We start from the raw sequence: 112291 nt of genomic DNA, 5'->3' as shown, positions 1-112291 counted from the left end.
GGCATCGTCGACGGATTTCGGGATGCGGGCGCCGATCGCTTCGAGATATTTCTTGTTGCCGTAAAGAACCACCGACGAGTCGGTCAGGCCGATTGCATAAAGGTCCTTGTCGATCGGGTATGTGCCCTGGGCGATGTTAGACGCCGTCATGTCGTCGAGGAGGTCTTTGTCGATCAGCGGCTTGATCGGCTGAAGATAGCCCGACCAGACGTAATTGGCGAGGAACGGCGCATCGAGTTCCATGACATCGGGTAGTTGCTTGGCCATCACGGCGGCGCTGAACTTCTCGTTATAGGCATCGTGCGGCGCGTAGATGAACTGCACGTCGACATCGGGATTGGCCGCCTCGAACCGTTCGGCGACCTTGCCATAGGCGGCGACAAAGCCGGGATCGCCCTGATGCATGACCTGGATTGTGGTCTTCTCGGCTGCATCAGCCCATGGGGCAGATAGGGCCGAAGACAGGATAAGCGACCAAAGTAAACGATTACCCATTGGAATTCCTCCTCAATTGAATGGGCCTCTCTCAATTTATACGGATGCCCGCTCCACCAGCTGGAACGGTAGTTTCTGCACCCCGACCGGAAGCCGGTCTTCGGCAAGCAGGATTTGCGCGGCCTGACGGCCCATGGCGCGGTGCGGCAACGCCATGGTGGTCAGCGGCGGGTCGAGACGCGAGGCGATCTCGACCTGGTTGTCGAAACTCGCAACAGCGACGTCGTCGGGAATGGTTGCACCAGTCCGGCGCAACGCGGCGTAGACCTCCATCGCCACACGGTCATTGCCGCACAGGATAGCATCGGGGCGCCGGGGGCCATTCATCAGATCATGCACATGCGCATGGACGAGACTAGGGGCGCGATCGCTGTAAATCGCTTTGCTGACCGCGGGCAATACGATGGCCCCTGCCCCGTCGACGCCCGCATGATCAAGTGCCTGCCGAAAGCCCTGTTCGCGCAGTTCGCCGGCGAGCAGTCCCGGCAGATTGATGAAGGCGACATTGCGTCGGCCGGCATCGAGCAGGTAGTTGGTAATCTCGACCCCCGCTCCCGTTTCGTCGGGCACCAGGGAGGTGACGCGATCGCTGGTATCTCGGCAGTTGATCATCACTCCCACCGCCGCGGCAAATTCGGGCGGCAGGTCGACTTTCTTATGATACATGGCCGCGTAAGCAATCGCGCGAGGGCGAAACTGGCGCATCTCGTCGAGGATCGATGCAAGGCTCCGATGGCCCCCTAGCGTCATCGCGAAGACAGCCATGTCGGCAGCGCGCACGGCGCCGTCGAGCCCCCGGATGATCTCCGTTGCGAAAGGCGAGGTGATCAGGTCATCCGCGACCAGACCGACCAGTGGCATCCAGCCCTGCCGCATGCTGCGGGCGGCGAAATTGGTGACGTAGCCAAGCTCCTCGGCGATCTCCTTGATCCGCAGCCGGGTTTCATCCGACATGCGGGCCGAGCCGCCATGCAGCGCACCTGACACCGTCTTGACGGAAACGCCCGCGCGGGCGGCTATGTCGTTGAGTGAAGCAGTCATGGGTTCGCTTGGGTTATCGATTACCCAATCCGATACCAATCGCGTTCCGTCGAGTCAAGCCTGAAATCTGCCGAAGGGACGGATGCGCGTATGCTGTCGCTTGACCGGCCCACAAAAAACCCCGCCGAAGCGGGGTTCTTTGTGCGGAGACGCTATCAATTGTTGTGGGCTGCGCAGGCCTCATCCATTGGCGTGGCGTTGCTCGTGCCGCCCTGCGTCTGGAGCTTCGCGGAGTTGTTGACCGGGTCGGGGCACTTGGTCTTGTCCATCTTCATTGCGCCGCCGGTCGTGGAGCCAGTCGTGGTGCTATCCATCGCCATCGGCTTCTTGGCCTTCGTGTCGGTCGTTGCGCCGCCACCCTGATCGGCCTGGTTCTTGTCGATCGTGGCGCCGGCCGGAGCCGGATTGGACTGGGCGAAAGCCGACGTGGCCATGCCGAGGGCGAAAAGCGAAGCTGCTACGAGTTTCATACGCATCTGGATGTCCTCCTTGGGAACTTTGCGTGCTTGGCCTATCCACAACCTCGCCGGCACAGCATTGTTCCGCGGATGCTTATAAATGCGCACATACAGCGTTGAGCTTATTTTGCGTAAAGCGCGCGCGATCGTTCGAGGTGTTTGAGGAGCGCCATTTCCGAGCCGTCGACGTCATTGGCTTCGGGGCGGTCGACGATTTCGTCGTGTTCGGCGAGCGTGAACTTTTCCTTGCCGGTCCAGATCAGCATCTCGGTATGATATTCCTTCAGCCAAGCCAGCATGGCTTCGCTGACGGCGACGTAAATCGGGTTGCCTGAGATCTGGGCGATGCGGGTGTGGAACTCCATATCGGCATCGATGAACTCTTCGGCCCGACCGAGCGACAAGCGCTGGCGCTCGATGATGTCCCTGAGGTCGCTCGCGGGCCATGCCGCGCTCGAAGAAGATGCGGGCGCTTTTCAGATGCTCGAGTGAATCGGCCGATTGCGACGGCATGATCTTGGCGGTGAGGTCGACCTGGCGGAAGATCGACTTTGCCGTCAGCCTCAGGACCTTCGCCGTTCGCCGTCCGAAATGCTGACGAGACCTTTGTTGGCCAGCGACTGCATGGCCTCGCGGATGGTCGGCCGGCCGACGCCGAAGCGCTCCATCAGCACCCGTTCGGACGGCATTTCATCGCCGGGCTGAAGCTCGCCCGGCGCCGCCTCGGCTGCCATCACCCCGGCGATGGCGAAATTCATTCACCAGCACCATAATGGTTAGCTCAATGATCTACACCGGGTCTGGCTGACAAGGACGGCAATGCTGAGCCCTTCCGCAAAGTTTGGCTACAGGCATCGCTGCGAGCATGGCGACTTGTAATCTCCAAATCTCGCCGATAGGTTGTCGGCCGACGATGAGGTAGCCAAGACATGCACGTTCGAAAAGCCGCACGCTCCGATGCCGAGGAATTGAGTGCTTTGCTGAACGAGATCATCCGAGCCGGCGGAACCACAGCACTGGAGACCCCACTTTCGGCCGCCGAGTTCGCCGACTGGTTTATCGATGGCGAGTTTCCTCTTGTCTGCCATGTTGCAGAGCACAATCAATCGCTGGTCGGCTTTCAATCGCTGAGCGTATACGGCGATCCGCCAAAAGGGGTCGCCGACATCGCCACCTTCGCCCGAGTGAACTCGAAGACCCCAGGCGTCGGCAGCGCGCTTTTTCCCGCGACAAGGGACGCAGCGAAAGAGCTCGGGCTCGAATTCATCAATGCAACCATCCGCGCCGACAATGTCAGCGGACTTGGCTACTACGCGAAGATGGGCTTTGAGACCTATGACAGGCTGGTCCAGGTGCCACTACAGGATGGGACGCCGGTCGACAGGATCAAGAAGCGTTTCCGCGTAGGCGCCGGGGATCACACGGCGCCTCACGCCTGAGGAGCCGATGGCATTACCCGAGGATTTTGATGCGGCAGGGCGCGTGCTGCCTGGTCGCGGTCAGTGATATGCGGTGACGGATTCGAGTCTTCTAGCCCGGCATATTAAGCCTATGACGAAGCAACGTAGTTTTTTGCAAGGGAAGCGAAATCGTATTTAACTTCCGCCACAAGTCCCGACGGTTTGAGAGTCTCGCCACGCCCATTGATCGTGATCGGTCCGATTGGCGGATCCGCAGACCCAAAAGACCCAGGAGGCGGGAGGGATCGAAGCCATAACCGGAGATTAGTCATGCCCGATGCCTTGTTCACCGCCGAGGAACTTGCCTTGATCCGCCGCGCTTACGCCCATCAGGTGGTGGCAACCGCGGCAACGACGAACCCGCGCATCGAGGCTGCCTTTGCCGCTGTCCCTCGTGAAAAATTCCTCGGTCCGCCGCCATGGCAGATCGCCAATCTAGGTGGCGGATATCGCCCGTTGCTTTCCTCGGACGTGGTTCTGGCCTATCAGGATGCGCTGTTCGCCTTGCAGCCCGACAAGGGCGTCAACAATGGCAGTCCGTCGCTGCACGCCCGCCTCCTGGCGGAGCTGGACGTCCAGATCGGCGATCACATCGCTCATATCGGTGCCGGCACCGGTTATTATAGCGCCATTCTCGCGGAGTTGGTGGGCGCCACCGGCCACGTCCATGCCGTCGAGATGGATCCCGATCTGGCCGGCCACGCGCAGGCGGCACTTGCCGATCGGGCCAATGTCAGCGTCATCACCGCCGACGGCAATCAATGGCCGCAGCAGGAGGTGGATGCGATCTACGTGAATTTCGCCGTCGGGCGTCCTGCGGCGCCCTGGATCGAAAGGCTGCGACCTGGAGGGCGCCTGGTGTTGCCACTCGGCGTGCCGCGCCAGGGCCGGCCGGCGAATGGCGGTCGTCATGCGTCCCATGGCGCCGCGCTTCGTATCGATCGCGGCGCGACCGGATATGCGGCGCGTTGGATCGGCAATGCCTATTTCGTCTGCGCCAATGGCGGATTGACGACCGACGAGCAAGAGGTGGAGAAGCTGACGACCGCCTTCAAGCGCGGCGGCATCGAGTTCATCAAAAGCCTGCTCTGGAAGACGGAGCCGCGGATAGGACGCTGCTGGTATATCGGCGACCAATGGGCGCTCTGCTACGACGAGGCCTGAAGCCTTCATTCGGCGAGGGTCGGTCTATCGAAGCTTGACGCAGGCTCACTAATGCCTCCCCCCTGGCGCGACCTGGCGGCGGCATCTGAGGTGTTCTCTCGGAACAGGCGGCCAAACCCGAAGTGAAGATCAGTGACCAGCGACTCGATCGGCTGCATTTCTGGTGCGTCGCTCGCAACCTGCGCATGGGATGACGGCGACAATCGGTTCCTCTGCCGGCGGCAACGCGACGGCCGCGTCGCGATAGACGATGCAGGCACTTTGTTGGGCTGGCTCCGCAGACCTCGGATTTATTCGAGGAGCGGATCGACGGGTATGGAAACGGCAGGGGTCGCCAAATAACGAAAGCCCGGCGCGGGAGTGGAGCGCCGGGCTTCGATAGTGACCGACAGCCTTGGGGGGAGGAATGCTGTCCGTCGGACCGAAGCGGCTCGGAGGGGTTAAGCGCTTCGGTCCGCCATGAGGTAGTGCTGCGATGCGGCGAATTCAAGCTTGGCTGCTGGGCGGCGTGACGGTGACGCCGGAGGAGGATCGAAATAGCCGCTGCTTCTGATGGGCGCTGGCGGATTGTGCGTGGCGTTGTCCGCGGACAACTTCGGCTGCGGCTCTGGAATGGTTGCCTGTTGTCCGCGGACAACTGCTAGCAATTCCGTTCTCTCTGCCTACTCTTTGCACGTCGTCGCTGGCCGTTAGCGCGCGGCATAACCTCTCCTCCGTCATTCCTGTGCTTGTCACAGGAATCCAGCCGGCTTGCGTCTGCAGGCCGAAGGAACTCTTGAGCAACAAGAGTGGGTCTAGTGACGTGGCTACAGCAACGCACCTACTAGTCGGCGAGACGGCTCCAAATCTTCCGCCGCGTGCACACGCGGCTGCTGGATTCCTGTGACGAGCACAGGAATGACGGAGGGTGAGGTTGTGCCTGGTTTCCAATTCAAGGCTTGCCCCACCTATGAGGGCTGAAGCTTAGGCGGCGCGGACAACGATCAGTCATCATCCTGGTGAGGTGCACAGGGCGGAAGCTTGAAGGACACGCCCCAACGCCGCCTGTTGTATTCTTCGTCGTCGGTGCTCCGGCCTCGCACTTCCAGGCGCGCCTGTAGGGCGCCTCACCAACCGTGTTGTTGGGGCTGTTCCATGGCGTTCGTCTTTTGAGAATGGTGTTGATCATGATGATGAATTTTCGCATGGCGGCGACGAGGGCGACCTTGGGCGGATTGCCAGCATCGCGCAGCCGTTTGTGGAAGGCTTTGATGGCCGGGCTGCAGTGGATGGCCGCGAGCGTTGCCGTGTGGAGGGCGCATCGGACGGTGGCGCGGCCGCCAGCGATATGGCGCCGGCCGCGCCAGGTGTCGCTGTCGTGGGCGATAGGGGCGACGCCGACGAGGGCTGCGAGTTTCTTGTCGTCGATGGCGCGAGTTCGGGCAGTTCGGCGATCAGCACGGCGGCGCCGACCTCGCCGATGTCCGGGATCGTCAGCAGAAGGTCGCGGCGTGCGGCCATGTCGGGCTCGGCCTCGCTGGCGAGCGCGATGGCGGCATCGACGCGGGCGATCTGCGCCATGAGGGCGGCGAGCGTCTTGCCGGTCAGCGCTGCCACGGCTTGCGACGCAGCCGCCATGTCGACGAGCTGGCGGCGTCGAGTGAAGAGGGCAGCGAGCGCGATGCGGCCGTCGTCGAAATGGGGGATCTGTGCCGGCCGCATCGCTCTGGCGGAGTGGAGAATGACGCGGGCCTGATCGTTGTCCGCGCCGCCTAAGGTGAAGTTCTGATAGGTGGGTAAGCCTTGAATCGGAACCGAGGCACAGCCTTACTCTCCGTCATTCCTGTGCTCGTCACAGGAATCCAGTGGCCGCGTGTGCACGCGGCGGAGGATTCGCAGCCGCCTTGCCGTCTAGTCGCCGCATTGCTGTAGCCACGTCACTGGATCCGCTCTCTTGTTCCAGAGTCCTTTCGGCTTGCAGACGCAAGCCGGCTGGATTCCTGTGACAAGCAAAGGAATGACGGAGGAGGAGAGGGTGCGCCGCAGCTTGAGCCGTGCTTAAGGCAGGCGGGGACCAGACATACAAGGGGTGGGCCGAGAATCCTGGATTGTCAGTGGTTGTCCGCGGACAACGCCACGCAGAATTCGCCAGCACTCATCATTAGCTGCGGCGATTTCGGCCTCGTCCGGCGCCACCCGTCACGCCAACGGACAGCTTCCAAGAGAACCTAATCCTTGTACGCAGCCCCAGGCCGGTCCTCGAAGGACACGCCGCAACGCTGGCCATTCGTTGGGCGTCGGGGCACTCGCCTGGTTCTTCGAGGTTCCTAGGGGCATGAAGCGCTGGTGGAGCTGGAAGTTATCTTCGATGCGCTGAGGGCGATGTTTGCCGTGGACTGCGCGAGCGCCTCTTGTGGGCTATCTCCCGCGGCGCTATTGATACGGGGGCATCGTTTCGTGCTTGATGGCCAACGTCCGAGCTAGGGCGGTAGACGAAATTCGGGGCAAAATCGCGTTTTGCCCATCGCGCGAAGCCCGAATTTGCCGCTGGGGCCCGACAAAGTCGCCGAGCCGGCGGTCGTGTCCAGATATTCCCTAAGCTGCAGTGATGAAACCAAAGTCCTGTTTTGTTTCCGTATTTGGATAGTTATCAAATAAAATCAAACGATTATGATCTGAGTAATCGGTCCAGGTTTCCGCTCTGCAGCCCTCAATGGCCGCGGCCTCCCCTCCCCTGCGCTTCGAATCTCCGCGACAAAGCAACGGCTTGCATCCTTTTGCGGCACCCGGCGTTATCCACGCAGCAAATCGGAGGATAGGGTAATGGCAGATGCGCTCCCGCTCAAGAGATTGTCCATCGCCGCTGCGATGATGGCAGCGGCGATCGGGGCATTTGTGCTGATGCAGTCAAGGCAGGGCGATGCGCTGGCCCCGCCCGCCGAACCCCGCGCAATTGACGATCATGGTCGCAGCGCCGCCGTGCCCGAGGCTATTCCGCTCAGCGGGCTTCGTGATGTGTTCTGGCGGCTTTACCACGAAGTCCTGAACGACCGGGTGACACTCATTGCCGCGGGTGTGACCTTTTACCTGCTGCTGGCGCTGTTTCCCGCCATGGCCGCTCTGGTCTCTCTCTATGGGCTGATCGCCGATCCGATCACCATATCCGAGCATCTTCGCGAACTGGCCGGTCTATTGCCGCCGGGGGCCTTCGACCTTCTGGCCGATCAGATCAAGGAACTTGTCAGCAAGCGCGACAGTGCGCTCGGCATCACCTTCTTCGTCGGTCTCGGCATTGCGCTATGGAGCACGCATAGCGGCACGCTGGCGATCTTCGATGCAATGAATGTGGCCTATGAGGAGAACGAAAAGCGCGGCCTCATTCGGTTGAACCTCGTCGGCCTCTGCTTCACCTTCAGCGCCATGCTTCTGATGGTGGTCATGGTGGCGCTTGTGGGCGTCATGCCGGTTGTCCTCTCGTATCTCTGGCTCGATCAGTTCAAGGAGCACATGGCCCTTCTTCTGCGGTGGCCGCTGCTTCTGCTGGTCGTCGCGGTGGCGGTGACCTCCGTCTACCGCTTCGGCCCGAGCCGAGAGCCTGCCAAGCTGCGGTGGATGACGTGGGGTGCTGCTCTGACGACGGTCGCCTGGGCGGCGATGTCGCTTGCCTTCTCTTTCTATCTCGATCATTTCGCCAATTATAACGCGACCTACGGCACGCTCGGTGCGCTGATCGGCTTCCTCATCTGGATCTGGCTTTCCGTCGTCATTCTCGTCATCGGCGCAGAACTGAACGCGGAACTGGAACATCAGACCGCCAGGGACACGACGACCGGCACGCCGCTGCCGATGGGTGCGCGCGGCGCCTATGTCGCAGACACTTTGGGCGAGGCCGTCAACTGATCATTGAGGAGCATCATCGATGACTGCTCCTCTGATGCAGTTTTGATGTAGTTTATCCCTTGGGCAATCCCGACAGAGGAGACGATCATGACGGCCCCGCATCCTTCCAAAACGCATATCGGCAATCATGCACTGCATCCCGAAACGCAGATGCTGAATTACGGCTACGATCCCGAACTCTCGGAAGGGGCGGTCAAACCGCCGGTATTCCTCACCTCCACCTTCGTGTTCAATTCGGCCGAGGATGGCCGCGACTTTTTCGACTACGTTTCGGGCCGCCGCGAACCGCCGGCGGGGAAAGGCGCGGGTCTCGTCTATTCACGCTTCAACCACCCCAACAGCGAGATCGTCGAGGACAGGCTGGCCGTCTATGAGCGGACGGAAAGCGGCGTGCTTTTCTCATCCGGCATGGCGGCGATCGCCACCACCCTGCTGGCCTTCGTCAGGCCGGGCGATGCGGTGCTGCATTCGCAGCCACTTTACGGGGGAACGGAAACATTGCTGGCCAAGACCTTCCTGAACCTTGGCGTCGCCGCCATCGGCTTTGGCGACGGCGTCAGCGAAGACTCGGTGCAGAAGGCGGCGGAAGAGGCGATGGCCAAGGGCCGCGTTTCCGTCATCCTGATCGAGACGCCCGCCAATCCGACCAACGGCCTGGTCGATGTTGCGATGATCCGGCGCATAGCCGACGCGATCGGCGCAAAGCAGGGGCATACGCCGATCGTCGTCTGCGACAATACCCTGCTCGGCCCGGTCTTCCAGCGGCCGATCGAACACGGCGCCGATATCTCGCTCTATTCGCTGACGAAATATGTCGGCGGCCATTCCGACCTGATCGCCGGCGCCGTTCTCGGCCGCAAGGCCATCGTCAAGCAGGTCAAGGCGCTGCGCGGGGCGATCGGCACGCAGCTCGATCCGCATTCCTGCTGGATGCTCGGCCGCTCGCTGGAAACGCTGCAGCTGCGCATGGAGCGGGCAAACAGCAATGCGCGGGCCGTCGCCGATTTTCTGCGCGATCATCCGAAGGTCGAGAAGGTTCACTACCTGCCTTATCACGATCCGGACTCGCCGGCCGGCCGGACCTTTGCCGCGCAATGCACCGGCGCCGGCTCCACCTTCTCCTTCGACATCCGCGGCGGCCAGCCGGCCTCGTTCAAATTCCTGAATGCGCTGCAGGTGTTCAAACTGGCGGTCAGCCTGGGAGGTACGGAATCGCTGGCGAGCCACCCGGCCGCCATGACACATTCCGGCGTGCCCGCCGATGTCCGCCAGCGCATCGGCGTGCTGGAATCGACGATCCGTCTGTCGATCGGCATCGAACATCCGGACGATCTGATCGCCGACCTGGAAATGGCGCTGCAGGCGGCCTGACACGGCGGGGAAATCGATGCCCGGCGGCGCCGGGCATCGTGGGTAACGTCACTTGTCGTCGGTCGTCAGTTCCGTCTCGTCGGTATTCAGCACGAAGACCGCAAGCAGGCGAGCCGGCTTTGTCTTGCTGGCATTCTTGCTGACGGCATGATGGTCGCCCGGAAATTCGGGAAAGCTTTCGCCGGCCTTATAGACCTTCTCCGGCCCGTCATTGACCTTGCTGGTGATCGCCCCTTCGAGAACGGTGGCGTAGATGAAAGCCGAGGCCGGGTGCGTATGGCCGGGCGACGAGCCGCCGGGCCCATATTCGACGAGCACCGCCCGCATGCTCTTGCCGGGAACATTGGGAAGCTTCTGGTCGAAAACGACGCGAACCTTGGCGTCGCCGCCTGCAGCCTGAGCCTGAGTGCCGGCGGCAAGGACAATGCCGAGCGCGGCCGCCGAGATCATTTTTCTGAGCATATCTGGTCTCCTGTGTTGATGGGACGTGGTCTCGCCGCTAGCGCGGTTCAGGTTTCACGGAAGCGCAGAACCGCTTTAAGCTTTTGTTTTTACGCAATTCCGGACGGAAAACCGCTTCGCACTTTTCCTGGAATTGCTCTAGGCGCTCTTTTTCTGCGGCGGCTGCCGGCTCAGCCAATCGTCGAAGCGGATCCGGCCGAGCCGCGCCTGCGGCCCCGTTACCAGCGAGTTATCCTCAAGCTCGACGCCGAAATAGCGGGCGTGGGGATCGGCGATCACCTGGCGCGGATCGTTCGTCGCTTTCAGGAGGCGCGTGACGATGTCGGTGAGGCGGATTTTCTCCGGCCCGCCGATCTCGATCGTGCCGTTCACGGGTGCGGCGATCGCCACCTCGGCCATAACGTCGGCGACGTCATCGGAGGCGATTGGCTGCACATAGGCCGGCGAAAGACGCACGGTCTGGCCGACGGTGCCTGACTGCGCGATGCCGGCAATGAATTCGTGAAACTGTGTGGAATGCACGATGGTATAGGGGATGCCAGAAGCCTTGATCAGCTCTTCCTGGGCCATCTTGGCGCGCATATAGCCGCTGCCCTGCAGCCGCTCCATGCCGACGATCGACAGCGCGATGTGATGCTTGACGCCGGCCGCAGTCGCTGCCTTGAGCAGATTGCGGCCCGAGGTCTGGAAGAATTCCAGCACCGCCTTGTCCTCGAAGGAGGGCGAGTTGGCGAGATCGAGCACCACCTCAGCGCCTGTAAGCGCCTCCGTCAGGCCCTTACCGGTGATCGTGTCGACGCCGGAATTCGGCGATGCCGCCAGCACATCGTGTCCCTTGTTGCGCAATCTCTCCACGGTCTTCGAGCCGATCAGGCCGGTGCCGCCGATAATGACGATCTTCATGGGTAGTCTCCTTGTCCTTTACGAGGATTTCCTCTGTTGACCTGAGGTGGCTGCCGAAATCGCTTGCCTCGGCGAGGCAAGCGATTTCATCGGTATGGGGAGGCCCACGCGGGATTTTCCGCGCGGCCTGCCGCAGCCGATGGACAGCAGAATGCGCCGGATCGTGAGCCTGAACCATTCTCCCTCGGTCGCTGTCGTCCTATGCCAAAGCAGTAGGGCGGCTCGCCCTGCGATCGAAGCGTCTTGCGGAATGGAGGGGATTTTGCGTCATCCGGAATCGGCCGAACCGACCCTTACGGCAAGCTGCTGCTTCTTCGCACATGCCGGCCGAGGGGACCGCTGGCCAGCCCCCCAATCAGCCTGCCGGCACTTCTTCCCGTAAAGGGGCCGCTGCGCCGGCTTCCTCCATCTCGACGTTGCGTGTGGCACGTCCGCTCCCCCCGTTTTTACGGGGGTCCGAAGGACGGGTCGAGGCCCGTAGCTCGATCCTGGTCAGGTTAGGGTGAGGGCGGCTTTCGGGTCCGAGCGCAGTGAAAGCGAAGGCGGGCCGTCTTTTCAAGAAAGGTGAACGGCCTCGAACAGCGCCGTCAATCCGATGCCGCCGCCTGTGCCGATCATGGCGAGGCCGGTCGCGGCGGGTGACCAGCTGTCGCCGCGGACCAGTTGACTATATAGCCGGGTAACGAGAATTGCGCCTGATGCCCCGAACGGATGGCCGAGCGCGATGGCGCCGCCCTCGCTGTTGACTGCATCGGCTGAGATATCCAGCTGATCGAGCGAGGCCAGGACCTGGGCGGCGAAAGCCTCGTTGAACTCGATGGCATCGAGGCTGAAAAGCGAGAGCCCGGGTTGACGCTGCATGAGCTTCCTGGTCGAAGCCACCGGGCCGATGCCGAGCAGGTTGGGATCGACACCGGCGGCGGCGCTGTCGATGAAGGCGAGGCCTTTTTCGATGCCGAGGCTTCTGGCCATGCCGCGGCTGATGACGAGCACCAGGCAGGCGCCGTCATTGACAGGACAGGCATTGCCTGCCGTGACCGAACCGTCGGCCAGGAAGACGGGCCGGAGATTTGCCAATGCTTCAATCGATGTCGTAGGGCGCGGGCATTCGTCCCGCTCGACCAGTCCGTGGCCGGTGGCGATTTCGACGATCTCGGGTCGAAACAGGCCCGTCTCGGCGGCCGCGACGGCGAGCCGGTGGCTGCGGAGCGCCAACTCGTCCTGTCTCTGGCGTGTGATGCCGAATTGACGGGCGACGTTTTCGGCGGCAATGCCCATATCGGGATCGCCCACCGTTTCAGGGGAAAACCGGGCGCGGCCATAAAAGCGCGGCAGCGCCCCATTGGCTTTCGGCTGTTCGACGCGCCATGGCGCGGTGCTGACGCTCTCGACGCCGCCGGCAAGGAAACACGCGCCGGCTTTCGCCTGGATCAGGCGGGCAGCCATGATGATCGCTTCCAGGCCGGAACCGCATTGCCGGTCGATGGCGACACCGGGAACCGCCATCGGCAAGCCGGCGGCAAGGGCCGCCAGCCGCCCGATATTGCCGCCGCCGCCGGCGGCATTGCCGACCATGACGTCGTCTATGGCTTCGGGCGCAATGCCCGTTTCGGCGACGATCCGGCGGATGATCGGCGCAAGCAGGTCTTCGGCTGCAACCGTCGAAAGCGATCCGAAGGCCCGGCCGATCGGGGTGCGGTAAGCGGCAACCACGACCGGCTGCCAATCCTCGTCAGGCTGATAGGCGTAGGACAAGACCGTCTCCCGAAATGACCGCCGCTTCCACCTGCCCCCTGGAAATCTTGCCGCTGCTCGTCATCGGCCAGGAGGCGATATGGTAGAATTGCCTGGGGATCTTGAACCTGGCGAGCTGCCGGGCGCAATGGTCGGCCAGCATTTTTGTGTCTGACGCGTCTCCCGAGACGACCGCCACGATCCGCTGGCCATAATACGCATCCGGCAGCCCGAAGACGACGGCGTCCTCGACGCCGGGGCAGGCCTTCAAGGCACTCTCGACTTCGGCGGGATAGACGTTGTTGCCGCCCGATATCATCATACCGCCTGCCCGGCCGATCACCCGCAGCATGCCGTTTTCGTCGAGTTCGCCGAGATCTCCGACTGTCGCACCTGCCTCGCTGACCCGGAACGCCTGGCCGTCGTCGCCCCAGAGATAACCGTCGGCGATCAGATCGCTCCTGACGAAAATGGTGCCAGGCACATCGGTCCCGACGTCGTTTCCGTCAGGATCGCGAATGGAAATCTCGACGCCGGGATAGGCCTGCCCCACCCGATCGATCGGAAAATCGCGCGCGCCGCCGACCAGCGTCGAGACGGTCATGAAGCCGATCTCGGATGCGCCGTAATATTCGCGGATGCGGGCATTCGGAAAAAGGCGGCGCATGGATTCGACGCCGTTCACGTCCAACTTGGCGCCGGCAGTCAGGACGTCGCGCAGGGCAGTCAGCGCCGGTTCGGCGGCTGAGGCCCTTGATATGCCGGCGATGTGCGTCGGCACGGCAACCAGCCGTTCGATCTCTTCGGCGGAGAGAATGCGGGCGACGGCAGCCGGATCCCATTTTCTCACCGAATGGAAGGTGCCGCCCGCATCCAGAGCTTCGACCAGGGCGTAAAGCGCCAGCCCATGCGCCAGGGCGCCCGGGCACATGGTGGACGGGGCGTCTTCGAGTTCGAAAACTGCACGGCCGCGATCGAGGCTCCGGCGCCACTGCTCGCGCGAGCGATAATAGGCTTTCGGCTCGGCGGTGGTGCCTGAGGTAAAGCCGATCAGGAAGATGCCCTCGGCATCATCAGGCAGGTCGCCTTCCGTCTCGGTGAGATCGAAGGGCTCCGCTCCGGCGGTGATGACGGGAACGCCGAGCCTGCGGCCGATCGCGGCGCTTGGGCTCGCATCGTCGTCGACGACAAGCACGTCAGGGGCCAGGCGCTCGATGATGCGCTCGATCCGTTCCGGCGGCATCATCGGGTCGATCACCGCGCAGGCATTCGGCGAGGCGGTGGCGGCGAGAAAATATTCGGCAAAGCCGATATGGTTGCCGAGACTGAGGGCCGCAAGTTTGTCGACGCCGGGCAGATCGAGCCTGCGGCGGTTCGAGCCCGGCAGTTGCCGGAGAAAGCGGTAAAGCGCCTTGGCGCGCCCATTGAGTTCGCCATAGCTCCGGGAACGGCCATCGATCAGCAGGGCCGGCTTATCCGGCCTTTCCGTTGCATGTCGAAGAAGCTGCTTATGGATCGGCATGGAGACCCGCTGGTTTGAAGATCGGCCGTCAGCCTAAAGCGGTCTTTGTGGCGTCGGGAATTGGCGTCGGGCGACTGTCGGCAAGGCCGACGCAGACCCAGACGAACCCTGCCGAGGCGCAATGGGCACCGTCGCGCTGGCGAAACAGTTCGATCGCAAAGGAGAGGCTCGTGCGCCCGATTTTCTCGACGGTCACCTTGGCCTCGACGATATCGTCGACGTCGATGGGGTTGTGAAAAGTGATCTCCGCCTTCTTCACGTGATAGGCAACGCCGGAGGAGGTGTGGCGGAAGTGGCTGAGAATTTGCCGGTGCCGCAGGAACTCGACGACCGCATCCTCGCAATAGTCGAGGTAAACCGAGTTATGGACATGACCATAGATATCGATGTCTCGCATCGAGACCCGGAAGGATGCTAAAGGCCTGTCGTCAACACTCATGCGGTCACCGAAAATTGGTGGGCTGTTCTAACCGCTGTTGTCTGGGGGATGCAATGCAATATCAGGCGGTCGTGAGAAAATTCGGGCCGGCCGAGGAGGTTGTCGAGATCGAGCGGGCCGCGTTGCCGGTGCTGCGCCGCGATCAGGTCCGGGTGCGCCTGCTCGCACGGTCGATCAATCCATCCGACATCATCACCATATCGGGCGCCTATGCCGGCCGCACGACCCTGCCCTTCATCCCCGGCTTCGAAGCTTTTGGCGTGGTCGAGGCGTGCGGAGAAGAGGTTCATGGCCTTTCCCCGGGGACGCGCGTACTGCCGGTGCGCAGCGCCGGCGGATGGCAGGAAGTCAAGGATACCGATCCCAGCTGGTGCCTTCGGGTTCCGGACACACTCTCCGACTTCGAAGCGACGACGAGCTATGTCAACCCGATGACGGCCTGGCTGATGCTGCACAAGAAGATCGGCCTGAAGCCGGGCATGCGCATCGCCATCAATGCCGCTGCCTCGTCGATCGGATCGATATTGATCGGCCTGGCCAATGCCGGCGGCGTTGCGCCGATCGCGATCGTCCGCAGCGAGCAATCCCTTCAGCGCCTGCGCGGCCGGCTCGAAGCCGTCATCGTCGACAAAGCGGACGGTGACCTGGCCGCCGGGCTTGCCGGCCGGCATGGGCTCGACGCGGTGCTCGACTGCGTCGGCGGCGGGCGCGCCTCCATCCTCGCCGATGCGCTCAAACCCGGCGGGCATTTCGTGCATTACGGCCTGCTCTCGGGGCAAAGCATCCCCAATTCCTTCTGGGCCTCCCATCCCGATATTTTCTTTTCCTACTTTCACCTTCGGGAATGGGTTCACTCCGAAGCCGTGGGCGAAGTCCAGCACGCCTATTTTGGAGTGGCCGCGCAGATCGCTTCGAAGGTGATCGCGACCGAGGTGCGGGAGGTCTTTCCCCTGGAAAGGGTCGGTGATGCCCTGCGCTCCGCCCTTCCCTTCCGGGCGGGTGGCAAGGTGCTGCTCGCCTGATCGGGCAAACACTGCGATCAATCGATGCGGGGACGTTCCGATTTCGGCGCCGCCAGCCCGTGTTTGGCAAGCGCCAGCGTCAGGATGCGGGTTTCGAGCAGGTTGAAGATGCGCAGGACGGCCTCGATCGCATCGAAGGGCTTCGTCAGGAAATCTTTGGCGCCGAGCGACAGCGCGCGCCTGCGCGTCGGCAAGGTCGCATCGGCTGTGAGAACCAGGATCGGCAGGTAGCTGTTTTCGGGAATGAGCCGTGCGAAGGTCTCCAGCAAGGCGAAACCGTCGAGATCGGGCATCATCAGGTCGAGGAGAACGAGATCGATCGAATGCTCGCGGAAAAGCCGCAAGGCCTCGCGCGGCTCGGTGGTGCTGATCAGCGCGTTGAAGCCCTCGCGCTTGAGAATGCGCTCCAGCAGCGAAACATTGGCGGGCTCGTCATCGACGATCAGGATTGTCGAGGCTCGCACGGTATCGGTGGAATCTGTCATGGCCAAACTACGTCGAAAACGGTGCTAAGTTCATATCAACCGGTGCGGCCAAATCAAAGACGATGTCTCACGGCGAGCTTTCGACGGCAAGGCCGCGCTCTTCTATCGCCGCAGGCGCGCGCGGCAGATCGACATGGAAGCTAGCCCCACCGTCCGGCCGGTTGCTGAAGCCAAGCGTTCCGCCCAGCTGGTGCCTTGGGCCGGGGCCTGCAGCCACACCCCTTCCCCGCCGCCCAACCAGCTGGTTCGTGTCGTTCCGGAAAAACCCCTGCACCTCGGAAGAATGTACGAGACCGTCACCGTGACGGGCACCCTGCGGCCCGGCCTGGATCAGGCGCAATTCTTCATGATCGACGGCGTTCGCGTCCTTACCTACGGCTACAGCATGAGCCATGCCGAGGTAGCGAAAGCGACGGCGACGGATGATCCCGATCTGCTGACGCTCTCGCCTTTCGGGATTCTGCCTCGTTAGTGGGAGCGCGAAGACGGCTTCTTACGCGCGCCGCCAGTCGCGTATATATAGAAACATATACAGAGGCTGCGGAGGGCTTTCTATGCCGCGATATGCGCGTGTGTTTCAATCCGGCAATTCGCAGGCCGTCCGGCTGCCAAAGGACTTTCGCTTTGACGTGGACCAGGTGGAGGTGACGCGGGAGGGCGATGCCGTCATTCTCAGGCCTCGGACCTATCATGGCAGGCGGTGGGCGTCATTGCGGATCGCTCTCGAACGCGGCCTCAGTGACGATTTCATGGCGCAAGGGCGAGAGCAACCCGGGGATCAGGAGAGGCCCTGAAAGGCGAGGTGGATGCGCTGTTGACCGTCATGCCCCTGCGGTTGCGCACCTTAGGATGGCGACGGATAGGGCGTGCCGTGTGATACCCCTCTGTCCTGCCGGACATCTCCCCCACAGGTGGGGAGATCGGCAAGCGGTTGGATCATCCGTCCCTCTCTGCCGCATCGAAATAAATACGCGGTAGTTGTTTGGGGAAGCCATCGCGCCCGGCCAATCTCCACCCTTGTGGGGGAGATGCCCGGCAGGGCAGAGGGGGGTGCCACAGGCACGCCGGTAATGGTCGCGCCGTAGGATGCCGCCCAAGCTCTGGGCACCCTTCCCATTCGAAGGCACCTAAAAAGAAAAAGCCCGGGCGCAGCTGAAACTGCGCCCGGGCCAAAATTGCTGCCGATCAGACGAGGTCGAAGCGGTCGGCGTTCATGACCTTGTTCCAGGCGGCGACGAAGTCCCTGACGAACTTCTCCTTGGCGTCGGCCTGGCCGTAGACTTCGGCAAAGGCGCGCAGCTGCGAGTGCGAGCCGAAGATCAGGTCGACGCGCGTGCCGGTCCATTTGGCAGCGCCCGTCTTGCGGTCGCGGCCTTCATAGACGCCGTCCTTGCCGGCAGCAGGAACCCACTGGGTAGCCATGTCGAGCAGGTTGACGAAGAAGTCGTTCGTCAGCGTCTCGGGACGCGAGGTGAAGACGCCATGCTCCGGCTGGCCGGCCTTCAGCACGCGCAGGCCGCCGACCAGAACGGTCATTTCGGGACCGGTTAGCGTCAGCAGCTGGGCGCGGTCGACGAGGGCTTCTTCCGGCTTCATGAACTGCAGGCGCTTGCCGTTCACATAGTTGCGGAACCCGTCGATGCGCGGCTCGAGCGCGGCGAAGGAATGCGCGTCGGTCTGGGCTTCGGAAGCATCCGCACGGCCCGGCGTAAACGGCACGCTGACGGACTGGCCGCCGGCCGCTGCCGCCTTCTCGACGCCGGCTGCACCTGCAAGCACGATCAGGTCGGCGAGCGAGATCTTCTTGCCGCCGGTCTGGGCGGCGTTGAAGTCCTTCTGGATGCCTTCGAGAACGCCAAGCACCTTGGCGAGCTGGGCGGGCTGATTGGCGTCCCAATCCTTCTGCGGAGCCAGGCGGATGCGCGCGCCGTTGGCGCCGCCGCGTTTATCGGAGCCGCGGAAGGTCGAGGCCGAGGCCCAGGCGGTCGAAACCAGTTCCTGCACGGTGAGGCCGGTGGCAAGAACCTTTGCCTTGATGTCCGCAATGTCCTTGTCGTCGACGAGGGGATGGTCGACGGCTGGGATCACGTCCTGCCAGATCAGGTCTTCTGCCGGCACTTCCGGGCCGAGGTAGCGCACCTTCGGGCCCATGTCGCGGTGGGTCAGCTTGAACCAGGCGCGAGCGAAGGCGTCGGCGAACTGATCGGGATTTTCGAGGAAGCGGCGCGAGATTTTCTCGTAGACCGGGTCGAAACGCAGGGCCAGGTCGCTGGTCAGCATGGTCGGCAGATGCTTCTTGCCGGCATCATAAGCATCCGGAATGGAGGCTTCGGCGTTCTTGGCTTGCCACTGCTTGGCACCGGCCGGGCTCGTCGTCAGTTCCCATTCGAAAGCGAAAAGGTTTTCGAAGAAGTAGTTGCTCCACTTGGTCGGCGTCTGCGACCAGGTGACTTCGAGGCCGGCGGTGATCGCATCCTTGCCGACGCCGGTGCCGAACGAGCTCTTCCAGCCGAGGCCCTGGTCCTCGATCGCGCCGCCTTCTGGCTCGGCGCCGATCAGGGAGGGGTCGCCGGCGCCGTGCGTCTTGCCGAAGGTGTGGCCGCCGGCGATCAGCGCCACGGTCTCTTCGTCGTTCATCGCCATGCGGGCGAAGGTTTCGCGGATGTCACGGGCGGAGGCGATCGGATCGGCATTGCCGCCCGGACCTTCCGGATTGACGTAGATAAGGCCCATCTGCACGGCGCCGAGCGGTTCTGCCAGCTGGCGTTCGCCGCTATAGCGCTCGTCGCCGAGCCAGGTGCCTTCAGGGCCCCAGTAGAGTTCTTCCGGCTCCCAGACGTCGGCGCGGCCGCCGGCGAAGCCGAAGGTCTTGAAGCCCATGGATTCGAGCGCAACGTTGCCGGTGAGGATCAGGAGGTCGGCCCAGGAGATGCGGTTGCCGTATTTCTGCTTGATCGGCCACAGCAGGCGGCGGGCCTTGTCGAGGTTGGCATTGTCAGGCCAGCTGTTCAGCGGCGCAAAACGCTGCTGGCCCTGACCGGCGCCGCCGCGGCCGTCGGTGATGCGGTATGTGCCGGCGCTATGCCAGGCCATGCGGATGAACAGGCCGCCGTAGTGACCGAAATCGGCCGGCCACCAATCCTGCGAATCCGTCATCAGCGCGTGAAGATCCTGCTTCAGCGCGTCAAGATCGAGCTTCTTGAACTCCTCGGCATAATCGAAGGCCTGGCCGAGCGGATCGGCGCGGCCGGAATTGTGATGAAGAATCTGCAGGTTCAGCTGGTCCGGCCACCAGTCGCGGTTGGCTCGGGCGCGTGGCGTATTGCCATGTGCGACAGGACATTTGCCTGCGCTGTCAGTGGGGTTGTCCATGATCGTCTCCTTCATTGCTTGGTCTTCTGCCTGTCAAAAGATGAGCCGAGCTGGCGCCCCACTCTCTCCCCTGCAGCCTTCATATCGGAAGCATGTAATAATTTTAAGTTGGATTTACTGATCGCTGCGATAAGCTGAGGTTATGAAAAACCTTACCTTGAAACAGCTACGTTATTTTGAAGCCTTGGCAAGGGATGGCCGCTTTCGCCGTGCCGCCGATGCCTGCGCCATCTCCCAGCCGGCGCTCTCCATGCAGATCAAAGAACTCGAGCAGGAATTGGGCAGCGGGCTCTTTGAGCGCAGCGCGCGCGAGGTGAAGCTCACCCCCTTCGGCCAGAGCTTCGCTCTGAGGGTCCGAGACATCCTGCGGGCGGTGGACGAGCTGGGGGAATTTGCCCGTGCCTCCCGCGATTCCTTCCTCACGCGCCTGCGCATCGGCATCATCCCGACGATCGCGCCCTATCTGCTGCCGGCGATTATAAACGATCTCAACAAAAGCTTCGCCGGAATTCAGATCGAGGTGCGCGAGACGCAGACGGCAAAGCTGGTTCAGGAGCTGGCGCAAGGCCAGCTGGATACCGCAATCGTCGCACTGCCCGTATCGGAGCCATCGCTGACCGAGCTCGAACTCTTCAGGGAGGAGTTCGTGCTAGTGCGGCGGCCCGAAGACGAGGGCAAGCCGGTACCCGAGCGCGAGGCGCTGCGCGAAATGCGGTTGCTGCTGCTGGAAGAAGGTCACTGCTTCCGCGATCAGGCGCTGTCGTTCTGCAAGATCGGACCGGCCCGCCCGCGGGAAGTGATGGAAGGCAGCTCGCTCTCCACCTTGGTCCAGATGGTCAGCGCCGGCATCGGCATCACCTTGATTCCGGAGATGGCCGTCCCTCTGGAAACGCGTTCGGCGCATGTTGCGATCTCGCGCTTCCACTCTCCGCAGCCGTCTCGGACAATTGGCATGATCTGGCGCAATTCGACACCCATGGCCAAACAGTTGCTGCAGGTTTCCGAGGCGGTGCGCCGGTCGGCCGATTTCATGCACGAACGACAGCTCGAACGGTAATGGCGCTGATGTCGTCCTGCTTCAGGATCGCCGCTTGAACGTATGCTCCGCTGCTGGAAACTGCCGTGACCGGACTTCGCCGGCGTAGGCGGCGGCCGCCGCCGTGATCCTCTTGCCGAGTTCGTCGTAGCGCTTGACGAAACGCGGGGTGAAATCGTTGAAGAGCCCGAGAATATCATCGGAAACCAGAACCTGACCATCGCAGGCTGAAGAGGCGCCGATCCCGATGGAGGGTATGTGAATGGCTGACGTCACCTCCCGGGCGAGCGGTTCCACCGTGCCCTCGACGACGACGGCAAAGGCACCCGAGCCGCCGATGGCGTGCGCGTCACGCCGGATCTTCGACGTCTCGTGTTCGCTATGCCCAACGGAGCGATAGCCGCCTGCGGTTTGGACCTGCTGCGGCATCAGGCCGATATGCCCCATCACCGGGATTCCCCGCTTCGTCAGGAAGGCGATGGTTTCGGCCATCTCCTCGCCACCTTCCAGCTTGACGGCATCGCAGCCGGTCTCCTGGAGGATGCGCACCGCATTGCGGAAGGCGACCTCTTTCGATTCCTGATAACTGCCAAACGGCATGTCGACGACGACGCAGGCTTTGGCGACGCCGCGCATCACCGCCTTGCCGTGGGCAATCATCATGTCGAGCGTGACGCCAATGGTCGTTTCCATGCCGTAGAGCACCATGCCGAGCGAATCCCCGACCAGCAGAAGGTCGCAATGTTCATCGAGGAGGCGCGCCATCGGCGTCGTATAGGCGGTCAGGCAGACGATCGGTTTGCCGCCTTTCATGGCTGAGATGCGGGTCGGCGTCAGGCGCTTTTGAAATCCGGTGGCGCTCATTTCGTCACTCCCCTTTCCTGCTGGCTCTTTCCCGGCTGGCCCTTCCCACCGATAAGCCCGGCAAGCCGGTTGCTGCGGACGACTCGATTGTCGAGGAGCCGCGTCGTGCCGAACCGAACGAAGAGCGCCACGAGGACAGGCTCTTCGATCGAGCTCACCGGCTCAAGCGTCAAAGCGTCTCTGACGGCGACGACTTCGGGCTCTGCCAGCGGCTCGCGACCGAGAAATCCGGTGAGCTTTGCTTCCAATTCCCTGGGATCCGTCAGGCCATTGGCAATCAGGCGCTCGGCCTCGTCGAGGGTCTGCGGGACGATCACCGCGGCGCGCCGCTCCTCGGGACTGAGATAGACGTTGCGCGACGACAAGGCGAGGCCGTCACCGTCCCTGACCGTCGGCACCGAGATCACCCGCACCGGCACGGCGAGATCTTCCACCATTCGCTTGATGATGACGACCTGCTGATAGTCCTTCTGGCCGAAATAGGCGGTCTGCGGCTGCACGATGTTGAGGAGCTTGCAGACGACGGTGGCGACGCCGGCGAAATGCCCGGGCCTGACTGCGCCTTCGAGCTCGCGGCCGAGATCGGGAACATCGACGACGGTCTGCATCGGGCGCGGATACATGTCTTCGACATCGGGCGCGAAAAGGAAATTGACCCCGGCCTGCTTGAGCATGGCTGAATCACGTTCGAGATCGCGCGGATATTTGCTGAGGTCTTCGCCCGGGCCGAACTGCAGCGGATTGACGAAAATCGAGACGACGACGAGATCGTTCTCGGCCCGGGCGCGCGATACGAGCTGCATATGACCGGGATGGAGATAGCCCATCGTCGGCACCAGGCCGACGGTGCGCCCCTGGCGCTTCAGCGCATCGAGCGTGTGGCGCAGCTCGTCAATGCTCGAGAAAACCCGCATATATCCTCCCCGCGGCCGGTCACTCATCTTGGGCGCGGATAAGAAGTGTAATCGATGCTGGAGGTCAATGCACATTCGGCGCACATTCGGCGATAAAAACGATTAGATGGAATGGCAGGCCGATAAGGCAGCCTATATCTGCGCGGAAATGGCGTCTTGCGGCAGGAGTGGCAATGTGCGAACTGCACGGATATTGGCCCTGTCCGTCAATATACCATCACAGTCGGTCGCTATGGAGGATGCATGGACAAACCCTGGAAGATCAGCCGCGGGCCGATTGCGGCAGCCGACCTCGACGTGGAGAAGGCAAACGCGATCAACATGCTGTTGATCCGGCCGGTCGGCGTGCTGCCCGCCAAGCCGGGAGATCCGATCCTCCCCTTTGCCGTTGGCCTCTTCAACGAGCTGCGCCCGCTCCTGAAGCCCGATTCCGGCGTGACGACACTGAGGCGCGCGACGGCTGCCTATGTCCATTGCCGGCGATATTATTTCGCCAGCGCCCAGTCCGATTCCATGCGTCATGACCTGGACGGCGAACCGGTGGAACCACTGTCCCCAGAAGATCGGCTGGTCGCGCAAAAACGCTTTCTGAGCCTTAAGCGGAATGCGGGCAAGGCCGAGGCGCCGGCTCCCGCTCCCCCTCCCCCGCTGAGCAAGAACGAACAGATTCGCGCAGCCCTTCTCAGCAGGAAGAACTCGTCAGTCCAAGCGGGATAAGTTGGGTTTGCCCATATCCGCCTTCCTAGACGTCGTTTATGCATTCTTCGGCAAGACGGAGAGATTGGTTCGCCATAAATATTTGTGGGTTCGGGCTTGGCTCTTGCATCATCTGCAATGTCGATAGACCTGGTAATCTACAACAAAATCGCGGCGAGGAGAAACGCAGCATGACGAAAACGACCTTGACGATTGCCGACCTGCATGGGCGGGTCGAAGCCATCTTCCGCAAGGCCGGCCTCAATGCCGTGCAGGCCGGGGCGCTTGCCCGCGTGATCGTCGCCGGTGAGCGCGACGCCTGCAAATCGCATGGGATCTACCGCATCGAGGGCGCGCTGCGCACCGTCAAATCAGGCAAGGTGAAGCCGGACGTGGTGCCGGAACTGGACCTCAACGAAGGGTCCGCCATCGTCAAGGTCAATGCCAAGGGGGGCTTTGCCAATGCGGCCTTCGAACTCGGCGTGCCGGCGCTGGCCGAACGCACACGCAGGCTCGGCATTGCCGCCCTCGTCATCAATGATTGCAGCCATTTCTCTGCGCTCTGGCCGGAAGTAGAGGCGGTGACCAGGGAGGGTCTTGCCGGTCTCGTTATGTGCCCCAGTTATGCGACCGTCGCGCCCGCCGGCGGCAACAAACCGCTGCTCGGCACCAACCCTTTCGCCTTCGGCTGGCCGCGCAAGGACATGTCGCCATACGTATTCGATTTTGCGACCTCGGTTGCCGCCCGCGGAGAAATCGAGCTGCACCGCCGCGCCGGCAAGCAGCTTCCCGAGGGCTGGGCGATCGATGCCGACGGCAATCCGACGACCGATCCGGCAGCCGCCCTTGCCGGCGCCATGCTGCCCTTCGGTGGGCACAAGGGATCGGCCATCGGCACGATGATCGAGCTTCTCGCCGGCATCATGATTGGTGATTTCACCAGCCCTGAAGTGCTCGACTATCTCGGCACGACGACACTCGCCCCTTTCCATGGTGAACTCATCATCGCCATGTCGCCGCAAGCTTTCGCCGCCGGCCGGCCTGGGGATCCCTTCGCCCGCGCCGAGCTGCTTTTCGAGGCGATCGTCGGGAGCGGTGCCCGCCTTCCTTCGCAGCGCCGCTTCGCCGCCCGCCAGAAATCCGAGACGGAAGGCGTCCCGCTGACGGCCGCCGAGTTGGAGCTGCTTGACCGGCTTTTCGAAAAAGGTCTCGAAGCGGTCTCCTGAGACCTCTTCTCTTTCACTGGTTTACAAAAGAAAAGGCCCTCCGCGAGGAGGGCCTTCTGTTTGAGGGGATCGCGAATTATCCCTTGTACTTCTGCACGGCGCCCGGCAGCTTGCTCCACTCGGCGTACCAGGTGTCGAACAGCTTCAGCTGAGCTTCGACATAACCGCCCTGGCTTTCGGAGAGCACGTCCGTCTCGTTGAAATGCAGCGTGTATTCCGTGTCGCCCTTCAGCACCATCATATGCTTGAAGTAAAGGACGAGGTCTGGGCCTTCGTCGAAGGAGGAGAGCACGGCAAGCGCCGATTCCAGTTCCAGCGCGCGCTGGCGGGCATCCGGGTCACCGGCGGCCGCAGCCTGGGCGAGGTTGCACATGTGGATGACTTCCTTCGGCAGCACGCAGCCGATGCCGGTGATCGCGCCGACGGCGCCGCAGTTGACGAAGCCGTGGAAGACGCAGGTATCGACGCCGATCATCAGCGAGACGTCATCGTCGCGGCTGGTGATGTTTTCGGCCGCGTAGCGCATGTCGGCCGCACCGCCGAATTCCTTGAAGCCGACGAGGTTCTTGTGGTCCTGGCGCAACGCGAAGAACAGCTCGGCGCGGGTGGCAAAGCCGTAATAGGGGCTGTTGTAGATGACGGCCGGCAGGTTCGGAGCGGCCGAAAGGATCGCCTTGAAGTGGTTCTTCTGGGCGGCGACGACCGTGCCGCGCGACAGGACGCGCGGTATCACCATCAGGCCCTGGGCGCCCACCTTCTGGGCGTGCGCAGCATGCGCAACAGCCGAAGCGGTATTGACGGCGCCCGTGCCGACGATCACCGGAATGCCGGCCTTTACCAGACGCTCAACGCCCTGCATGCGCTGTTCGTCGGTCAGCAGCGGCCAGTCACCCATCGAGCCGCAATAGACGACGGCGGACATGCCCTTTTCGATCAGCTCCTTTCCCTTGCGAACCAGCGCGTCGAAATCAGGCGTGCGGTCGTCCTTGCAGGGCGTCATCAAAGCAGGAATGACGCCGGAAAAAATTGTGGCCTTCATGTCGATCTCCTCCGCGGTTCGGGTGGGACGGTCGACCGACAAAGGCCGCCGATCCGTTCGATGGTCGGGATAGCATCTTGTGTTCTATTTGTCGACAAGAAAAATACAAGGCCCCTTATAGCGCTATGTCGAGCTTGCCGTTGCGACTGAAAAGCTTCTGCACCTGGGCGACAATCTGTTCGGCGTGCACCTTGCCCAGCCGATCGGCCTCCTCGACATCCCGCGCCTCGATCGCGGCAATAATCTCGGCATGTTCATCGACGAACTGCTGGGGAAAATGTTCGTCGTAGGACTGGTAATAAAGGCGGAGGATCCGACGGCCTTCATCGAGCAGCCGGCGAAAAAGCCCGGTGAAATAAGGATTGCGCCCGGCCTCGGCGATGGCGGCGTGGAAGGCGGCGTTGGTCGCAATCATCGCCAGCGTGTCGCGGGCTTCGATTGCCGCCGAATAGTCCTCGTGGAAACGACGGATAGAGGGCAGGTCCTCGAGACGATGGTTCTGTGCCGCCAACCGCGTCGTTACCCGATACATGAGAACGAGTGCGTCGAAGAATGTGCTGAGATTGAGAAAATCGATGTTCGACACCATGGTCGAGCGGTTCGGCAGCGTTTCTATCAGCCCGTCACCAGCCAGGCGGACCAGCGCTTCGCGGATCGGCGTCCGCGACATCTTGAACCGCTCCGCCAATTGCACCTCGTCGATCGGGCTGCCGGGGGCGAGTTTCAGGTCGAGTATCTCATCGCGCAGCAGGTCGTAGACCATTTTCACGCCCGAACCGCGCTTGCGTTCGGGAAAAGAGCCAGGGTCGATGTCAGGCATAAAAACTCCTCTTGTCGACACGACAAATACAATGAGTTTCAAGCCGCATCAAACCTTCAAGTTCGGTTGCGGGAAGATGTCAGGCATCCTCGGTAAGCGCAGCAGTAGGATGCATCGGCTGCGGTGCCGCCGCTGGTAGAGCAATATTGACTGTGGATGGGTCGGTTTGCCGGGCCCATTTCGCTCGCGCCCCTTGGGCGGGTGCTCCATATTCTGATGCCTACGGCTAGGTGACAGCGACTGCGCTGTTATCTGTCCGACGGCCCCGCTCATCATCCTATCGCAACGCGTTCGGCATTCATGGCTTATCGTTTCATCCACACCGCCGATCTCCATCTCGACTCTCCCCTGCGGTCGCTGGCGCTTCGCAACGCCGATCTGGCCGATCTCGTGAGTGATGCCAGCCGGCAGGCGCTGGTGGCGATCGTCGACCTGTGCCTTGAGGAACGGGTCGATGCGCTCGTCATCGCCGGCGATCTCTATGACGGCGAGCAGACGTCGATGAAGACGGCGCGCTTCCTGGCAAGCCAGCTGGAACGGCTGCACCGAGCGGGGATTTACGTCTTCAAGATCCGCGGCAATCACGATGCGATGTCGAAGATCGCCAGGGAACTGGTGATGCCCGATACGGTGAAGATCTTCGGCGGCCATGCCGAGATCGTGGAGGCCACGAAGGGTAGCCTGTCGGTTGCGATCCACGGCATGAGCTTCGCCAAGCCGCACGCGCCGGACCCCCTTCTGCCGAAATTCAAGCCGCCGGTGGCGGGTGCGGTCAACATTGGCATCATGCACACCAGCCTCGCCGGATCGGCGGGCCATGACGTCTATGCGCCCTGCAACGTGCTCGACCTTCACGCCTCGGGGTTCGACTACTGGGCGCTCGGTCATCTCCACCAGCGCAGCCATCATCCCGGCGCGGCGACGATCATCATGCCGGGCATGCCGCAGGGCCGCGACATTAACGAGTCGGGCGTCAAGACCGTATCGCTGGTGACCGTGGCGGACGACCGGACTGTGACGGTCGAGGAGCGGCGCACGAGCGTCGCGCAGTTCGAGCGCGTCGATGTCGACCTCACCGGTGTCGATGATTGGCGTGACGCGGCGATGGCGGTCGAAGTGGCACTGACGGCACAGCGCGACCGCACGGCCTCGCCGCATCTCGTCGCCCGCCTCAAGCTTTCCGGCCGCACGCAGCTTTCCTGGCAGCTTCGCCGCGATGTCGACCTCATGCAGGCGGAGGCCGAGCAGCGCGGCGATCTGATCGGCCGGACCTGGATCGAGAAGCTGGAGCTCGCCTTCGAGGCGCCCCTGACACTTGCAGACGCCTCCGCTGCCGATCCCGTCGTCGGGCTGGCTGCGCTGATGCGGGACGAGGTGATTGGCCGCAGCGGATTTCGCGACGATATCAGAGAGGTGGTTCGAGATCTGCTCGCCGACCTGCCGGCCGAGAGCCGAGCATTCGCCGGGCATGATGAAGCGGGCTTCGAACGCTTCATCGACAACCTCCTCGCCAACGGCGCCGAGGACATCGCCGCCCGGATGAAGGCCGCGGACCGGGTAGAAAGCTGATGCGACTGCGACGCCTCGACCTCACCCGCTACGGTAAGTTCACAGACCACTCGATTGATTTCGGCGCGGCTCGTCAGGGTTCGCCGGACCTACACATCGTCTACGGTCTGAACGAAGCAGGCAAGTCGACCACCTTTGCCGCCTATCTCGATCTCCTCTACGGCATAGGGGAGCGCAGTACCTACAATTTCCTGCATCCCTACAACACGATGAAGGTCGGCGCGCGGCTGGAATTCGATGGCACGGAATACGAGTTGGCGCGGCTCAAGCTCCGGACCAGCAGCCTCGTCGACGATCGGGGGCAGGCTGTGAACGAGGCGCTTGTCGCCGGCGTGCTCGGCGGCATCGGTCGCGAGGCCTATCGCACCATGTTCTCACTCGACGACCAGTCGCTCAAGGAAGGCGGAAACGCCATCATACAAAGCAAGGGCGAGCTCGGCGAGTTGCTGTTCTCGGCAAGCTCGGGCCTTGCCGGCCTCAGCCGTTCGCTGGTGACGGCCGCCGACGAAGCCAATGTGATCTACAAAAAACGGTCGTCGAGCACGAAGCTCGCCGAACTCAAACGCTCGCTCGAAGCGCTGAAGGCCGAGCGCAATGCCATCGACACGCTTGCCTCCACCTACTCGGCCCTGAAATCGACCCACGAGCACGCCGAGGCCGCCTACACCGCGACCACGCGGGAACTGGCCGAGGCCAAGATCCGGCATCAGGAGCTGACGCGCCTTCTCGGTGCCCTGCCCGCGGCGTTGGAGCTCCGGCGGCTGGACGCGGATACAGCCGGTATGGGCGATCTGCCGCGGCCTCCATCCGAATGGTTCGCGCTGCTGCCGCAGCTATCCCGCGATGAGACGCGGCTGCAGGCGCTTCTCGAAACCGCTGACCGCACGCAACGCCAGCTCGCGGACGAGATCGAGGCGATCGCGATCGACGAAAAGGCGCTGACGGTCGCCGCGTATATGGACATGCTGGATCAGGGCCGTGCGCGCCACCTCGCGGCTGAAAGCGACCTGCCGAAGCGCCGACTGGCGCTGGCGGAACAGGAAGCTGTGCTGGTTCGGCTTCTGTCCGATCTCGAACAGCCGGGCCATGCGACGCCCGAGGCGCTGCTGCTGCCCACCTCGCTGATCGGCACTATCCGCGATCTCATCGAACGACGCTCCGGCGTCGAGGCGAAGCTGGCCGCCGCGGGCCGCGAACTGGTGCGGGCACGGGAGAATCTCGAAAGGCTGGTTAGGGAAGAAGGCTCGCATAACGGAGTTGGGGTCCTCGATCCCGCGCGGCTTGCTCGTATCGAGGCGGCGTGGAGCCGGCTGACCGGGTCCGATCTCGCAATACGGCTCACCATGGAAGAGCGGACACTTGTCCAGGCGCAGCGAATACAGGTGAACCAGTTTGCACAGCTTGCACCCTGGACCGGCGACGCCGTGGCCCTGCAACGCACGAGCGCCGCGGAGCCTCGACAGATCGAGACCTGGCGTTGTCAGGCAACTGCTGTCGACAAGCGGATTGGGGATCACGAGGCGCGGCTTCGTGATCTCGGCACTGAACAGGCCCTGACCAACGCCCGGATCGCGGCCTTCATCGCCGGTGGTTCGATAGACGATGCCGAGGCCGTGAGGCTGCGCGATGAACGTGATGTCGCCTGGCAGGTCCATCTCACCAGTCTGAATGCCGCCACCGCCCGGGCGTTCGAGGAGCGGATGCGGCAGGACGACATGGTATCCGCCGGCCGGCTGTCGCGGGCGCAGGAGCTGGCGGAACTGCGCCAGCTCCGCCAGACGGAAGCGGCAACGGCAGCAGCGATCGAACGGCAAAGGGAACTGCTCGCCGAGGCGCGCGCCGAACATGATGCGCTTGCCGAACGCATCCGGAGTCTGCTTCCCGGCACCACCCAATATGACGCCGAAGCATCAGCGCGCCTTGTGGCACTCGAGACCTGGAGCACCAAGCGGGCCGCGGCGCTGGCCGCCTGGGGCGATCTGCAGCGGGCCGAAGAGACGGTGGACGCGCTTCGCGGCGAACTCGACGGGCATGCCGCGACGCTTGCAGCCAGTCTTGCGGATGCCGGTCTTGGTGACGCAGACCATCTGCCGGTCGCCGAGCTGATGCAGACTGCAAATGATATGCTTGCCGCCGGCAAGGCCGAGCGGGCGGCGCGGCAGGCGCATGAGAAAGCCATCGGGGATCTCAACCACGATCTCAGGGAACGGGAGCGCGACCGGCAGGAGGCGGAAACCACTATAGCGGCCTGGGACCGGGAATGGGCGGAGGCGCTGTCGCGAAGCTGGTTTGCCGACAAGGCCGGCTCGATGACGGCCGTCCGCGCCATGCTGAATGCGCTCGGCACGCTGCCCGCCATCCTCAAGGAACGGGATGACCTCGCAAGCCGCGTTGCCGCGATGGAATGCGACCAGGAGCAATTCCGCGACGATATTGCCGGTCTTCTCGCAGACTGCGGCATCAGCGAGTTGGCAGCGGATACTCTCGCCTCCGCCAATGCGCTTGTCGAACGCCACGAGGCAGCGCGGCATGCGGCGCAACTTCGGGGAGACCGCCAGGCGGATCTCGAAAAACACCTGGAGAAACAACGGGCGCTGGAGGAAGAACTGGCCGTTCACAATGCCCGCAGGAACGAATTGACCAGTTATTTCGGCACGGACTCGCTTGCCTCAGTCGACGCATTCCTGAACCAGGCCCGGGATCGGGACCGGCTGGAGGCGCGGGCCGCCACCTTGCGCGGCCAGATCACCGACGCATTGCGCGCGACGAGTTTTTCCGAAGCCGAACGGCGCCTTGCCGATGTCGACGCCGACGCCGTCGAGCGCGATGCAATTGAGCTCGGCGCGCGGGTCGAGGATCTCACCGAGCGGGCGAAGCTCCTTTATTCCGACGTGTCGCTGGCGCGGCAGAAGCTCGAGGGCGTCGGCGGGGACGACGCGGTGGCGCGGATCGAGGCCAAGCGCCGAACCATCTTCCTCGACATCGAGGAGCTGGCCGTGCGGCATCTAACGCTCCGTGCCGGCACCCTTGCGGCGGAGCAGGCGTTGCATATCTATCGCGAAAAACATCGTAGCTCGATGATGAACCGCGCATCGGAAGCCTTCCGCCTGATTACCGGCGGCAATTATTCCGGCCTGACGACCCAATCCGACCGGGACAGGGAAATACTGATCGGAGTATCACGTGATGGCGGCTCGAAACTTGCAGACGCGATGTCGACGGGCACGCAGTTCCAGCTCTATCTCGCGCTTCGGCTAGCAGGCTATGAGGAATTCGCAGCGCTTCGCCGGCCCGTGCCCTTCGTCGCCGACGACATTATGGAGAGCTTCGACAATCCTCGCTCGGAAGAGGTTTTCCGCCTGCTCGGCGACATGGCAAAGGTAGGACAGGTCATCTACCTCACGCATCACTGGCATCTCTGCGAGATCGCACGGGACGTCGTTCCGGACGTGACCATCCACCAACTGCCCTGACTGGCCGCCTAACCCGTTCACCAAAACAAGCAAAACGAGAGCCGTATCTCATGACCACGCACCGCTTCATTCCGACGAGCTTTCACAATGTCATCGGCTCTCTTCCGCCGGCCCTCCGCATTGCCGACGGCGACACCGTGGTCACCGAGACGCTTGATGCCATCGGGTACGACAAGGACGGCGTCAAGCAGACATCCGGGCCCAATCCGATGAACGGGCCAATCTTCGTGGAGGGCGCCGAACCCGGAGATGCCTTGAAGGTCGAGATCATCGGGATGATCCCGACCAGGAACACGGGTTTTACCCGCAGCGTCGTCGCCGCCAACGTAGTCGATCCCGAAACGGTTCGTGACCTGCCGCCGCGCGATATCGCCGTCTGGGTCATCGACCGTGAGAGCTTGACTGCCCGGCTTTCGGAGCCGGTTGCCGGACTTGAAAATCTCGTTCTGCCTCTCTCCCCGATGATCGGCTGTTTCGGCGTGGCGCCCAGCCTCGGCCAGGCGATATCGACCGCGACCAGCGGCGAATATGGCGGCAACATGGATTATCGGCTTTTCGGTCCTGGGACGACGATCCGCTTTCCGGTTGCGGCCCCCGGCGCCTTGTTCTTTCTGGGAGATTGCCATGCCGTGCAGGGGGATGGGGAGATCGTCGGAACCGGCGTCGAGACGACGTTCGAGGTCACGGTGCGGCTGACGGTGGAAAAGAAGGCCGGACTGATCTGGCCGCGCGGGGAAACCGCAGAAGACATCTTTACCATCGGCAACGCCCGGCCCCTTGATCAGGCGCTCCAGCATGCCACCAGCGAAATGTTGACCTGGCTGGCGTCGGATTACGGCCTGGACAGGACGGCGGCCAGCCATCTGCTCGGCCAGGTCGTGCGTTACGACGTCGGAAACGTCTTTGATCCCGCCTATACGATGGCTTGCCGCGTCGCCAAGAAATGGCTGGTTCGTCGATAGTTCTCAATCATGCCGTGAGAGGAAATCGGAAACGGTCGCCAGGCAAAGCTGCTTTTCCTCGACATGCGGCATATGGCTGGAATTTTCGAAGAGCACCCATTCGCAGCCGGGGACACGTTCGAGGTAGGGCCGTACGACCAGCGGTGTCGCCTCGTCGTATTTTCCCGAGATCAGCAGCGTCGGGGCTTCGATCCGGTCGAGCCTGTTCTCGATCGTCCAGTCCTTCATCGTGCCGATGACGTGAAATTCGGTCGGACCGTTCATGTTGCGATAGACGGTGTTGTCCTCGTCCATGATGGCGAAGGTCCGCGCCACTTCGGGCGGCCACGGCACGACGCGGCAGACATGGCGGTCGTAAAAGACGCGCGAGGCGGCGATATAGTCCGGGTCGGTCAGGCTTCCCGCCAGCTCGTGCTTCAGCAGCGTGTCCTGCACCTCTTTCGGCAGCTCCTGCCTGAGCCGGTTCGCCTCCGAAACCCAGGTATGCATGTTGGCCGGCGAGTTGGCGATGACAAGCGCCTTCAGGCCCTGTGGCCGGCGCACCGCATGTTCGGCCCCGAGCATGCCGCCCCAGGATTGGCCGAGGTAGGCATAACGATCCTGGATGCCGAGATGGGCAAGCAACGCGTCCAGCTCCTCGAGAAACAGGCCGACCGTCCAGAAATCCGGGCCTTTTTCCGGAAGCCGGGTGGAATTTCCGTTGCCGAGCTGGTCGTAGTGAATGACGGGGCGGCCGTCGAGGGCGGCGATATCCTTGAAGGAATCGACATAGTCATGGGTGCAGCCGGGCCCGCCATGGGCGACGACGAGCGGCAGTTTGTCACCTTCCAGCGAACCGGTGATGCGATACCAGGTGCGATAGTCGCGAAAGGGCAAATAGGCTTCATTCGTCACGATTTCGGCCACCGGCGTCTCCATCATTTGGCATCTCGAAAACCATAACGCGGCGGCAGCGGTGACGGCAGCTATCACAAGTTATAGGGTGGCCAGTTCTGGGCCGGCCGGTCTTCGAGCAGGCGGTAATGGGTGGCGCGCACCACGGCCTGAGTGCGGTTGCGGGCGCCGAGTTTCTTTGCCGCGGCGTTCAGATGCATGACGACGGTCGGCACCGAACGGCCGATGATGCGGGAAATCTCCTTGGCGGAATAACCTTCCGCCGAATGGCGCAGGCACTCGCGTTCGCGCTCGGTCAGGCGAACCGTGCCGACGCTGCGTGCCCGCGCATCGAAAAGCGAATAGGCGGTCTCGTGGAAGACATGGGCGAGCAGGTTGAAGTCGGCGATATAACGCAACGCATGCCGTTCGAAATCGTCGTTCCGGCCGAAGCGGATGCCGGTGACCGTCGCATAGTCGCCGCGCGGCATATGAACCGGGACGGTGACGCCTGTCGACATGTCGCGTTCGCTCAAATAGCGCGTCACCGGCGCCGTGTCGTCATTCATGAAACGGTTGATCAGCGTGTCGGCGTCGGTGTCATAGTTCCAGAAGAACGGCGCGGAGGTGCGCAGCGCCACCTGCTGGACCGGATCGATGCGGAAATAACCGCGATCGAACCAGTAATCGTGCATGTCGTCGGAAATGTTCCTGAGCTTCAGCAGCGATGGGATCATGATCGCGCCGTCGAGATCGTAGGGCACCGGCGTATAGTCGTAGATCAGCGCCTCGAAGCCGATCTGCTTCATCGCCTCGAAGGCATGGTCGATGCGGCCGTCCAACGTTTCATGCGCTGTAAACTGCCGTCTGATCGTTCCGATATCGTCAAGCATGGGCGGCTCCCGGGTTCGGCACGACGCCCACCCTATCACTTCTTATAGCTGGCACAGAATGCGATTTAAGGTAAAAATTTAGCCATGCCCAAATATTGAGCAAGCGAAATTTTCTGCCGGAGCAATCAATGTGGCGTGAAATACAGCCGGACGCGCGATTCGAGATCGATGTCGATGGCTATCGCGTCGTTGCCTACAGTTTCGGGACCGGCGGCGAGACGGTTTTCTGCCTGAACGGCGGACCAGGCCTGCCCTGCGATTACCTGCGCGAGGCGCATTCCTGCCTCGTCGACAAGGGTTATCGCGTCGTCGCTTTCGACCAGCTCGGTACCGGAGCCTCCGACCGGCCGGACGATCTCTCGCTCTGGACGATCGGCCGTTATGTCGAGGAGACGGAGACGGTGCGCAAGGCGCTGGGGCTCGGCAAGGTCCACATGCTCGGTCACTCGTGGGGCGGATGGCTGGCGATCGAATATGCGCTGACCTATCCTGAGAAGCTGAAGACGCTGATCCTCGAGGATACCGTCGCCGACATGCCGCATCTGATCTCGGAACTGGAGCGGCTGCGCGCCGCGCTCGGTGCCGAAACCGTCTCGATGATGCAGAAGCACGAGGCGCAGGGCACCTACGAACACCCGGAATATCTCGCTGCCGTCACCATCCTCAACTACCGCCATGTCTGCCGCCTGCCGGAATGGCCGGCGCCGGTGCGCCGCTCGCTCGACGATTGGAACATGGCGCCCTATGCGACGATGCAGGGGCCGAACGAGTTTCTCTATATCGGCAATCTCAAGGACTGGAACCGCATCCCCGACCTGCCGCGGCTGACGCTGCCGGTGCTGATCACCACGGGAGAGCATGACGAGCTGACACCGGCCTGCGCGCTCAGGATGAAGCTGGCGCTGCCGAATGCCCAGCTCAAGGTGTTTGCCAATGCCAGCCACATGCCGTTCTATGAGAACCCGCAGGATTATTATCCGGCACTTCTCGATTTTCTCGCCCGGCACGAGGCAGACTGATGCAAGAGCAAGCGGACCGAAGCCGACGAAGACAGAGGGGCGATCGCCGTCATGCATCGCTATAAATTCGTTCTGACGCGACCGCTGCAGTTCCTGCCGGTCATTTTCGGGATCAGCGTCATCACCTTCATTCTGGTCCGGTTGATCCCCGGCGATCCGGCGCGCAACATCCTCGGCACGCGCGCCACGCCGGCAGCGATTGCCAGCATCCGTGCCCAATACGGTCTCGATCAGCCGATGTGGCTGCAATATGTCTATTTCCTCAAGAACCTCGCCAACGGCGAGATGGGCAAGTCGATCCTCTACAAGATCGACGTGCTGAAGCTGATCGTCACCCGCATCGAGCCGACGCTTGCGCTCGTCGTCTCCAGCGTCGTGCTGTCGGTGCTGATCGCGGTGCCGATGTCGGCGATCGCCGCACGCAATGCCGGCCGGGCGCCCGATCATGCGGTGCGCATCGTCTCGACCTTTGGCATCGGTTTCCCGCCTTTCTGGCTGGGGTTGATGTTGATCATTCTCTTCAGCGTCGAACTCGGTGTTCTCCCGGTTTCCGGCTACGGCGCCACGCTCGGCGATAAGTTTTCGCATCTGGTGCTGCCGAGCCTGACGGTGGCGCTGTCGCTCTCGACCGTGCTGACCCGCAGCCTGCGGGCGGCGATGATCGAGCAGCTGAAATCGGATGTCGCGACGGCGGCGCGCGCGCGCGGCATGCCTGAGGGCATCGTTTTCTGGCGGCATGTGTTGCCGAATTCGCTGGTGCCGACGATCAATCTGCTTGCCGTCAATATTGGCTGGCTGATCGGCGGTACGGTGGTGGTCGAGAGCGTCTTTGCGCTGCCCGGCATGGGCCAGCTCCTCGTCAGGGCGATCTTTTCACGCGACTATATGGTGGTCCAGGGCGTCGCCATGGTCTTTGCCTGCGCCACCGTGCTCATCAATTTCATCGCCGACATCGTCACCGTCACCGTCGACCCGAGGGTGACGCTATGAGTATCGAGGCGATTGCTCCTGCATCTCCCGGATGGCGCCGGTTCTTTGACCGGCGGTGGATGCTTGCCGTCGGTGCCGGCCTGCTGCTGTTCTTCGTCCTGCTGGCGATCGCCGCGCCTGTTATCGCGCCCTACGATCCGATCATGCAGGACGCCGAGGTGCGCCTGCAGGCGCCTTCCCTGCTGCATCCGTTCGGCACCGACAATTTCGGCCGCGATATGCTCTCGCGCGTCATCTGGGGCGCGCGCCTCGACCTGCAGATGGCCCTGATCGGCGTCATCTTCCCCTTCCTGATCGGAACGACGGTCGGCACCATTGCCGGTTTCTTCGGCGGTATCGTCGACGCGCTGTTCATGCGCCTCGTCGACATCATTCTCGCCTTCCCCTTCCTCGTGCTAATGCTGTCGATCATCGCAATCCTCGGCCCCGGCCTCGGCAGCTTCTACATCGCCATGGCGCTGGTCGGCTGGGTGTCCTACGCGCGGTTGATCCGGGCGCAGATGCTGGTGCTGAAAAGCAGCGACTACGCCATTGCCGCCGTCAGCCTCGGCTTCAGCCGCTCCCGCATCATGTTCCGCCACCTGCTGCCGAACGCGATCGCCGGTTCGATCGTCTTTTCGATGTCGGATGCGACGCTGGTGCTGCTCAGCGGTGCGGCCGTCAGCTATCTCGGCCTCGGCGTCCAGCCGCCGATCGCCGAATGGGGCGTCATGGTTGCGGAAGGACAGAGCTTCATCACCACTGCCTGGTGGATCACGCTGTTTCCCGGCCTCTCCATCGTCTGCCTCGCTTTCGGCTTCAGCATGCTGGGCGACGCGCTCGGCGAATTACTGGGGGTGCATGAATGAGCGGCTCCGTGCTGTCCGTCCGTGATCTCACAGTCAGCGCCGATACCGGTTCCGGCCGGCGCACGCTGCTCGATGCGGTTTCGCTCGATCTCGGCAAGGGGGAGATCCTCGGTCTCGTCGGCGAGAGCGGCTCGGGCAAGAGCCTGTTCTGCCGCTCCCTGGTGCGGCTGCTGCCCTCTTCGCGATTGACGATCGACCGCGGCTCGGCGCTGCTCGAAGGGCGCGACCTCATGCAGGTCGACGATGGCGAGATGCTGAAGGTGCGTGGTGGCGAGATCGGCATGATCTTCCAGAACCCGACCAGCCATCTCGACCCGGTGATGCGGATCGGCAACCAGATCGCCGAGGGCATCCGCTATCATCAGGGCCTCGGCGCCCGCGAGGCCCGCACCGCCGCGACGGAAATCCTCGCACAGGTCGGTTTTCCCGATCCCGTGCGCCAGTATGACAGCTATCCACACGAATTTTCCGGCGGCATGCGGCAGCGGGCGATGATCGGCGTGGCGCTCTCCTGCAACCCGAAGATCCTGATCGCCGACGAGCCGACAACGGCGCTCGACGTGACCATCCAGGCACAGATTCTTCGGCTGTTGATCGACATTCGCGACCGGCGCGGGCTGTCGATCATTCTGATCACCCATGATCTCGGCATCGTCGCCCAGACCTGCGACCGCATCGCCGTTCTGCGTGGCGGCAAGCTCATCGAAGAGGGGCCGAAGCGGACGATCCTGGCGCGGCCGCAGCATCCCTATACGATCGACCTGATCAACAGCCACCCTTCCCTGCCCGCCGAGACGCCCGCGCTGCTGCTGGACATTGCCGCGGCCAGCCGGCCGGCGAGACCATTGCTCGAAATCGACGATCTCCACGTGCGCTTCAAGGCCGGTGGCAGCCTGTTCAAGGGCGGCGCCACGACGGTCAGCGCCGTTTCCGGCGTCAGCCTCCAGATCATGCCGGGTGAGACGGTCGGCATCGTCGGCGAATCCGGCAGCGGCAAGAGCACGCTTGCCCGCGCCATGCTCGGCCTCACCCGGCTTTCCTCCGGTCACGTCAGCTTCGACGGCGTCGATCTGGCCCAGCAGAAAAGCGCCGGTCTCGCAAAGCTCAGGCGCGAGGCGGCGATGGTGTTCCAGGATCCTTACAACGCGCTCAATCCGCGGCTGACGATCGGGCAGATGCTGGCCGAGGTGCTGAAGGTGCAGGGCAAGGTGGCGAAGGCCGATATCCCGGCGCGGATCGACACGCTGCTTGATCTCGTCGGCCTCGAACGCGAATTCGCCGGCCGCAAACCGCGCAGCATGAGCGGTGGCCAGTGCCAGCGCGCCGGCATCGCCCGGGCTCTCGCCGTCGACCCGAAGTTGATCATCGCCGACGAATGCGTTGCCGCCCTCGACGTCACCATTCAGGCGCAGATCATCGAACTCTTCCGCGACCTCACGGCGAAGATGAACCTGACGCTGATCTTCATCGCCCACGATCTGGCGATCGTCCGCAATCTCTGCGAACGCGTCGTTGTGATGTATCGCGGCGAGATCGTCGAGCAAGGCCGTTCCGAAGAGGTCTTCGCCCGGCCCAAGCACGCCTATACGGCGGCGCTGATCGCCGCCATTCCCGATATCGATCCTGACAAGCCGTTGCTGCAAGGCGCCGGCGGCAGGGATGATCGGCCATCGATACCGATCCAACCCATCAGACGCATGCCATAACAACGAAGGGAACCAATTCATGACAAACAGGTGGAAATCAATCGGGCTCGCAGCCTTCCTCGCCGGCCTGACGCTCAGCGCAAGCTATGCCGAGGCCGCCGGCGTTCTCACCATCGGCCGCCGCGAGGATTCAACGACATTCGATCCGATCAAGACCGCCCAGAATATCGACAACTGGGTGTTTTCAAACGTCTACGACGTGCTGATCCGCGTCGACAAGACAGGTACGAAGCTGGAACCGGGCCTTGCCGAAAGCTGGACCGCCTCGGATGACGGGCTGACCTACACCTTCAAGATCCGCGATGCGAAATTCTCCGACGGTTCGCCGCTGACGGCGGAAGACGCCGCCTACAGCCTGCTGCGCATCCGCGATGATGCTGCCTCGCTCTGGAGCGATTCCTACAAGGTGATCGACACGGCGGTTGCGACCGATGCGCATACGCTGACGATCAAGCTCAAGAATCCGTCGGCGCCGTTCCTGTCGACGCTGGCGCTGCCGAATGCTTCCGTCATCTCCAAGAAGGGCATGGAATCGCTCGGCGCCGACGCCTATGGCGAGAAGCCGATCGCATCGGGCGCCTTCACTGTCGAGGAATGGCGGCGCGGCGACCGGGTCATTCTGAAGAAGAACCCCAATTTCTGGCAGGCTGACCGCGTCAAGCTCGACGGCGTCGAATGGATCTCGGTGCCGGACGACAATACCCGCATGCTGAACGTCCAGGCGGGCGAACTGGATACGGCGATCTTCGTGCCTTTCTCTCGCGTCGGGGAGCTGAAGAAGGACCCGAACCTCAACGTCGATATCGATGCTTCGACTCGCGAGGATCATCTGCTGATCAATCATGCGCATGGGGCGCTCGGCAAGAAGGAAGTCCGCCAGGCGCTGGATCTGGCGATCGACAAGAAGGCGATCGTCGATACTGTCACCTTCGGCCAGGGCACGGTCGCCAATTCATATATCCCGAAGGGCGCGCTCTACTATTACGCCGACAATCTGCAGCGGCCTTACGATCCGGCGAAGGCAAAGGAGCTGCTGGCGGCCGCCGGTGCCTCCGACCTGACGCTGAATTACTTGGTCCGTGCCGGCGACGAAGTCGATGAACAGACGGCCGTGCTGGTTCAGCAGCAGTTGCAGAAGGCCGGCATTACGGCCAATCTGCAGAAGGTCGATCCGAGCCAGGAATGGGACATGACCGTTGCCGGCGATTACGACATCTCGGTCAACTACTGGACCAACGATATTCTCGATCCGGACCAGAAAACCACCTTCGTGCTCGGTCACGATTCCAACAACAACTATTCGACCAACTACAAGAATGAGGCGGTCAAGGAACTGGTCGCCAAAGCGCGCCTCGAGCTCGACCCGAAGAAACGCGAAGAAATGTATGTCGATCTGCAGAAGATGGCCAAGGACGACGTCAACTGGATCGACCTCTATTACAGCCCCTATATCAACGTCTCGCGCAAGAATATCGAGAACTTCTACCAGAACCCGCTCGGCCGGTTCTTCCTGGAAGACACCGTCAAGAACTGAGTTCGGGCAGCTCGTCAGGCTCCGTCGCCGTAAAGGCGGCGGAGCCTCTTCGTTGCTGCAACAAGAAGCTGATGCGGCTTGCTTACTCGGCAGCCGCCAGCTTGTCCTGCGTTCTGGTTTCGAAGTCGCTGGCGTCGTGCCGTTCATGCAACTGGCTCGACGGCTCGCCGGAGAGGCGGTTGACCATTCGGCCGCGCTGCACGGCTGGCCGGCGGTGGATGGTGTCGGCCCAGCGGAGCACGTTCTTATAGTCCTCGACCTGCAGGAATTCGGCCGCGCCGTAGCTCCAGCCCTTCACCAGGCCGCCATACCAGGGCCAGACCGCGATATCGGCGATCGTGTATTGGCTGCCTGCCAGATATTCGCTTTCGGCGAGGCGGCGATCGAGTACGTCGAGCTGACGCTTCACCTCCATGGCGAAGCGGTCGATCGCATATTCGATCTTCGTCGGCGCATAGGCGTAGAAATGGCCGAAGCCGCCGCCGAGATAGGGTGCGCTTCCCATCTGCCAGAACAGCCATGAAAGGCATTCGGCGCGCTCGGCTGCCTCGGTCGGCAGGAAGGCGCCGAACTTTTCGGCGAGATAGGTGAGGATGGCGCCGGACTCAAAGACGCGGATCGGCTTCGGACCGCTGCGGTCCATCAGCGCCGGGATCTTCGAGTTGGGATTAACCTCGACGAAGCCGCTTCCGAATTGGTCGCCATCGCCGATCCTGATCAGCCAGGCGTCGTACTCCGCACCGCTGTGGCCAAGCGCCAGCAATTCCTCGAGCATGATGGTGACCTTCTGGCCGTTCGGTGTGCCGAGCGAATAAAGCTGCAGCGGGTGACGGCCGATCGGAAGTTCCTTGTCATGCGTCGGGCCTGCTATCGGACGGTTGATGCTGGCGAACTCGCCGCCATTTGCCTTGTTCCAGGTCCAAACCTTCGGGGGTACATACTCGGAAGAACCGCTCATCTTTCAAACTCCTGGCATTGGTCGGATAGATCGCGACGCCAGTTTGGCCGCCGCATTTTTCCTGACATAGCAGAGGGGATGCGGTTTGTCAGAGGTGTCGGATCGGCTTCACACAATCGTCAGAGCGCTGGCTTGGTATTAGGTTTTTGCTGTTAAGCTGGGATTTTTGTTATGTACCAAAAATTGGTATACTGGGCTTAAAGGAGATTCAGATGGCTAGAAATACATCCATATCGCTCGGCGACCATTTCACCAGCTTCATAGATACGCAGGTTCAAGCTGGCCGCTATGGTTCAGCCAGCGACGTTGTCCGGGCGGCCCTTCGCTTACTCGAAGAACACGAAGCCAAAGTGAAGGCATTACAGGACGCCTTGATTGAAGGCGAGAAATCCGGCCCTGCCATGCCCTTTGATTTCGATGCGTTCAATGCTCGCAAACGTGCGGCGTTCGAGGCGAAATGATCGGCATCATATTTTCTCCTGCCGCACAAGCCGACATTGACAAGATTTGGGACTACACGGCGTCGAATTGGAGTGTCGATCAGGCAGAGCGTTACATTCAGGACATAAGAGACGCCTGTCACGAACTGGCGGAGGGAAGACGGATGAGCCGCCCCTCAGATATTCGGCAAGGGTACAGAAAAGTCTCCGTTGGCACTCATTTTTTGTATTTCAAAAGCAATGATGCGGGGCAGATCATAATCGTGCGTATCCTTCATCAAAGAATGGACGTAGCCCAACAGCTGTAAGGCTGTTGCGGGGATTGCCTGACTTATTGCCGTCAGCGATCGATGTCGGGACGCGCGAGGATCTCGTCCAACTGCCCGACGAGTGCGCGGCTGCCATCGACGTCGTCGGCCAGCCCGGAGAAGACATCCGCCATGCCGCGGAATATCACCGCCGCCGGATCATCCTCTCCGAGGAAGTCGGCGATCTCCTGCATTTCGGCGACCCAGCGATAGGCTTTCGGATACATGTCGGGAATGGATTTCGACAGCTTGCGGTCGACGTCGGGAAGGCTTTCGGCGAGTTCGGCCTTCAGGCTTTCAGCAGCACCGGAGCGGGATGCCGCGAGCAGCATCGCGGCGCCGAGGCCGGTAAATCCCTTGTTGATGCCGGCATAACACATCTTCAGCGCCGACGCCGCGCCGAGCGGCCCATCGAGCCTGCGGATTTTCAGGCCGTAATTCTCAAGCAGTGCGCTTCGCTCCGCGCTATCGCCGCTGATATAGAGGGTCGGACCTGATTTGCCCGGAACCGGCGGCCCGCCGATGATGGCACCATCCAACACTTCCACAGCACTGCCTTCGAACCGTGCCGCCAATGCCTGCATGGTTTTCGGCGCAATGGCGTTGAGATCGATGAACGGCGGCGGCGCATGCATCCCCGACGATATCTCCGCGACGAGTTCGGCAACCCCGATCGCTTCCGCCGGCGGAACGATCGACAGGATAAGCGCTGCCTTCGCCAGATCCGGGCGGCCGACCGGCACCATGCCGGCTGCCTTAGCCCGCGCGATCGTCTCCTTGCTGCGGCCTTCGAGATAGGTCAGCACCGTGGCGCCATGCACGATCAGCCGTTTGGCGACAGCGCTCCCCATCGCGCCCGCTCCGATGATTGCAATATCCGGCATGTGAACCTCGATAGTTGAAGACATGCCGTTAAAGCTATTGCCGATGGCCATGCCGTCAACTGCGGCGATCCGCCTGGGGTCTCATCCTGGCGCGGGTGGCCGCTGCCCGCATGCGCCGACGTTGCGATGTCGCAGCTTTTCTGCTTGATATCGGTCAAAGCAGGGCCATGCGACGCCGGTATCATCGGTACGACCTTTCGCATTCGGGGATATTGAATTCAATGTATCAGACGATCATCTGCGGCATCGGCATGGGTTCCCGCCAAACGGCAATCCGTCTTCTGCGCCGGGCTGCAGCGCTGGTGAACGACGGCGGAAACATCGTCGTCCTGCACGGCATCGAGAATATCCCGCGCCATCATTTGACGGAGCTCCCCGAGGTGTTCGAAACGACCGCCATCGTTGACGCCGAAAAGAAACTGGCAGCGCTCTGCAAGGAGCTCGGGATTCCCGCGAGGATCGAGGTCCGCATCGGCGTTGCCGCCTCCGTGCTCGTCTCGGTCGCCAGGGAGACCTCGGCCGATCTCATCCTGCTGTCATCGCATGTGAGCGATATCACCGACTACGTCTTCTCCTCGATCGTCGAGAAGGTCGTGCGTCATGCCGGATGCTCTGTACTCATCGACCGGCGACTCGATCACGCCGATAAAGGCGTAGCATTTCCAGCGGAAGATACGACGCTGCTCTAACCTTCCGCCATCGCCCCTCCCCGGCGGCTGCCTGAGAACCTATATCTTTCCCAAGCCAACCGGCAGTACTGACTGCCTTGACCGGAGATTTGCATGAGCCAGGATCCCTATGAGCTTCTGGGCGTGAAGCGGGATGCGTCGCCAAAGGATATTCAAAGCGCCTTCCGTAAACTTGCCAAGAAACTTCACCCCGACCTTAACCCCGGCGACAAGAAAGCCGAGGAACGGTTCAAGGAAATTTCGACCGCCTACGAGATCTTGGGCGATGAGGAAAAGCGCGGCCGCTTCGACCGCGGCGAGATCGACATGACGGGGACCGAGCGGGCGCAGCGCAGCTACTACCGTGACTATGCCTCGGCGAGCGGTGCCGATAGTCCCTATCACAACAGTTCCGGCTTTGCCGATTTCGGCGATGCCGACAATTCCTTTGCCAGTTTCTTTTCGCGCCGCGCCGGCGGCGGCAGGATGCGCAGCCAGGGCCAGGACCGGCGTTTCTCCATGGAGGTCGATTTTCTCGACGCCGTCAACGGCACCAGGACGGAGATCAAGCTGCCGGACGGGCCGCAGCTCGATGTGCAGATCCCGCCCGGAACCCGCGACGGCCAGACCTTGCGGCTGCGCGGCAAGGGGGAACCGGGCATTGGAGGCGGACCGCCGGGCGATGCCTTGATCGAAATCCGAGTGACGCCCCACCGCTTCTTTACCCGTGACGGCGACGACATCCGCCTGGAGCTGCCGATCTCGCTGGGCGAGGCGGTGCTCGGAGGCAAGGTTCGCGTGCCGACACCGTCGGGACCCGTCAACCTGACACTGCCTCCGCACTCCAATACGGGCAAGGTCCTGCGTCTCAAAGGGAAGGGGGTTGTCAAGCGCGGCGGCGGGCACGGCGACATCTATATCTCGCTGAAGATCGTGCTACCCGACAACCCCGACGAACGGCTGACGTCCCTGGTGAAGGAATGGGCGACGGCAAATCCATACGATCCGAGGAAGAACATGGAGACCTGATCATGGATGATCTCGAATTTCGTCTTTACTTGAAAATCGATGTCGTCCAGCTCGATTTCTGGATCGAACAGGGCTGGCTGATCCCGGAGACGTCGGGCGAAAGGCGACAGTTTCGCGACGCCGATGTCGCTCGCGCTCGGCTCATTCTGGATCTGATGGACAACATGGGTGTCAACGACGCTGGCGTCGACATCGTCATGGACCTGGTGGACCAGCTTCACGATCTGCGGGGAACGATGGGCCAGCTGATGGCCGCCATCAGCCGGCAGGAGCGGGATATTCAGCAACGGCTGTTCGAAAGCCTCGAGGACATCGACCGGTTTTAGACGTTCATTTGCCTGCCTTCGGATATTTGCATCAAGTCGTGAACCAGTAGCGGACGATGTGGAAGAACAGCGGCGCTGCGAAGGTGATGGAGTCCAGGCGATCGAGCACGCCGCCATGGCCCTCGATCACATAGCCCCAGTCCTTGGCGTTGAGATCTCGCTTGATCGCCGAGAGCACGAAACCGCCGAAAAAGCCGGCGACGACAATAACAGTGCTGATGGCCGCGGCCTGCAGCGGTGAGAACGGCGTCAGACGATGGAGCAGCGTCCCGACGAGGATGGCTGTGGCGCCGCCGCCGAACAGGCCTTCGAGCGTTTTCGATGGGCTGATGTTCGGCGAGAAACGGTGCTTTCCGAGCAGTTTCCCCCAGACATACTGGAAGACGTCGCTGAGCTGCACGACGATGACCAGATAGACGAGAAGAAGCGCCGACGGCGTACCGGTCTGCAGCATGAGGAGCGCGGGGGCGTGGCTGATCGAATAGACCGTCAGCATCAATCCCCATTGCACCCTGGCGCTGCGCGCCAGGAATTCGTTGACGTCGCCCGTCAAGGTCGCCACCGCAGGCAGGATCAGGAAGGCATAGACCGGGATGAAGATCGCAAAGAGCCCGTACCACTGCGTTCCAAGCAGCACATAATGCACCGGCAGGACCACGAAAAAGGACAGGAACAGCGCCAGGTGATCACCGCGCCGCGATGGCGTTAGCGTCCAGAATTCGCGAAGCGCCATGAAGGACAGGAATGCGAACAGGATGACCACCGCGTTATCGCCGAGCAGGATCGCGCCCCCGAACACCGCGACCATGATCCACCAGGAACGAATGCGGTCGTTGAGGTTGTGGACGGTGGCGACGGAGCCGGGTTCCACCGCACGCCGCTGCAGGATGAAGCCGATTGCCGAGGAGACGGCCAGCAGGCCGAGGATCGCGGCAAGCACGATGGAGAAAAAGCTGTTCATGCGATGCGCTCTCCATTCGCAAGCTCGATGACCGCGGCACGAGCGCGGGCCAGGAATGCTCCCTTGTCTTCGCCCGGTTCGACGCGCAGCGGCTTGCCGAAACGCGCCGTGCAGGTGATCGGTACGATCAGCATGCTGCCCTTCGGCAGGATGCGCTGCAGGTTATCGAGATGGATCGGCACCAGATCGACATCGGGGAAACGGCAGGCAAGGCGATAGATGCCGCTGCGGAACGGGGCGATCTCATCGCTGGCGCTTCTCGTCCCCTCAGGAAAAATCAGGATCGAGCGCCCCTCTTCGAGCAGGCGTTCGAGCGGTTCCAGCGGGTTGCTGTCGGGCAGAGGCTTGCGGTCTATCAGGACGGCGCGCAGGCCTTTCTCCGCGATGAAACGGCGAAAGGCGTTGGTTCCCCAATAGTCGCGCGCCGCAACCGGATGGGTCAGCCGCCGCACCTGATACGGCAGGGCGGCCATGACGGCGACGGTATCGACATGGCTGTTGTGATTGGCGAAATAGATCCGGCGGCGCGTGTCGGGCGTGCAGCCCCGCCACTCGCTTCGGGCGCCGACCATGATGCGGACGAAGAGCACGAGAAGGCGACGGATGATTGCGATCATAGTCTCTCCAGGGAACGGGTAAGCCTTGTCGTCCGCGTGATGCAGGTGACCAGGCTTCCTGCCGCGATGATCGCGCAAGCGCCAAGCAGTGACCAGCGACCGCCGGATATCGGCGTCTCGATGCTCTGGGCAACGAGACCAGCCGTCAGCACCGCCATGCGGCGTTGTTTGGCCATGATGCCGCTGAAATCCTGGGGAAGACCGACCGCTCCGCCGAAGACTCTGATGTAAGCAGTGAGTGCGGCGAGTAGTGCGGACAGCCAGCCGAGTGAGGGAAAGCCGCAGGCATAACCGGCCGCAACAAGCAGCAGGCTGTCGGCGATCCGGTCGGGGAATTCGTTGTAGATCGGGCCGCTCTTGGTTTTCTTGCCGCCTTCGATCGCGACCATCCCGTCAAGCAGATTGCAGACGAGCCGAAACTGCACCGAGATCGCCGCGCAGACCATGGCGATCGGATGGGCCGTGAAGAAGATGAGCGTCGCGCCGATGCCGGCAAACAGGATCGACAGCAGCGAAATGCCGTTCGGCGTGACGCCGTTGCGCGCCAGCCATGCGCTCATGCCGATCGCCCAGGACGACGACCGGCTCGCGATCGGTCGCCGCGAGGCGTCCCCTTCTTCCCCCATTTTTCATTTCCCCAGCCCAACGCTTCCTGCATATCCTGCCAATGTCGTCGCGCCAAGCACCATCGCGCTGTAAATTCGGCCCAAGGTCTCTTCCTGCCGCCGCCAACGGCCCTCACCTGGAACAGCAGTCTTGACCGCTTGAAAAAGCACGGCGGCATCAGCCGCGCAAGCCTTCCATGCCGCGTCATTCCAGCCAAGCCGCGAGCCCGACGACGCTCCGAAAAATCGGCTGAGGACGATAGCGCATTGCCGCCGAACGGCCTGATTTTTAAGCCCGATCGATGCTTGACACATTTTTAGGCGCTACTATGATTTTTGAACCAAATGGTAAAAAAGGGGAACAATCAATGACCAAAGACATCCTGATTTCACGCCGGGCAGTGATCGCGTCGGGCATTGCGCTTGGCGTCAGCGGCTTTGCCCCATTGGTGAGGGCGGCCGCGCCGCTGAAAGTTGCCGGCATTCATGCATCACCGGTCGAAAATGCCTGGAACTCCTGTCTGCACAAGGCCCTGCAGGACGCCGCCAAGGAAGGCGTCATCGAATATGTCTTCTCCGAAGGTGTGTCCGGCACCGATTATCCGCGCGCCATGCGTGAATATGCCGAACAGGGCAACAAGTTGATCATCGGTGAGGCCTATGCGGTGGAGAAAGAGGCCCGACAGGTCGCGGCCGACTATCCCGATACCGCCTTCGTGCTGGGTTCGAGCGGCGAGCAGGCTGGTGACAATTTCGGCGTCTTCGGCACCTGGAACCATGACGGCGCCTATCTTGCCGGCATGCTGGCGGGCAAGATGACCAAGTCGAACATCGTCGGTTCGGTCGGCGCCATCCCAATCCCCGAGGTCAACATGCTGATCAACGCGTTCGCGGCCGGCGTCAAGGCCGTCAATCCGGACGCAAAGCACCTCGTCTCGTTCATCGGTACCTTCTTCGATCCGCCGAAGGCCCGCGAAGCCGGTCTTGCCCAGATCGATGCCGGAGCCGACATTCTGTTCGGCGAGCGCATCGGCACTGCCGATGCTGCCAAGGAACGCGGCATCAAGTCGGTCGGCTCGCTGATCGACTATACACCGCGTTACCCCGATACGGTGTTTGCCAACGCCATGTGGTATTTCCGCCCAATCCTCGACGCTGCCATCGCCGATGTCGCTGCCGGAAAGCCGGTCGGCAGGAACTACACGTCTTACGGCCTGATGAAGGAAGGCGGCAGCGATATCGTCTTCGTCAAGGGCGTGGCGCCCGCCGAGGCCGAGGCTGCGATGGAAGCCAAGCGGGCGGAGATCAAGGCCGGCACCTTCGAAGTTCCGAAGATGATGGACGAACCGAAGTAATTCGGCTCATGCAAGGTGACGCAACGGACCTGGCGGCGGCAATCAGGCATGGCAGCCTGAGCGCTGCGGAGGCAATGCAGGCTTCGCTCGACGCAGCTGCGCGGCAGGAGCCGCTCGGCGCGATCGCTTATCTCGACATCGCCATGGGCCTCGCCTCGGCACACGCCTGCGACCGGGAGCGGCGGAGCGAGCCCGAACGTTTCGCCGCCCGGTCGTTTGGCGGGGTGCCGACTTTGGCGAAGGATCTCGGTGGCCCCTTCGCCGGCCTGCCGGTGACCGCCGGTTCCCGTCTGTTCGAGAGAAAAGGCGGCGCAGCGGACTCCGATCTGGCTGCCCGTTTCCGCGACGCCGGCTTTTGCCTGTTCGGCCTGACGACGAGCCCGGAATTCGGTCTGTCGCTCGCCAGTGAACCGGCGATCGGGCCTCTCTGTCGAAACCCACTCGATCCGGCACGCACTGCGGGCGGCTCCTCCGGCGGGGCGGCGGCAGCGGTCGCCGCCGGGATCGTCGCAATTGCTCATGCCACTGATGCCGGAGGCTCGATCCGTGTGCCTGCCGCCTGTTGCGGCCTTATCGGAATGAAGCCGACGCGGGGCGCCATTCCCGGCGGGCCATCGTTCGGCAACCACCTCGCCGGCATTGCAAGCGAACTCGCAGTCTGCCGCTCGGTGCGGGATGCGGCGCTGATTTTCGAAAGGCTGAGAGGCAGTTCAAGGGGACCCTTTGCGGACCCTTCCCCCGTCGATCTGGGCAACGGCCGTTTTCGGATCGGCCTGCTGACCGAGACAGGGGCCGTCTATCCGACTGAGGATGGCCGGCTCGCAGCCATCGAGGCTGCGGCTCGCACGCTCGAGGGCGACGGACACGATATCGTTCCGCTGAGTTGGGTCGAGTTCGAATCGAGTGTCGCTGCCAGCAGCCGCGCCTTTGCCGATATCGTCAGCGTCAACCTCGCCGCGCTCTTCACGGCGGCGGGTGAGGAAAACAGGGCCGAGCCCCTGACGCGGGCCTTCGCCGCCCGTGGGCGGGCGCTTCCGGCCACATCGCTCTGGCACACGCTGAACGAGGCCGTTATGGTGAGCCATAGGCTCTGGACGTTGTTCGACAGGGTCGATTGCATTCTAATGCCGATGCTTTCGTCCGCGCCTGTTGCGATCGGCTCCTTTCCGTCCGATCATGTCGATACGGATCTGCATCTCGAGCGAATGACGGCATTTGCGCCGCTTGCCTGCCTCGCCAATATTTCGGGTTTTCCTGCTTTGACACTGCCTTTCGGACAGGATGAGCACGCCATGCCGCTGCCGGTGCAGATCATGGCGCCGATGGGTCACGAGCCCGGTCTCCTGTCGATTGCCGCACGCCTGGAGGCCGAAGGGCGGTGGCAGCACCGCTTTCCCGTCGCTGGACTGCCGTCATGACCGGACCGGTGCTGGAGATCCTCAGCGTCAGTAAACGCTTTGGCGCCAATCTCGCCAATGACGATATTTCCATGACCCTCGCCAGAGGTGAGGTCGTGGCGCTGCTCGGTGAGAACGGCGCCGGCAAGACCACGTTGATGAGCATCCTTTTCGGCCATTACATGCCGGATGCCGGCCGAATTCTGATCGAAGGCACCGAGGTGCCGCCTGGCAAGCCGCGTGCGGCGATCCGCGCCGGCGTCGGCATGGTGCATCAGCATTTCTCGCTCGCGCCCAATCTTACCGTTCTCGAAAATGTCATGACCGGCACGGAAAGACTGTGGTCCTGGCGCTCGGGAACGTCAGCGGCGCGGAAGAAGCTCCTGGCAATATCCAGACGCTTCGGCCTCACGGTCGATCCGGATGCCCGCCTTGGCGACCTGTCGGTCGGCGAGCAGCAGCGTGTCGAGATCCTCAAGGCGCTCTATAACGACGCCCGCATCCTGATCCTCGACGAGCCGACCGCAGTGCTGACCAACATCGAGGCCGAACGGCTGTTCACGACGCTGAAGGAAATGGCCCGTCAGGGCCTGTCGTTGATCTTCATTTCGCACAAGCTCGACGAGGTCATGGCGGCGGCCGACCGCATCGTGGTCTTACGCGGTGGCAAGATGGTCGCCGAACGCAAGGCCTCGGAAACCAGCAAGGCGGAACTCGCCGAACTGATGGTCGGGCGCCGCGTAACGCGGCCCGTGCGCGAGCCGTCGACACCCGGGGCCGTCGCCCTTGAAGCGGCCGGTGTAACGGTGCGCACCGGCGGCATCGATCGGCTGAGATCGATCAGCTTCCGGCTGCATCAAGGCGAGATCCTCGGCATCATCGGCGTTTCCGGCAACGGCCAGGCAACATTGTCGCATCTTCTTTCCGGTATGCTGGCCCGGAGCGCCGGCGACCTTCTGCTGTTCGGGCAAGCCGTCGGCAATCTCCGTGTCATTGATGTCGTCGAAGCCGGCATCGGCCGTATTCCCGAGGACCGGAACGAGGAGGGTGTGATCGGCGAAATGGCGGTCTGGGAAAACGCCGTGCTGGAGCGGGTCGCATCACCGGCCTTTTCGCGCCGCGGCCTCGTCAACCGCCATGCCGGCATGGCCTTCGCCAGGGAGATCATCGATGGATTCGATGTCCGCGGCGGCGGACCAGCCATCAGAACCCGGCTGCTCTCCGGCGGCAACATGCAAAAGCTCATTCTCGGCCGCAACCTGCATCGGCGGCCGCGCATCCTGATCGCGGCACAGCCCGCGCGTGGTCTCGACGAAGGGGCCGTGGCCGCCGTCCACGCCCGCCTGCTCGAAGCGCGCCGGCAGGGGACCGCCGTGCTGCTGATCTCGGAAGACCTCGACGAGGTGATTGCGCTTGCCGATCGCATACAGGCAATCGTTGGGGGCCGCCTGTCCCCGCCCGTCGAGGCTGATAGCGCCGATGCCCGCAGGCTGGGACTGATGATGGCCGGCGAATGGCAAGAAAATCGCGAGGCAGGCCATGCGATTTGAGCGCCGTGAGCACCGTCCGCTGTACCTGCTGATCGTCACGCCTGTCGTCGCGGTCCTCGCAGCGCTCGCTCTCTCGGGCATCCTGATATCAATCGCCGGAGCGCCTGTCCTCGATGCCTATTGGCGCATCCTGACCGGTGCCTTCGGCTCGCGGCTGTCGGCGACCGAAACCTTGACGCGGGCAACGCCGCTGATGCTGACGGGGCTTGCTGCCGCCGTCGCCTTCCGGGCGCGGCTCTGGAATATCGGTGCGGAGGGCCAGTTCTATTTCGGCGCGATCGCCGTTGCTGCGGCGAGCTCGAAACTGCTGGGCAATCTTCCCGCCCCCATTCTCATTCCGCTGCTGCTGCTGGTCGGCGCCATTGCCGGCATGGTGCTGATCCTGATCCCGCTCTGGCTAAGGCTGCGTTTCTCGGTCGATGAGGTGGTTACCAGCCTGCTCCTGAACTTCATCGCCGTGCTCTTCGTCTCGATGCTGATCGATGGCGTTCTCAAGGATCCGCTCGCCTTCGGCTGGCCGCAGTCGCAATCGGTCAGCGATCACGCCATGCTGCCGAAGCTGATCGCCCGCTCGCGCTTGCATATCGGCTTGGCGATCGCGATCGCATTGGCTATCGTCGTCCATTTCATCCAGTCCCGCACCGTGTTCGGCATGCAGTCCCGCGCCGCAGGCCTCAATCCCGCCGGTGCGGTCTTCGCAGGCGTTCCGCTCGGCAGCACGCTGGTGAAAGTCGCCTGTCTCTCGGGCGGTCTTGCGGGGCTTGCAGGAGCGATCGAGGTGATGGGCGTCAAGGGTTATGTGACGACCGACCTGTCGCCCGGTTTCGGCTATTCCGGTATCGTCGTCGCCATGCTCGCCAACCTCAATCCGCTCGGCGTCGTCTTCGCCGCCATTTTCACGGCGACCATGTTCGTGGGCGCGGACGGCATGAGCCGGGGCCTCGGCATCCCGACCTATATCGCCGACGTCACGGTGGCGCTGTCGCTGCTGACGATGTTGATCGCGTTGTTCTTCACCCAATACAGGATCCGGCGATGATGCAGCTGTTCGACATCATTGCTTCATCAGGGCTCTGGGCGGCAATCCTGCGGATCGCCACGCCGCTGATTTTCGGCACACTCGGCGCCTTGTTGTGCGAACGGGCCGGCGTGCTCAATCTCGGCATCGAAGGCATCATGACCTTCGGCGCGATGATCGGCTGGCTTTCGGTCTATCATGGCGCCGATCTCTGGACCGGCCTGCTGATTGCGGCGATAGCTGGCGGCGTCTTCGGCCTGCTGCATGCGGGGCTGACGGTGACGCTCGGCCTCTCCCAGCATGTCGCCGGCCTCGGCGTCACGCTGTTTGCCTCGAGCTTCAGTTATTATCTTTTCCGGCTGATCGTGCCGCTTGCCAATACCCCGCCCACCATCGTGCCGTTCCAGCCGATCGCCATCCCCGGTCTCTCGACCCTACCTTTCATCGGGCCGGCCTTTTTCACCCAGACGGCGCCGACCTATCTTGCGATCCTCATCGCCCTGCTGATGGCCTACATCATCTTCCGTACGCCCGTCGGACTTGCCATCCGCATGACCGGCGAAAACCCGCATGCGGCGGAAGCCCAGGGCGTCAATCCGATGAAGGTGCGCTATGGGGCGGTCATCGCAGGCAGCGCGCTGATGGGAATGGGCGGCGCCTTCCTGACATTGTCTGCGTTCAACAGCTTCTTCCCGACCATGGTGCAAGGGCGCGGCTGGATCTGCATCGCGCTCGTCGTGTTCGCCTCCTGGCGTCCGGGCCGCGCGCTTTTCGGCGCCCTTCTCTTCGCCTTCTTCGATGCCTTTCAGCTTCGGCTGCAGACCGCGCTGAGCGGGCTCGTGCCTTACCAGCTCTTTCTGATGACGCCCTATATCCTTTCCATCGCGGCCCTTGCCGTCATGGCCCGCCGGGCCCGCGTTCCGCAGGCGCTGATGCAACCCTATCGCCGCGGCGAGCGCTAAAACAAACCCTGTCCAAGAGGCTCCGATGTTCGATCTGATTGTCAGACATGCAAATCTCGCCGATGGCCGAAACAACATCGATATCGGCATTCAGAGCGGCAAGATCATTGCTCTTGAATGCAATCTCCAGGCGCAGGCGGGGGAAGAAATCGACGCGACGGGCCGGCTGGTCAGCCCGCCTTTCGTCGATCCGCATTTCCACATGGACGCCACACTGTCCCTCGGCCTGCCACGCATGAACGTCTCCGGCACGCTGCTCGAGGGCATAACACTCTGGGGAGAGTTGCGGCCGATCGTAACGAAAGAGGAACTGGTCGATCGCGCCCTTCGCTATTGCGACCTGGCGGTCACGCAAGGCCTGCTTTTCATTCGCAGCCATGTCGATACCAGCGATCCCAGGCTGGTGACGGTCGAGGCGATGATCGAGGTTCGCGAGAAGGTCGCGCCCTATATCGACCTGCAGCTGGTCGCCTTCCCCCAGGACGGTTATTACCGCTCGCCGGGCGCCATCGACGCACTCAACCGCGCCCTCGACATGGGTGTCGATATCGTCGGCGGCATTCCGCATTTTGAACGGACGATGGGCGAGGGTACGGCCTCCGTCGAGGCGCTCTGCCGCATCGCCGCCGATCGCGGCCTGCCGGTCGACATGCATTGCGACGAAACCGACGATCCGCTCTCGCGCCACATCGAGACGTTGGCTGCGGAAACCATCCGCTTCGGCCTTCAGGGACGCGTCGCAGGCTCGCATCTGACCTCGATGCATTCGATGGACAATTATTATGTCTCCAAACTCATCCCGCTGATGGCGGAGGCTAAGATCAACGTCATCCCCAATCCGCTGATCAACATCATGCTGCAGGGCCGGCACGACACCTATCCGAAACGTCGCGGCATGACCCGCGTCAGGGAATTGATGGATGCAGGGCTCAACGTTTCCTTCGGGCACGATTGCGTCATGGACCCGTGGTATTCGATGGGATCGGGCGACATGCTGGAGGTCGGCCACATGGCAATCCATGTCGCCCAAATGGCCGGCATCGACGACAAGAAGAGGATCTTCGACGCGCTGACCGTCAATTCGGCGACGACGATGGGGCTTTCAGGCTACGGCCTGGAAAAGGGATGCAACGCCGACCTCATCATTCTCCAGGCGCGCGACACGCTGGAAGCGCTGCGGCTGAAGCCGAACCGGCTGGCGGTCATCCGCCGCGGCAAGGTCATCGCCCGCTCGGCGCCGCGCATCGGCGAACTTTTCCTGGACGGGCGCCCGGCACGGATCGACGGCGGCCTGGACTACGCACCTCACTATTAAAACAAAAGGGCCGCAAGCCGCGACCCTCTTCAATCCGCTTTGACCTGGAGCCTATTTCTTCGAGGCCTCGTAGAGCGCCTTGGTTTCGGCGTTCATCGGGTAGAGGCCGGGCAGCGGCACGCCGTCCTCGATCCTGGTCATGATCCAGGCTTCCATGCGCTCTTGTTCCGGTGCTTCCGCAAGCACCGCGTCGAGCAGATCGGCTGGGATCAGCACGGCGCCGTCCTGGTCGACGACGATGATGTCGTCGGGAAAGACCGCCACGCCGCCGCAGCCGATCGGCTGCTGCCAGGCGACGAAGGTGAGGCCGGCCACCGAGGGCGGCGCGGAAACCCCGCGGCACCAGACCGGCAGGTTGGTGCCGAGCACGCCGGCAAGGTCGCGCACGACGCCGTCGGTGATGAGGGCGGCGACGCCCCGCTTCTGCATGCGGGCGCAGAGGATGTCGCCGAAGATGCCGGCATCGGTCACGCCCATCGCGTCGACGACGGCGACGCAGCCTTCCGGCATCGCCTCGATCGCGGCGCGCGTCGAGATCGGCGAAGCCCAGGATGCCGGCGTCGCCAGATCTTCGCGCGCCGGCACGAAGCGCAGCGTGAAGGCCGGGCCGACGATGCGCGGCTGGCCGGGCTTTAAGGGAACGGCGCCGCGGATCCAGACATTCCGCAGCCCCTTCTTCAGGAGAACAGTCGTCAGTGTCGCTGTCGAGACGGTCTTGAGGGTTGCTATCGCTTCAGAAGTAAGGGCCATCGGTTCTTGGGTCCAATCCGGTTGTTTTTGTCAGATGCTCTGGATCATGCCGCCATCGACGCGGATCACCGAGCCGGTGAGATAGGAGGCAGCTTCGCTCGCCAGGAAGGTGACGACATTGCCATATTCCTCCGGCCGGCCATAACGGCCGAGCGGGATGCTGCTGGTGCTTTCGGCGACGACGTCATCGATGGAGCGGTTTTCACGCTTGGCCTTCTGTTCGTCGAGGAAGGTGATGCGGCCGGTGGCAATGCGGCCCGGCAGGACGATGTTGACGGTGATCCCGTCGCGCCCGACCTCGCGCGCCAGCGTTTTCGACCAGCCCACAAGCGACAGGCGCAACGCGTTCGAAATGCCGAGATTGGGGATCGGCGCGACCACGCCCGATGACGTCGAGGTGACGATGCGGCCCCATTTGCGCGCCCGCATCTCAGGCAGCACGCGATCGGTGATTGATATGACCGAGAGCACCATGCTCTGGAAATGCTGGCTCCAGACCGCGGGGGCCTGGCCGGAGACGGTGGTCGGCGGCGGGCCGCCTGTATTGTTGACGAGGATGTCGACCGGTCCGAACTGGCGCTCGATCGCAGCGACATGCGTCTCGATCGAGCCGAGGTCGGAAAGATCCCATTGCAGCGCCAGCGCCCTGCCGCCTTCCGATGTGATCGCGGCCACGGTCTTTTCGGCAGCGGAGAGGTCGATATCCGCCGCGGCAATTCTGGCGCCTTCGCGCGCAAGCTCGGCGGCAATTGCGCTGCCCAGTCCGCCGCCGGCGCCGAGCACCAGGGCGGTTTTGTCCTTCAGGCCGAAATCCATTCCGCTCGTCTCCCTCACATGGTCGTGCCATCTTTCGGAGCATCGGACTGTAAATAAAATATCGCTTTTGCTTGGTTCAAGAGATAGAAAAACTATCGATGGACACACGTTTTCTCGAAACCTTCATCGTGGTCGCCGAGCGGCACTCGCTGGCGGAGGCGGCCCAGCGGCTGAACCTCACGCCGGCCGCAGTCGCCCAGCGCATCCGCGCCCTGGAGGCCGAGCTCGGGGTGCGGCTGCTCATGCGCTCCGGCCGCGTCATGCGACCAACGGAGGCGGGTTTTGCCATTCTCGAACGCTGCAGGGATCTGGTGCGCGATACACGCGACCTGAAGGCGATGGCCGGCACCGTGACAATTTCGGGCGAGATGCGGATCGGCGCGATCAACACGGCGCTGACCGGCATCGTTCCCGACATTCTCCACCGCCTCGCCGAGGAGTATCCGCTGATCGAGATCTTCATCAAACCGGGCGCTTCGATGGATCTCTATACCGAGGTTCTGAACGGCATGCTCGATGCAGCCTTCGTCATCGAACCGCGATTTCCAATGCAGAAGACGCTGACCTTCAACACGCTGCGCCGGGAACCTTTGGTGCTGATCGCGCCGCGAGACTGCGAGGGCGCGGATCCGCTCGAGCTCCTAAAGACGATGCCATTCATCCGCTACGACCGCAACCAGTGGGGCGGCCACATCGCCGACGAATATCTGCGCCAGATCGGCATCCGTCCGGTCGAGCGTTATGAGCTCGACGCACTGGAGGCGATCGCGGTGATGGTCAATCGCGGTCTTGGGATCTCGATCGTGCCGGATTGGGCGCCGCCGTGGCCGGCCGGGCTCGATATCGTCAAGCTGCCCCTTCCCCGTGCCTCTGCCGTACGCACGGTCGGCATCGTCGCGGCATGCGCTTCGCCGCGCGCTAACCTTGTCGCCGCACTTCTGGAAACCAGCCGTGCGGCGATGGGAGCCTGATTGCCTGCATCACATGCCGGCTGTGGCGCCGGCACGCGTGGCTTCAGGCGATCTTCTGGCGAACCGGCAGTTTCCAGCCGGGCCGGACGAAGTGGCAGGTATAGCCGTTCGGAATCCGCTCCAGATAGTCCTGGTGCTCGGGCTCGGCCTCCCAGAAATCGCCAACCGGCACGACCTCGGTGACGACTTTGCCGGGCCACAGGCCCGAAGCGTCGACATCGGCGATCGTATCCCTGGCGACGCGTTCCTGCTCGGGGCTGGTATAGAAGATCGCCGAGCGATAGCTCGTGCCGACGTCGTTGCCCTGGCGATTGCGCGTGCTCGGGTCGTGGATCTGGAAGAAGAATTCGAGGATTTCCCGATAGCTGATCCTTGCCGGATCGAAGACGATCTCGATCGCCTCGGCGTGGGTTCCGTGGTTGCGATAGGTAGCATTGGCCACATCGCCGCCGGTATAGCCGACGCGGGTCGAAATCACGCCCTTGTATCTTCGGATGAGGTCCTGCATGCCCCAGAAGCAACCACCGGCGAGCACTGCACGTTCTTCGGTCATTGGATATCTCCTTTTTCCGCAGAGATAGTGTCTCGTGCTGCCGATTTCCATACGGGCGTAAATAAGCACAGCTGTGCAATTTCCCTGCGATACCTCAGATCCTGTCATGTCGATGTTACGCGCCGGCGCTAGCAAGGCCTTGGACAATCCTGCGGAGGCGCGGCCTCGACACCTGATGGAGATGGCTTATGAATAGGCGTGAATTTCTGATCACATCGTCGGCTGCGGGCGGTCTGCTGGCTCTTCCGCGTTTCGCATCGGCGGCAGTCGGCACGATCGACCTCTACAGCGGTTCGGATGCCAATATCGTCGATCTCTGGACCAACATCATCCGCCCCGCCTTCGAAAAGGCGCATCCGGGTGCTACCCTGAAGGTGACCGATGCCGGCGACAATAACGGCCTGCGCGCCATTGCCGATCGTGCGCTCGCTGCACTGAAGACGAAGACCGATCCCCAGGCCGACCTTTTCGAGCAGTTCGATCCGCGCCTGCCCTCCGGCGCCATCGATGCCGGCCTCTGGGTCAAATTCTCCGCCGAAAACATCGAAGGCTACGACCACATCAACCCGCTTGCCCTCGATACCCCCTACTCCCTTCCCTATCGCGGCTCGCAGGTGCTGCTCGCCTACGACACGACCAAGCTCGACCCGAAGGATGCGCCGAAGAGCTGGGATCAACTCACCACCTGGATCAAGGCCAATCCGGGCCAGTTCATCTACAACCGCCCTGACAAGGGCGGCTCGGGCGGCAACTTCGTCCGCCGGGCGATTCACGAGGTCAACGGCCGCGATCCGAAGAAGTTCAAGGTCGACAATTTCACCGCTGACTCCGCCACCGATGCGCTGACGCCGGCCTGGAAGATCCTCAACGACCTCGCCCCCTCGCTCTACGACAAGGGCGCCTATACCGCGGGCAATACCCAGTCGATCCAGCTGCTCGCCCAAGGCGTCGTCACCATGGTGCCGGTCTGGTCGGACCAGGTGCTGCAGGCGATCGCCCAGGGCGTGCTGCCCGAGACGACAGGCCTGGTGCAGCTCGGCGACCTCGCTCTTTGCGGCGGGTTCTCCAGCATTACCGTCTTCTCCAACGGCGCCAACAAGGACGCGGCGCTGAAGCTTGCCGCATTCATGCTGACCAAGGAAATGCAGGAAGCGATCATCACTGAGATCGGCGGCTTCCCTGCGATCTCCTGGGATCACATCTCCGACGACCTCCGCAAGAAATATGCCGACGTCATTCCGTCGACCATCCCGACCTTCCCGAGCGGCGATTGGGAAAAGGCGATCAATGACGGCTGGTACCGCAATGTCGCGCCGAGCATCAGCCGCACCTGATGTCCGCCGATACCGCGCTGGCGGCACCGCGCCGTCACCACTCCATCGACAGGGGGAGCTCGATCGGGCTCCTCCTCGTTGCCCTGCCGGTCTTCCTGCTCGCATGGCTGATCGTCTTTCCGATCTTTTCGGCGGTTGTCGGCACGATCTTCGTTCGCGGACCTGACGGCGCGACGGAATTCTCGCTCGCCTCCTATCGGTTCTTCTTCACCGATGGCTACAGCGTCGACAATCTGTGGCTGACGCTCTGGACCACCGCCGTCTGCGGCATCCTGCTTTTGGCAATCGGCCTTCCGATCGCGCTTTATCTCCGCTTTTCGCAGGGGCGCCTTGCGGCTTACGTGCAGGGCCTCGCCATCTTTCCGATGTTCGTGCCGTCGATCATTCTCGCCTACGCGCTGATCAGGACCATCGGGCCGAACGGCACCGTCGACCTGCTGCTGAACTCCGTCGGTCTGCCGAAGCTGCGCACACCCTATCTGACGCCCTGGGGACCGGTCATCGGCCTCGTCTGGGACAACCTTCCGCTGACGGTGCTGATGCTGACGGCCGGGCTCTCCTCGGTTTCGAACAGCGCCATCGAGGCTGCCCGTGATGTCGGGGCAAGACCGCTTCGGGTCTTCATCTCGATCATCCTGCCGCGCATGGGCAACTCCCTGCTGGTCACCGCTTCCTTCGCCGTGCTCGGCATCTTCTCGGCCTTCACCCTTCCCTATGTGCTCGGCCCGGCGTCGCCCGAGATGATGGGGCCGTTCATGCAGCGCACCTTCGCCGACATGAACGACCCGCTTGATGCCATGACGCAGGCGGTCATCACATTCGGCTTCTGCCTGGTCTTCGGCATCTTTTATATCAGGTCGATCGCCCGCAACCGCGAGGCCCGGCCATGAGTGTCGGCAAATCCGCCATCGCGCTACGCTTCGACTGGACCGGCCTGCTTTTCGCATGCCTGCTGACGCTGTTCATCGCGCTGCCGCTGATCGTCGTCGGCACATGGGCCTTCACCGAGGTCTGGCGTTATCCCTCGGTGATCCCGCAGCAGTTCGGCCTGCGCTTCTGGGGCCAGACGCTGGCGCGCAAGGATGTCTGGGACGCTCTGTTCCTCAGCCTGCGGCTGACGGCGACGGTGACCATTCTGTCCGCCATCATCTGCCTTCCCGCGGCTTACGCCTTTTCGCGCCTGCGCTTTCCCGGCAGGAACATCCTGTTCCTCTCGTTTCTCGCATCGCATGCCTTTCCGAAATTCGGCCTGCTCGTCGCCATTGCCGGCATCTTTCTGCAGCTCGGCCTGATCAGCACCTTCTGGGGCGTCGTGCTGATTCAGCTCGTCGGAACGCTGATGCTGATGATCTGGATCCCGGTCGCGGCCTTCCAGAATGTCGACCGGCGCATGGAAGAGGCGGCGCGTGACGCGGGTGCTGCGCCGCTGCGGGTCTTCTGGTCGATCACCCTGCCGCAGGCCGCGCCGACGATATCGGCAGCGCTGCTCCTGACCTTCGTCGGCACTTTCTACGAAACCGAAGGCGCCTGGCTGATCGGCGCGCCGGAGATCCGCACTATGCCGGTGCTGATGATCAGCTTCATCAACAATCAGATCGTCGTGCAATACGGCGCCGTGCTCTCCGTCATGCTGTGGGTGCCGTCCTTCATCGCGCTGATGTTTGCGCGCCGCGTGGTCGGCACCGGCGCCTTTGCCAGAGGTTTTGGCGCATGACGCGCCGCGCGTCATTTCAGAAAAGGGTTTGAGGATGGCACATCTGGCGATCGAAGGCGTTTCGAAGCTGTTCGGAACCAGCTTTGCCGTTCGTGACTTCTCGCTCGAAGTCGGCGACGGCGAACTCGTCTGCCTGCTCGGCCCGTCCGGCTCCGGGAAGTCGACGCTGTTGCGGATGATCGGCGGTTTCGAGTGCCCGAGCGGCGGGACGATCCGCATCGATGCGAAAGATGTGACGAGCCTGCCGCCCGAGCGTCGCCCGACCGGCATGGTTTTCCAGAGCCACGCGCTCTGGACGCATATGGACGTCTTCAACAATATCGCCTTCGGCCTCAAGCTCCGCCGGCTGCCGAAAGCGGAAATCCGTGAGCGTGTCGAGAGCGCATTGGCGCTGGTCGGCCTTGCCGATTACGGCCGCCGGATGACGACGCAGCTGTCCGGCGGTCAGCAGCAGCGCGTCGCACTCGCCCGCTCGCTGGTGCTCGAGCCGAAGATCCTGCTGCTCGACGAGCCCTTCGCCAGCCTCGACCAGCACTTACGCGAAAGGCTGCGGGAGGAAGTGCGCGATATCCAGCAGCGCCTCGGCATCACCACGCTCTTCGTCACCCACGGCCAGGACGAGGCCCTGGCGCTCGCCGACCGCATCGTCGTCATGCGCGATGGGCGCACCGAACAGATCGCCCCGCCGAGTCTGATCTACCGGCAGCCGCAGACGGCTTTCGTCGCCGGCTTCATCGGTTCGATGAATTTCGTCCAGAGCCACGTCAGGAGCGGCGTCTGCGAACATCCGCTCTTCCCGCTTGCCGTTCCCGTCAAAGATGGGCCGGTGACGCTGGCAACCCGCCCGGAAGCGCTGACGATCCGTCCCTCGGACCGGGCGGATGCGGCGACAGTCCATCGCATCGTCGACTTCGGCACCCACAAGACGGTCGATATCGATCTTGTCGACGGCACCCGCCTGAAGGCGATGGTGGCGCCGGACGACCGGAGCCGGGCCGGGATGAAGGTCGAGCCGAGCTTCGCCGGCTTCTTCGTCTTCCGCGACAATCAACTCGTCCATCAGTCGATGCCGGCAAAAGCCGATGCTGAAAGCGAACCGCTCCTGCGGGTGTAACCGCTTGGAACGCGCCGGCTCACGCCTTGGTCCGGAAACCTTGCTGCAGCCAGGGATGCAGTGCCTTGCTGGCGGCGAGAATATCGCCCTTCCCCTCGACTTCGGCGCCGGAGAAACGGGTAACGATGCCGCCCGCCTCTTCGACCATCAGCGCCGAGGCGCCGAAATCATGGATCGACAGCCCGTCCTCGAAAAATCCGTCCAGCCGGCCGCAGGCGACATAGGCGATCGACAACGCCGCCGAGCCGAGGCGGCGCACGCCCGCCGTATTGGCCATCAGGCGTTTGATGGCATCGAAATAGGTTTCTTCCGCAACCGCCTTGACCTGGCCGGGGATCGGCAGACCGGCGCCGACCAGCACGTTCTCGATGTCGCCGACATCGGCGCAGCGGATGCGTTCGCCGTTGAGATAGGCGCCGCCGCCGAGCTCGGCGCTGAACAACTCGTCCTGCATGGCGTCATAGACGACGCCGGCGACAAGCCTGCCGCCTTCGCCGATCGCGATCGTCATGCCGAAATGCGGGAGGCCCCAGGCATAGTTGGTGGTGCCGTCGATCGGGTCGATGTAGATGATCGGCGTGTCCGGTCCCGCGGTGCGGTTGCCGACGGCTTCCTCGCCCTGGATGGCATAATCCGGGAAGGCCTTGGTCATTTCATCGACGATGATCCGCTCGACGGCGACATCGATCTCGGTCTGATAGTCGCGCGGCGCTTTGGCGAGCATTTCCTGAGACGTTCGCCGGCGCAGCGAGCGGCGGGCGGTTTCGCCCGCCTTCAATACGGTCTCGGCAAGCACGACGAGGCGGGACGACACAGTCGGGGAAAGACGCGCTGATATCGGGGAGGATGCCATGAAGAAAATCCGGATGCTGCAGTGTGGCGGGCGAATCGTGTCGAGCCAATCCCTTGGCAGACGCTGATGATGATTTTGTGAAGCTGCTTCAGCCTCGGCAACAATGATCTGACGATCGACGCCATACAGGCTATTTCAGAATCGCTTCAAGCTCTAAAATGGTCGGAAACGCCTTTGTCGTCCCGTGTCGGGAGACGGTGATGGCGGCGGCGGCCGCGGCGTGTTCGATAGCTGGCCTGTCCAAGCGCTGCCCGCGTAGCGCGCAGGATGCCAGAGCGACGGCCATAAACGTATCGCCTGCACCTGTTGTATCGACCACATGGCAGGCGCGGGCGGGCACTTCAATGCTATCGCGCTGGTTCACAAGCATCGCGCCGTCGCCGCCGAGGGTCAGGACGACCTCGCGCAGGCCCCGGCTCAGGAGATATTCAGCGGCGTCCCTGCCTGTCGTTCCCGTCAGGGTCTGCGCCTCACCTTTGTTGAGAAAGGCAATGTCGATCAGCGCCCAGAGATCGGAGAAATAGGAGCGCACCGGCGAGGGATTGAAGGCAGTGACCATGCCGATCGCTCTTGCATGCTCGAGGATGTCGCGGGTCGTCCGGTCGGACAGATTGCCCTGCAGCATCATGAGATCGCCGGGACCGGCCGTCGACAGAATTCGCCTAACTTGGGACAGGCACAGGCTTTGCGCCGATTCCGTCGTCGTGACGATGGCGTTTTCGCCGCGCGGCAGCCGGAAGATGATCGAGACGTCGCTTGATGCATCTTCTATCTCGATCAGTTCGCTCTGAAGCGGTTCCTCCGCGAGGCAGCGGCGGATCGCATCGGCTCTCACATCCCTGCCGACAGGCGCCACCAGCGTTGTCGGCACGCCGCAACGGGCCATGACGACCGCCTGGTTCGTGCCCTTGCCGCCGAGATCGCTGCCACCGGGATTGCCGAGGATGGAGGCACCGATCACGGGAAGGTCGGAAACAGCGATGGTTTCGTCAATGGCGATGTTGCCGACTATGTAGGCGCGCATGCATCCACTTTCGCAAGGCTGACGCTAAAGGTAAGGCGCATCGTGAAAATCGATCTCAAGGTGCAACGCCTGGCCGAAGATCGCGCTCAATCGCGCCTTTTCATCCTCTTCCAGCATTTCTCCTGCAACGTCGAGTTCATTTTTCAACCATTGCGCCTGGGCGGCGAAGCCCGGCTCGACATGCAGGTCGACCCATTCCTTCAGCAGCGGATCGCTGATCGGGCGGCTGGCTGCTTCTTTCGACCATGTCCAATACATCCACTCGGCTGCAAACATCGCTGCCACAATATCGAGGAAACCGCCCCGCCGGGCGATCTCCAGCATGCCGGCGCGGAATGCCTCGACCCTAGGAATTCCGGTATCGAACGACGAGGGATCGATTCCGCGGCTGGCGAAGGTGCGTTCGAAATAGGCGATCTGTTCGTTTGCAAGTGTGTCGAGAACTGCGATCAGCCAGCGTTTCTGCGCCATCGTCTTGGCGGTCGCCGCCGCATAGGCGAAGATCGAGATGGCGCTGTCGACAAAAGCGCCCTCAAAGACGAGATAACGCTCGAAGGCCGCCTTTGTCAGCCTATCGTTTTGGACGTCCTCGACGAAGCGGTGGCTGAGCATCGCTCCAAGGACGGCGTCGTTTTCGCGTAGGATGCGGGCCGAAAGGCTTTCCGTCGCCATGCTCAGCCCTTCAGACCCGGTTCGGCTGCGGCGCGGAAGGCGCGCACGCGCTCGATATCGACAGGGTTCCACCAGACGCCGCCATGTTTCAGCGAGGACGCGACGATGACGCCATTGGTACGGCTGAGAATATCGACGATATTGTCCTTGTTGACGCCGGAGCCAACGAGCAGCGGCAGATGTGTGGCCGCGCCGATTTCCTCGATCTCCTCCATCGTTGCCGAATTGCCGGTCCGCTGGCCGGTGGCGATGACGCCATCGGCATCGAAGAAGGCGAGATCGCGCGTCAGTTCCTGGATCGAGCGGTCGGCGACGATGGCGTGGCTTCCATGTTTGACGTGGCTGTCGGCGAAGACCTTGATGTGCTCGGCTCTCAGCAACGAGCGGTATCGCATGGCTTCAGCCGCCCTGCCCTCCATGAAGCCTTCGTTGGCGACATAGGCATTGGCCCATTGATTGACGCGGATGAATTTGGCCCCACCTGCCATGGCAATGGCGAAGGCTGGAATCGGCGCATTGGCCAGCACGTTGATGCCGAGCGGAACGCCGGCCACGCGCGCGATCCGGTCGGAGACGACAGACATGAAACCTGTCGTTTCCGGGCCGATATCTTCGGGCTTCGAGAATGGTACGTCGCCGTGGTTTTCGATGATCAGCCCATGCAGGCCGCCTTCCACGCAGGCTTCGGCGTCACGCATGCACGCATCGTAGATCGCATCCATTGCCGCACCCCTGTAACGCGGCGCGCCTGGAAAGGCCGGGCAATGGATCATGCCGATCAGAACCCTGTCCCTGCCGAAAATGTCCCTAATGGCGTTGGACGGCCTGTCCGAAATTTCCTGCATGTCATTCCCTTTCCAATTCCTGCCGCGAGGTAGAATCATGCCTGCTTTTCGGTGAGCCAACCGAGGATGTTTTTCCAGAGCCGGCCGTAGCCTTCCCATTCGCAGAAAGCAGGCGAGAGCCAGTGCGGGCCGATGTCCGATGTCCAGGCCGCCGTGCGGCCGGCACCGTGCCTGCCGACGACCAGCAGCGGATGGCCGCCCTGATCCTCCGGCAAGCGCGCGACAACCTCGACATCCGCGCGGTTTCGTGGCTCGACCTCGTTGACGCCGAGAAGCATCGGCCAGGCACCTTCGAGGTCCTTCATCGTCGGATGCTCCGGCTTCACCACCTCGGCAACAGTTCCCTCGGGAATTTCGATGCGGTCATCATAAGGAAGGCACGTGACGGGCAGCGTGTCTTCGACCGGAGTGCGCCGCCAACGCGCCTTGCCGTCGATGCCCTGGAAGGAGAAATATCCCCCGACCATCAGGAGGCCGCCGCCCTTCTCCACCCACACCTTCAGAAGCTTCAGGCGGTTCGGCACCGTGCGCGAATGCAGCCATACATCCGGCGGCAACAGCAGCGAGTTGGCGCCGATATCGGAGAGAATGATGGCGTCATAGGCGTCGAGCCCCGCCATCTCGAAGGGGAATTTCTCTACTGCCTCATGCGCCGGCATATAGGTGAGCTCGAAGGCGCTGCCAGCGAGCGCCTTGACCAGCGGTTCGGCGCCGAGATGGAAGGTGACGCTGCCGAACTGATCGAAGCCTTTGTAATGCGTGGCGGAGCTGACCCAGCTCTCGCCGACAAGGAGGATTTTTTTTGTCATGGTCTGCGTTTACCTGTGATCGATTGAATGGATGGAGCTAGGCTCCGGCATGAAAGACGCGGCGCGGATTGCTGCGCATCATCTCGTCGAGAGCCGTCCTGTCGAGGCCGTGCCGCTGAAGACGGGGAAGGAAGTGGCGAATGATATAGGCGTAGCCGTTGCCGCCGTAATGCGTCAGCATCATCTTCAAAAAGACGTCGTGCGACAGAAGAATCCGGTCGAGATAGCCGGCCTCGATCAGGCGCACGATCGCGCGCGCGGCCTCCTCGTCGCTCGGGCACTGCACCTGCTGATCGGCATAGAAGAAATCCATGCCAATCATGTCGTATTCGATGAAGGCGCCACGCTCGGCAAGCTCGCTCTGATAGGCAATGTCGTCATGCGACGGATTCATGTGGCAAAGGACGGTGTGGCGGAGATCCGCCCCCTCTTCGGCCACCACGTCGAGCACGCGGTGGCCAAGACGGAACCAGCCCGGCAGATGCACCATCAGGGGAAGCCCGGTCAGCACCTGCGCCCGTGCAGCACCGCGCAGCGACTTCTCCTCCTCGGCGGTGAAATCCGAGGAGACGCCGATCTCGCCGATCAGGCCGATCCTGACGCCGGTACCGTCAACGCCTTCCCTTGCCTCGCGGACGATTTCCCCGGCGATGTCATCGACGCTCATTGCGGCGACGCTTTCCGGATGTGAGGAGCTGAGGTAATAGCCCGCCCCCATCACGATGTTGAGACCGGATGCTTTCGAGATGCGCTGGAGCGCCAGCGGATCGCGGCCGATGCCCTTGCAGGTCGGCTCCACCACCGTGCGGCCGCCCGCCGTGGCGAAATCCTTGAGTTCGCAGATCGCCAGATGTTCGTCGTCGAGCGTGATATTGTGCTTGTTGACGAAGGGATCCTGTCGAAGTTCGCCGAGGATCTCCATGCAGACGAAGCTTTCTGCCAGATATTGCCGCTCCGGCGTCTTCGGCGCATGCCACCAGCAACGGCAGTCATTGAGGATATGCTCGTGCATCAGCGTAACGCCGAGCGCATCCGCCGAAACGGGGCCGGTCACAGTCATCACCCTGCCAGAGCGGACATGCGCCTCGGACAGGCGCTCTGCTGTCGGTTCGCTCATCGGCTCATCCTTTCCTGCTCAGCCCGAAACGGAAATTGGCCGTGAAGATGCGCGTGTTCAGCCAGATGGCGACGAGAATGATGGCGCCGGTGACGATCTGGGTGAAGAAGGGCGATATGTGCATCAGGATCAGGCCATTGCCGATGACGGCGATGGTCAGCGTGCCGAGTACGGTGCCGAGGATAGTGCCTCGCCCGCCCATCAACGATGTTCCGCCGAGCACCACCGCCGCGATCACCTGCAACTCGAAACCAACGGCGGCATTGGACGAGCCGGAGCCGAGTCTGGCGGCGATCAGCAGGCCAGCGACCGCGCAGGCGATGCCGGAGATGATGTAGACCGAGGCGATGATCCATTTGGCCGGCATGCCGACACGCCGCGCCGCTTCCATGTTGGAGCCGACCGCCACGACCTGCCTGCCGTATTTCGTCGCGATGATGACGACATAGCCGAGAACGGCGATGACGAGGGCGATGATCGCCGGGATTGGGAAGCTCAGGATTTCGCCCCGGCCGAGCGCGAAGAAACCGGGCGCATCCTTGATCGGGATGGAATAGCCCTGGGTCAGGTAGAGCGCCAGACCGCGCAGGATCGACAAGCCGGCGAGCGTCACGATGAAGGCCGGAATGCCTTGATAGGCAACGAACCAGCCCTGGACCAGCCCCATGAAGGCGCCGAGCACGATCATGCCGATAACGACGGACGGCCACGGAATCCCCATCGCCATGACGATCGCCGCGACGGCATTGACGAGCGCGACCTGCGAGCCGACCGACAAATCGATGCCGCCGGTGATGATGACGAAGGTCATGGCGATGGCGACGATCAGGATCGGGGCAGCCTGGCGGACAATGTTCAGGATATTGCCGAGCGTGAAGAAGGTCTCGCTGCCGACCGAGAAGAAGATCATGCAGGCCAGGAAGAAGATGGCGATCGACAGGACCTGCGCATGTTCGCCGAGGAAATCGGCGGCGCGAGAGCCGTGGCCGCGTTCCGTGTAAGCCGTCATTGCCTGGCTCCTTCGCCGACGATCAGATGGACCAGATCCTCGAGGTTGGTGCTGCCGATCTGCCGCTCGGCCACTTTCGTGCCCTCGTACATCACCGCAATGCGGTCGCAGACCCTGAATAGGTCCTGAAGCCGGTGAGTAATGAGGATCACTGAAACCCCGTTTGCCTTGACGCGGTTGATCAATGCGAGAACCGCTTCGACCTCGGCTACCGCGAGCGCCGATGTCGGCTCGTCCATGATCAGCACCTTCGGCTTGAAGGAGGCGGCGCGTGCGATCGCGATCGCCTGGCGCTGCCCGCCGGAGAGCTGGGCGACCTTGCCGGTCAGCCTCGGGATGCGTATCTCAAGCGAATCCAGCATCTTGCGGGCTTCGGACAGCATCGTCCTCGTGTCGAGAAACGGCCCGCGGCTGAGCTCGCGGCCGAGGAAGAGATTGCCGACGACATCGATATGGTCGCAGAGGCTGAGATCCTGGAACACCATTTCAATGTTCCTGCCGCGAGCATCCGCAGGGCCGGAGAAACGGACCTCCTCGCCTTCCATGGTGATCGTTCCGCCATCGGGAATGTAGGTTCCCGAGATGATTTTCGTCAGGGTCGATTTTCCGGCGGCGTTGTCGCCGACGAGGCCCAGGCACTCGCCGGGGAAGATGTCTAGATCGACGCCGCGCAGGGCCTGGTGCGACCCGAAGGACTTGCGGATACCGCGCAGCGAGATACGCGGATCGGATCGGGTGCTGCCGGGTGTTCCTGTTCCGGAGGGCGCAACCCCTCCGGAACGGGCGACAGCGATATCATGCTGTCCGTTGCCGATCATTTGAAGACGGCCCGGTACGGCTCGACATTCTCCTTGGTGACGATGGTGATCGGCACCGAGATCGTCTTGGTGACGGCCTCGCCAGCCGAGGCCTTAACGAGCGCGTCGACGGCGGCAGCGCCCATGGCAGCTGGATCCTGCTGGACGACGGCGACGACGAAGCCGGCATCGATGCCGGCAATGGCTTCGGCAGTCAGATCCCAACCGAACACCTTGATCTTGTCCTGCTTGCCCTGGCTCTGGACGGCGGCGATCGCGCCCATCAAGGCCGGTTCGCCGGTGGCGTAGATCGCGGTCAGATCGGGATTGGCGGTTATCAGGTTTTCAGCCGCCGCAAGGGCGTTGTCCTGGATGTTCTGGCCGTCGACGACGCCGGCCGTCTCGATGCCGTCGACGCCCTTGAGCGTCTTCTCGAAGCCGTCCTGGCGGATGTTCTGGATGAAGGAGTTCAGCGCGCCGACGACGCCGAGCTTGGCCTTACCGCCCATGTTCGCCTTGACGTAGTCGAGAAAGTATTTGCCCATGTCGGCGCCGGCCGCGGCATTGTCCACGCCGATCTGCGCCTTCTGCGGGCCTTCCGGCAGGATGGCATCGATGGCGACTACAGGAATACCGGCATCGGCCGCCTGTTTGACCGCCGGCATGATGCCGTTGACGTCGATCGCCACGACGGCCAGGCCGGAGACCTTTTCCTGGACGTAGGTTTCGATGGCGCTGTTCTGCGCGGTCGTTTCGTTGTTGGCATTGAAGATCACCAGCTTGACGCCGGCGGCGTCGGCCGCCTTCTGGGCGCCCTCATTCATCTGGTTGAAGAAAAGCGCCTGCTGGTTGATTTGCACCAGTGCGACGGTCTTCTTTTCCTCCGCCTGAGCGCCGGACAGGCCAATGAAGGTCAATGCCGTGAAGCCGGCGGCTGCGATTATCGTCCGTCTTGTCAAATTCAGTGTCATGTTCTCATCCTCTTTTGGTTTTTTGACGTTGCGGATTGTTATTTCGCAGGCGGCGCAACGGAGTTCCGCACCACGATTTCGACAGGCACCAGTTCCTCAGACGCGGATGGCTTCCACTCGTACCAATTGGTTTCCAGAAGCAGCTCCAGCGACCGCCGCCCGATCTGGCGCACCGGCTGGCGGATGGCCGTTAGCGGCGGCGCAAAAAGATGAAGCGGACCGACATCGTCGAAGCCGATGACCGAGATGTCATCGGGGATCGAGACGCCTTGGCTTCTGAAGACCTCGACCAGCCCGATGGCGATCTCGTCGGAGCTGGCGAAGATCGCGGTCGCTTTTCGATCGCCTGAGAGGTAGTCGAGCGCAGCGGAACGGCCGTATTCGATCGTATATTCGCCGGCATAGCGGTCGGCTCGGGCCCCGCCACCATGCCGTTCCCTGAGCGCCTTCAGCAGGCCATCATAACGCCTGCGAGCGCTGATCATACGCTCGTCGCCGCCGATGAACAGGACATGGCTGTGGCCCTGCGCGGCCAGGTGCTCCCCAGCGAGATAACCACCCTGTTCATTGTCGCAGAACAGCTTCGGCGCCTTCGAATCGGGAATGTCCTCATCGACGATGATGACCTTGCCGGTGCCGTTAATGAGTGCGGCAAGCGCGCCGTCATCAGGATGGTTGGTGACGAAGATCAGGCCGTCGACGTGATTGCGTTCGATCAGCTGCAGATATTCGATCTCGCGTCCCGGCCGGTTGAGGGTGGCATGCAATGAGACGGCGAGCTTCTTTTCATCGGCCGATTGCTCCACGGCGGCGACGAGGGTCGCGAAGAACGGGTTGGCGATATCGGGAACGACGAGGCCGATTGTGTCCGAGCGCCCCCGGCTTAAGCGGCGCGCATGCGGGTTTGGCCGGTAGTTCAGCGTCTTGATCGCATCCTCGATGCGTTTCTTGGTCTGAAAGGGAAGATCAAGGCTGCCGTTGACGAAACGGGAGACGGTGGTAACCGACACACCGGCCGCCGCCGCAACGTCCTTCAAGCTTGGTGTCGTTCCCCTGGCCATCGACTGGACCTATTGTAAAGCGGTTTAGTAAAGCGCTTTACAAGACAATATCGATTGCGGGCGTTTGTCAACAGCGATGAATATACGGGCTATGGTTTTCTTAGCCGATCGAGGCTCGACCGACGGCCCTCAGGCGATCGTTGGCTCGAGCTTGTCACGCAGCCTGCCGCCGATGGTGCTTTTTTGAGATTTGGCTCGAAGGCGTCAACCGGTTCGATTTGTGACAATGCAAGCGGACAGACTGCTTGGGTGCCTTTATATGACGTGGTCCGTCGACGCGTCGAAGAGATGGATCTGGTCCGGATCGACCGAAACTCCGATCATGTCTCCCGCCTTGACCCTGTCGCGGCGGGTCTCGACGATGGTCAGCTCCGGCTGGGTCTCCGCGACAATGAAGGTCGACGAGCCGGTCGATTCGACGAAGGCGATCAGCACGTCGAAACTGCCCTCTCCAGGTGCGACGACGCTGATATGCTCCGGCCGGATGCCGGCAACGAGCTTGCGCCCGGGCTCTAAGGCGCGCGATATTGGAAGCTTCTGCTTCACCGCCCCGAAATCCAGGATCAGGCTCTTGCCGTCTTCCGCGGCGATCGCGGGAATGAAATTCATTGCCGGCGAACCGATGAAACCGGCAACGAACCGGTTGGCTGGCCGGTCGTAGAGTTCGAGCGGCGCGCCCTGTTGTTCGATGATGCCATCGCGCATCACCACCACATGGTCGGCCATGGTCATCGCTTCGACCTGATCATGGGTAACGTAGACGAAGGTGGCGCCCAGCCGGTCGTGCAAGGACCGGATTTCCTTGCGCATCGAGACCCGCAGCGCGGCATCAAGGTTGGAAAGCGGCTCGTCGAACAGGAAGGCCTGGGGGTTGCGGATAATGGCGCGGCCCATGGCGACGCGCTGGCGCTGGCCTCCGGAAAGCTGGCGCGGATAACGGTCGAGCAGCCGGGAAAGACCGGTGATGACAGCGACTTCCTCGGCTTTCTGTTTTGCCTCAGCTTTAGGGACGCCGTGCATTTTTAGCGAATAGGTCAGGTTCTGTTCCACCGTCATATGCGGATAGAGGGCGTAACTTTGAAAAACCATGGCGATATCGCGCGACCGCGGCGGCACGTCGTTCATCACCTTGCCGGCAATCTTCAGCGTGCCGCCGGTAATTTTTTCCAGCCCGGCAAGCGAACGGAGCAACGTGGACTTGCCGCATCCGGACGGACCGACCAGCGCCACGAACGTGCCCTTGGGAATTGAAAGGTTGACGTTCTTAAGCGCGTGAAAGGCGCCGTAGTGCTTCTCGATGCCCAAGAGTTCGATTTGGATGTCCTGGCTCATACCGAAAACCTTGCTGGTCCCCAGCCGGGACCGATGAGATAGCTAAGCGTGAAAGACATGGTCATTTGACTGCTCCGGCGGCGATGCCGCGCGTTAGCGTGCGCTGGAAGATCAAGAAGAAGATCACGGTCGGTATTATACCCAGGAAAGCCGCCGAGGCCTGCAGCACCGGGTCCGACATGTTCTGACCGCGGGTCAGGCCCATGGCGACCGAGACTGTCTGGTTGTTGTTGGACACCAGCATGACGAGCGGGATCAAGAATTCGTTCCAAGTCCAGATGAAAAAGAAGGTTCCCAGGACCATGAGCGTCGGCCTCAGCATCGGGACGACGACGAACCACAGCGTTTTCCAGTGGGTCGAGCCATCCATCTCCGCCGCTTCGAGGATTTCCTTGGGAAAGGTACTCAGCACGGTCGAGAGCAGGTAAGTCCCGAAGGCGCTTTGCAGGACCGCGAAAATGATGATCACGGAAAGCTGCGTATCGTAGAGGCCGCTCGCTTTCGCCATGTAGTAAAGCGGGTAGATGATGGACTCCTGCGGCACCATGATGCCGAGAAGAAAGACCACCAAAATCACGCGTGAACCCGGCACCTTGCCGACCCCGATCGCATAGGCGTTGAACAGGCTTATCAGTACCCCCAACACCGACACACCGAGACTGATCACTAGGCTGTTGAGCAGCTTGCGACTGAAATCAGACACCGTCCAGAATTTCTCGATCGCCGTGAGATCGATCGACCGAGGAATTGAAAGCGGTCCGCCGACTGCGTATTCGGCGCTCGCCTTGACGGCGTTGAGCAGAGCAAGGAAAAACGGAAAGAGCGTCAAGGCGAGGAGTAGAATAAGGATGGCCAGCACCACCCACCGCATCGGATCGCGTCGCGCGCGATCGGCTGCCGCCGTCGCCCTTGTCTTGGTCGTACCATCGCTGAGAACTGAGTAAGCCATGAACTATTCCTTCGCCTCCTGTTGGCTCTGGAAGCGTAGAAAAATCACAGCCAAACCGATCGTCAGAGTTGTTTGCACGACCGCGATGGCTGCAGCATAGCCGACGCGTTGCGTTGTGAAGAAGTGGTAGTAAGTCAGATAGGATGGCACCAGGGTGGAATTGTCGGGGCCGCCCGCGGTGATGACAAAGATTGGCGCAAACACTTTAAGCGCGGCGATCAGCGTGGTCAGCACAACGACGAAAATCTCCGGCGCCAGAAGTGGAATGGTGATCGTCACCAGCCGGCTCCACCAGTTTGCCCCATCGAGCTCGGCAGCCTCGTAGAGAGAAGGGTCGATGCGCGAAAGACCAGCCATGAAAACCACCAGACAATAGCCGACCTGTATCCAGACTATGACGAGCGAGACGGCGGCAAGCGCGTATGTCGCATCGCCGATCCAGTTCTGGGCCAGATTATCAAGGCCGATGGACTTTAGCGTGATGTTGATGACACCGACGGGATTGAGAATCCAACCCCAGAGGACGCCCGCGACCGTTACGGGCAGAATCTGCGGCAAGTAAAAACCGGCCCTGAAGAAGCTCGAGACCCATTCCCCGAACTGGTCCCTGACGTAGTCGAACAGCAGAGCGGCCAGCACCAGGCCGATGCACACCGGTATCACGGTCATCGAGACGATGAACAGCAGCGTGTGATACATCGATCCCCAGAATTGGTCGTCCGTAAGCAGGCGAGAATAGTTCTGCAGACCGACCGGTCGCGGCGTGCCAACGCCTTTCCATGCCGTGAAGCTCAGCCCGAGATTAGCAAGCTGCGGTATGAGCACGATTAGAATGAAGCCGATCGCCCCCGGGATGAGGTAAAGGCTATAGCTTGGTGAACCGTCGCTCCATCGCTGGCTGGATATGGCCATATCATTCTTCCTTCAGCCTCCCATAAGGGGCTGCGCCAGAGGCGCAGCCCAGCATTCAGGGTCGCGCTACTGATTTTCCTGCGCGTCGTCGTAAACCTGCTTGATCTGTTCGACGAATTGTTCGGCAGTCAGACTGCCCTGGAAGAGACCGGTGTCTTTCTGATTGAGCACGTCGTAGTAGCCGGGGACCGGCCAGTCAGGATAGAAGCCGAGGCCGCTTTTGTCAGAGATCTGCTTGAAAACCGCTGCGGCGTTCTTGCCGATGGGGTTGGTGATGGCGGAAAGATCAGCGGCAATCGGCACGCCGCCGGCATTGCCGAGTTCAGCTTGGTACTTCGGCGACAAGGTCAGGCTGATCCACTCTGCGGCGAGATCCGGATTCTTGCTACCCTTGGGAACGACCCAGAGATTGCCAGTCGAGCCGACCGAATATTTCGGCGTCGGAATGACGAACTGGCCCCACTTGAAGTCCTTGATGGTCGACGCGAACGTGCCGAGATTCCACGTGCCAGAGACGTACATCGGCGCCTTGCCGGAGGTAAAGAGCAGAGCCGCGTCCGGGTCCTTCATGCCCGTGGAGTCCTTGTTGATGTAGCCCTTGCCGACCCAGTCGACCAATGTCTGCGCCGCATAGAGATAGGGCGCGCCGTCGAGGGGGGCCTTCAAACCCTGATAATTCTGGACCCAGGCGTCATCGGCCTTGGTATAGGCGAGAGAGGCAAGCAAGTGCTGGCCACTGGTGTCGATGGCGCCGAGCGCGAGAGGCGTGAGACCCTTCTGCTTGAAGGCTTCCATGCCAGCGACCCACTCTTCGAGCGTCGTCGGCGGCTTGAGGCCTGCCTTTTCGAACATGTCAATGTTGTAGAAGCACGAAACATATTCGCCGAAGACTGAGACGCCCCAAACAGGGCCGGAGCCATAGATGCCCTTTTCGTCATAACGGCTTAGGACAAAATCGCCTTCGTTAAGGATCTTGTCCCAGCCTTCCTTCTTCACATAGTCATCCAGATTGGTCAGCAATCCCTGGCTTGCAACCAAGCCGGCGGTCGCATTGCCCTTGTTGTACTCGAGCACGTCGGGGGCCTGATCGGAATTGAGGATCATGCCGCCTGAGGCCTGCAACTGCTGAAAGGTCTTCTGCTCGAAGCTGACGGTGATATCCGGATGTTTCGTCTGGAACTCTTCGAGCGCTTTCTTCCAGACAATGCCCTGAGCCGTGGTCGGCTCCTCGAACCACCAGATCTTGAATGTCTTCTGTTCGGCATGGACGGTCGATGTCATCAGCATCGCCGTGCCGAGCGCTAGCGCCAGTCTTGCAATTCTTTTCATGCTTTCCTCCCAAAAAAGCGGCTGCGCCGCGAAAAGACCAAGTTAGTCAGTCATGGCGCAGTCGGGCCTCCCAGCCCGGCGGCGCCCTACCCTAGGCGGTCGATCAGGGATCAACAACGAAATCTCCGCCCCGGCATTTCTTCAAATAGTTGAGCCCGTGAACCTGACCAGTCATTTCGAGCGCATCGCGATAGACCGGGTCGTGCCAACCTTCGATGTCGATCGAGCCGGACCAGCCGGCGAGGCGCAGTTCGGAAATGATGTCGGTCCAGTTGCTGTCCCCGAAGCCCGGCGTGCGCATGAAGACGAACTTCTCCTTGCCGAAGATGCCGTGTTCCTTAATGACCTCCCAGCGGATGGTCGCGTCCTTGCCGTGAACGTGGAAGAATTTGTGCGCCCATTTGCGGATCTGCGGTAAAGGGTCGATCAGATAAACCATCTGATGGCAGGGTTCCCACTCCAGGCCGATATTCTCGTCAGGCGTCTCGTTGAAGATCAGTTCCCAGGCATCGGGATTGTGGGCGATGTTCCAGTCGCCGCTTGCCCAGTTGCCGTCCATGGCGCAATTCTCGAAGGCGATCTTAATGCCCTTGTCGGCAGCGCGTTTGGCAAGCTCGCTCCAGATTTGCTTGTAGCGCGGCAGGCTGTCGGTCAGCGGCTTGCCTCGGATGCGGCCGGTGAAGCCGGCAACGCAGGTGGCGCCGAAATGATGGGCGTTGTCGATGCAATCCTTCCATCCCTGCAGCGTCTCCAGGTCGATTGCGTTCTCTTCCAGCGGATTGCCGAACATGCCGAGCGTCGAGATGGTGATGTCGCGGTCGCCGATCGCATCGAGGCAGCGCTTGCCGAGTTCGGCAAGGTTCTGGCCCTTGGTCGTCTGCCAGAAGAAGGGTTCGAAGCTTTCGAAGCCCATGCCGGCGATCTCGCCGATGCGGGTTGCTGCATCGCCGTTGTTGCCACTGACCATGGTGCCGATGCGAATGGATTTTGCGGGGTTGCTCACGTCACGTCATCCTATGCTGAAATTTCGATGCGCCGGCCGGTCTTGGCGCTTTCGATCGCGCCGAAGACCATGGCAAGGCTTCTGATATTGTCGGAATTGACCGTTTCCGGCTGTTTGCCGGTGCGGATCGCTTCGATAAAATCGGCAATGACGCTGGCGTGCCCATGGGTCTGCTCGTCATGTTCCGGGCCGGGAACGTCTACGACAGCGGAGCCGCGCAAAAGACCGGGCTCCTCGCCGCCGACGGCCGCCTTGAAATTCTCTTCGCCGTCCCAGGTGAGCATGCCCTTCGAGCCGACAAGCCGCCACTGGCTTTCCCAGCTGGTGCGCTCGCCTTCGGCGCACCAGGAGCCGCGATAGGTAAAGACGACATCGTCGGAAAATTCGAAGATTGCATTGGCCGAGGCCCCGTGCCTGTACCAGGAGCCCTTCGGATTGCGCTCGACGCAATAGACGGCGAGTGGCTTCCGGTCGGCTACGTAGCGGGCCGCATCGAAGGTGTGGATCGCCATGTCGAGAAGCAGAACGTTGTCCATCCCTTCGCGGAAGCCGCCGAAATGCGGCGCCAGGAAAAAGTCGCAATGGATGCCGGTGAGTTCGCCGATCGCGCCGCTGTCGACGAAGCGGCGCAGGCGCCTGACGCCCGAGATGAAGCGTCGGTTCTGGATGACGGCGTGGATGCGGCCGGTCTCGGTGGCAAGATCGATCAGCGCCGCGCCCTCAGCAAGCGAGGCGGCCATCGGCTTTTCGCTGAGCACATGGCAGCCGGCTTTCAGCGCCGTCGAAACGACGTCGTAACGGGCCGCCGGAATGACGATGTCGAAGACCAGATCGGCCCTGGTGGCGGCGATGACCTCGGACAGATCCGAGCCGATGACGGCGCCTTCAAGACCGAACTCGGCGGCGAGCTTTTCCGCCGTCTCCCGGTTCAGGTCGACGAGGCCGACGACGGTGATGGCATCAGCCAGTTGAGGGTTGGAAGCGATGGCTCGCAACCAACCTTTGGACATAGCTCCGCACCCGCACAGAATGGCACTGAATTTCACGATTTCCTCCGGGGAATGGTGTCAACTCTCCTCGTGACACGCACTCCGTAAACGTTTACGAATGTTGGCGGAAACATTTTGCGATGTCAAGAGACGCCAAATGCGAAATTGCTGATGGGAGGGAAAACGCAGCCGATGAAGGGGATTCGCCAGCTTGCCGAACACCTGGATATTTCAATCGGCACGGTCTCCCGGGCGCTAAACGGCAAGCCCGATGTCAACGAGGAAACCCGCCGGCGCGTTCTGGCCGCAGCCGAGGAACTGGGCTACGTCGCCAACCAGTCGGGACGGAGTCTCAGGCAGGGAGAGACGAAAGTCATCGGGCTAATGATCGAATCCAGCACGGAGGCGGTCGAAAATGCCGACAACTTCTTCATCGGCGTCACCAGCGGCTTGCAAAGTGTGTTTGCCCGCCACAAGCTCGATCTGGTCATGCTGCCCTGCCCGAGCGATGAGGATCCGCACGAATATCTGAAACGGATCGTCGCTCGCCGTATCGTCGATGCGATGATCATCTCCAATACGCAGCGTTTAGACCGGCGCATCGATCTTTTGTCGCGGGCAAAAATCCCCTTCATTGCGGTCGGCCGCAGCCTTTCCCCAGGCAATTTCCCCTGGATCGATCTCGATTTCGAAGGTGTCGCCGACCGTGCTGTCGCACGCCTGGTCGCGCGCGGTCACCTTCGGATCGCCATCACCGCGCCGTCGAGCGAGGTCAATCTCGGCTATGTCTTTCTCGAAAGTTATCGCCGCGCGCTCGAGCGGCACGATATCACTTTCGACCCTTCGCTCGTCATTCGTGTCAAGTCGAGCGAACAGGGCGGCTATCAGGCGGCGCATGAATTGCTGCTGCTGGAAGAGCGGCCGACGGCAGTGATCCTGATCTACGAATTGATGGCAATCGGCCTCTACCGCCGGCTGATGGAATCGGGTGTGATACCTGGCCGCGACATCGCGGTGATCGGCTTCCGCGACGCTCCGCGTGCACGATTCCTGCAGCCCTCACTCAGCTGCTTTCGCATGTCGCTCTATGACCTCGGCGCCACTCTCGGCCGGATGCTTCTCGCTAACATGCTGGCCTATCAGGAGTTCTATCCTGATGAGGGCCGCAACATCGTCTGGCCGCTTGAGTTGACGCCGGGTGAAAGCGATGCGTTTCAGGTGTGGGCGTGGTCTGACCAACCGGCTTGCGCCCCGAAAGATGCCGTTGACGAACTTGCGATATCGGCTTCAAGCAAGTCATGACGAAACGAAAGTTGGGTGAAATCTCGACACAAAGGAACATCCGCCGCATGACCCCAGAGAAGTTACCGGTCTCAATATTTTTGCAGCAGAGCCGCCATCCTCAGCCCTCGCGTTCTATTTCGACAAGGGCATCCTGCAATGCGTTGAGCAGCATGTCAGCATTTTCGCGAGAGAAGGGGAGCGGCGGCCGAATTTTGAGAACATTGCCATTCAGTCCTGAGGCACTTATCAACACACGCCGATCACGAAGCTCGCTAACAACTTTCAGCGCGAGGGCGCTATCTGGCTCGCGGCTGTTTTGATTGCGTACAAACTCCAATCCGAGAAACAAACCGCTCCCTCGTACATCTCCAATCGAAGCGAAGGTCTCTTTCAGGCTCTTCATTCCTGCGCGCAGGTAGTCCCCTGTCTTGCGCGCATTTTGCATAAGATTTTCGTTCTCGATAACGTCAAGTACAGCCGAGGCAGCAGCCAAAGAAACGTTGTTGGCCCCAAATGTGTTGAAGTAACGTATACCTCGGCCGAAACTCTCCTGGATGTCCGACTTCATAATGGCCGCTGCGATTGGCATTCCGTTACCCATCGGCTTGCCGGTCACTGCAATGTCCGGGACGACTTCGTGACGCGCAAAACCCCACATGTTTGTGCCTATTCGCCCGAAGCCGGGCTGCACCTCGTCAGCGATATAAAGCACGCCAGCTTTTTTCAGGACATCCACGACGGGTTTGAGGAAACCGGGCGGATCGGCAAAAACGCCATCCGAAGAAAAGATGCTATCGGCGATAAAGGCGGCTGGCGTGATACCCCGGCGGCGCATGTGGCCGATCGCTTTAGTGACGTCGTCTGCCAATGCCGCGCCGACATCGCGATCATTGGCGCGATAAGTGTCGGGCGCCGGCACTGTCAGAACATGCTGACCAAGGGGTACGCTGTCCCCAAGCAACGGCGAGATTTCCGCCGCCGAGGCCGTAACGCCATGATAGGCGTTCTCCGTAATGATGATACCGGTACCACCTGTATAATGGCGGGCCAACCGGAGGGCTAGATCGACCGCCTCGCTTCCAGTGCAGGTGTACATGACACGGTCGAGTTCGGCCGGAAATGTCGCCAAAAGCCTTTCTGAGTAGGAGAGGATTTGCTCGTTCAGATAGCGTGTATGAGTATTGAGTTGCGATGCCTGGTAACTTATTGCCTCCACAACGTGCGGGTGGCAATGACCGACCGACGGCACGTTATTATAGGCGTCGAGATAGGCTTCTCCGTCCGGTCCACATAACCATACGCCCTTGGCCTTGGTGATATGGACTGGATTTTCATAGAAGAGCCGATACGACGATCCGAGTAACATCTGTCGGCGCTCGATCATCTTGCGCTCTCGTTCCGGCAGGCTGCCGAGCCGTGCCGAGTCGAACCCGTTGACCATTGGTGCGCTCGGTTTGTGGGAAACGTTTTTCTTCATGCTTTTGATCACCGATTGGCTTGGCGCAGTCTTTCGATAGCGACGGTTCTTGGAATTGCGTCAAGGCGTGCCAACTGCGCCCAAACGCTCGCAGTTTGCGCAGTCAGGCGCTGAGCGTGCTGGGGGAACAGCCCTGCGCGCCATCTCGGAATACAAAGCCGCATCACCAACCGCATGACCGCTGCCTTGTAGATGAGGAGGATTTCGGCATCGGACAGGGCACATTCGATGCGATATCCCCCGATAAGATCGCACATCGCTCCTATCGGATCAGATTCATCCCCGATCTGATAGGCAGCAGCGACACCCACGTCGAAAAGCGTCGGAGCGTGCACCATGTCGCCAAAATCAATGATGCCGGTGATCGTATCCGGCATTGTCGTATCGACAAGGATGTTTTCCATGTTGAAGTCGTTGTGGATGACTTGGGCATCCAGCGTGTTCATGATAGGCACGATCGCCTCCTCGAACTCGCTGATCGCATTTTCGAGGCGTGTTCGCTGATGGACATCAGAAAATGTCGGCAGAACCTCACGCATCCCTACCGCATGTTTCAAATCCCAGGTGATGCGATGCGATGCGGCCTCATGTGAAAAGCTCTTCAAGGCTTTTTGCAAACGCCCGAGCATTGCCCCAACCCGCCGGCGCTGCAAAGGAGACTGTGGCGCAATCCGTTGAGCAACGCCCGGCGCGAACGTGACCATACGTACGCCGCGTTCGCTGCCGTCGTCCGCCACAAAGCGAAAATCCGCGGCACCGTCACGTGTGTGAATGATACGCTGGGTCGGAATTCCCGGATCCACTTCCTCCACATGTAAGAGCGCTAAGCTGTGCATGGAGGTAACAAGAGGATCCTCTGCAGGATTGAGAATTTTTAAAAGATAGGCCGTGCCATCCTCGAGCATCAGGCGAAAATTACTGTCCTTCTCGCCCCACAGCCATGTTGCGCGACCAGAAAGGCCATAATGGTCGCACGCAATTTGTTGCGCTTTGTCACACGGCACCGGGACAGAAGCAGTTTCCAGTTCGGCGCCGAGCACACCTGTTTTAGGATTTTTTTTTGACGCTGACATTGTACCCTTCCACCTATTTTAGGTACGTCTCTTGATGTTTTCTCCGGGCCCTCTGCGCGCAAAATCGGATTATGTCGCTTCGGTCACTAGCTTTGTATTGAAGTAACTTTCCATCGCCTCGGCCCCGCCCTCCGAGCCGTAACCGGAATCTTTGATGCCGCCGAATGGCAGCTCGGGGAGCGCCAGTCCGTGGTGGTTGATAGAAAGCATGCCGCTTTCGATGTCGCGGGCAAGGTCGGCGCTCGTCTTCGCGGAAGTCGTGTAAGCATAAGCCGCCAGCCCGTATGGCAGGCGGTTGGCTTCGGCAATGGCAGAACCGTAATCCGAAAATGCGCTGACGATCGCCATCGGACCGAAGGGTTCTTCGTTCATCACGCGCGCGTCTTGTGGAACGTCGGTCAGAACCGTTGGCTGGAAGAAGTTGCCGAGATTGCAGATCCGTTTGCCGCCGGTTGCAATCCTCGCGCCGCGCATCACCGCGTCAGCGGTCAGCGCTTCCATCGCTTCGACCCTTCGCGCGTTGGCCAACGGTCCCATTGTCGTGCCGTCGCTCAATCCATCGCCGACATTCACTGCCTCGGCCGCCTTGATGAAGCCGTCGAGGAATTTTTCAAAAACGCGTTCCTGGATGAGGAACCGCGTGGGAGCCACGCAGACTTGCCCGGCATTTCGAAACTTCGCACCAGCCAATAGTCTGACCGCAAGATCGATATCGGCATCATCGAAAACGAGTGCCGGCGCATGGCCGCCGAGTTCCATCGTGACGCGCTTCATGTGGGCGCCAGCGAGCGAAGCCAAATGCTTCCCAACCGGGGTCGATCCCGTAAAGGAGATTTTGCGGATGACGGGATGCGGGATGAGGTGATTTGAAATATCGGCCGGAATTCCGAAAACCAGATTGAGGACGCCCGCTGGCAGCCCGGCGTCGGCGAAGGCGCGAACAAGTTCGGCGCAGCTTGCCGGCGTCTCCTCCGGCCCTTTCAATATCATTGAGCAGCCAGCTGCAAGGGCTGCCGAGACTTTCCGCACCGCCTGATTCAATGGGAAATTCCAGGGACTGAAGGCGGCCGCCGGACCGACAGGCTCCTTGACAACCATTTGTCTGACATTGGTCGCTCTCGGGGGGATGAGGCGGCCGTAGCTACGGCGAGCCTCTTCGGCAAACCAATCGATAATGTCGGCGGCCCCCGCCGTTTCCGCTTTGGACTCTGCCAGCGGCTTGCCCTGCTCCAGCGTCATCATTATCGAGATCGCCGCCGAACGGTCGCGAAGGATCTCGGCAGCTCGGCGCATGAGCTTTGACCGCTCGAAGGCACTTACATGCCGCCACTGTTCAAAGCCGGCAGCCGCCGCCGCAAGCGCTTCGTCGAGATCACTGCTGCTCGCGTTCGAGACGCGGCCGATGACCTCGCCCGAAGCGGGATTGACGATGGTGAGGTGATCGTTCGAGCCGTCCCGCCACAGGCCATTGATGTAAAGTTGGGTATCCGGATATCCCGACATGTCACTCTCCATTGCTGTCAGTAGCCAAGCGCACAACCGTCTTTTCGATGATCGGAAGCTCCCAGCAGCGTGTGGTTTTGATCGTCAATCCAGATCGCCTGGGCACCGCCAATCGCCCAATTCGGAGCGACAACCTTGAAACCGCGCGCTTCGAGATTGCGACCGATGGAGGAGCGAAGGAGTCCTTCTGCCTCGACCGTCGCCGTGCCTGGGAGTGGAAAAAGCCGAGGTAGGTCCATGGCGCTCTGGATATCCAGACCGAAATCGAACAGCTTGGAGAGGAAGTGGGCATGGCCCGTTGCCTGATAGTGCCCGCCCATGACGCCGAACGACAGGACAGCTTTCCCGTGGCGTGTCACCAATCCCGGGATGATCGTGTGCATGGGCCTCTTGCGCGGCCCTATCGCGTTCGGATGGCCCGGTTTCACACTGAAGCTCTGCCCACGGTTGTGGAACAACACGCCTGAGTTTGGCGCCATCAAACCGCTTCCGTAGGAATGGAAGATCGAATTGATGAAGCTCGCAACATTTCGATCCTTGTCGACAACCGAAATATAGACCGTGTCCGCATGCTCGGCACCGTCGAGAGCCGCCGTGGCGTCGGCAACCTCATTCATGTCGATCTTGGCGGCAAGACTATCGGCGAGTTCATCGGACAACAGGAATTCGACCGGAACATCCGATACCGCGGTGTCGGCTATCCACCGATCGCGGGCTGCATAGGCCAGTCGGGTTGCTTCGATTTCGACGTGCAGATTATCGGCGCCGAGCGGATCGCCCTTGCGTTCAAAACGCTCAAGTATCTTCAGGATCATCAGAGCGATGATGCCCTGCCCGTTCGGCGGGCATTCGTGCACCGTCCAGCCTCGATAGATCGCGCTGACCGGCTTCACATATTCGCCGGCGGCAGATGCAAAATCCTCAAGCGTATGGAGCCCGCCAAGCGAATTCAGCCGCGCCACCATGTCTTCCGCCACCGGGCCGCGATAGAAGCCGTCACGCCCCAGGGCTGCTATCGTCTCCAGCGTTTGGGCCAATTCCGACTGTCGTTGAACCGATCCGACAGAGGGGACCTGGTCATCGGCCAGGAAAATGCGGCGCGTCGAAGGATCGCGTAGCAACAATTCGCGTTGATTGGAGATGTCGGCGGCAACTCGCGGCGTGATCCCGTAGCCGTCGCGCGCCAACGCTATTGCGGGGGCGAGAATTTCGGAAAGCGGCATCCTTCCGTGATCGGCGACCAGACGCGCCCATGCATCCACCGCACCGGGAACGGTCACCGCATGCGGCGACGATCGCTCGATCGAGGTGATCCCCTTGTCCTGATACCACTCGAAATGCGCCGCAGCCGGCGTGCGTCCGGAGCCGTTATAGGCAACGATATCATCATTGCCATTGGATGCGAGCAGCGCAAAACAATCACCGCCGATGCCGGTGGATCCGGCCTCGACCACGCATTGCACGGCACAGGCCCCCACCGCAGCGTCGATCGCCTTGCCGCCGGCTTTGAGGATATCGATCGCAGTCAAAGTCGCCACAGGATGCGATGTTGCTGCCATTCCATTGCGGCCGACAGCTATTGATCTTCCCGGCATTTCGAAATTTCGCATGTCGTCGATTCCTTCGCTCAGTAGAGCCCGGTCGCCCTGGCCCATGTGTAAGTGTCATCCAACGCACGGGTGGAGCGGTCGAACAATTCGTTGATCTGTGCTTCGGTAATAATAAGCGGCGGGCAGAGCGAGTAGTTGTCGCCAAGGGCGCGTGTGATGACGCCGTGGACCTGGGCCTGCTTGCCTGCGTGAATGGCAATGCCGTCCGTTGGCTTGAAGGGCTCTTTGGTTTCCTTGTTGCGAACCAGTTCGAGGGTCCCGATGAGGCCGCGGCCGCGGGCGTTCCCAACGAGCGGATGGTCGCCAAGTTCCTTCAAGCGTCGCTGGAATACCGGGGCGACATCCCTGACATGACCGACAATGTCGCGCTCCTCATAGATTTTCAGGGTTTCCAAGGCGACTGCGGTCGCGACCGGATGGCCGCTATAGGTGAAACCATGTCCGAATGTCCCGATTTTCTCGCTCTCGGCAACGACCGCGGAATGGACCTTCTCGTTGATCATCAGCGCGGAAATCGGCTGATAGGCGGCCGAAAGCTGCTTTGCCATGACGATCATATCCGGCTGAAGCCCGAAGCTTTCGGAGCCGAACATGGTGCCGAGCCTGCCGAAGCCGCAGATGACCTCATCGGCGATCAGCAGCACGTCGTACTTTTTGAGGATTGCCTGGATCTTCTCGTAATAGGTCGGCGGCGGGACGATGCAGCCACCTGATGCCATCAATGGCTCGGCGAAGAATGCACCGATGGTTTCAGGCCCCTCGGCGAGGATCATCTGTTCGAGCGAATCGGCACAGCGCGTCGCAAACTCTTCTTCCGTTTCGCCCGGGCGACCGTAGCGATAGAATTCCGGGCAGTCCGTATGCAGCACCCGGTCGATGGGAAGATCGAAATCGCGATGGTTGTTCGGAAGTCCCGTCAGGCTGGCCGAAGCAATCGTCACGCCGTGGTAGGCTCGCATCCGCGAGATGATTTTCTTCTTTTCCGGCTTTCCGATGGCATTGTGATAATACCAGACAAGCTTCATGGCCGTGTCGTTGGCCTCGGAACCCGAATTGGCAAAGAACACTTTCGACATTGGCACCGGTGAAAGCTGGATGAGGCGGTCGGCAAGCTCGACCGCGGTCTCATGCGTCTTGCCGCCGAAGCTGTGATAGAAGGGCAATTCCTTCATCTGGCGGGTTGCCGCATCTACCAGCCTCTGTTCGCTGAAGCCCAGCGAGGCACAAAACAGCCCGCCAAGCCCCTCGATATATTTATTGCCGTCGCTGTCGATGATGTGGATCCCCTCCCCCTTGGCAATCACCAGCGGGCCATCCTTCAAATGCTGCGAAGCGTTGGTGTAGGGATGAAGAATGAAGGCGGCGTCGCGGGATTCGAGGGAGTTGAGAAGGATGGTCACAGTGGTTCTCCAAATGATGGGTGTGTTTCGATGGCGACGCTGGGCCGGTCAGCCGGCGCGACCTCTCGGTGCGCCGGCTTCCAATCGCTGCCGAAATGAGCGCTGCCGCTTGATCAATCAAGCGTCGTCTTCATCCACTTCTGTGCGAGTTTGTTGATCGTGCCGTCCGCTTCGGCAGCTTCGATCGCCGCATCGAACATCGACTTCAGGACGGTATCGTCCTTGCGAAGGCCCGCCGCGATGCCCTGTCCGAAGACCCCGCCTTTGAAGGTCGGTCCGGCGATCTTGTAGTCTTTGAAGTCTTCCTTGCCGAGCGTTGCATTCAGTGACGTCTTCTGGGCAACGACGGCGTCGATACGACCGGCCTGAAGGTCGAGGTCATGTTGTTCGACGGTCTTGTATTCCCTGGGATCGATGACGCCCTTGAAATAGGTATCGAGAAAGGCTGTGTTTGCCGTCGACACCTGAGCGCCCACGGCCTTGCCCTTCAGGGCGTCGCGAAGCGGCTGCAATTCCTGCTCGACTTTCGCCTTGTCGCCGGCGAGGTCGACCGTCGTTCCCGTTCCCGGCAGATCTGCGAGAGGGCCGGTTTTATCGACCATGAAGGCGGCCGCCGTCGACGCATAGGGCTTGCTGAACGAGATGACGGCAAGGCGCTTCTCGGTAACGATCATCGACGCCATGATAGCGTCGAACTTCTTTGCGCTGAGCGATGGAATCAGCCCGTCCCAATCCTGGGCGACGATGGTGCACTTGATCTTCATACGAGCGCAGAGGTCGTTGGCAAGGTCGATCTCGAAGCCTGCGAGCTTGCCGTCGGGGCCGGTGAAATTCCAGGGCTCGTATGCGCCCTCGGTTGCAATGGTGATCTCCGTCGGTTTTGTCTCAGCGACGGCAACGCCAGCCGACAGCACGCCAAGCAAAGCGGACGTCAGCAAAAGTTTTGATAGTTGCATATTGGCATTCCCCTTTTTGTTGCACCCTGCCCTTTTCCCAAGGCAAGGCTGTTGCAGACTCCGCGCGTCCGCGATTTACCAGGACGCGCGAACCTTGATTGCCTCGGCCGCAAGGCAGAGGAGCTCGAATAAGACATGAGCGGCAATTTGCGCCGTGTTCGAGGTAGGGTCGTATTGCGGAGCGATCTCGACGACGTCGCCGCCGACGATGTTCAAACCTGCAAGACCGCGCAGAATTCCAAGCGCCTGGGCGGATGTCAGCCCACCGACCTCCGGCGTTCCGGTGCCGGGCGCAAATGCAGGATCAAGAGAATCGACATCGAAGCTGACGTAGGTCGGGCCTAATCCGGCTATTTCTCTCGCTTTTGCGATCACGCCTTTGATGCCGAGATCGGCGACTTCCTCCGCATGGATGACGGTCATGCCGGATGCATAGGAGAATTCCCAGAGATATTCGGAATTTCCTCGAATTCCGATCTGGATCGTCCGCCTGGGGTCAAGCACACCGTCGAGAACCGCCTGGCGGAACGGCCCGCCATGATGGAATTTGCAGCCCTCAAACGAACCGCCCGTATCGCAATGTGCATCGATGTGGATCATCCCCACCGGCCGATGCCTGCCGACCGCCCTGAGAATGGGAAGGCTGACCGAATGGTCGCCGCCGACCGCCAAGGGCACGACTCCAGCTCCTATCAGGTGGTGGACAAATCGTTCGATATCCTGGTGGGATGCAGTGAGATCAAAACGGCTTTTGAATGGGACATCGCCTACGTCGGCAACGCGCGCAGTTGCAGTCGGGACGGCTCGCAGAACATGATTGTAGGGACCAACCCGATCGACATTGCGCACGGCTCTCGGCCCGAACCGCGCACCCGATCGGTTCGTCACCCCGAGATCCATGGGAATTCCGAAAAGCGCAATGTCCATATCCGTGAAATTGGGTGCAGCATCGGGACGATACGCGGCCTTCAACAATGTCGGAACGCCGCAGTAAGGCGCCTGACGGCTATCGCCGTCACCGAAGACCAGTTCGGCGACTTTTCGAAACTCCGCATCGAACATTTCATCGCCCGACGCATTCGAATAGCGCTTCCGCAATTCGTCCAGACTGAGAATCTCCGACATTCGACCTCCATGTGTTTCGCCCATCAGGCCGCGATCAAAAGCAGGCAAAGAGCTATTGCTTGTTGTCGCCAACATTGTATACATAATCGTATTCTTCTTGATTGGGCAAGAGGAAAAACGTTATGGTGTGGTTCGCCGGAACCCGGTGAACCAGAGACGGAAGGGGAATTGATTGGCACCGACCAAAACGGAACAGCGAGGATCATTGCGCGAGAGCACCTATGCGCAATTGAAGGATCTGATCCTCAGCGGCCAACTTCGTCCTTCGGAGCGCCTTTCTGAAGTTACGCTAGCCAAACGCTTCGGCGTCAGCCGAACGCCGCTGCGTGAGGCGCTGATGAAGCTCGAAGAAGAAGGGCTTGTCGTCGGGCAGCGGAATTTCGGTTACACGGTGACCGATCTCGATGTCACCAAATTCTGCAATCTCCTGGTCGTTCGCGAAGCGCTCGATGTCTGCGCGGCGCAGCTCGCCTGCGAGATGGCGACCGAGGAAGACCTTGATCGGCTTCGCGGCGTCATCGTCCAGATGGTGGAACTCAAGGAGACGACCAACGAAGCGCCGTCGGACGCTGCGCGCAATCTCGATCTCGGACTGCACATCCATCGCGTGATCGTCGAATCGACCCGAAACGAGGCCCTCGTGAGGGCGACGGATCAAATTTACCAGCAGCTTCGCCTGGCGCTTTGGCTCGAAGTGCTTTGGGTTGATCTGGAACACACGGACCTCGACGAGCATCGGGCAATTGCCGACGCCATCTGTGCACGCGACAAGGAGGCGGCCGCGATCGCAGCTCGGGCGCATGTGCAAAGCTCGCTCAAGAACATGTCGAAGCTTCAGCGCATTTGGGCGCACCGGCGCGCTGCCGAGTGAAGCAACCATGATCAGTCATCAAGAGGTCCACGCATGGCATTTATCGGTAGTTACCTGACTCTCATCGGTTTCGGACCGACCGGTTGGGGGTGGCTGCTTCTGACCGCGGCGGCCATGACGATCGGTGTATCCGTCTGCGGCTTTCTGGCGGGAACGGTGATCGGCTCGGTCGTCACCTTCATGCAGTTGTCCCGCCACATGGGCCTACGCTGGCTTGCCGACTGCTACACTACCGTCCTTCGCGGCGTACCCGACCTTCTGGTCATCTATCTTTTCTATTTCGGCGGCAGTGCGTTCCTCGGGACTGTCGGTGGCCTTTTCGGGTATCAGGGTTTTATCGGAATGCCGGCCTTTTTCACCGGTACGCTGGCGCTTGGCGTGGTTTCGGCGGCCTATCAGGCCGAAGTATTTCGCGGAGCCTATAGATCGGTTGCGCGCGGCGAAATCGAAGCTGCCAGCGCCGTCGGTATGCGGCCTTGGCCCAAATTCAGGCGTATCGTCGCCCCGCTCGTCCTTCGCTACGCTATTCCCGGGCTTGGAAACACCTGGCAACTCGTGCTGAAGGAGTCGGCATTGATCTCCGTCACGGGCCTCGTCGAACTGCTGCGCCAGTCGCAGATCGCTGCAGGTTCCACTCGCCGGCCCTTCGAGTTCTACCTGTCAGCGGTCGTTCTCTACCTCGTCGTAACCTGGTTCTCCTCGATTGTGTTCAGACGAATGGAAGCTCGAACGACCCAGGGCGTGAGGAGAGCGCTATGACGGATATCGGCTTCATGTGGGATACGTTTCTCACGCTTCTCACCGGTGTGCCGCTGACCCTCGAGCTTGCGGTCACCTCCATCCTGGCAGGAAGCATGTTGGCGCTTGCGATCTCGCTGCTGGCAGCAACCGGCGGTGCAACGGGACGAGCCGTAACCAGTGCCTACGTCTTCGTCTTCAGAGGGTCGCCTCTGCTCGTCCAGATGTTCCTGATCTATTATGGCCTCGGCCAGTTCCGGCACGGATTGCAGGACCTCGGGCTCTGGTGGTTCTTTCGCGAGCCCTATTGGTGCGCGGTGCTGGCGCTTACACTGAACACGGCCGCCTATTGCAGCGAAATTTTTCGTGGGGGCCTGAGGGCCGTTTCCAGCCAGGAGATCGAGGCGGCACGCGCCTGCGGGATGTCGGGCGTTCTTCTGTTCAGACGGATCATCCTTCCGATCGCCATCAGACATGCGCTGCCGGCCTATGGCAACGAGATCATCCTGATGCTCAAAGCCACGGCGCTGGCGTCCGTCATCACGATCATGGAAGTGACCGGCCTGGCCGGAAAGTTGATCGCCGACAGCTTCCGCGCCTTCGAGATCTTCATCGTCGCGGGGGCGATCTACCTCGCAATCAATTTCATCGTTACGCGCATGCTCTTGCTGGTCGAATTTTGGCTTTCGCCGCACATGCGCATGCGGCTGCAATCTTAGATGGGAGTATGCATGTCTGACAGGGGAACATTTTCGGCTGGCGACAACAAAGACAAAAACGCTGCCGTTTCAGTCAAAGATCTTCGGAAATGCTTTGGCCCGCTGGAAGTCTTGAAAGGCGTTTCGTTCGAAGCGCACGAGGGCGATGTGGTTTCCATTCTCGGTTCGTCCGGATCGGGCAAATCGACGATGCTGAGATGCCTCAATATGCTCGAAGTTCCCGACAGCGGGGAAATCCGTATCGGCGGTGAGGTATATGGTCTGAAACGATCAGGGCACAGAACCGTGCCTGCCGACCGCAGGCAGGTCGATCGGATCCGCGAACACATCGGCATGGTGTTTCAGAGTTTCAATCTTTGGTCCCATATGACGATCCTGGAAAACCTGATCGAAGCACCGGTGCACGTCCAAAAACGTAACCGTGCGGAATGTATTGCGGAGGCCGAAGCCCTGCTTGAACGGGTCGGTATCGCCGACAAGCGAAACTTCTATCCCGTGCACCTGTCCGGAGGGCAGCAGCAGCGCGCCGCAATCGCTCGCGCGCTCGCGCAACGCCCGAAAGTAATGCTGTTCGACGAGCCGACCTCGGCCCTCGATCCCGAACTCGTCGGCGAAGTGCTCAAGGTGATGCGCTCGCTTGCCGAAGAAGGCCGCACAATGCTGATCGTGACCCACGAGATGGCATTTGCGCGCGACGTTTCCAACAAGGTGGTGTTTCTCCACAAGGGTGTTATCGAAGAAACCGGCGCGCCGGCCGAGCTTTTACGCAGCCGAAGTCCGAACGATTTCGGCAGTTTCTCGCACACGAGCGCCACTGAGAGGTCGACAGCGGATACAGATTCGGCGGTCGATAACTAATTTCACCTGAGACAGCGCGACATGCCCTGGAGCCAGGCTGCAAAGATCATTGCCTGGCCCACATGCCGAAGGTCGAAAAGGCTAAACGGCAAGAGCGCCAGGCCGATGCTGGACGCCCGAAGATGCCCGCCAGCAGCAAGCGCTGCCCTAAAGAATGCGCGCTGATCTGCTCGTGCCAAAGCGAATTCTCCTAATCGCGGGCGGTCGGAAGCTGGTAAGCAAACATTTTTTATTTTCTACCAGATCTATAGAATTTGTATCCTTATCGCGGCGCTCGATTTCTTTCACCGATAGGTTCGGCAGAATTGGAGATACCGATGAATACCGTGCTGAGGCAAGCAGATCAGATCCGGCCCGTGGCCGCCCGTATCGGCAGCGACGAAGAAGCGATCGCAATCGCCCGGAGGCTGGCGGCGCAATTTGCCGCGCGCGCCGCCGAGCGCGACGCCGACCGGCTCCTGCCCTTTGCCGAACTCGATCTTCTGGCGCAGTCCGGACTTCTGGCGATCACCGTGCCGGCGCAATATGGCGGGCTCGACGTGTCCAACGCCGTGCTTGCCGAGATCACCGCGATCCTGGCGGAGGCGGACGGTTCGATCGGCCAGATCCCGCAGAACCATTTCTATATTCTCGAGGCGCTCAGAACCGACGGCAACGAGGAGCAGCAGCGCTATTTCTTCGGTCGGGTGCTTGCCGGCGACCGCTTCGGCAACGCGCTTTCCGAGCGCGGTACGAAGACGGTCGGCCATTACAACACGCGCATCACGCGCGACGGCCCGGGTTACCGGATCAACGGCCGCAAATTCTATTCCACAGGCGTGCTCTTCGCCGATTGGATCACCGTCTTTGCGCTCGATGCGGAGGAGCGGCTGACCATGGCCTTCGTGCCGAAGGGCACCGAAGGCGTCGAGATCGTCGACGACTGGGACGGTTTCGGCCAGCGAACCACTGGCAGCGGCACGACGATTCTCGACAATGTCTATGTCACCGCCGATTCCGTGGTCTTCCATCACAAGGGCTTCGAGCGGCCGACGACGATCGGCTCGGTCGGCCAGATCATCCATGCCGGTGTCGATCTCGGCATCGCCAGGGCGGCCTTTGCCGAAACGCTTGAGTTTGTCAGGACGAAATCGCGTCCCTGGATGGATAGCGGCGTCGATCGCGCCTCCGACGATCCGCTGACGATCGCCAAGGTCGGGCAGATTGCCATCCGGCTCGAAGCCGCAACGGCCCTCGTCGAGCGCGCCGGCCACAAGGTGGATGCCGCGCAGGTCGAGACGACGGAGCACAAGGTGGTCGAGGCGACGCTGGCGGTCGCCGCCGCCAAGGTGCTGACAACTGAGGTGGCGCTCGAAGCTTCGAATACGCTCTTCGAGCTCGCCGGAACCTCGTCGGTGCAGATCGGCCACAATCTCGACCGCCACTGGCGCAATGCCCGCACTCATACGCTGCACGACCCGGTGCGCTGGAAATACCACGTCGTCGGCAACTATCATCTGAACGGCGTGACGCCGCCGAAGAACGGCGCGCTCTGAGTTTTCGGCTTATTCCAAAATCCCGCTGCCGGCGCCGGCAGCGGGGTTTGCTTTCGATACGGAAGCGCTCGCCTCAGCTGTAGAGGCTGACCTCCGGTATCCTGCCGTTCAGCACGAATTCACCAACTTCCCTCGCCTTGTAGAACACCGGATCGTGCAGCGTGTGGGTGCGGACATTGCGCCAGAACCGGTCGAAGCGGTATTTGTCCGCCGTCGAGCGCGCGCCCGTCAGTTCAAAGACGCGCGAGGTGATATCGAGTGAAACATGAGTGGCGTGGACCTTGGCGGTATAGGCTTCGGCCGCTGCCTCTCCGCGCTCGCGCGCCGTCACATCTCGGCCTCGGGCGAGGCCCGCCTGCACGGCGGATGCCGCGCTGTCGGCAAGAGCTGCCGAGGCCTTCAGCGCTGCGGTAAATTCGCCGACCCGCTCGAGGATATAGGGGTCGTCGGCGGCCCGCTCGACGCCTGATGTGATCCACGGCCGGGTCGTGGTTCTGACATAGTCGACGGCCGCCCGCAGCGCGCCTTCGGCGGTGCCGAGATAAAAATTGACGAAGACCAGCTGAATGAACGGGGTGTTGAAGGTCGACAGCACCGGCGGCGCGACATCGGGAGCTGCGGGCGCACCAACGAAATCCTCCTCGTAGACGGGGAAGTCGTGGAATTCGACGCTGCCGCTGTCGGACAGGCGCTGCCCGATATTGTCCCAGTCGTCATTGGCGACGTAGCCAGGGCGATTGGTGGGCACGGCGAAGCCGGCGATCTTGTCGTCTAGCGTCGCATTGGCATTGATGTAGTCGGAGACCCGCGCTGCCGTGGAGAAGGACTTGCGGCCGTTCAGCACATAGCCGTTGCCGCGGCGGGTGAGCACCAGCCCAGGATCGCGCGGATTGACGGCTGCGCCCCAATAGAGGCTCTTCTCCACCGTCTCGCTGCCCAGCGGATGGGCGCGGGCGCCGTCGAGTGCCCAGTAGATGTACTGGCTGTTGACATAGTGGTAGCCGAGCAGCTGGCCGATCGAGCTCTCGCCGCGGGCGAGAATGCGCACCAGCCTCAGTCCGTCGACCCAATCGAGGCCGCCGCCGCCGATCTCTGTGGGATGCAGCGCGTTGAGCAACCCGGCATTCTTCAGCTTGACGATCTCGGCAAGTGGTGGGCGGCCGTTACGGTCGAGTTCGGCTGCGCGCTGGGAAAGGTCGGCCGAGATCTCCTCGGCACGGGCAAACAGATCTTCTCGCGTCGGATTGCGGCTCACCGCAAAGACGACATTGGACTGGCTCATGGGCGGAACTCCAATTCTTCAAATAATGATCCGGCGCGAGCTGCACGCTCCCGCCGGATCGAGGTGAAAGGCCTCAAAACAGCTTGTCGGGGATCCAGCCGGCGGTCACCGCATCGCTGGTGCTGAAGGCGGGGACCTTTTCGGCCAGTTCTTCGATTGTCTTGACGCCGGCCGCGCGCAGGCTCTCCTGCGTCAGGAGCGTCGGCTTCACGGTAATCTGATGGGGAACCGTCTGGCCGGCGATTTCGAGGGCGGCAGCGCGGATGGAGACGGCGCCGACGACAGCCGGATTGGTGGCGACGGTCGCGACCCAGGGGCTGCCTTCCTCGGTGATTTCCTGAATGTCGGCTGTCGAAACGTCAGCCGAATAAATCTTGAGCTTTTTGGCGACGCCGAGATCGTTGGCGGCGAGCTTCACGCCGCGGGCGAATTCGTCATAGGGGGCAAAGACCACCGAGATATCGGGATTGGCGGTGAGCGCAGCCTTTGCCTGGTCGGCGGTCGACGTCGCCGTTGTGTCGCTGACATTGCCGAAGCGGGCTTTTTCGGCCACACCTGAATTGTCCGACTTGAACTTCTCCCAGACCTCGTTGCGGCGGTCGAGCGGCGCAAAGCCCGCGACATAGACGTAACCGGCGTTGAAGCTTTTGCCGTTGTCCTTCACCACCTGCTCGAGCGCCAGCGATGCAAGCTCGTGGTCGCTTTGCTCCACCTGCGGGATCTTGGGGTTGTTGAGGTTGACGTCGAAGGCCACGACCTTGATGCCCTTGTCGATCGCCTGTTGCACGACGTCGCCAAGCGATTCCGGTAGTCCGTGGTCGATGACGATGCCGGAGACCCCGAGATTGATCGCCTGCAAGATCTGTTCGCGCTGCTCGGCGGCATCCTGCCGTCCCGGGAAAATGCGCAGGTCGATATCCAGCGCCTTGGCCTGGGCCCCAGCGCCCGCCTGGTAGGCCTGGAAAAAATCACCGGCCGAGATATAGCTGATCAGCGCCACCTTGACACCACCCTTGTCGAAGGGAGCGGGAGCACCGGACAGGCCGCCGGCCTGTGCGCCTTGAATGAAAATGAACGGAATGACGGCGGCAGACAGTGCGAGCCGTGCGAGGGATTTCATCGTCGCGTTCCTTCTAGCAAACGAAAGCGTCGTCTGACAGGTTCGGCAGCCCTCGCGACGCATCGGATCATTTAGATATAATCTCTATGTTTTTAGTAGAGTAAATGATCCGATTTTACCGGCTGCGGGAGATTCTTTGTTTCCCGAGGACAGTTCGCCAGGGAAAGGCGTACCTGGAGTTCGGCCGCCCGGACAGGGCACACTCCCGATACGAAATGCAGTCCCGGACCCTTGTCGATGCCGCTTATTCACATTGAAAATATCACCCGCAGTTTCGGGTCGACGCACGCGCTTGCCGGTGCTGATCTTTCGATCGAGCGCGGTGAGATCGTGGCGCTGATGGGTGCAAACGGCGCGGGCAAATCGACGCTGGTAAAAATCCTTTCCGGCGTGCTTCCGGCCGATGGCGGCACGGTCAGTCTCGGTGGTCGTCCCTTTGCGCCGCGCGGCCCGGCCGAAGCGGCAAAGGCCGGTGTCGTCACCGTGCATCAGTCGACGGATCTGATTGGTGCGGCCGGTTTGACCGTTGCCGACGCCCTGCTTCTCAACCGTTTCGCTGATCGCAGCACTCCCTTTTTCGTCTCGCGCGCGGGCATCCGCCGGGAGGCGCAGTCGATACTCGATGCCGCCGGCTTCATGCTGCCGCTCGACCGCGATTTCGGCGAACTCGCCAGTGCCGACCGGCAGTTGGTGGCGATCGCCCGTGCGCTTGCCAACCGGGCCGATCTCCTCATTCTCGACGAGCCGACAGCGAGCCTTTCCGGAGAGGAAAGCCGCCGGCTTTTCGATATTCTGTTGGGGCTACGCAAGCGGGGCTTGGCAATCCTCTATATCTCGCATCGTACCGCCGATCTCGAAGTGATCGCCGACCGCGCGCTCGTCATGCGCGGCGGCCGCGTCGTTGGCACTTTCTCGCGGCCGATCGATTTTTCGAGTGCCATCGAGGCGATGATCGGCCGCAGGCTGGATGCGGCGCGGCCGGATGCGCGGTCGGCAACCGGCCCGGCGATTTTCGAGATGCGCGACATCAGGCTGCTGCCGACCGGTGATCCTTTCGATCTGTCGCTGCATGAAGGCGAGGTGGTGGCGGTGACCGGCGTGCTCGGCGCCGGCAAAAGCTGGTTGCTCCACGCGATCTTCGGCGTGACGGCATTGAGCCATGGTGCGATGTTCCTCGACGGTCGGCCATACCAGCCGAAAAGCGCGGCCGACGCGATTGCAGCAGGTGTCGCCATGGCAGCAGAGGACCGCCATCGCTCCTCGCTGATGCCGCCGGCATGGCCCGGCCATTCGCTATCGGCGACGATCAGCCTGCCGCATCTTTCCAAATGGTATCCGCGCGGTTTTCTTGTTGGCGGCCGCGAACGACGCGAGGCCGAGCAGGCAATCGCTCGTTTCGGCATCAAGGCCGCAGGCCCGCTCGCCTCGGTCTGGTCGCTCTCCGGCGGCAACCAGCAGAAGGCGGTGATCGCCCGCTGGGAGGCGGAACCGAGCCGGTTATTGCTGCTGGACGAACCCTTCCAGGGCGTCGATGTCGGCGCCCGCCGCGACATTATCGTAGCAATCCGTGCCCGCACCGACCGGGCGACGTTGATTGCGACCTCCGATCCGGAGGAGGCCTACGAGGTGGCAGACCGCATCCTCGTCATCGACCATCACGTTTTGAGACCGGCGGCAGGCGGAATTGCCGCTCCTTTCGCCATCCAGGGAATATCCGCATGACGACGATCGACGACGACACTCTGCCGCAGGCAAGCGCCCGGCCGAAGGCAGCACCGCAAGCCGCTAGCGGCTACCTTGCCGCCCTTGGTGCGTTTCTGCGGGCCGGCGCGGTGTTCATCCTGCTTGCCACTCTCGCGGTCGGCTTCACCATCGCCGAGCCCGCCTTCATCAATATCGCCAATCTGATGAGCATCCTGCAGGCGGTGTCGGTCGTGGCGATTCTCGGCGCCGGCGTCACAGTCACGCTTGCCGTCGGAGGGTTCGACCTGTCGATCGGTGCCGTCGCCGCATCGAGCGTGATGGCTGCCAGTTATGCGATGATCGTCTGGGGGCTCGACGCCTATGCGACGGTGCCGCTGGTGCTCGCCTTCGGCGCGCTGGTCGGTCTCGTCAACGCCTTTCTGATCGTGCGCCTGAAGGTGCCGGATCTGCTGGCGACGCTGGCGATGATGTTTTTGCTTTCCGGCCTGCAACTGATACCCACAGCCGGTCGGTCGATTTCATCAGGCCTCACTCTGCCTGACGGCTCGAAGGCGACCGGCGCCTACGACCCGGCCTTTCTGCTGATCGGCCGTTACAGCATCTTCGGCACCCTGCCGGTTTCCGTGGTGCTGATGGTGACGGTCGCCGTCGTGCTCTTCGTGCTCACCGAACGTACCCGCATCGGCCGGCTGCTGTTTGCGACAGGCGGCAACGAGGTCGCCACCCGGCTCGCCGGAGCTTCGACAGTCAGGCTGAAGACTCTTGCCTATGTCCTGTCGGGCACGCTGGCGTCTATCGGCGGCATCGTCATTGCCGCCCGCGTCGGGCGTGGCGACATTTCCTCTGGCGGCTCGCTGCTGATGGATTCAGTTGCCGCCGCGCTGATCGGCTTTGCCGTCTTCAACCTCAGGCGTCCGAACGTACTCGGCACCATTGCCGGCGCCGTCTTCGTCGGCGTTCTGCTGAACGGCCTCACCATGCTGAACGCCCCTTATTACACCCAGGATTTCGTCAAGGGCGCCGTGCTCGTCGGGGCCTTGGCGCTGACCTATGGCCTCGGCCGCAGCAATCCCTAATCCCAAGGAAGAAAGACATGACCCGCCAAATCAGGCTGAACGCCTTCGACATGAATTGCGTCGGACACCAGTCGCCGGGGCTCTGGCGGCATCCGCGCGACAAGTCCTGGACCTACAAGGACCTCGATTACTGGGTGCATCTGGCAAAGACCCTGGAGCGCGGCAAGTTCGACGGGCTGTTCATCGCCGACGTGCTCGGCGTCTACGATGTGCTGAACGGCAATGTCGATGCGGCCCTTCGCCATTCAGCGCAGGTGCCGGTCAACGATCCGCTGCAGCTCATCCCGACCATGGCATATGCGACCGAGCACCTCGGCTTCGGCCTGACGGCCTCGCTCTCCTTCGAGCATCCCTACACATTTGCCCGCCGGATCTCGACGCTCGACCACCTGACCAAGGGGCGCGTCGGCTGGAATATCGTCACCTCCTATCTCAATAGCGGCGCGCTCAATATCGGCCAGCCCGCGCAGACAAAGCATGACGATCGCTACGACCTCGCCGAGGAATATCTGGAGGTCTGCTACAAGCTCTGGGAGGGAAGCTGGGAGGACGGTGCGGTTGTCCGCGACCGCGAGACCGGCATTTTCACCCACCCTGACAAGGTCCACCCGATCGGCCATTCCGGCAAGCACTTCAACGTGCCCGGCATTCACCTAAGCGAGCCTTCGCCACAGCGTACGCCCGTGCTCTACCAAGCCGGCGCCTCCAGCCGCGGCAAGGATTTCGCCGGCGCCCATGCCGAATGCATCTTCGTGGCGTCGCCGTCGAAACCCGTGTTGAAGCGCTATGTCGCCAATGTCCGCGAGGCGGCCGAACGCGTCGGCCGCAACCCACGCGAAATACTCGCCTTCAATCTGCAGACCGTCGTTCTCGGCGAGACGGATGCCGAGGCGCAGCAGAAATTCAACGAATACCGCAAATACGCCTCCTTCGAAGGTGCGCTGACGCTGATTTCCGGCTGGACCGGCATCGATTTTGGCCAGTTTGAGCCGGACGAGGTGCTGCGCCACCGCCATACCAATGCGGTGCAATCAGCGGTCGAGACCTTCACGACAATCGATCCCACCAAGGAATGGACGGTGCGCGAAATGGCCGACTGGGTCGGGGTCGGCGGCTTCGGCCCCGTTTTCGTCGGCTCGCCGCAGACTGTTGCCGATCTGATGCAGGAATGGGTCGAGGATACCGACGTCGACGGCTTCAACCTCGCTTATGCCGTGACGCCCGAAAGTTTCGAGGATGCCGTCGATCTGTTGGTGCCGGAACTGCAGAAGCGCGGCGTCTACAAAACCGACTATACAAAGGGAACGCTGCGGGAAAAGCTTGGGGGTCACGGACCGCGGCTCGTTGCTCCGCATCCGGGTGCGACCTATCGCGATCTCTTTAAGGAGCCCGCACGTTTCGCGGCCAATGGCTGAGTGAATAATGGCTGGGTGACAAAAAAACATCTCGCCCAGCCCACCATTCGAATTTAGTTTCTATGACATTCGCCGGTTCGTTCTGAATACGGGCGCTTGGCATTTCACCGACCAGGAGGGGTCATGACCGTACCATCTATCTCGCGGCGCACGCTGATGAAGAGCACGGCCCTGCTGCTTGCCTCGACGGCGCTCGCCCGGCAGGTGCTGGCACAGGATGCACCGAAGGGCGGGAGGCTGATCGTCGCGGCAGATTCCGAGCCGAAGAACCTCAATCCTGCCATCGTCGCTTCAAACGGCGTCTTCTTCATCGCCAGCAAGGTGATCGAGCCTCTGGCGGAAGCCTCATTCGAGGGCAAGGACGGGCTTGTGCCGCGTCTCGCCACCTCCTGGGAGGGCTCGGCCGATGGCCTCTCCGTCACCTTCAAGCTGCGCGACGGCGTGACCTGGCACGACGGCAAGCCGTTTACCTCGGTTGATGTCGCTTTTTCCGCGCTCCATATCTGGAAACCGCTACAGAATCTCGGCCGCCTGGTTTTCGCCAATCTCGAAGCCGTTGATACCCCTGACGATTACACCGCCGTCTTCCGCTTCTCCAAGCCGACGCCGTTCCAGCTGATCCGTAATGCGCTGCCGGTCGTGACCAGCGTCGTCGCCAAACACATCTTCGACGGCAGCGATATCGCCACCAATCCGGCCAACAACACGCTCATCGGTACCGGCCCCTTCACCTTCGCCGAATACAAACCCGGCGAATATTACCGGCTGGCGCGCAATGAGACTTACTGGGACAAGGAACAGCCGAAGCTCGATGAGATCGTCTTTCGCGTGCTGCCCGACCGCGCGTCGGCGGGTGCCGCACTCGAAGCCGACGAAATCCAGCTTGCCGCTTTCTCGGCAGTTCCGCTTGCCGATCTCGACCGCATCTCCAAGGTCGATGGCATCAAGGTGATTTCGAAGGGTTACGAGGCCTTGACCTATCAGCTCGTCGTCGAGATCAATCATCGCCGCAAGGAGCTCTCCGACCTCAGGGTCCGGCAGGCGATCGCGCAGGCGATCGACAAGAAATTCGTGGTCAACACGATCTTCCTTGGTTACGCCACCGCCTCGACCGGACCGGTGCCGAAGAATTCGCAGGAGTTCTATACATCCGATGTTGCGGCCTATGACTTTAACCCCGCCGCCGCCAACGATATTCTCGATAAGGCCGGCTACATCAAAGGCCCGGACGGCAACCGCTTCAAGCTGAAGCTTCGCCCCGCGCCCTATTTCAACGAGACCCGCCAGTTCGGCGATTACCTCCGCCAGGCGCTTGCGGTGATCGGCATCGATGCGGAGATCGTCAATGCCGATGCGGCCGCCCACCAGAAGGCTGTTTATACCGACCACGACTTCGACCTTGCCGTCGGTCCGCCGGTATTCCGCGGCGATCCGGCGATCTCCACCACCATTCTCGTTCGATCCGGCACACCGGATGGTGTGCCCTTCTCCAACCAGGGCGGCTACGTCAATCCGGAGCTCGACAAGATCATCCTGCAGGCCTCCGAGACCGTCGACACGACGGCGCGCACCGATCTCTACCGCAAGTTCCAGCAGCTCGTCGTCGCCGATCTGCCGCTGATCAACGTCGCGGAATGGGGCTTCATTACCGTCGCCCGCGATACGGTCCTCAACGTCTCGAACAACCCGCGCTGGGCCGTCTCGAACTGGGGCGATACCGCGCTGCAGTCGTGATAGGATCGGCGGCAATTCTCTTCCAGAGGCCCTGTCCGGCGTGAAACGTGCAATCATCCTCCTGAGGCGTAGGGCGATCAGCAGCATTCCGGTGCTGCTGATTGTGGTGATCTTCACCTTTTTCCTGCTTGAAACCGCCTCCGGCGATGCCGTCGACGCCTATCTCGGCTCGATCGGCGGCGGCGATGCAGCCCTCAGGCAGTCGCTGCGCGAGAGCTACGGTCTCGATCGATCCGTGCTGGCGCGGCTCTGGCTCTATCTTTCCTCGCTGGCGCGGCTCGATCTCGGCTGGTCGGTCGCCTTTGGCCGGCCGGTCGGCGCGCTGATCGCCGAGCGTCTGCCCAATACGCTGCTGTTTATGGGCAGCGCGACGGCACTCTCTTTCGGCCTCGGCTCGGCGCTCGGCATCCTTGCCGGTGCACGGCCAGGCAGCCTGCGGGACCGGCTGCTGTCGATCGGTTCGCTTGTTGTTTACGCCATTCCGAGCTTCTGGCTCGGCCTGGTTCTGAGCATCGCCTTTTCGGTCAAGCTGCGCTGGTTTCCGATCGCCGGCATCGAGACGATCGCGTCGGGCAAGACAGGATTTTTCCGCGTCCTCGACATATCAGATCATCTGGTGCTGCCGGTCGGCGCGCTTGCCCTGATTTATCTCGCTCTGTTCCTACGGGTGATGCGCGCCGGCATGGCCGAGGCCTGGAAACTCGATTTCGTGCTCTTCGCCCGCGCCAAAGGCCTGTCGCGCAGCCGGATTGTGCTGCGCCATGTCGCCCGCAATGCGCTGCTGCCGCTCGTCACCATGCTCGGGCTGCAATCGGCTGCCATGCTCGGCGGCAGCGTGGTGATCGAGAGCGTCTTTGCGATCCCGGGTTTTGGGCGGCTGGCGCAGGAAGCGGTCAACGGCCGCGACGCGCCGCTGCTGATGGGCATTATCCTCACCAGCGCCGTCCTCGTCATTGCGGTCAACTTCCTCGTCGATCTTGTCTATGCCGCGCTCGACCCACGCATCGGCGCTTCGGAGGGCGGCGCATGAGCCGTCTCCGGGGCCTCCTCAGCACGTGGGAAGGCATGATCGGGCTCGCGATCCTTGTCATTCTGCTTTTAGCCGGGCTTTTTGCTCCCATCATTTTGCCGGGCGATCCGCTGCGGATTGCCGGCCGGGCGCTGCTGCCGCCATTCACCGATCCGGCCTTTCCGCTCGGCACGGATCGCTTGGGTCGCGACGTGCTTGCCGGCCTGATTTACGGTGCGCGCACGTCGCTTGCCGTCGGCATCGCGGCGGCCTTTGCGGCGATGATCCTCGGCGTCTGTGTCGGCATGGCGGCCGGTTTTGCCGGTGGGTTAGTCGACGAGGCGTTGATGCGCGTGGTTGACGCCTTCCAGATCGTACCTGGCTTCCTGCTTGCCCTCGCCTTCGTCAGCACCATCGGCGTCTCGACGCCTGTCGTCGTGCTTGCCATCGCGCTCGGCACCTGGGCCGATCCGGCGCGACTGACGCGGGCGCAGGTGCTTGCGATCCGCGAACAGGATTACGTCGCCGCGGCACGGGTGATCGGCATGCATCCCGTGGAGATCGCTTTCCGGGAAATCCTGCCGAATGCGCTGCCGCCGGTGCTGGCGCTTTCGGCCACTATCGTCGCCGGCGCGATCCTCACGGAGGCGGCGCTTTCCTTTCTTGGCCTCGGCAATCCCAACATCGCCACCTGGGGGTCGATGATCGCCGAAGGACGCAGCGTGCTGCGTTCGGCCTCCTATCTCTCCGTCATACCGGGTACAGCGCTCGCCATAACCGTGCTCGGCGTCCATCTCTTCAGCGAAGGTCTCGGCAAGGCGCTTGGTGATAACGGCGTGAGGGCGGCATGAGCGGCATCTTCTGCAGCCTCCGGCAGCTTTCGGTCACCTATGGGCGTGGCAGGGACAATGGGACGGCGCTTGATCGTATCGATCTCGACATTGCCGCCGGCGAAAGGTTGGCGATCATCGGCGAAAGCGGCTCCGGCAAGAGTACGCTCGCCCGGGCGCTCGCCGGCCTGTTGCCTGAGGGAACGAAAGTCGGCGGCGAGATGCTCTGGCCCGCCCTCGGCCATCCGCCCCGGCCGGGCCGCGATTTCGGCTTCGTCTTCCAGGATCCCGGCTCCAGCCTCAATCCCGTCCTGACGATCGGCGAGCAGATTGCTGAGGGCGCCAGGCGCCATCTCGGTCTCAGCTGGAGACAGGCCTATATCAGGGCCGAGGAATTGCTCGAACGCGTGCGGATACCGCAGCCTGACCAGACGATGCGGGCCTTTCCGCACCAACTTTCCGGCGGCCAGCGCCAGCGCGTGGCGATCGCGGCGGCCATTGCCGCAAGGCCTGCGCTGCTGATTGCCGACGAGGCGACCAGCGCCCTCGACGTCGTCGTCCAGGCCGAGATCGTCCGCCTGCTCGATGGGCTGGTGCGCGAGGATGGCATGACGCTGCTCTTCATCACCCACGACATCGCGCTCGCCTCCGGCTTCGTCGACCGCATCGCCGTCTTCCGCGAGGCGAGGCTTGTCGAGGCAGGCCCAGTTCGTTCGGTGCTTTCGGCGCCCCAAAGCGGCTATACTTCAGCTCTCATCGCCAGCCATCGCGACCTTTCGACACCGCCGCTGATCGCAGAGGTGACGTCATGAAGCCTACGCTGCTTTCCATCGAGAACATCTCGAAAGGGTTTACTTCGGCGGGCCGCCGGGTCGCCGCTCTCGACAATGTTTCGCTGACGATCGCAGCCGGGGAAACGCTCGGTCTGGTCGGTGCCTCCGGCAGCGGGAAATCGACCCTGTCACGCATCCTGCTGCGGCTTCTCTCCTGTGATGCCGGCGCAATCCGTTTCGAGGGAGAGGATTGGCTAACGCTGAACGCCGCAGCTCTGCGCCGCAAACGGGCGCGCATGCAAATGGTGTTCCAGGATCCGCTGGCCGCCTTCAACCCGCTGGCGAATGTCGGTTCGGTGCTCGATGATCCGCTGCGCATCCACGGCGTCGTTTCGCAAGACCGGCGCGCCGGCGAGATCGCGATGCTTCTCGAACGTGTCGGCCTGCCTGTCGATTATGCCGGGCGGCCGGTGCGTTCGCTTTCCGGCGGCCAGCGCCAGCGTGTGGCGATTGCCCGGGCGATTGCCACACGGCCGTCGCTGCTGGTTCTCGACGAGGCGGTCTCGGCGCTCGACGTCACCGTGCGCGGCAGGATCCTCGAACTTCTGGTCGACCTGCAGAAGCAACAAGGCATTGCCTGTCTGTTCATTTCCCACGATCTTGCCGTGGTCCGCGCCGTCTCCCACCGTGTCGCCGTCATAGATGGCGGGCGGATTGTCGAGACCGGCCCGGCAGCGTCACTTGTTGCCGCGCCACAATCAGAGGCCGGCCGTGCCCTTGTTGCAGCCGTCCCCCGTCTCGTGACCGATCCGTCCTGAAGGAGGTACCCATGTTCGAACCTGGTTGGAATCCCCTGGTCGGCGTGTCCTCTTATCCCGCGGAGCGCTACGCTGTCCTTGCCGACAGAATCGGCGCCATATTGCACAGTCGCGACGACATATTGCTGGTGCAGGCCGAGGCGGTGGTGGCGCTGGAGGCGGTGGCGGCCAGCCTCGCGCGGCCCGGCCTTTCCGCTCTCAACATCGTCACCAGCCCTTATGGCGGCTGGTTCGGGCGATGGCTGCGGCGGAGTGGTGCTGAGGTCGCGGATGTCGTCGCCGAACCGGGCCTGCCGGTCGAGATCGAGGCCGTCGCCCGGGCGCTCGACGCGGCTCCCGGGGTCGATGTTCTCGCTCTGGTTCACGCGGAATCGGCGAGCGGTATTCTCAACCCCCTGCCCGAGATCCTGGCGCTTGCCCGCGCCCGCGGCATCGTCACGGTCGTCGATGCCGTTGCCTCCGTCGGCGGACATGAGGTCGATGTCGACGAACTCGGCATCGACATCGCGGTGATCGGCCCGCAGAAAGCGCTCGGCGGTCCGGCCGGTGTTTCCGCGCTCTCGGTGAGCGGCCGAGCCTGGGATCTGATCCTGCACGACGGCGCACCGCGCGATTCGATCTTGTCGCTGGCCGATCTGAAGTCATGGGTCGACGGTGGCCGGCGCAGCCTGCCGGGAACGCCGGCACCGCTGGAATTCTTCGCACTGGAAGCCGCACTCGACCGCATCAAGGCCGAAGGCATGGAGAACGTCGTCGCCCGCCATGCGCTGGCGGCATCGGCGACACAAGCGGGGCTAACCGCACTCGGCGCCGCAGCCTGGGTGCCCGCAGCAAAGGCGTCGAACCTGGTGACGGCGGTGCCGGTGCCGGAGGCGTTGACGCCCGATGCGCTGATCGCAGCCGCGGGGCGGCTGGGCGTGGAGTTGACCGAAGGCGTGGGAACCGCGCCGGCCCGCCTCGTGCGGCTGAACCATACCGGCCCTCGCGCCTCATTCCAGACGGTGCTCTCGAATGTCGTGGCCTATGGCGCGGCCCTCAGGCAGGCCGGCCATCCCTGCGATATCGCCGCTGCTGCCGAAGCGATATCGGCGGTCTACAGCCGTTGAAAGCCATATTCGGTCTTGATAATCACGGGCGGCCAAGGCAGGAAAGTGGCATCACGGAGACTTGGTGCATATGACGAGATTGCTGGATGCGCAGGGCCTGGAGATTTCGCATGCGGGACATCGCACCCGTCTGAAATGGCACCGGCTGCGCAAACGGTTTGCCGATCCGCTGTTCTCGGCCGAGGTGATGGCGGAGGGTTTTGCTGCGGGCGCTTCGATGGAACTCGATCTGCGGGTGCGCGCCGATGGCGGTTTCGTGGTGCTGCACGATGACGACCTCGAAGGTGAAACGACCGGGCATGGACCAATCACAGAAAAGAACATCGGCGACCTCCGCGATATCCGGATGAAAGAGGGCGACCGGCCGCTGATCCTCAGTGAGGATCTCGCCGCCATGATGCAATCGACCCATCCGGCCGCATTGCTGCAGTTCGACATGAAGGACGATTATGAGGCGATCGACGTGAGGGGCATCGAGCATCTTGCCGCGCATTTCCATGATATCGCCGCCTCGGTGATCGTCAGCGCCGGCAGTCTCGATCTCATCGTCGCGGTCAAGGAAAAGCTTCCGCATCTCCTGCGCGGCATCGATCCGACCGATAAGCTCTACGATATCAGGCAGGCGGGCAGCTGGAAGGCTGTTGAAATGGAATTGCGCGCCGACCTGCGAGGGCCAACCGAACCGGACACGATCTATCTTCACTGGCAGCTGATCCTTGATGCCGCCAGGGAAGGTCTCGACCTGATCGGGCTCTGCCAGGACGAAGGCAAACGTGTCGATGCCTGGACCTTTACGCTCAAGGATCCAGAGGCCGGTTTCAGCGAAGAGGAATGGCTGAATTTCTCAGCGCTGATGGCGCTGAAGCCTGATCAGATCACCACTGACGAGGCACCGGCAACCGAGCGCGCGTGGCGCCGGCGTATGACGGATTAAGCAGCGGGCGTCAGCCCCTCGATATCGAGGATGAATGCGAATTCGCCCGCGAGCCCCGGCGAATGGGCAATGACGGGCCCACCATCCTTAAGCAGCCTGTCGACATCCGGCATCGCCACCGTAGCGCCGGCCTCTTCGGCGATCAGTGCGCCGGCGAGCATGTCCCAGGCATTGAGATGGCGTTCGTAATAGAGATCGGCAGCACCTTCGGCGACGCGAACGAGGTCGATCGCCGCCGCGCCTGTGCGGCGATAATCCATGCCGCGTTCGTGAAGCCGCTTGGAGAGAGCGAGGTGGTCGTCGAAGCTGGTCTTGCGGGAGTGGCCGAGAATGACAAGCGCATTGGCCGGATCGGCGGTCGCCGCCGCATGCACTGGAATTCCGTCCTTGAAGGCGCCGCCGCCGCGGACGGCGTGAAAGACCTTATCCTCGCTGGCATCGTAGACCACACCGACTTCGACCTTGCCGCCGGCGACGAAGGCGATCGAGACGGCCCAGTGCCGGAAGCCCCTGATATAGTTCGTCGTGCCGTCGATCGGATCGACGACCCAGGTGCCGCCCTCGCCCGATCGCCCGCCACTTTCTTCGCCCATGAACATATCGTCCGGAAAGCGTAAGAGCAGCCCGTCGCGGATCGCCTGTTCGGCCTTCCTGTCGGCGATGGTGACGAAATCCTGCAATCCCTTGTTCTCGACGGCCAGCGTGCCGGGACTGGAGTCGCGCCGAAACCGGGCCGCTTCCCGTCCGGCCTCGAGGGCGACGGCGATTGCGACCTCCGCCCGTGTACGGATGGCGGCGGCATCGAAAGCGGAATTCATCAGGCAGTCCTTCTTCTTATCAGCGTCACCGGCGTGGATTCGACGCGCGCGGTCAGGTCCGGTTCCGCCATCCGGCTCATCAGCAGGTCGACCGTCTGTTCGGCTTGGAGGTCGCAGGGTTGGCGGATGGTCGTGAGGTCGTAGGCGGTCCAGCTCGCCTGCGGGATGTCGTCGTGGCCGATGATGGAGAGCGGCGGCGCATCACCGCGGCTGCGGCCCTGCATGACGCGGTCGACAACACCGCAGGCCATGTAGTCGTTGGCGCAGAACAAGCCGTCGATGCCGGATGCGGCAAGGTCGGCCGCCGCATCATAGCCGCTCCGGTAATCATTGATCCTGACCTGCAGCATCTGCGCCTCGACCTCAAGCTGCTTGCAGCGTGCCAGGAACGCCTCGCTGCGCCGCCGCGCCGTATAGGATATGGCAGGTGCGGCCATCACGGCGAGCTTCCGCGCGCCGCGGTCGATCAGGTGGGCGGCGGCGAGATGGCCGGCCATGCGGTCGTCGGAGATGATGCGGTCGACGAAGGGGATGTCGTCGCCCTTGTTGATCAGCACGATCGGCACGCCTTCGGCCGCACATTGCTCGCAGATCTCGGTCGGCGGCGCGTCCGAGGTGACGATGACGCCTGAAACGGCGTAATGCAGTAGCTGGCCGATGACCGTCGAGGTATCCGCCTCCTGCGACGTCGGCAGCAGGATCGGGCGGAAATTGCGGGCGATCAGCACTCTTGCCAGATTGTCGATCTGCAGCGTCCGGAACGGATTGTCGAGACCGGCGGCAACGACCCCGACCAGATCGGAGCGTTTGTTGGTCAGGCTTCTGGCAAGATAGTTCACCCGGTAGCCGAGTTCCTTGGCAGCCTCAAACACCTTCTCGCGCGTCTTCGGCGAGACGCTGGCATCCGGCGTGAAGGCGCGCGACACGGCAGCGCGTGAGACGCCGGCCACACGCGCCACGTCGAAGGAGGTTGCCTTGCGCGGTCCCTTATCCCTGTCTGCCAACTGCTTTTTCCCTCTCTGTCGAGGACCGCATCAGATCGGGAAGATCCGTGCAGATACCGAGAACCGGAAGTTTCATGATGTCATCGAGAATGCTCCGCCGCTCCTCATGCCAGAGCACGATCTCGCGGTCCGCCTCGAAGGCGCGGTGCATCAGTGTTTCGGTCACCAGATCCTGCGGTCGCTCGCCCGCCCTCTCCCAGCAGAGATGCAATATATCGGCGCCGGCCTCGTCACCCAGCGCATGCGGATCGTGGCCGACCCGGATCAGCACCGAAAGCGGGAAGTCGCAGCCTGCGTCGCGGAGTTCACGCACCTGTGCCGTATCGAAGGAGCCGAAACAGGCGAAACGCTGGTTCATCTCGGCAAGATGGCGCCAGCAGGCCACGCCGGTGCCGGGCGCCTTGAGTTCGACATAGAGACCGGTTCCGGTCGCCCGCCCGAGGGCGGCGACCTCTGAAAAACTCGGCACGTCGACGCCGTCGAGGGCGGCGAGTTCGGCCGCCGTCATCTCCGAAATGCGCCGGTCGATGCCGAAGACCCGCTCGAGATGATCGTCATGCGAGACGACGACGACGCCGTCGCGGGTCAGCTGCGTGTCGAGCTCCCACATCTCGGCGCCAAGTTCGGCAGCGCGGCGGAAGGCGGTGATCGTGTTTTCGCGCTCGTGGCCGCTGGCGCCGCGATGGCCGATGCAGAAGGGCAGCCTGCCCTTAGCCGCGGGCCAGCTGTATCGCGCGAAGAATGCCTGGAAATCGCGGGTCATCAGAGCCTCCTTCCGTTCTCGTCGAAGACGAACACGCCGCGGCTGTCGATTGCCCAGCGGACATCGTCGCCGACATGGATATCGTTGCGCACCGGCTGGATCGAGCGCAGCAGGGGCCCGCCGGCAAGACGTACATCGTAAAGGTTTTCTCGCCCTTGCGTTTCGGCGAAGGTGACCTTGCCGGACACCGGTGTATCGCCCGCAGGGGTAAAATGCTCCGGCCGGACGCCAAGCATCAGCTTCGTGCCCTCGGCGGCGCCAACGGATCCCGGCAACGGCACGCGGATTTCGCTTTCCGGGATCGCGAAGGCGCCCTTGTCGACGATGCCGCGCAGGAAGGTGATCGGCGGGTTGCCGAGGAAGCCGGCGACGAATGCGGTCTTCGGATCATTGTACATTTCCGCCGGCGTGGCGATCTGGACGATCTCGCCTTCCTTCATGATGGCAATGCGGTCGCACATGCTCATCGCCTCCACCTGGTCATGGGTGACGAGGATGGCGGTGATGCCGGTCTCGCGCTGCAGGCGGCGGATTTCCGAGCGCATTTCGAGGCGCAGCTTGGCGTCGAGATTGGCGAGCGGTTCGTCGAGCAGCAGCACGTCGGGCTTGCGGATCAGCGCGCGCGCCAGCGCCACACGCTGTTGCTGACCGCCGGAAAGCTCTGCCGGGCGGCGGCCCATCAGGTTGCCAATATGGACGAGGGCCGCGATCTGGTCGACCTCCTTGCTGATTTCGGCGGCATTCACACCCTTCACCTTCAGTGGGAAGCCGATGTTTTCGGCAACCGTCATGTGCGGGTAGAGCGCATAGGACTGGAAGACGACCCCGACATTGCGGGCCTGGCTCGGCAGATCCGTGACGTCGCGGTCGCCAAAGAGAATGCGCCCGCTGGTCGGCCGATGAATGCCGCAGACCGAAAAAAGCGTGGTCGATTTGCCGCAGCCGGAAGGGCCGAGCAGCGCCAGCATCTCGCCGTCGCCGACTTCGAGCCGCATATTCTCGATGACTTTGGTGGAGCCGAAGCTCTTCGAGAAATTGTCGAGGAGGATGCGCATCAGCCTTTGCTCCCGCCGCCATAGATATTCATGAGATATTTGTTGAAGAGCGCGTAAGCGATCAGCACCGGGATGAGGTAGAAGAGGCCGACTGCCTTGAACATGTTAAAATCGTAATTGTTGTCGTCGGCGAGGAAGGCGGCGAGATAGACCGACAGCACCTGCACCTGATTGCCCGGCGCCAGCACCTGCGGCAGGATGAACTCGCCCCAGCCGGAGAGGAAAGAGAACAGGCCGAGCGCCATGATGCCGGGCTTGACCTGCGGCAGCACCAGGCTGCGCCAGACGCGGAACCGCGAGGCGCCGTCGACGACGCCGGCCATTTCGATTTCCCAGGGCACGGTGTCATAGAAGCCCTTCATCAGCCAGATGCCGAGCGGCAGGTCGATCGCCGCCTTCACCAGGATGACGCCGATCAGCGAATTGTAGAGACCGATCATTTGCAGCACGATGAAGATGGCGATGATCAGCGTCACCGACGGGAAGGCGTGCAGCACCATGACGCCGGCAAGAAAGAAGCCGCGCGCCGGCACGTTCAGCCGCGACAGAACATAACCGGCCATCGACGAGATGATGAGCACAAGGCTGGTGGTGCAGGTCGAAAACAGTAGCGTATTGACCGTAACCTGCCAGATGTTCGCCTTCCCGGCCGTCGTCTCCCACAGGAAACGCCAGTGATTGAGCGTCAAGCCGGAGGGCAGCAAGGCGTCCGGCTGCTTCACCGTCACGGTGTCGAGGAAGAGATAGACATACATCAAGAGCAGCGGCAGGCTGACGATGGTGAGCGCCGTCAGGACAGGCCAGCTGCGGTAATTTGCCGAGGGCTGAGAGCGATCGGCCATGGTCAATCCTCGATCAGGGGCTTGGCGACAAGCGTGCCGTAGTTGAAAACGCGCAGATAAAGCAGCGACAGCACCACGCCGATGACGACGAGTACCAGTGCCATGGCGGCACCCAGCCCATATTCGAGATTGCCGGCATAGTTCCTGAGTGCGGTATGATAGGCCGAGAGCGCCCAGACCTCGGTCGCGTTGCCCGGCCCGCCATTGGTGGCGAGCAGGATTTCATTGAAGGAGGCGAGCAGCGATAGCGTCTGATAGCAGGTGACGAAGAGGATCGGCCAGCGCATCTGCGGCAGGATGATATAGCGGATCTGCTGCCAGCGCGACGCACCGTCGACCTCGCTCGCATAGAACTGGCTTTTCGGAATGGCCTTCATCGCCGAGGAGAAGACCAGCATGCCCATCGAGGCGCCGATGAAACCGTTGATCAACACGACGAAGAACCAGGCATGGTAGGCGGTGTCGAGCAGGTAGTTCTTCGGCGGATAGCCGAACTTGCCCATCAGGACGGAGATGAAGCCGGTATCCCAGGCAAGCCATTTCCACAGCATGACGTAAATGACGACGGGCGTGATGCGCGGCAGGAGCCAGATGCCGCGGAAGATCGAAGCCGGCGTCGGCGGCATGTAATGTGTCCAGATCGCCAGCAGCAGGGCATAACCGACGTTGAAAAGCATCAGCACCAGCGCGACGTAGAGCGCAGTGTTGAAAAGCACGCGCGCCATATCGGGCGAGGTGGCGATGCGCGAGAAATTCTCGGTCGTCCAGGTCCAGCCGGTGTAGGTGGTCTTGGCGACGGTTTCCTTCTGCTCCGGCGTCAGCTTGAACCCCAGACTGTCCAGCGCCGAAAATAGCTGTGGCTTGCTGTCGAAGCGGGTGTTGAGGGCGGAGCGGTTGAACTGTTCGGAGATCTGCTTGACCTCGCGCGTCGAAGGTCGCTCAGTGAGATCCTTGAGCATGCGCTCGAGGTCGCGGCGTGCCGGGAAGACCTCGCCCAGATGTTTGGCGCGCAATTCGGCGGCAATCCCCGGCGCCATCCCGAGGCCCTCGACGGCCGTGAGACCCGCCTCGTCGATCGTGTAGCGCGGTTCGGCCATCTCGGCAGCGAGGTCGGGCATCGCTGATTTCAGCGCGATCAGGGAGTTGGGCGCGATCTGGTAGACGCCGCCTGATATTCCGGTCGCCGTCGTCATATTGGTCATCGAGAAGACCGCCGTCAGAACCACCGGCATCAGGAAGAACAGGACGATCATGACCGCCGCAGGCGCGATCA

At 62.0% G+C, this 112291-nt stretch carries 103 protein-coding genes and 4 pseudogenes (2 of these 107 cut by a window edge); 50 read left to right on the top strand and 57 right to left on the bottom strand.

The genetic code is table 11. The features are described from left to right. From RLEG4DRAFT_RS61240 to RLEG4DRAFT_RS61225, 4 genes and pseudogenes are all read right to left on the bottom strand, one after another. A protein-coding gene (locus RLEG4DRAFT_RS61240; RefSeq protein WP_003576378.1) for an ABC transporter substrate-binding protein crosses the window boundary here: on the bottom strand, window positions 1–495 show its 5' portion. The gene continues 798 nt to the left of window position 1, outside the view; 495 of the gene's 1293 nt are visible here — the first part of the coding sequence; its start codon is at window positions 493–495; its stop codon lies off the left edge, out of view. Window positions 496–531: 36 nt separating this feature from the next. Further along, entirely contained in the window at window positions 532–1536 is a 1005-nt protein-coding gene (locus RLEG4DRAFT_RS61235) for a LacI family DNA-binding transcriptional regulator (RefSeq protein WP_003576380.1), read from the bottom strand. 155 nt (window positions 1537–1691) lie between these two features. Beyond that, window positions 1692–2012, bottom strand: a complete 321-nt coding sequence (locus RLEG4DRAFT_RS61230) for a hypothetical protein (RefSeq protein WP_003576382.1) — start codon at window positions 2010–2012, stop codon at window positions 1692–1694. 104 nt (window positions 2013–2116) lie between these two features. Next, window positions 2117–2752, bottom strand: a pseudogene (locus RLEG4DRAFT_RS61225) (transcriptional regulator NanR). Window positions 2753–2923: 171 nt separating this feature from the next. On the opposite strand from RLEG4DRAFT_RS61225, the gene RLEG4DRAFT_RS61220 reads away from it, so the two are divergent. Together RLEG4DRAFT_RS61220 and RLEG4DRAFT_RS61215 are read left to right on the top strand one after the other, a co-directional pair. Further along, on the top strand, window positions 2924–3433 hold the full coding sequence (locus RLEG4DRAFT_RS61220) for a GNAT family N-acetyltransferase (protein ID WP_003576384.1): 510 nt from the start codon (window positions 2924–2926) through the stop codon (window positions 3431–3433). A gap of 291 nt (window positions 3434–3724) precedes the next feature. Next, entirely contained in the window at window positions 3725–4618 is an 894-nt protein-coding gene (locus RLEG4DRAFT_RS61215; RefSeq protein ID WP_003576386.1) for a protein-L-isoaspartate O-methyltransferase family protein, read from the top strand. A gap of 1106 nt (window positions 4619–5724) precedes the next feature. On the opposite strand, the pseudogene RLEG4DRAFT_RS61210 reads toward RLEG4DRAFT_RS61215, so the two are convergent. Then, a pseudogene (locus tag RLEG4DRAFT_RS61210) lies at window positions 5725–6355 on the bottom strand (transposase); the annotation flags it as partial. A gap of 1065 nt (window positions 6356–7420) precedes the next feature. Between RLEG4DRAFT_RS61210 and RLEG4DRAFT_RS61205 the strand changes: the two are divergent. Together RLEG4DRAFT_RS61205 and RLEG4DRAFT_RS61200 are read left to right on the top strand one after the other, a co-directional pair. Next, on the top strand, window positions 7421–8497 hold the full coding sequence (locus tag RLEG4DRAFT_RS61205; protein WP_003576388.1) for a YihY/virulence factor BrkB family protein: 1077 nt from the start codon (window positions 7421–7423) through the stop codon (window positions 8495–8497). Window positions 8498–8584: 87 nt separating this feature from the next. After that, a complete protein-coding gene (locus tag RLEG4DRAFT_RS61200; RefSeq protein WP_003576390.1) occupies window positions 8585–9868 on the top strand; it encodes a cystathionine gamma-synthase family protein in 1284 nt (427 codons plus the stop codon). Between the two features lie 48 nt (window positions 9869–9916). On the opposite strand, the gene RLEG4DRAFT_RS61195 is transcribed toward RLEG4DRAFT_RS61200, so the two are convergent. The 5 genes from RLEG4DRAFT_RS61195 to RLEG4DRAFT_RS61175 form a co-directional block, all read right to left on the bottom strand. Next, window positions 9917–10330: a cupin domain-containing protein gene (locus RLEG4DRAFT_RS61195; RefSeq protein WP_003576392.1), complete on the bottom strand. Its 414-nt coding sequence runs from the start codon at window positions 10328–10330 to the stop codon at window positions 9917–9919. A gap of 138 nt (window positions 10331–10468) precedes the next feature. After that, window positions 10469–11233, bottom strand: coding sequence for an SDR family oxidoreductase (locus RLEG4DRAFT_RS61190; protein ID WP_003576395.1), 765 nt, complete (start codon window positions 11231–11233; stop codon window positions 10469–10471). A 555-nt stretch (window positions 11234–11788) separates the two neighbouring features. After that, window positions 11789–12988 carry a thiolase family protein gene (locus RLEG4DRAFT_RS61185; protein WP_003576397.1) on the bottom strand — a complete coding sequence of 400 codons (1200 nt, stop codon included), beginning with the start codon at window positions 12986–12988 and terminating at the stop codon, window positions 11789–11791. Continuing rightward, window positions 12966–14489 (bottom strand): class I adenylate-forming enzyme family protein, encoded by a 1524-nt coding sequence (locus RLEG4DRAFT_RS61180; protein WP_003576399.1) that lies wholly within the window; start codon window positions 14487–14489, stop codon window positions 12966–12968. The genes RLEG4DRAFT_RS61185 and RLEG4DRAFT_RS61180 overlap by 23 nt, the downstream gene beginning before the upstream one ends. Before the next feature lie 28 nt (window positions 14490–14517). Continuing rightward, a complete protein-coding gene (locus RLEG4DRAFT_RS61175; RefSeq protein ID WP_003576401.1) occupies window positions 14518–14928 on the bottom strand; it encodes an acyl-CoA thioesterase in 411 nt (136 codons plus the stop codon). A gap of 53 nt (window positions 14929–14981) precedes the next feature. Here RLEG4DRAFT_RS61175 and RLEG4DRAFT_RS61170 point away from each other — a divergent pair, with 53 nt between their 5' ends. Continuing rightward, a complete protein-coding gene (locus RLEG4DRAFT_RS61170; RefSeq protein WP_003576403.1) occupies window positions 14982–15950 on the top strand; it encodes a zinc-dependent alcohol dehydrogenase family protein in 969 nt (322 codons plus the stop codon). Between the two features lie 17 nt (window positions 15951–15967). Here the strand turns inward: RLEG4DRAFT_RS61170 and RLEG4DRAFT_RS61165 are convergent, their stop codons facing one another. Next, on the bottom strand, window positions 15968–16435 hold the full coding sequence (locus tag RLEG4DRAFT_RS61165; protein WP_003576404.1) for a response regulator: 468 nt from the start codon (window positions 16433–16435) through the stop codon (window positions 15968–15970). A gap of 187 nt (window positions 16436–16622) precedes the next feature. On the opposite strand from RLEG4DRAFT_RS61165, the pseudogene RLEG4DRAFT_RS61160 reads away from it, so the two are divergent. Beyond that, window positions 16623–16907 (top strand): annotated as a pseudogene (locus tag RLEG4DRAFT_RS61160) (DUF3299 domain-containing protein); the annotation flags it as partial. Window positions 16908–16989: 82 nt separating this feature from the next. Next, a complete protein-coding gene (locus RLEG4DRAFT_RS61155; protein ID WP_003576406.1) occupies window positions 16990–17229 on the top strand; it encodes an AbrB/MazE/SpoVT family DNA-binding domain-containing protein in 240 nt (79 codons plus the stop codon). A gap of 391 nt (window positions 17230–17620) precedes the next feature. On the opposite strand, the gene katG is transcribed toward RLEG4DRAFT_RS61155, so the two are convergent. Then, a complete protein-coding gene (gene katG, locus RLEG4DRAFT_RS61150; protein WP_003576408.1) occupies window positions 17621–19807 on the bottom strand; it encodes a catalase/peroxidase HPI in 2187 nt (728 codons plus the stop codon). Window positions 19808–19949: 142 nt separating this feature from the next. Between katG and RLEG4DRAFT_RS61145 the strand changes: the two genes are divergently transcribed. Further along, on the top strand, window positions 19950–20864 hold the full coding sequence (locus RLEG4DRAFT_RS61145) for a hydrogen peroxide-inducible genes activator (RefSeq protein WP_003576409.1): 915 nt from the start codon (window positions 19950–19952) through the stop codon (window positions 20862–20864). Window positions 20865–20885: 21 nt separating this feature from the next. On the opposite strand, the gene panB is transcribed toward RLEG4DRAFT_RS61145, so the two are convergent. Both panB and panC read right to left on the bottom strand, forming a co-directional pair. Next, window positions 20886–21707, bottom strand: a complete 822-nt coding sequence (gene panB, locus RLEG4DRAFT_RS61140) for a 3-methyl-2-oxobutanoate hydroxymethyltransferase (protein WP_003576411.1) — start codon at window positions 21705–21707, stop codon at window positions 20886–20888. Then, a complete protein-coding gene (gene panC / locus RLEG4DRAFT_RS61135) occupies window positions 21704–22621 on the bottom strand; it encodes a pantoate--beta-alanine ligase (protein ID WP_003576412.1) in 918 nt (305 codons plus the stop codon). Before panC ends, panB begins: the two co-directional genes overlap by 4 nt. A gap of 243 nt (window positions 22622–22864) precedes the next feature. On the opposite strand from panC, the gene RLEG4DRAFT_RS61130 reads away from it, so the two are divergent. Both RLEG4DRAFT_RS61130 and RLEG4DRAFT_RS61125 read left to right on the top strand, forming a co-directional pair. Continuing rightward, window positions 22865–23338, top strand: a complete 474-nt coding sequence (locus RLEG4DRAFT_RS61130) for a ProQ/FINO family protein (RefSeq protein ID WP_003576413.1) — start codon at window positions 22865–22867, stop codon at window positions 23336–23338. A gap of 170 nt (window positions 23339–23508) precedes the next feature. Further along, complete coding sequence (locus tag RLEG4DRAFT_RS61125) at window positions 23509–24543, top strand: Ldh family oxidoreductase (protein ID WP_003576414.1); 1035 nt, start codon at window positions 23509–23511, stop codon at window positions 24541–24543. Between the two features lie 76 nt (window positions 24544–24619). Here RLEG4DRAFT_RS61125 and RLEG4DRAFT_RS61120 read toward each other — a convergent pair whose 3' ends face one another. Together RLEG4DRAFT_RS61120 and RLEG4DRAFT_RS61115 are read right to left on the bottom strand one after the other, a co-directional pair. Then, complete coding sequence (locus tag RLEG4DRAFT_RS61120) at window positions 24620–25582, bottom strand: dihydrodipicolinate synthase family protein (RefSeq protein ID WP_003576415.1); 963 nt, start codon at window positions 25580–25582, stop codon at window positions 24620–24622. A gap of 115 nt (window positions 25583–25697) precedes the next feature. Next, window positions 25698–26402, bottom strand: coding sequence for a GntR family transcriptional regulator (locus RLEG4DRAFT_RS61115; RefSeq protein ID WP_003576416.1), 705 nt, complete (start codon window positions 26400–26402; stop codon window positions 25698–25700). Window positions 26403–26702: 300 nt separating this feature from the next. Between RLEG4DRAFT_RS61115 and RLEG4DRAFT_RS61110 the strand changes: the two genes are divergently transcribed. From RLEG4DRAFT_RS61110 to RLEG4DRAFT_RS61100, 3 genes are read left to right on the top strand one after another with little or no spacing between them, the layout of a single operon-like run. Then, a complete protein-coding gene (locus tag RLEG4DRAFT_RS61110; RefSeq protein ID WP_003576418.1) occupies window positions 26703–27971 on the top strand; it encodes a metallophosphoesterase family protein in 1269 nt (422 codons plus the stop codon). Further along, window positions 27971–31444: an ATP-binding protein gene (locus tag RLEG4DRAFT_RS61105; RefSeq protein ID WP_003576420.1), complete on the top strand. Its 3474-nt coding sequence runs from the start codon at window positions 27971–27973 to the stop codon at window positions 31442–31444. The genes RLEG4DRAFT_RS61110 and RLEG4DRAFT_RS61105 overlap by 1 nt, the downstream gene beginning before the upstream one ends. A 50-nt stretch (window positions 31445–31494) precedes the next feature. Next, window positions 31495–32406, top strand: coding sequence for an acetamidase/formamidase family protein (locus RLEG4DRAFT_RS61100; protein ID WP_003576421.1), 912 nt, complete (start codon window positions 31495–31497; stop codon window positions 32404–32406). Window positions 32407–32409: 3 nt separating this feature from the next. Here RLEG4DRAFT_RS61100 and RLEG4DRAFT_RS61095 read toward each other — a convergent pair whose 3' ends face one another. Both RLEG4DRAFT_RS61095 and RLEG4DRAFT_RS61090 read right to left on the bottom strand, forming a co-directional pair. Then, window positions 32410–33312, bottom strand: a complete 903-nt coding sequence (locus RLEG4DRAFT_RS61095; RefSeq protein ID WP_037093463.1) for a proline iminopeptidase-family hydrolase — start codon at window positions 33310–33312, stop codon at window positions 32410–32412. Window positions 33313–33374: 62 nt separating this feature from the next. After that, a complete protein-coding gene (locus RLEG4DRAFT_RS61090; protein WP_003576424.1) occupies window positions 33375–34172 on the bottom strand; it encodes a helix-turn-helix transcriptional regulator in 798 nt (265 codons plus the stop codon). A gap of 128 nt (window positions 34173–34300) precedes the next feature. Between RLEG4DRAFT_RS61090 and RLEG4DRAFT_RS61085 the strand changes: the two genes are divergently transcribed. Genes RLEG4DRAFT_RS61085 through RLEG4DRAFT_RS61065 form a run of 5 tightly spaced genes read left to right on the top strand, consistent with a single transcriptional unit; the run spans window position 34301 to window position 40269 of the window. Beyond that, a complete protein-coding gene (locus tag RLEG4DRAFT_RS61085) occupies window positions 34301–35191 on the top strand; it encodes a proline iminopeptidase-family hydrolase (RefSeq protein ID WP_003576425.1) in 891 nt (296 codons plus the stop codon). Window positions 35192–35242: 51 nt separating this feature from the next. Beyond that, window positions 35243–36181 carry an ABC transporter permease gene (locus tag RLEG4DRAFT_RS61080; protein WP_003576427.1) on the top strand — a complete coding sequence of 313 codons (939 nt, stop codon included), beginning with the start codon at window positions 35243–35245 and terminating at the stop codon, window positions 36179–36181. Next, window positions 36178–37029 (top strand): ABC transporter permease, encoded by an 852-nt coding sequence (locus RLEG4DRAFT_RS61075; protein ID WP_003576429.1) that lies wholly within the window; start codon window positions 36178–36180, stop codon window positions 37027–37029. The genes RLEG4DRAFT_RS61080 and RLEG4DRAFT_RS61075 overlap by 4 nt, the downstream gene beginning before the upstream one ends. Then, window positions 37026–38735, top strand: coding sequence for a dipeptide ABC transporter ATP-binding protein (locus RLEG4DRAFT_RS61070; RefSeq protein WP_003576431.1), 1710 nt, complete (start codon window positions 37026–37028; stop codon window positions 38733–38735). The genes RLEG4DRAFT_RS61075 and RLEG4DRAFT_RS61070 overlap by 4 nt, the downstream gene beginning before the upstream one ends. 19 nt (window positions 38736–38754) lie before the next feature. Continuing rightward, window positions 38755–40269 (top strand): ABC transporter substrate-binding protein, encoded by a 1515-nt coding sequence (locus RLEG4DRAFT_RS61065; RefSeq protein ID WP_003576433.1) that lies wholly within the window; start codon window positions 38755–38757, stop codon window positions 40267–40269. An 82-nt stretch (window positions 40270–40351) separates the two neighbouring features. On the opposite strand, the gene yghU is transcribed toward RLEG4DRAFT_RS61065, so the two are convergent. After that, window positions 40352–41227, bottom strand: a complete 876-nt coding sequence (yghU, locus tag RLEG4DRAFT_RS61060) for a glutathione-dependent disulfide-bond oxidoreductase (RefSeq protein WP_003576434.1) — start codon at window positions 41225–41227, stop codon at window positions 40352–40354. A 212-nt stretch (window positions 41228–41439) separates the two neighbouring features. Between yghU and RLEG4DRAFT_RS61055 the strand changes: the two genes are divergently transcribed. Then, a complete protein-coding gene (locus RLEG4DRAFT_RS61055) occupies window positions 41440–41688 on the top strand; it encodes a type II toxin-antitoxin system ParD family antitoxin (RefSeq protein WP_003576436.1) in 249 nt (82 codons plus the stop codon). Then, window positions 41685–41975 carry a type II toxin-antitoxin system RelE/ParE family toxin gene (locus RLEG4DRAFT_RS61050; protein WP_003576437.1) on the top strand — a complete coding sequence of 97 codons (291 nt, stop codon included), beginning with the start codon at window positions 41685–41687 and terminating at the stop codon, window positions 41973–41975. Before RLEG4DRAFT_RS61055 ends, RLEG4DRAFT_RS61050 begins: the two co-directional genes overlap by 4 nt. 32 nt (window positions 41976–42007) lie before the next feature. Here the strand turns inward: RLEG4DRAFT_RS61050 and RLEG4DRAFT_RS61045 are convergent, their stop codons facing one another. Continuing rightward, window positions 42008–42910, bottom strand: a complete 903-nt coding sequence (locus RLEG4DRAFT_RS61045; RefSeq protein WP_037093324.1) for an NAD(P)-dependent oxidoreductase — start codon at window positions 42908–42910, stop codon at window positions 42008–42010. Window positions 42911–43080: 170 nt separating this feature from the next. Between RLEG4DRAFT_RS61045 and RLEG4DRAFT_RS61040 the strand changes: the two genes are divergently transcribed. The 3 genes from RLEG4DRAFT_RS61040 to RLEG4DRAFT_RS61030 all read left to right on the top strand — a co-directional run bounded on the left by RLEG4DRAFT_RS61040 (window position 43081) and on the right by RLEG4DRAFT_RS61030 (window position 44882). Then, complete coding sequence (locus RLEG4DRAFT_RS61040; RefSeq protein ID WP_003576439.1) at window positions 43081–43548, top strand: universal stress protein; 468 nt, start codon at window positions 43081–43083, stop codon at window positions 43546–43548. Between the two features lie 93 nt (window positions 43549–43641). After that, window positions 43642–44556 carry a DnaJ C-terminal domain-containing protein gene (locus tag RLEG4DRAFT_RS61035; RefSeq protein WP_003576440.1) on the top strand — a complete coding sequence of 305 codons (915 nt, stop codon included), beginning with the start codon at window positions 43642–43644 and terminating at the stop codon, window positions 44554–44556. A 2-nt stretch (window positions 44557–44558) separates the two neighbouring features. Continuing rightward, complete coding sequence (locus tag RLEG4DRAFT_RS61030) at window positions 44559–44882, top strand: chaperone modulator CbpM (RefSeq protein WP_003576441.1); 324 nt, start codon at window positions 44559–44561, stop codon at window positions 44880–44882. Window positions 44883–44913: 31 nt separating this feature from the next. On the opposite strand, the gene RLEG4DRAFT_RS61025 is transcribed toward RLEG4DRAFT_RS61030, so the two are convergent. Genes RLEG4DRAFT_RS61025 through RLEG4DRAFT_RS61015 form a run of 3 tightly spaced genes read right to left on the bottom strand, consistent with a single transcriptional unit; the run spans window position 44914 to window position 47086 of the window. Beyond that, window positions 44914–45843, bottom strand: a complete 930-nt coding sequence (locus RLEG4DRAFT_RS61025) for a phosphatidate cytidylyltransferase (protein ID WP_003576442.1) — start codon at window positions 45841–45843, stop codon at window positions 44914–44916. Then, window positions 45840–46460: a lysophospholipid acyltransferase family protein gene (locus RLEG4DRAFT_RS61020; RefSeq protein ID WP_003576443.1), complete on the bottom strand. Its 621-nt coding sequence runs from the start codon at window positions 46458–46460 to the stop codon at window positions 45840–45842. The genes RLEG4DRAFT_RS61025 and RLEG4DRAFT_RS61020 overlap by 4 nt, the downstream gene beginning before the upstream one ends. Then, window positions 46457–47086 (bottom strand): CDP-alcohol phosphatidyltransferase family protein, encoded by a 630-nt coding sequence (locus RLEG4DRAFT_RS61015; RefSeq protein WP_003576444.1) that lies wholly within the window; start codon window positions 47084–47086, stop codon window positions 46457–46459. The genes RLEG4DRAFT_RS61020 and RLEG4DRAFT_RS61015 overlap by 4 nt, the downstream gene beginning before the upstream one ends. 347 nt (window positions 47087–47433) lie before the next feature. On the opposite strand from RLEG4DRAFT_RS61015, the gene RLEG4DRAFT_RS61010 reads away from it, so the two are divergent. From RLEG4DRAFT_RS61010 to RLEG4DRAFT_RS60985, 6 genes are read left to right on the top strand one after another with little or no spacing between them, the layout of a single operon-like run. Continuing rightward, the gene (locus RLEG4DRAFT_RS61010; RefSeq protein ID WP_003576445.1) at window positions 47434–48420 is read left to right on the top strand and encodes a BMP family protein; all 987 of its coding nucleotides are present in this window, start codon (window positions 47434–47436) and stop codon (window positions 48418–48420) included. A gap of 8 nt (window positions 48421–48428) precedes the next feature. Next, window positions 48429–49838 (top strand): amidase, encoded by a 1410-nt coding sequence (locus tag RLEG4DRAFT_RS61005; protein WP_003576446.1) that lies wholly within the window; start codon window positions 48429–48431, stop codon window positions 49836–49838. Next, window positions 49835–51367 carry an ABC transporter ATP-binding protein gene (locus RLEG4DRAFT_RS61000; protein ID WP_003576447.1) on the top strand — a complete coding sequence of 511 codons (1533 nt, stop codon included), beginning with the start codon at window positions 49835–49837 and terminating at the stop codon, window positions 51365–51367. The genes RLEG4DRAFT_RS61005 and RLEG4DRAFT_RS61000 overlap by 4 nt, the downstream gene beginning before the upstream one ends. Further along, window positions 51357–52406, top strand: coding sequence for an ABC transporter permease (locus RLEG4DRAFT_RS60995; RefSeq protein ID WP_003576448.1), 1050 nt, complete (start codon window positions 51357–51359; stop codon window positions 52404–52406). Before RLEG4DRAFT_RS61000 ends, RLEG4DRAFT_RS60995 begins: the two co-directional genes overlap by 11 nt. Further along, window positions 52403–53347: an ABC transporter permease gene (locus tag RLEG4DRAFT_RS60990; protein ID WP_003576449.1), complete on the top strand. Its 945-nt coding sequence runs from the start codon at window positions 52403–52405 to the stop codon at window positions 53345–53347. Before RLEG4DRAFT_RS60995 ends, RLEG4DRAFT_RS60990 begins: the two co-directional genes overlap by 4 nt. Window positions 53348–53372: 25 nt before the next feature. Further along, window positions 53373–54662 carry an amidohydrolase family protein gene (locus RLEG4DRAFT_RS60985; protein WP_003576450.1) on the top strand — a complete coding sequence of 430 codons (1290 nt, stop codon included), beginning with the start codon at window positions 53373–53375 and terminating at the stop codon, window positions 54660–54662. Between the two features lie 51 nt (window positions 54663–54713). Here the strand turns inward: RLEG4DRAFT_RS60985 and RLEG4DRAFT_RS60980 are convergent, their stop codons facing one another. Continuing rightward, window positions 54714–55412: a ribonuclease activity regulator RraA gene (locus RLEG4DRAFT_RS60980; RefSeq protein ID WP_003576451.1), complete on the bottom strand. Its 699-nt coding sequence runs from the start codon at window positions 55410–55412 to the stop codon at window positions 54714–54716. 30 nt (window positions 55413–55442) lie between these two features. Then, window positions 55443–56228 carry an SDR family oxidoreductase gene (locus tag RLEG4DRAFT_RS60975; protein WP_003576454.1) on the bottom strand — a complete coding sequence of 262 codons (786 nt, stop codon included), beginning with the start codon at window positions 56226–56228 and terminating at the stop codon, window positions 55443–55445. Window positions 56229–56326: 98 nt separating this feature from the next. Between RLEG4DRAFT_RS60975 and RLEG4DRAFT_RS60970 the strand changes: the two genes are divergently transcribed. After that, complete coding sequence (locus RLEG4DRAFT_RS60970; protein ID WP_003576456.1) at window positions 56327–57199, top strand: LysR family transcriptional regulator; 873 nt, start codon at window positions 56327–56329, stop codon at window positions 57197–57199. Window positions 57200–57242: 43 nt separating this feature from the next. On the opposite strand, the gene msrA is transcribed toward RLEG4DRAFT_RS60970, so the two are convergent. Beyond that, window positions 57243–57752, bottom strand: a complete 510-nt coding sequence (gene msrA, locus RLEG4DRAFT_RS60965; protein WP_003576459.1) for a peptide-methionine (S)-S-oxide reductase MsrA — start codon at window positions 57750–57752, stop codon at window positions 57243–57245. A gap of 188 nt (window positions 57753–57940) precedes the next feature. Here msrA and RLEG4DRAFT_RS60960 point away from each other — a divergent pair, with 188 nt between their 5' ends. From RLEG4DRAFT_RS60960 to RLEG4DRAFT_RS60945, 4 genes are read left to right on the top strand one after another with little or no spacing between them, the layout of a single operon-like run. Next, entirely contained in the window at window positions 57941–59086 is a 1146-nt protein-coding gene (locus RLEG4DRAFT_RS60960) for an extracellular solute-binding protein (protein ID WP_003576460.1), read from the top strand. Further along, the gene (locus tag RLEG4DRAFT_RS60955; RefSeq protein WP_003576461.1) at window positions 59086–59976 is read left to right on the top strand and encodes an ABC transporter permease; all 891 of its coding nucleotides are present in this window, start codon (window positions 59086–59088) and stop codon (window positions 59974–59976) included. Before RLEG4DRAFT_RS60960 ends, RLEG4DRAFT_RS60955 begins: the two co-directional genes overlap by 1 nt. Beyond that, entirely contained in the window at window positions 59973–60800 is an 828-nt protein-coding gene (locus RLEG4DRAFT_RS60950; protein ID WP_003576463.1) for an ABC transporter permease, read from the top strand. Before RLEG4DRAFT_RS60955 ends, RLEG4DRAFT_RS60950 begins: the two co-directional genes overlap by 4 nt. A gap of 34 nt (window positions 60801–60834) precedes the next feature. Further along, entirely contained in the window at window positions 60835–61914 is a 1080-nt protein-coding gene (locus tag RLEG4DRAFT_RS60945) for an ABC transporter ATP-binding protein (protein WP_003576465.1), read from the top strand. A gap of 19 nt (window positions 61915–61933) precedes the next feature. On the opposite strand, the gene RLEG4DRAFT_RS60940 is transcribed toward RLEG4DRAFT_RS60945, so the two are convergent. The 16 genes from RLEG4DRAFT_RS60940 to RLEG4DRAFT_RS60865 form a co-directional block, all read right to left on the bottom strand. Beyond that, window positions 61934–62767 (bottom strand): inositol monophosphatase family protein, encoded by an 834-nt coding sequence (locus RLEG4DRAFT_RS60940; RefSeq protein WP_003576466.1) that lies wholly within the window; start codon window positions 62765–62767, stop codon window positions 61934–61936. A gap of 130 nt (window positions 62768–62897) precedes the next feature. Then, a complete protein-coding gene (locus RLEG4DRAFT_RS60935) occupies window positions 62898–63791 on the bottom strand; it encodes a ribokinase (protein WP_003576468.1) in 894 nt (297 codons plus the stop codon). 24 nt (window positions 63792–63815) lie between these two features. After that, the gene (locus RLEG4DRAFT_RS60930; protein ID WP_003576471.1) at window positions 63816–64463 is read right to left on the bottom strand and encodes a TenA family protein; all 648 of its coding nucleotides are present in this window, start codon (window positions 64461–64463) and stop codon (window positions 63816–63818) included. Window positions 64464–64465: 2 nt separating this feature from the next. Next, window positions 64466–65308: a BtpA/SgcQ family protein gene (locus RLEG4DRAFT_RS60925; protein WP_003576473.1), complete on the bottom strand. Its 843-nt coding sequence runs from the start codon at window positions 65306–65308 to the stop codon at window positions 64466–64468. 35 nt (window positions 65309–65343) lie between these two features. Further along, a complete protein-coding gene (locus RLEG4DRAFT_RS60920) occupies window positions 65344–66117 on the bottom strand; it encodes a glutamine amidotransferase (protein ID WP_003576475.1) in 774 nt (257 codons plus the stop codon). A gap of 37 nt (window positions 66118–66154) precedes the next feature. Next, window positions 66155–67234, bottom strand: a complete 1080-nt coding sequence (locus RLEG4DRAFT_RS60915) for a phosphotriesterase family protein (protein WP_003576477.1) — start codon at window positions 67232–67234, stop codon at window positions 66155–66157. 4 nt (window positions 67235–67238) lie between these two features. Beyond that, window positions 67239–68243, bottom strand: a complete 1005-nt coding sequence (locus RLEG4DRAFT_RS60910) for an ABC transporter permease (RefSeq protein WP_003576479.1) — start codon at window positions 68241–68243, stop codon at window positions 67239–67241. After that, entirely contained in the window at window positions 68240–69061 is an 822-nt protein-coding gene (locus RLEG4DRAFT_RS60905) for an ATP-binding cassette domain-containing protein (RefSeq protein WP_003576481.1), read from the bottom strand. The genes RLEG4DRAFT_RS60910 and RLEG4DRAFT_RS60905 overlap by 4 nt, the downstream gene beginning before the upstream one ends. Then, window positions 69058–70011, bottom strand: coding sequence for an ABC transporter substrate-binding protein (locus tag RLEG4DRAFT_RS60900; protein WP_003576483.1), 954 nt, complete (start codon window positions 70009–70011; stop codon window positions 69058–69060). The genes RLEG4DRAFT_RS60905 and RLEG4DRAFT_RS60900 overlap by 4 nt, the downstream gene beginning before the upstream one ends. Before the next feature lie 38 nt (window positions 70012–70049). Further along, window positions 70050–71072: a LacI family DNA-binding transcriptional regulator gene (locus tag RLEG4DRAFT_RS60895; protein WP_003576486.1), complete on the bottom strand. Its 1023-nt coding sequence runs from the start codon at window positions 71070–71072 to the stop codon at window positions 70050–70052. A 255-nt stretch (window positions 71073–71327) separates the two neighbouring features. Further along, entirely contained in the window at window positions 71328–72404 is a 1077-nt protein-coding gene (locus RLEG4DRAFT_RS60890) for an ABC transporter ATP-binding protein (RefSeq protein WP_003576487.1), read from the bottom strand. 61 nt (window positions 72405–72465) lie between these two features. Then, window positions 72466–73353, bottom strand: a complete 888-nt coding sequence (locus RLEG4DRAFT_RS60885; RefSeq protein ID WP_003576489.1) for a carbohydrate ABC transporter permease — start codon at window positions 73351–73353, stop codon at window positions 72466–72468. 3 nt (window positions 73354–73356) lie between these two features. Continuing rightward, a complete protein-coding gene (locus RLEG4DRAFT_RS60880) occupies window positions 73357–74265 on the bottom strand; it encodes a carbohydrate ABC transporter permease (protein ID WP_003576492.1) in 909 nt (302 codons plus the stop codon). Between the two features lie 66 nt (window positions 74266–74331). Next, the gene (locus tag RLEG4DRAFT_RS60875; protein WP_003576493.1) at window positions 74332–75594 is read right to left on the bottom strand and encodes an ABC transporter substrate-binding protein; all 1263 of its coding nucleotides are present in this window, start codon (window positions 75592–75594) and stop codon (window positions 74332–74334) included. Window positions 75595–75697: 103 nt separating this feature from the next. Beyond that, entirely contained in the window at window positions 75698–76597 is a 900-nt protein-coding gene (locus RLEG4DRAFT_RS60870; RefSeq protein WP_003576497.1) for a sugar phosphate isomerase/epimerase family protein, read from the bottom strand. A gap of 11 nt (window positions 76598–76608) precedes the next feature. Beyond that, window positions 76609–77643: a Gfo/Idh/MocA family protein gene (locus tag RLEG4DRAFT_RS60865; RefSeq protein WP_003576500.1), complete on the bottom strand. Its 1035-nt coding sequence runs from the start codon at window positions 77641–77643 to the stop codon at window positions 76609–76611. 135 nt (window positions 77644–77778) lie between these two features. Here RLEG4DRAFT_RS60865 and RLEG4DRAFT_RS60860 point away from each other — a divergent pair, with 135 nt between their 5' ends. Then, window positions 77779–78888 (top strand): substrate-binding domain-containing protein, encoded by a 1110-nt coding sequence (locus RLEG4DRAFT_RS60860; protein WP_051040883.1) that lies wholly within the window; start codon window positions 77779–77781, stop codon window positions 78886–78888. Window positions 78889–78988: 100 nt separating this feature from the next. On the opposite strand, the gene RLEG4DRAFT_RS60855 is transcribed toward RLEG4DRAFT_RS60860, so the two are convergent. The 7 genes from RLEG4DRAFT_RS60855 to speB form a co-directional block, all read right to left on the bottom strand. Next, window positions 78989–80311: an aspartate aminotransferase family protein gene (locus RLEG4DRAFT_RS60855; RefSeq protein WP_003576505.1), complete on the bottom strand. Its 1323-nt coding sequence runs from the start codon at window positions 80309–80311 to the stop codon at window positions 78989–78991. 44 nt (window positions 80312–80355) lie between these two features. Beyond that, entirely contained in the window at window positions 80356–81420 is a 1065-nt protein-coding gene (locus RLEG4DRAFT_RS60850; protein ID WP_003576507.1) for a phosphotransferase, read from the bottom strand. A gap of 69 nt (window positions 81421–81489) precedes the next feature. Beyond that, a complete protein-coding gene (locus tag RLEG4DRAFT_RS60845; protein WP_003576508.1) occupies window positions 81490–82923 on the bottom strand; it encodes an NAD-dependent succinate-semialdehyde dehydrogenase in 1434 nt (477 codons plus the stop codon). Between the two features lie 17 nt (window positions 82924–82940). Beyond that, window positions 82941–84533, bottom strand: coding sequence for a gamma-glutamyltransferase (gene ggt, locus RLEG4DRAFT_RS60840; protein WP_003576510.1), 1593 nt, complete (start codon window positions 84531–84533; stop codon window positions 82941–82943). Window positions 84534–84550: 17 nt separating this feature from the next. Next, window positions 84551–85933 (bottom strand): aspartate aminotransferase family protein, encoded by a 1383-nt coding sequence (locus tag RLEG4DRAFT_RS60835; protein WP_003576511.1) that lies wholly within the window; start codon window positions 85931–85933, stop codon window positions 84551–84553. A gap of 113 nt (window positions 85934–86046) precedes the next feature. Next, the gene (locus RLEG4DRAFT_RS60830; protein ID WP_003576513.1) at window positions 86047–86889 is read right to left on the bottom strand and encodes a transporter substrate-binding domain-containing protein; all 843 of its coding nucleotides are present in this window, start codon (window positions 86887–86889) and stop codon (window positions 86047–86049) included. A 75-nt stretch (window positions 86890–86964) separates the two neighbouring features. Next, window positions 86965–88014 carry an agmatinase gene (gene speB, locus RLEG4DRAFT_RS60825; RefSeq protein ID WP_003576515.1) on the bottom strand — a complete coding sequence of 350 codons (1050 nt, stop codon included), beginning with the start codon at window positions 88012–88014 and terminating at the stop codon, window positions 86965–86967. Window positions 88015–88186: 172 nt separating this feature from the next. On the opposite strand from speB, the gene RLEG4DRAFT_RS60820 reads away from it, so the two are divergent. From RLEG4DRAFT_RS60820 to RLEG4DRAFT_RS60800, 5 genes and pseudogenes are all read left to right on the top strand, one after another. After that, on the top strand, window positions 88187–88885 hold the full coding sequence (locus RLEG4DRAFT_RS60820) for a GntR family transcriptional regulator (RefSeq protein ID WP_003576518.1): 699 nt from the start codon (window positions 88187–88189) through the stop codon (window positions 88883–88885). 33 nt (window positions 88886–88918) lie between these two features. Next, window positions 88919–89644, top strand: a complete 726-nt coding sequence (locus RLEG4DRAFT_RS60815; protein WP_003576521.1) for an ABC transporter permease — start codon at window positions 88919–88921, stop codon at window positions 89642–89644. After that, window positions 89641–90342 (top strand): ABC transporter permease, encoded by a 702-nt coding sequence (locus RLEG4DRAFT_RS60810; protein WP_003576523.1) that lies wholly within the window; start codon window positions 89641–89643, stop codon window positions 90340–90342. Before RLEG4DRAFT_RS60815 ends, RLEG4DRAFT_RS60810 begins: the two co-directional genes overlap by 4 nt. Window positions 90343–90354: 12 nt before the next feature. Then, a pseudogene (locus tag RLEG4DRAFT_RS60805) lies at window positions 90355–91160 on the top strand (ABC transporter ATP-binding protein). Window positions 91161–91517: 357 nt separating this feature from the next. Continuing rightward, on the top strand, window positions 91518–92735 hold the full coding sequence (locus RLEG4DRAFT_RS60800; RefSeq protein WP_003576528.1) for an SfnB family sulfur acquisition oxidoreductase: 1218 nt from the start codon (window positions 91518–91520) through the stop codon (window positions 92733–92735). A 73-nt stretch (window positions 92736–92808) separates the two neighbouring features. On the opposite strand, the gene RLEG4DRAFT_RS60795 is transcribed toward RLEG4DRAFT_RS60800, so the two are convergent. Both RLEG4DRAFT_RS60795 and RLEG4DRAFT_RS60790 read right to left on the bottom strand, forming a co-directional pair. Next, a complete protein-coding gene (locus tag RLEG4DRAFT_RS60795) occupies window positions 92809–94017 on the bottom strand; it encodes an acyl-CoA dehydrogenase family protein (protein WP_003576530.1) in 1209 nt (402 codons plus the stop codon). A gap of 73 nt (window positions 94018–94090) precedes the next feature. Beyond that, the gene (locus RLEG4DRAFT_RS60790; RefSeq protein WP_003576532.1) at window positions 94091–95137 is read right to left on the bottom strand and encodes a substrate-binding domain-containing protein; all 1047 of its coding nucleotides are present in this window, start codon (window positions 95135–95137) and stop codon (window positions 94091–94093) included. A gap of 237 nt (window positions 95138–95374) precedes the next feature. On the opposite strand from RLEG4DRAFT_RS60790, the gene RLEG4DRAFT_RS60785 reads away from it, so the two are divergent. The 10 genes from RLEG4DRAFT_RS60785 (at window position 95375) to RLEG4DRAFT_RS60740 (ending at window position 106536) form a co-directional block, all read left to right on the top strand. Beyond that, window positions 95375–96859 (top strand): sugar ABC transporter ATP-binding protein, encoded by a 1485-nt coding sequence (locus RLEG4DRAFT_RS60785; RefSeq protein ID WP_003576533.1) that lies wholly within the window; start codon window positions 95375–95377, stop codon window positions 96857–96859. Further along, a complete protein-coding gene (locus tag RLEG4DRAFT_RS60780; protein WP_003576537.1) occupies window positions 96856–97917 on the top strand; it encodes an ABC transporter permease in 1062 nt (353 codons plus the stop codon). The genes RLEG4DRAFT_RS60785 and RLEG4DRAFT_RS60780 overlap by 4 nt, the downstream gene beginning before the upstream one ends. Before the next feature lie 17 nt (window positions 97918–97934). Then, a complete protein-coding gene (locus RLEG4DRAFT_RS60775) occupies window positions 97935–99332 on the top strand; it encodes an LLM class flavin-dependent oxidoreductase (protein WP_003576539.1) in 1398 nt (465 codons plus the stop codon). Window positions 99333–99455: 123 nt separating this feature from the next. After that, entirely contained in the window at window positions 99456–101066 is a 1611-nt protein-coding gene (locus RLEG4DRAFT_RS60770) for an ABC transporter substrate-binding protein (RefSeq protein ID WP_003576541.1), read from the top strand. 40 nt (window positions 101067–101106) lie between these two features. After that, on the top strand, window positions 101107–102096 hold the full coding sequence (locus RLEG4DRAFT_RS60765) for an ABC transporter permease (protein ID WP_003576542.1): 990 nt from the start codon (window positions 101107–101109) through the stop codon (window positions 102094–102096). Further along, on the top strand, window positions 102093–102926 hold the full coding sequence (locus RLEG4DRAFT_RS60760) for an ABC transporter permease (RefSeq protein ID WP_003576544.1): 834 nt from the start codon (window positions 102093–102095) through the stop codon (window positions 102924–102926). The genes RLEG4DRAFT_RS60765 and RLEG4DRAFT_RS60760 overlap by 4 nt, the downstream gene beginning before the upstream one ends. Continuing rightward, entirely contained in the window at window positions 102923–103717 is a 795-nt protein-coding gene (locus RLEG4DRAFT_RS60755) for an ABC transporter ATP-binding protein (RefSeq protein WP_003576545.1), read from the top strand. The genes RLEG4DRAFT_RS60760 and RLEG4DRAFT_RS60755 overlap by 4 nt, the downstream gene beginning before the upstream one ends. Continuing rightward, entirely contained in the window at window positions 103714–104496 is a 783-nt protein-coding gene (locus RLEG4DRAFT_RS60750) for an ABC transporter ATP-binding protein (protein ID WP_003576548.1), read from the top strand. Before RLEG4DRAFT_RS60755 ends, RLEG4DRAFT_RS60750 begins: the two co-directional genes overlap by 4 nt. Before the next feature lie 11 nt (window positions 104497–104507). After that, on the top strand, window positions 104508–105602 hold the full coding sequence (locus RLEG4DRAFT_RS60745; protein ID WP_003576549.1) for a pyridoxal-phosphate-dependent aminotransferase family protein: 1095 nt from the start codon (window positions 104508–104510) through the stop codon (window positions 105600–105602). A 70-nt stretch (window positions 105603–105672) separates the two neighbouring features. Next, on the top strand, window positions 105673–106536 hold the full coding sequence (locus RLEG4DRAFT_RS60740) for a glycerophosphodiester phosphodiesterase (RefSeq protein WP_003576550.1): 864 nt from the start codon (window positions 105673–105675) through the stop codon (window positions 106534–106536). On the opposite strand, the gene RLEG4DRAFT_RS60735 is transcribed toward RLEG4DRAFT_RS60740, so the two are convergent. The 6 genes in view from RLEG4DRAFT_RS60735 to RLEG4DRAFT_RS60710 are tightly spaced (at most 2 nt apart) and all read right to left on the bottom strand, a layout consistent with a single transcriptional unit that may run on beyond the window. After that, the gene (locus RLEG4DRAFT_RS60735) at window positions 106533–107354 is read right to left on the bottom strand and encodes an inositol monophosphatase family protein (RefSeq protein ID WP_003576553.1); all 822 of its coding nucleotides are present in this window, start codon (window positions 107352–107354) and stop codon (window positions 106533–106535) included. The genes RLEG4DRAFT_RS60740 and RLEG4DRAFT_RS60735 overlap by 4 nt on opposite strands. Then, complete coding sequence (locus tag RLEG4DRAFT_RS60730) at window positions 107354–108358, bottom strand: LacI family DNA-binding transcriptional regulator (protein ID WP_003576556.1); 1005 nt, start codon at window positions 108356–108358, stop codon at window positions 107354–107356. The genes RLEG4DRAFT_RS60735 and RLEG4DRAFT_RS60730 overlap by 1 nt, the downstream gene beginning before the upstream one ends. Continuing rightward, window positions 108342–109121 carry a glycerophosphodiester phosphodiesterase gene (locus tag RLEG4DRAFT_RS60725; RefSeq protein ID WP_003576558.1) on the bottom strand — a complete coding sequence of 260 codons (780 nt, stop codon included), beginning with the start codon at window positions 109119–109121 and terminating at the stop codon, window positions 108342–108344. Before RLEG4DRAFT_RS60725 ends, RLEG4DRAFT_RS60730 begins: the two co-directional genes overlap by 17 nt. Next, a complete protein-coding gene (locus tag RLEG4DRAFT_RS60720) occupies window positions 109121–110176 on the bottom strand; it encodes an ABC transporter ATP-binding protein (RefSeq protein WP_003576560.1) in 1056 nt (351 codons plus the stop codon). Before RLEG4DRAFT_RS60720 ends, RLEG4DRAFT_RS60725 begins: the two co-directional genes overlap by 1 nt. Further along, complete coding sequence (locus RLEG4DRAFT_RS60715; RefSeq protein WP_003576562.1) at window positions 110176–111018, bottom strand: carbohydrate ABC transporter permease; 843 nt, start codon at window positions 111016–111018, stop codon at window positions 110176–110178. Before RLEG4DRAFT_RS60715 ends, RLEG4DRAFT_RS60720 begins: the two co-directional genes overlap by 1 nt. A 2-nt stretch (window positions 111019–111020) precedes the next feature. Further along, on the bottom strand, window positions 111021–112291 hold the 3' portion of the coding sequence (locus RLEG4DRAFT_RS60710) for an ABC transporter permease subunit (RefSeq protein ID WP_003576564.1). The gene runs 31 nt beyond the window's last position; the window shows 1271 of its 1302 coding nt (coding positions 32–1302); its start codon lies beyond the right edge, outside the window; the stop codon is at window positions 111021–111023.

It is taken from the genome of Rhizobium leguminosarum bv. trifolii WSM2297, assembly GCF_000271845.1.
The sequence above is the reverse complement of the archived record's forward strand: the minus strand, read 5'-3'. Positions and strand labels throughout refer to the sequence as shown.

Bases quoted from the DNA above. Each gene is read 5' to 3' on its own strand.
- RLEG4DRAFT_RS61235 (WP_003576380.1), bottom strand. From the start codon at position 1,536: ATGACTGCTTCACTCAACGACATAGCCGCCCGCGCGGGCGTTTCCGTC.
- RLEG4DRAFT_RS61230 (WP_003576382.1), bottom strand. From the start codon at position 2,012: ATGCGTATGAAACTCGTAGCAGCTTCGCTTTTCGCCCTCGGCATGGCC.
- RLEG4DRAFT_RS61220 (WP_003576384.1), top strand. From the start codon at position 2,924: ATGCACGTTCGAAAAGCCGCACGCTCCGATGCCGAGGAATTGAGTGCT.
- RLEG4DRAFT_RS61215 (WP_003576386.1), top strand. From the start codon at position 3,725: ATGCCCGATGCCTTGTTCACCGCCGAGGAACTTGCCTTGATCCGCCGC.
- RLEG4DRAFT_RS61205 (WP_003576388.1), top strand. From the start codon at position 7,421: ATGGCAGATGCGCTCCCGCTCAAGAGATTGTCCATCGCCGCTGCGATG.
- RLEG4DRAFT_RS61200 (WP_003576390.1), top strand. From the start codon at position 8,585: ATGACGGCCCCGCATCCTTCCAAAACGCATATCGGCAATCATGCACTG.
- RLEG4DRAFT_RS61195 (WP_003576392.1), bottom strand. From the start codon at position 10,330: ATGCTCAGAAAAATGATCTCGGCGGCCGCGCTCGGCATTGTCCTTGCC.
- RLEG4DRAFT_RS61190 (WP_003576395.1), bottom strand. From the start codon at position 11,233: ATGAAGATCGTCATTATCGGCGGCACCGGCCTGATCGGCTCGAAGACC.
- RLEG4DRAFT_RS61180 (WP_003576399.1), bottom strand. From the start codon at position 14,489: ATGCCGATCCATAAGCAGCTTCTTCGACATGCAACGGAAAGGCCGGAT.
- RLEG4DRAFT_RS61175 (WP_003576401.1), bottom strand. From the start codon at position 14,928: ATGAGTGTTGACGACAGGCCTTTAGCATCCTTCCGGGTCTCGATGCGA.
- RLEG4DRAFT_RS61170 (WP_003576403.1), top strand. From the start codon at position 14,982: ATGCAATATCAGGCGGTCGTGAGAAAATTCGGGCCGGCCGAGGAGGTT.
- RLEG4DRAFT_RS61165 (WP_003576404.1), bottom strand. From the start codon at position 16,435: ATGACAGATTCCACCGATACCGTGCGAGCCTCGACAATCCTGATCGTC.
- RLEG4DRAFT_RS61155 (WP_003576406.1), top strand. From the start codon at position 16,990: ATGCCGCGATATGCGCGTGTGTTTCAATCCGGCAATTCGCAGGCCGTC.
- katG (WP_003576408.1), bottom strand. From the start codon at position 19,807: ATGGACAACCCCACTGACAGCGCAGGCAAATGTCCTGTCGCACATGGC.
- RLEG4DRAFT_RS61145 (WP_003576409.1), top strand. From the start codon at position 19,950: ATGAAAAACCTTACCTTGAAACAGCTACGTTATTTTGAAGCCTTGGCA.
- panB (WP_003576411.1), bottom strand. From the start codon at position 21,707: ATGAGCGCCACCGGATTTCAAAAGCGCCTGACGCCGACCCGCATCTCA.
- panC (WP_003576412.1), bottom strand. From the start codon at position 22,621: ATGCGGGTTTTCTCGAGCATTGACGAGCTGCGCCACACGCTCGATGCG.
- RLEG4DRAFT_RS61130 (WP_003576413.1), top strand. From the start codon at position 22,865: ATGGACAAACCCTGGAAGATCAGCCGCGGGCCGATTGCGGCAGCCGAC.
- RLEG4DRAFT_RS61125 (WP_003576414.1), top strand. From the start codon at position 23,509: ATGACGAAAACGACCTTGACGATTGCCGACCTGCATGGGCGGGTCGAA.
- RLEG4DRAFT_RS61120 (WP_003576415.1), bottom strand. From the start codon at position 25,582: ATGAAGGCCACAATTTTTTCCGGCGTCATTCCTGCTTTGATGACGCCC.
- RLEG4DRAFT_RS61115 (WP_003576416.1), bottom strand. From the start codon at position 26,402: ATGCCTGACATCGACCCTGGCTCTTTTCCCGAACGCAAGCGCGGTTCG.
- RLEG4DRAFT_RS61110 (WP_003576418.1), top strand. From the start codon at position 26,703: ATGGCTTATCGTTTCATCCACACCGCCGATCTCCATCTCGACTCTCCC.
- RLEG4DRAFT_RS61105 (WP_003576420.1), top strand. From the start codon at position 27,971: ATGCGACTGCGACGCCTCGACCTCACCCGCTACGGTAAGTTCACAGAC.
- RLEG4DRAFT_RS61100 (WP_003576421.1), top strand. From the start codon at position 31,495: ATGACCACGCACCGCTTCATTCCGACGAGCTTTCACAATGTCATCGGC.
- RLEG4DRAFT_RS61090 (WP_003576424.1), bottom strand. From the start codon at position 34,172: ATGCTTGACGATATCGGAACGATCAGACGGCAGTTTACAGCGCATGAA.
- RLEG4DRAFT_RS61085 (WP_003576425.1), top strand. From the start codon at position 34,301: ATGTGGCGTGAAATACAGCCGGACGCGCGATTCGAGATCGATGTCGAT.
- RLEG4DRAFT_RS61080 (WP_003576427.1), top strand. From the start codon at position 35,243: ATGCATCGCTATAAATTCGTTCTGACGCGACCGCTGCAGTTCCTGCCG.
- RLEG4DRAFT_RS61075 (WP_003576429.1), top strand. From the start codon at position 36,178: ATGAGTATCGAGGCGATTGCTCCTGCATCTCCCGGATGGCGCCGGTTC.
- RLEG4DRAFT_RS61070 (WP_003576431.1), top strand. From the start codon at position 37,026: ATGAGCGGCTCCGTGCTGTCCGTCCGTGATCTCACAGTCAGCGCCGAT.
- RLEG4DRAFT_RS61065 (WP_003576433.1), top strand. From the start codon at position 38,755: ATGACAAACAGGTGGAAATCAATCGGGCTCGCAGCCTTCCTCGCCGGC.
- yghU (WP_003576434.1), bottom strand. From the start codon at position 41,227: ATGAGCGGTTCTTCCGAGTATGTACCCCCGAAGGTTTGGACCTGGAAC.
- RLEG4DRAFT_RS61055 (WP_003576436.1), top strand. From the start codon at position 41,440: ATGGCTAGAAATACATCCATATCGCTCGGCGACCATTTCACCAGCTTC.
- RLEG4DRAFT_RS61050 (WP_003576437.1), top strand. From the start codon at position 41,685: ATGATCGGCATCATATTTTCTCCTGCCGCACAAGCCGACATTGACAAG.
- RLEG4DRAFT_RS61045 (WP_037093324.1), bottom strand. From the start codon at position 42,910: ATGGCCATCGGCAATAGCTTTAACGGCATGTCTTCAACTATCGAGGTT.
- RLEG4DRAFT_RS61040 (WP_003576439.1), top strand. From the start codon at position 43,081: ATGTATCAGACGATCATCTGCGGCATCGGCATGGGTTCCCGCCAAACG.
- RLEG4DRAFT_RS61035 (WP_003576440.1), top strand. From the start codon at position 43,642: ATGAGCCAGGATCCCTATGAGCTTCTGGGCGTGAAGCGGGATGCGTCG.
- RLEG4DRAFT_RS61030 (WP_003576441.1), top strand. From the start codon at position 44,559: ATGGATGATCTCGAATTTCGTCTTTACTTGAAAATCGATGTCGTCCAG.
- RLEG4DRAFT_RS61025 (WP_003576442.1), bottom strand. From the start codon at position 45,843: ATGAACAGCTTTTTCTCCATCGTGCTTGCCGCGATCCTCGGCCTGCTG.
- RLEG4DRAFT_RS61020 (WP_003576443.1), bottom strand. From the start codon at position 46,460: ATGATCGCAATCATCCGTCGCCTTCTCGTGCTCTTCGTCCGCATCATG.
- RLEG4DRAFT_RS61015 (WP_003576444.1), bottom strand. From the start codon at position 47,086: ATGGGGGAAGAAGGGGACGCCTCGCGGCGACCGATCGCGAGCCGGTCG.
- RLEG4DRAFT_RS61010 (WP_003576445.1), top strand. From the start codon at position 47,434: ATGACCAAAGACATCCTGATTTCACGCCGGGCAGTGATCGCGTCGGGC.
- RLEG4DRAFT_RS61005 (WP_003576446.1), top strand. From the start codon at position 48,429: ATGCAAGGTGACGCAACGGACCTGGCGGCGGCAATCAGGCATGGCAGC.
- RLEG4DRAFT_RS61000 (WP_003576447.1), top strand. From the start codon at position 49,835: ATGACCGGACCGGTGCTGGAGATCCTCAGCGTCAGTAAACGCTTTGGC.
- RLEG4DRAFT_RS60995 (WP_003576448.1), top strand. From the start codon at position 51,357: ATGCGATTTGAGCGCCGTGAGCACCGTCCGCTGTACCTGCTGATCGTC.
- RLEG4DRAFT_RS60990 (WP_003576449.1), top strand. From the start codon at position 52,403: ATGATGCAGCTGTTCGACATCATTGCTTCATCAGGGCTCTGGGCGGCA.
- RLEG4DRAFT_RS60985 (WP_003576450.1), top strand. From the start codon at position 53,373: ATGTTCGATCTGATTGTCAGACATGCAAATCTCGCCGATGGCCGAAAC.
- RLEG4DRAFT_RS60980 (WP_003576451.1), bottom strand. From the start codon at position 55,412: ATGGCCCTTACTTCTGAAGCGATAGCAACCCTCAAGACCGTCTCGACA.
- RLEG4DRAFT_RS60975 (WP_003576454.1), bottom strand. From the start codon at position 56,228: ATGGATTTCGGCCTGAAGGACAAAACCGCCCTGGTGCTCGGCGCCGGC.
- RLEG4DRAFT_RS60970 (WP_003576456.1), top strand. From the start codon at position 56,327: ATGGACACACGTTTTCTCGAAACCTTCATCGTGGTCGCCGAGCGGCAC.
- msrA (WP_003576459.1), bottom strand. From the start codon at position 57,752: ATGACCGAAGAACGTGCAGTGCTCGCCGGTGGTTGCTTCTGGGGCATG.
- RLEG4DRAFT_RS60960 (WP_003576460.1), top strand. From the start codon at position 57,941: ATGAATAGGCGTGAATTTCTGATCACATCGTCGGCTGCGGGCGGTCTG.
- RLEG4DRAFT_RS60955 (WP_003576461.1), top strand. From the start codon at position 59,086: ATGTCCGCCGATACCGCGCTGGCGGCACCGCGCCGTCACCACTCCATC.
- RLEG4DRAFT_RS60950 (WP_003576463.1), top strand. From the start codon at position 59,973: ATGAGTGTCGGCAAATCCGCCATCGCGCTACGCTTCGACTGGACCGGC.
- RLEG4DRAFT_RS60945 (WP_003576465.1), top strand. From the start codon at position 60,835: ATGGCACATCTGGCGATCGAAGGCGTTTCGAAGCTGTTCGGAACCAGC.
- RLEG4DRAFT_RS60940 (WP_003576466.1), bottom strand. From the start codon at position 62,767: ATGGCATCCTCCCCGATATCAGCGCGTCTTTCCCCGACTGTGTCGTCC.
- RLEG4DRAFT_RS60935 (WP_003576468.1), bottom strand. From the start codon at position 63,791: ATGCGCGCCTACATAGTCGGCAACATCGCCATTGACGAAACCATCGCT.
- RLEG4DRAFT_RS60930 (WP_003576471.1), bottom strand. From the start codon at position 64,463: ATGGCGACGGAAAGCCTTTCGGCCCGCATCCTACGCGAAAACGACGCC.
- RLEG4DRAFT_RS60925 (WP_003576473.1), bottom strand. From the start codon at position 65,308: ATGCAGGAAATTTCGGACAGGCCGTCCAACGCCATTAGGGACATTTTC.
- RLEG4DRAFT_RS60920 (WP_003576475.1), bottom strand. From the start codon at position 66,117: ATGACAAAAAAAATCCTCCTTGTCGGCGAGAGCTGGGTCAGCTCCGCC.
- RLEG4DRAFT_RS60915 (WP_003576477.1), bottom strand. From the start codon at position 67,234: ATGAGCGAACCGACAGCAGAGCGCCTGTCCGAGGCGCATGTCCGCTCT.
- RLEG4DRAFT_RS60910 (WP_003576479.1), bottom strand. From the start codon at position 68,243: ATGACGGCTTACACGGAACGCGGCCACGGCTCTCGCGCCGCCGATTTC.
- RLEG4DRAFT_RS60905 (WP_003576481.1), bottom strand. From the start codon at position 69,061: ATGATCGGCAACGGACAGCATGATATCGCTGTCGCCCGTTCCGGAGGG.
- RLEG4DRAFT_RS60900 (WP_003576483.1), bottom strand. From the start codon at position 70,011: ATGACACTGAATTTGACAAGACGGACGATAATCGCAGCCGCCGGCTTC.
- RLEG4DRAFT_RS60895 (WP_003576486.1), bottom strand. From the start codon at position 71,072: ATGGCCAGGGGAACGACACCAAGCTTGAAGGACGTTGCGGCGGCGGCC.
- RLEG4DRAFT_RS60890 (WP_003576487.1), bottom strand. From the start codon at position 72,404: ATGAGCCAGGACATCCAAATCGAACTCTTGGGCATCGAGAAGCACTAC.
- RLEG4DRAFT_RS60885 (WP_003576489.1), bottom strand. From the start codon at position 73,353: ATGGCTTACTCAGTTCTCAGCGATGGTACGACCAAGACAAGGGCGACG.
- RLEG4DRAFT_RS60880 (WP_003576492.1), bottom strand. From the start codon at position 74,265: ATGGCCATATCCAGCCAGCGATGGAGCGACGGTTCACCAAGCTATAGC.
- RLEG4DRAFT_RS60875 (WP_003576493.1), bottom strand. From the start codon at position 75,594: ATGAAAAGAATTGCAAGACTGGCGCTAGCGCTCGGCACGGCGATGCTG.
- RLEG4DRAFT_RS60860 (WP_051040883.1), top strand. From the start codon at position 77,779: ATGAAGGGGATTCGCCAGCTTGCCGAACACCTGGATATTTCAATCGGC.
- RLEG4DRAFT_RS60855 (WP_003576505.1), bottom strand. From the start codon at position 80,311: ATGGTCAACGGGTTCGACTCGGCACGGCTCGGCAGCCTGCCGGAACGA.
- RLEG4DRAFT_RS60850 (WP_003576507.1), bottom strand. From the start codon at position 81,420: ATGTCAGCGTCAAAAAAAAATCCTAAAACAGGTGTGCTCGGCGCCGAA.
- RLEG4DRAFT_RS60845 (WP_003576508.1), bottom strand. From the start codon at position 82,923: ATGTCGGGATATCCGGATACCCAACTTTACATCAATGGCCTGTGGCGG.
- ggt (WP_003576510.1), bottom strand. From the start codon at position 84,533: ATGCGAAATTTCGAAATGCCGGGAAGATCAATAGCTGTCGGCCGCAAT.
- RLEG4DRAFT_RS60830 (WP_003576513.1), bottom strand. From the start codon at position 86,889: ATGCAACTATCAAAACTTTTGCTGACGTCCGCTTTGCTTGGCGTGCTG.
- speB (WP_003576515.1), bottom strand. From the start codon at position 88,014: ATGTCGGAGATTCTCAGTCTGGACGAATTGCGGAAGCGCTATTCGAAT.
- RLEG4DRAFT_RS60815 (WP_003576521.1), top strand. From the start codon at position 88,919: ATGGCATTTATCGGTAGTTACCTGACTCTCATCGGTTTCGGACCGACC.
- RLEG4DRAFT_RS60810 (WP_003576523.1), top strand. From the start codon at position 89,641: ATGACGGATATCGGCTTCATGTGGGATACGTTTCTCACGCTTCTCACC.
- RLEG4DRAFT_RS60800 (WP_003576528.1), top strand. From the start codon at position 91,518: ATGAATACCGTGCTGAGGCAAGCAGATCAGATCCGGCCCGTGGCCGCC.
- RLEG4DRAFT_RS60795 (WP_003576530.1), bottom strand. From the start codon at position 94,017: ATGAGCCAGTCCAATGTCGTCTTTGCGGTGAGCCGCAATCCGACGCGA.
- RLEG4DRAFT_RS60790 (WP_003576532.1), bottom strand. From the start codon at position 95,137: ATGAAATCCCTCGCACGGCTCGCACTGTCTGCCGCCGTCATTCCGTTC.
- RLEG4DRAFT_RS60785 (WP_003576533.1), top strand. From the start codon at position 95,375: ATGCCGCTTATTCACATTGAAAATATCACCCGCAGTTTCGGGTCGACG.
- RLEG4DRAFT_RS60780 (WP_003576537.1), top strand. From the start codon at position 96,856: ATGACGACGATCGACGACGACACTCTGCCGCAGGCAAGCGCCCGGCCG.
- RLEG4DRAFT_RS60775 (WP_003576539.1), top strand. From the start codon at position 97,935: ATGACCCGCCAAATCAGGCTGAACGCCTTCGACATGAATTGCGTCGGA.
- RLEG4DRAFT_RS60770 (WP_003576541.1), top strand. From the start codon at position 99,456: ATGACCGTACCATCTATCTCGCGGCGCACGCTGATGAAGAGCACGGCC.
- RLEG4DRAFT_RS60760 (WP_003576544.1), top strand. From the start codon at position 102,093: ATGAGCCGTCTCCGGGGCCTCCTCAGCACGTGGGAAGGCATGATCGGG.
- RLEG4DRAFT_RS60755 (WP_003576545.1), top strand. From the start codon at position 102,923: ATGAGCGGCATCTTCTGCAGCCTCCGGCAGCTTTCGGTCACCTATGGG.
- RLEG4DRAFT_RS60750 (WP_003576548.1), top strand. From the start codon at position 103,714: ATGAAGCCTACGCTGCTTTCCATCGAGAACATCTCGAAAGGGTTTACT.
- RLEG4DRAFT_RS60745 (WP_003576549.1), top strand. From the start codon at position 104,508: ATGTTCGAACCTGGTTGGAATCCCCTGGTCGGCGTGTCCTCTTATCCC.
- RLEG4DRAFT_RS60740 (WP_003576550.1), top strand. From the start codon at position 105,673: ATGACGAGATTGCTGGATGCGCAGGGCCTGGAGATTTCGCATGCGGGA.
- RLEG4DRAFT_RS60735 (WP_003576553.1), bottom strand. From the start codon at position 107,354: ATGAATTCCGCTTTCGATGCCGCCGCCATCCGTACACGGGCGGAGGTC.
- RLEG4DRAFT_RS60725 (WP_003576558.1), bottom strand. From the start codon at position 109,121: ATGACCCGCGATTTCCAGGCATTCTTCGCGCGATACAGCTGGCCCGCG.
- RLEG4DRAFT_RS60720 (WP_003576560.1), bottom strand. From the start codon at position 110,176: ATGCGCATCCTCCTCGACAATTTCTCGAAGAGCTTCGGCTCCACCAAA.
- RLEG4DRAFT_RS60715 (WP_003576562.1), bottom strand. From the start codon at position 111,018: ATGGCCGATCGCTCTCAGCCCTCGGCAAATTACCGCAGCTGGCCTGTC.